General features: G+C 42.7%; 107 protein-coding genes, 1 pseudogene and 1 riboswitch. Of the genes and pseudogenes, 72 read left to right on the forward strand and 36 right to left on the reverse strand.

The features are described 5' to 3' along the window. The first annotated feature begins 245 nt into the window (after positions 1-245). From Q4592_RS10170 to Q4592_RS10190, 5 genes and pseudogenes are all read left to right on the forward strand, one after another. A pseudogene (locus Q4592_RS10170) lies at positions 246-1181 on the forward strand (IS5 family transposase). A gap of 222 nt (positions 1182-1403) precedes the next feature. Then, complete coding sequence (locus Q4592_RS10175; protein ID WP_303512498.1) at positions 1404-4601, forward strand: hypothetical protein; 3198 nt, start codon at positions 1404-1406, stop codon at positions 4599-4601. A 9-nt stretch (positions 4602-4610) separates the two neighbouring features. Further along, entirely contained in the window at positions 4611-5066 is a 456-nt protein-coding gene (locus tag Q4592_RS10180) for a hypothetical protein (protein ID WP_303512500.1), read from the forward strand. Continuing rightward, on the forward strand, positions 5059-6252 hold the full coding sequence (locus Q4592_RS10185) for a hypothetical protein (protein WP_303512503.1): 1194 nt from the start codon (positions 5059-5061) through the stop codon (positions 6250-6252). Before Q4592_RS10180 ends, Q4592_RS10185 begins: the two co-directional genes overlap by 8 nt. 289 nt (positions 6253-6541) lie before the next feature. Continuing rightward, positions 6542-7636, forward strand: coding sequence for a cell division protein FtsZ (locus Q4592_RS10190; protein ID WP_303512505.1), 1095 nt, complete (start codon positions 6542-6544; stop codon positions 7634-7636). Between the two features lie 330 nt (positions 7637-7966). On the opposite strand, the gene Q4592_RS10195 is transcribed toward Q4592_RS10190, so the two are convergent. Both Q4592_RS10195 and Q4592_RS10200 read right to left on the reverse strand, forming a co-directional pair. Next, positions 7967-9679 carry a tyrosine-type recombinase/integrase gene (locus tag Q4592_RS10195; protein ID WP_303512508.1) on the reverse strand — a complete coding sequence of 571 codons (1713 nt, stop codon included), beginning with the start codon at positions 9677-9679 and terminating at the stop codon, positions 7967-7969. Between the two features lie 333 nt (positions 9680-10012). Beyond that, positions 10013-11155: a flagellar assembly protein T N-terminal domain-containing protein gene (locus tag Q4592_RS10200; protein WP_137675079.1), complete on the reverse strand. Its 1143-nt coding sequence runs from the start codon at positions 11153-11155 to the stop codon at positions 10013-10015. 107 nt (positions 11156-11262) lie between these two features. Here Q4592_RS10200 and Q4592_RS10205 point away from each other — a divergent pair, with 107 nt between their 5' ends. From Q4592_RS10205 to Q4592_RS10215, 3 genes are read left to right on the forward strand one after another with little or no spacing between them, the layout of a single operon-like run. Continuing rightward, positions 11263-11847, forward strand: a complete 585-nt coding sequence (locus Q4592_RS10205) for a FlgO family outer membrane protein (protein WP_303512513.1) — start codon at positions 11263-11265, stop codon at positions 11845-11847. Continuing rightward, on the forward strand, positions 11828-12304 hold the full coding sequence (locus tag Q4592_RS10210) for an LPP20 family lipoprotein (RefSeq protein WP_303512515.1): 477 nt from the start codon (positions 11828-11830) through the stop codon (positions 12302-12304). The genes Q4592_RS10205 and Q4592_RS10210 overlap by 20 nt, the downstream gene beginning before the upstream one ends. 58 nt (positions 12305-12362) lie before the next feature. Then, complete coding sequence (locus tag Q4592_RS10215; RefSeq protein ID WP_303512517.1) at positions 12363-13109, forward strand: FlgO family outer membrane protein; 747 nt, start codon at positions 12363-12365, stop codon at positions 13107-13109. Between the two features lie 174 nt (positions 13110-13283). Here the strand turns inward: Q4592_RS10215 and flgN are convergent, their stop codons facing one another. The 3 genes from flgN to flgA all read right to left on the reverse strand — a co-directional run bounded on the left by flgN (position 13284) and on the right by flgA (position 14792). Continuing rightward, positions 13284-13703 (reverse strand): flagellar export chaperone FlgN, encoded by a 420-nt coding sequence (gene flgN, locus Q4592_RS10220; RefSeq protein WP_137675075.1) that lies wholly within the window; start codon positions 13701-13703, stop codon positions 13284-13286. A gap of 7 nt (positions 13704-13710) precedes the next feature. Further along, the gene (gene flgM, locus Q4592_RS10225) at positions 13711-14034 is read right to left on the reverse strand and encodes a flagellar biosynthesis anti-sigma factor FlgM (RefSeq protein WP_303512520.1); all 324 of its coding nucleotides are present in this window, start codon (positions 14032-14034) and stop codon (positions 13711-13713) included. A gap of 77 nt (positions 14035-14111) precedes the next feature. Continuing rightward, positions 14112-14792, reverse strand: a complete 681-nt coding sequence (gene flgA, locus Q4592_RS10230) for a flagellar basal body P-ring formation chaperone FlgA (protein WP_303512522.1) — start codon at positions 14790-14792, stop codon at positions 14112-14114. Positions 14793-14960: 168 nt separating this feature from the next. Between flgA and Q4592_RS10235 the strand changes: the two genes are divergently transcribed. The 20 genes from Q4592_RS10235 (at position 14961) to Q4592_RS10330 (ending at position 35555) form a co-directional block, all read left to right on the forward strand. Further along, on the forward strand, positions 14961-15872 hold the full coding sequence (locus tag Q4592_RS10235) for a chemotaxis protein CheV (protein WP_137675072.1): 912 nt from the start codon (positions 14961-14963) through the stop codon (positions 15870-15872). A gap of 17 nt (positions 15873-15889) precedes the next feature. Next, entirely contained in the window at positions 15890-16714 is an 825-nt protein-coding gene (locus Q4592_RS10240) for a protein-glutamate O-methyltransferase CheR (protein WP_137675071.1), read from the forward strand. Positions 16715-16895: 181 nt separating this feature from the next. Beyond that, on the forward strand, positions 16896-17294 hold the full coding sequence (gene flgB, locus Q4592_RS10245) for a flagellar basal body rod protein FlgB (RefSeq protein ID WP_137675070.1): 399 nt from the start codon (positions 16896-16898) through the stop codon (positions 17292-17294). After that, complete coding sequence (gene flgC, locus Q4592_RS10250; RefSeq protein WP_137675069.1) at positions 17294-17713, forward strand: flagellar basal body rod protein FlgC; 420 nt, start codon at positions 17294-17296, stop codon at positions 17711-17713. Before flgB ends, flgC begins: the two co-directional genes overlap by 1 nt. Positions 17714-17723: 10 nt before the next feature. After that, positions 17724-18395: a flagellar hook assembly protein FlgD gene (locus tag Q4592_RS10255; RefSeq protein WP_137675068.1), complete on the forward strand. Its 672-nt coding sequence runs from the start codon at positions 17724-17726 to the stop codon at positions 18393-18395. Positions 18396-18427: 32 nt separating this feature from the next. Further along, positions 18428-19765 carry a flagellar hook protein FlgE gene (gene flgE / locus Q4592_RS10260; RefSeq protein WP_303512531.1) on the forward strand — a complete coding sequence of 446 codons (1338 nt, stop codon included), beginning with the start codon at positions 18428-18430 and terminating at the stop codon, positions 19763-19765. Between the two features lie 156 nt (positions 19766-19921). Continuing rightward, positions 19922-20668, forward strand: a complete 747-nt coding sequence (locus Q4592_RS10265; RefSeq protein ID WP_137675066.1) for a flagellar basal body rod protein FlgF — start codon at positions 19922-19924, stop codon at positions 20666-20668. A 16-nt stretch (positions 20669-20684) separates the two neighbouring features. Next, positions 20685-21473, forward strand: a complete 789-nt coding sequence (flgG, locus tag Q4592_RS10270) for a flagellar basal-body rod protein FlgG (protein ID WP_137675065.1) — start codon at positions 20685-20687, stop codon at positions 21471-21473. 26 nt (positions 21474-21499) lie between these two features. Further along, the gene (gene flgH, locus Q4592_RS10275) at positions 21500-22174 is read left to right on the forward strand and encodes a flagellar basal body L-ring protein FlgH (protein WP_303512534.1); all 675 of its coding nucleotides are present in this window, start codon (positions 21500-21502) and stop codon (positions 22172-22174) included. Between the two features lie 24 nt (positions 22175-22198). Continuing rightward, positions 22199-23299 (forward strand): flagellar basal body P-ring protein FlgI, encoded by a 1101-nt coding sequence (locus tag Q4592_RS10280; RefSeq protein ID WP_303512536.1) that lies wholly within the window; start codon positions 22199-22201, stop codon positions 23297-23299. A gap of 8 nt (positions 23300-23307) precedes the next feature. Further along, the gene (gene flgJ / locus Q4592_RS10285) at positions 23308-24312 is read left to right on the forward strand and encodes a flagellar assembly peptidoglycan hydrolase FlgJ (protein ID WP_303512537.1); all 1005 of its coding nucleotides are present in this window, start codon (positions 23308-23310) and stop codon (positions 24310-24312) included. 7 nt (positions 24313-24319) lie between these two features. Beyond that, positions 24320-26293 (forward strand): flagellar hook-associated protein FlgK, encoded by a 1974-nt coding sequence (flgK, locus tag Q4592_RS10290; RefSeq protein ID WP_303512539.1) that lies wholly within the window; start codon positions 24320-24322, stop codon positions 26291-26293. Positions 26294-26300: 7 nt separating this feature from the next. Beyond that, the gene (gene flgL, locus Q4592_RS10295; RefSeq protein ID WP_303512541.1) at positions 26301-27515 is read left to right on the forward strand and encodes a flagellar hook-associated protein FlgL; all 1215 of its coding nucleotides are present in this window, start codon (positions 26301-26303) and stop codon (positions 27513-27515) included. A 209-nt stretch (positions 27516-27724) separates the two neighbouring features. After that, a complete protein-coding gene (locus tag Q4592_RS10300) occupies positions 27725-28543 on the forward strand; it encodes a flagellin (RefSeq protein ID WP_303512543.1) in 819 nt (272 codons plus the stop codon). Between the two features lie 555 nt (positions 28544-29098). After that, positions 29099-29914, forward strand: a complete 816-nt coding sequence (locus Q4592_RS10305) for a flagellin (protein ID WP_303512545.1) — start codon at positions 29099-29101, stop codon at positions 29912-29914. 79 nt (positions 29915-29993) lie between these two features. Further along, positions 29994-30416, forward strand: a complete 423-nt coding sequence (locus Q4592_RS10310) for a flagellar protein FlaG (protein ID WP_303512547.1) — start codon at positions 29994-29996, stop codon at positions 30414-30416. A 21-nt stretch (positions 30417-30437) separates the two neighbouring features. Next, complete coding sequence (gene fliD, locus Q4592_RS10315; RefSeq protein ID WP_303512549.1) at positions 30438-31850, forward strand: flagellar filament capping protein FliD; 1413 nt, start codon at positions 30438-30440, stop codon at positions 31848-31850. A gap of 12 nt (positions 31851-31862) precedes the next feature. Next, on the forward strand, positions 31863-32270 hold the full coding sequence (fliS, locus tag Q4592_RS10320; protein WP_303512552.1) for a flagellar export chaperone FliS: 408 nt from the start codon (positions 31863-31865) through the stop codon (positions 32268-32270). A 1-nt stretch (position 32271) separates the two neighbouring features. Beyond that, positions 32272-32601, forward strand: a complete 330-nt coding sequence (locus tag Q4592_RS10325) for a hypothetical protein (RefSeq protein ID WP_303512553.1) — start codon at positions 32272-32274, stop codon at positions 32599-32601. Positions 32602-32621: 20 nt separating this feature from the next. Further along, entirely contained in the window at positions 32622-35555 is a 2934-nt protein-coding gene (locus tag Q4592_RS10330; RefSeq protein ID WP_303512555.1) for a 6-hydroxymethylpterin diphosphokinase MptE-like protein, read from the forward strand. 37 nt (positions 35556-35592) lie between these two features. Here Q4592_RS10330 and Q4592_RS10335 read toward each other — a convergent pair whose 3' ends face one another. The 6 genes from Q4592_RS10335 to pseB form a co-directional block, all read right to left on the reverse strand. After that, positions 35593-35979: a hypothetical protein gene (locus Q4592_RS10335; RefSeq protein WP_303512557.1), complete on the reverse strand. Its 387-nt coding sequence runs from the start codon at positions 35977-35979 to the stop codon at positions 35593-35595. A gap of 72 nt (positions 35980-36051) precedes the next feature. After that, entirely contained in the window at positions 36052-37113 is a 1062-nt protein-coding gene (gene pseI / locus Q4592_RS10340; protein ID WP_303512560.1) for a pseudaminic acid synthase, read from the reverse strand. Beyond that, on the reverse strand, positions 37110-38651 hold the full coding sequence (gene pseG / locus Q4592_RS10345) for a UDP-2,4-diacetamido-2,4,6-trideoxy-beta-L-altropyranose hydrolase (RefSeq protein WP_303512563.1): 1542 nt from the start codon (positions 38649-38651) through the stop codon (positions 37110-37112). The genes pseI and pseG overlap by 4 nt, the downstream gene beginning before the upstream one ends. Next, positions 38648-39340 carry a pseudaminic acid cytidylyltransferase gene (pseF, locus tag Q4592_RS10350; RefSeq protein WP_303512566.1) on the reverse strand — a complete coding sequence of 231 codons (693 nt, stop codon included), beginning with the start codon at positions 39338-39340 and terminating at the stop codon, positions 38648-38650. Before pseF ends, pseG begins: the two co-directional genes overlap by 4 nt. Beyond that, positions 39337-40485, reverse strand: a complete 1149-nt coding sequence (gene pseC / locus Q4592_RS10355) for a UDP-4-amino-4,6-dideoxy-N-acetyl-beta-L-altrosamine transaminase (protein ID WP_303512569.1) — start codon at positions 40483-40485, stop codon at positions 39337-39339. The genes pseF and pseC overlap by 4 nt, the downstream gene beginning before the upstream one ends. Further along, a complete protein-coding gene (gene pseB / locus Q4592_RS10360) occupies positions 40482-41483 on the reverse strand; it encodes a UDP-N-acetylglucosamine 4,6-dehydratase (inverting) (RefSeq protein WP_303512571.1) in 1002 nt (333 codons plus the stop codon). The genes pseC and pseB overlap by 4 nt, the downstream gene beginning before the upstream one ends. A gap of 364 nt (positions 41484-41847) precedes the next feature. Here pseB and Q4592_RS10365 point away from each other — a divergent pair, with 364 nt between their 5' ends. The 16 genes from Q4592_RS10365 (at position 41848) to pyrF (ending at position 58139) form a co-directional block, all read left to right on the forward strand. Next, a complete protein-coding gene (locus tag Q4592_RS10365) occupies positions 41848-43527 on the forward strand; it encodes a hypothetical protein (protein ID WP_303512572.1) in 1680 nt (559 codons plus the stop codon). Between the two features lie 34 nt (positions 43528-43561). Then, the gene (locus tag Q4592_RS10370; protein WP_303512574.1) at positions 43562-44704 is read left to right on the forward strand and encodes a DegT/DnrJ/EryC1/StrS aminotransferase family protein; all 1143 of its coding nucleotides are present in this window, start codon (positions 43562-43564) and stop codon (positions 44702-44704) included. Further along, positions 44705-45409, forward strand: a complete 705-nt coding sequence (locus tag Q4592_RS10375) for a WbqC family protein (protein ID WP_303512576.1) — start codon at positions 44705-44707, stop codon at positions 45407-45409. 27 nt (positions 45410-45436) lie between these two features. Continuing rightward, on the forward strand, positions 45437-46384 hold the full coding sequence (locus tag Q4592_RS10380) for a hypothetical protein (protein WP_303512577.1): 948 nt from the start codon (positions 45437-45439) through the stop codon (positions 46382-46384). A 41-nt stretch (positions 46385-46425) separates the two neighbouring features. Continuing rightward, positions 46426-47364 (forward strand): hypothetical protein, encoded by a 939-nt coding sequence (locus Q4592_RS10385; protein WP_303512579.1) that lies wholly within the window; start codon positions 46426-46428, stop codon positions 47362-47364. 140 nt (positions 47365-47504) lie between these two features. Next, on the forward strand, positions 47505-47810 hold the full coding sequence (locus tag Q4592_RS10390; protein WP_368509299.1) for a GNAT family N-acetyltransferase: 306 nt from the start codon (positions 47505-47507) through the stop codon (positions 47808-47810). Then, the gene (locus Q4592_RS10395; protein ID WP_303512581.1) at positions 47807-48553 is read left to right on the forward strand and encodes a class I SAM-dependent methyltransferase; all 747 of its coding nucleotides are present in this window, start codon (positions 47807-47809) and stop codon (positions 48551-48553) included. The genes Q4592_RS10390 and Q4592_RS10395 overlap by 4 nt, the downstream gene beginning before the upstream one ends. 282 nt (positions 48554-48835) lie before the next feature. After that, a complete protein-coding gene (locus Q4592_RS10400) occupies positions 48836-50314 on the forward strand; it encodes a sigma-54 dependent transcriptional regulator (RefSeq protein WP_303512584.1) in 1479 nt (492 codons plus the stop codon). Between the two features lie 114 nt (positions 50315-50428). After that, positions 50429-51472: a PAS domain-containing sensor histidine kinase gene (locus Q4592_RS10405; RefSeq protein ID WP_303512587.1), complete on the forward strand. Its 1044-nt coding sequence runs from the start codon at positions 50429-50431 to the stop codon at positions 51470-51472. A 1-nt stretch (position 51473) separates the two neighbouring features. After that, positions 51474-52808, forward strand: a complete 1335-nt coding sequence (locus Q4592_RS10410) for a sigma-54 dependent transcriptional regulator (RefSeq protein ID WP_303512590.1) — start codon at positions 51474-51476, stop codon at positions 52806-52808. A 218-nt stretch (positions 52809-53026) separates the two neighbouring features. Continuing rightward, complete coding sequence (gene cmk / locus Q4592_RS10415; RefSeq protein ID WP_303512592.1) at positions 53027-53707, forward strand: (d)CMP kinase; 681 nt, start codon at positions 53027-53029, stop codon at positions 53705-53707. A 105-nt stretch (positions 53708-53812) separates the two neighbouring features. Then, positions 53813-55486, forward strand: a complete 1674-nt coding sequence (rpsA, locus tag Q4592_RS10420) for a 30S ribosomal protein S1 (protein WP_137675042.1) — start codon at positions 53813-53815, stop codon at positions 55484-55486. 112 nt (positions 55487-55598) lie between these two features. Next, positions 55599-55883, forward strand: coding sequence for an integration host factor subunit beta (locus Q4592_RS10425; RefSeq protein ID WP_137675041.1), 285 nt, complete (start codon positions 55599-55601; stop codon positions 55881-55883). 93 nt (positions 55884-55976) lie between these two features. Beyond that, positions 55977-56267 carry a LapA family protein gene (locus tag Q4592_RS10430; RefSeq protein ID WP_303512600.1) on the forward strand — a complete coding sequence of 97 codons (291 nt, stop codon included), beginning with the start codon at positions 55977-55979 and terminating at the stop codon, positions 56265-56267. Continuing rightward, positions 56267-57436 carry a lipopolysaccharide assembly protein LapB gene (lapB, locus tag Q4592_RS10435; protein WP_303512603.1) on the forward strand — a complete coding sequence of 390 codons (1170 nt, stop codon included), beginning with the start codon at positions 56267-56269 and terminating at the stop codon, positions 57434-57436. Before Q4592_RS10430 ends, lapB begins: the two co-directional genes overlap by 1 nt. Before the next feature lie 4 nt (positions 57437-57440). Next, on the forward strand, positions 57441-58139 hold the full coding sequence (pyrF, locus tag Q4592_RS10440) for an orotidine-5'-phosphate decarboxylase (RefSeq protein WP_303512604.1): 699 nt from the start codon (positions 57441-57443) through the stop codon (positions 58137-58139). Here pyrF and rrtA read toward each other — a convergent pair. Then, entirely contained in the window at positions 58128-58706 is a 579-nt protein-coding gene (rrtA, locus tag Q4592_RS10445) for a rhombosortase (RefSeq protein ID WP_303512607.1), read from the reverse strand. The genes pyrF and rrtA overlap by 12 nt on opposite strands. 1 nt (position 58707) lies before the next feature. Beyond that, complete coding sequence (queC, locus tag Q4592_RS10450; protein ID WP_303512608.1) at positions 58708-59364, reverse strand: 7-cyano-7-deazaguanine synthase QueC; 657 nt, start codon at positions 59362-59364, stop codon at positions 58708-58710. Between the two features lie 66 nt (positions 59365-59430). Between queC and queE the strand changes: the two genes are divergently transcribed. Together queE and galE are read left to right on the forward strand one after the other, a co-directional pair. Beyond that, positions 59431-60105 (forward strand): 7-carboxy-7-deazaguanine synthase QueE, encoded by a 675-nt coding sequence (gene queE / locus Q4592_RS10455; RefSeq protein ID WP_303512613.1) that lies wholly within the window; start codon positions 59431-59433, stop codon positions 60103-60105. A 50-nt stretch (positions 60106-60155) separates the two neighbouring features. Continuing rightward, positions 60156-61169 carry a UDP-glucose 4-epimerase GalE gene (galE, locus tag Q4592_RS10460; protein WP_303512616.1) on the forward strand — a complete coding sequence of 338 codons (1014 nt, stop codon included), beginning with the start codon at positions 60156-60158 and terminating at the stop codon, positions 61167-61169. Between the two features lie 58 nt (positions 61170-61227). On the opposite strand, the gene Q4592_RS10465 is transcribed toward galE, so the two are convergent. Next, positions 61228-61635, reverse strand: a complete 408-nt coding sequence (locus Q4592_RS10465) for an H-NS family nucleoid-associated regulatory protein (RefSeq protein WP_303512618.1) — start codon at positions 61633-61635, stop codon at positions 61228-61230. A gap of 180 nt (positions 61636-61815) precedes the next feature. After that, positions 61816-61987, forward strand: a riboswitch (Lysine riboswitch). Between the two features lie 60 nt (positions 61988-62047). Here Q4592_RS10465 and Q4592_RS10470 point away from each other — a divergent pair. Further along, positions 62048-63622: a Na+/H+ antiporter NhaC family protein gene (locus Q4592_RS10470; protein WP_303512619.1), complete on the forward strand. Its 1575-nt coding sequence runs from the start codon at positions 62048-62050 to the stop codon at positions 63620-63622. A 22-nt stretch (positions 63623-63644) separates the two neighbouring features. Then, on the forward strand, positions 63645-64229 hold the full coding sequence (locus Q4592_RS10475; RefSeq protein WP_303512620.1) for a thymidine kinase: 585 nt from the start codon (positions 63645-63647) through the stop codon (positions 64227-64229). Here the strand turns inward: Q4592_RS10475 and Q4592_RS10480 are convergent. The 4 genes from Q4592_RS10480 to Q4592_RS10495 all read right to left on the reverse strand — a co-directional run bounded on the left by Q4592_RS10480 (position 64226) and on the right by Q4592_RS10495 (position 67542). Further along, positions 64226-64621 (reverse strand): MerR family DNA-binding transcriptional regulator, encoded by a 396-nt coding sequence (locus Q4592_RS10480; protein WP_303512622.1) that lies wholly within the window; start codon positions 64619-64621, stop codon positions 64226-64228. The genes Q4592_RS10475 and Q4592_RS10480 overlap by 4 nt on opposite strands. Positions 64622-64724: 103 nt before the next feature. Next, positions 64725-65978 carry an outer membrane protein transport protein gene (locus Q4592_RS10485; protein ID WP_303512623.1) on the reverse strand — a complete coding sequence of 418 codons (1254 nt, stop codon included), beginning with the start codon at positions 65976-65978 and terminating at the stop codon, positions 64725-64727. A 282-nt stretch (positions 65979-66260) separates the two neighbouring features. Next, complete coding sequence (locus Q4592_RS10490) at positions 66261-67007, reverse strand: DUF3379 family protein (RefSeq protein ID WP_137675028.1); 747 nt, start codon at positions 67005-67007, stop codon at positions 66261-66263. Next, entirely contained in the window at positions 66976-67542 is a 567-nt protein-coding gene (locus tag Q4592_RS10495) for a sigma-70 family RNA polymerase sigma factor (protein ID WP_137675027.1), read from the reverse strand. Before Q4592_RS10495 ends, Q4592_RS10490 begins: the two co-directional genes overlap by 32 nt. A gap of 153 nt (positions 67543-67695) precedes the next feature. On the opposite strand from Q4592_RS10495, the gene Q4592_RS10500 reads away from it, so the two are divergent. Then, the gene (locus tag Q4592_RS10500; protein ID WP_303512627.1) at positions 67696-67980 is read left to right on the forward strand and encodes a DUF406 family protein; all 285 of its coding nucleotides are present in this window, start codon (positions 67696-67698) and stop codon (positions 67978-67980) included. Between the two features lie 2 nt (positions 67981-67982). On the opposite strand, the gene Q4592_RS10505 is transcribed toward Q4592_RS10500, so the two are convergent. Genes Q4592_RS10505 through Q4592_RS10530 form a run of 6 tightly spaced genes read right to left on the reverse strand, consistent with a single transcriptional unit; the run spans position 67983 to position 74690 of the window. Beyond that, complete coding sequence (locus tag Q4592_RS10505; protein ID WP_303512629.1) at positions 67983-69572, reverse strand: BatD family protein; 1590 nt, start codon at positions 69570-69572, stop codon at positions 67983-67985. Next, positions 69573-71300 carry a VWA domain-containing protein gene (locus Q4592_RS10510; protein ID WP_303512633.1) on the reverse strand — a complete coding sequence of 576 codons (1728 nt, stop codon included), beginning with the start codon at positions 71298-71300 and terminating at the stop codon, positions 69573-69575. After that, complete coding sequence (locus tag Q4592_RS10515) at positions 71300-72307, reverse strand: VWA domain-containing protein (RefSeq protein ID WP_303512636.1); 1008 nt, start codon at positions 72305-72307, stop codon at positions 71300-71302. The genes Q4592_RS10510 and Q4592_RS10515 overlap by 1 nt, the downstream gene beginning before the upstream one ends. Further along, positions 72300-72827 (reverse strand): DUF4381 domain-containing protein, encoded by a 528-nt coding sequence (locus Q4592_RS10520; RefSeq protein WP_303512639.1) that lies wholly within the window; start codon positions 72825-72827, stop codon positions 72300-72302. The genes Q4592_RS10515 and Q4592_RS10520 overlap by 8 nt, the downstream gene beginning before the upstream one ends. Then, complete coding sequence (locus Q4592_RS10525; protein ID WP_303512641.1) at positions 72820-73734, reverse strand: DUF58 domain-containing protein; 915 nt, start codon at positions 73732-73734, stop codon at positions 72820-72822. The genes Q4592_RS10520 and Q4592_RS10525 overlap by 8 nt, the downstream gene beginning before the upstream one ends. Continuing rightward, a complete protein-coding gene (locus Q4592_RS10530) occupies positions 73734-74690 on the reverse strand; it encodes a MoxR family ATPase (protein WP_137675020.1) in 957 nt (318 codons plus the stop codon). The genes Q4592_RS10525 and Q4592_RS10530 overlap by 1 nt, the downstream gene beginning before the upstream one ends. A 179-nt stretch (positions 74691-74869) precedes the next feature. Between Q4592_RS10530 and fadI the strand changes: the two genes are divergently transcribed. Together fadI and fadJ are read left to right on the forward strand one after the other, a co-directional pair. Beyond that, entirely contained in the window at positions 74870-76180 is a 1311-nt protein-coding gene (gene fadI, locus Q4592_RS10535; RefSeq protein WP_137675019.1) for an acetyl-CoA C-acyltransferase FadI, read from the forward strand. Next, positions 76180-78303, forward strand: coding sequence for a fatty acid oxidation complex subunit alpha FadJ (fadJ, locus tag Q4592_RS10540; protein WP_303512649.1), 2124 nt, complete (start codon positions 76180-76182; stop codon positions 78301-78303). The genes fadI and fadJ overlap by 1 nt, the downstream gene beginning before the upstream one ends. Positions 78304-78607: 304 nt before the next feature. Here the strand turns inward: fadJ and Q4592_RS10545 are convergent, their stop codons facing one another. After that, on the reverse strand, positions 78608-81397 hold the full coding sequence (locus Q4592_RS10545) for an insulinase family protein (RefSeq protein ID WP_303512651.1): 2790 nt from the start codon (positions 81395-81397) through the stop codon (positions 78608-78610). Positions 81398-81554: 157 nt separating this feature from the next. Between Q4592_RS10545 and sixA the strand changes: the two genes are divergently transcribed. Together sixA and Q4592_RS10555 are read left to right on the forward strand one after the other, a co-directional pair. Further along, positions 81555-82022, forward strand: coding sequence for a phosphohistidine phosphatase SixA (gene sixA, locus Q4592_RS10550; RefSeq protein ID WP_303512654.1), 468 nt, complete (start codon positions 81555-81557; stop codon positions 82020-82022). A gap of 181 nt (positions 82023-82203) precedes the next feature. Then, the gene (locus tag Q4592_RS10555; RefSeq protein ID WP_137675015.1) at positions 82204-82413 is read left to right on the forward strand and encodes a DUF1107 domain-containing protein; all 210 of its coding nucleotides are present in this window, start codon (positions 82204-82206) and stop codon (positions 82411-82413) included. A gap of 46 nt (positions 82414-82459) precedes the next feature. Here the strand turns inward: Q4592_RS10555 and smrB are convergent, their stop codons facing one another. Next, positions 82460-82984: an endonuclease SmrB gene (gene smrB / locus Q4592_RS10560; protein ID WP_303512659.1), complete on the reverse strand. Its 525-nt coding sequence runs from the start codon at positions 82982-82984 to the stop codon at positions 82460-82462. A 62-nt stretch (positions 82985-83046) separates the two neighbouring features. Here smrB and prmB point away from each other — a divergent pair, with 62 nt between their 5' ends. The 5 genes from prmB to Q4592_RS10585 all read left to right on the forward strand — a co-directional run bounded on the left by prmB (position 83047) and on the right by Q4592_RS10585 (position 87078). Continuing rightward, on the forward strand, positions 83047-83970 hold the full coding sequence (gene prmB, locus Q4592_RS10565; protein ID WP_137675013.1) for a 50S ribosomal protein L3 N(5)-glutamine methyltransferase: 924 nt from the start codon (positions 83047-83049) through the stop codon (positions 83968-83970). A gap of 11 nt (positions 83971-83981) precedes the next feature. After that, entirely contained in the window at positions 83982-85070 is a 1089-nt protein-coding gene (aroC, locus tag Q4592_RS10570) for a chorismate synthase (protein WP_303512664.1), read from the forward strand. A gap of 79 nt (positions 85071-85149) precedes the next feature. Continuing rightward, positions 85150-85662, forward strand: a complete 513-nt coding sequence (locus Q4592_RS10575; RefSeq protein ID WP_303512666.1) for an elongation factor P hydroxylase — start codon at positions 85150-85152, stop codon at positions 85660-85662. Next, positions 85659-86834: an ATP-NAD kinase family protein gene (locus tag Q4592_RS10580; protein WP_303512667.1), complete on the forward strand. Its 1176-nt coding sequence runs from the start codon at positions 85659-85661 to the stop codon at positions 86832-86834. Before Q4592_RS10575 ends, Q4592_RS10580 begins: the two co-directional genes overlap by 4 nt. 22 nt (positions 86835-86856) lie before the next feature. Beyond that, a complete protein-coding gene (locus Q4592_RS10585; protein WP_137675009.1) occupies positions 86857-87078 on the forward strand; it encodes a hypothetical protein in 222 nt (73 codons plus the stop codon). A 61-nt stretch (positions 87079-87139) separates the two neighbouring features. On the opposite strand, the gene Q4592_RS10590 is transcribed toward Q4592_RS10585, so the two are convergent. Beyond that, positions 87140-88108 (reverse strand): GGDEF domain-containing protein, encoded by a 969-nt coding sequence (locus tag Q4592_RS10590; RefSeq protein WP_303512669.1) that lies wholly within the window; start codon positions 88106-88108, stop codon positions 87140-87142. Continuing rightward, positions 88089-89150, reverse strand: coding sequence for a response regulator (locus Q4592_RS10595; protein ID WP_137675189.1), 1062 nt, complete (start codon positions 89148-89150; stop codon positions 88089-88091). The genes Q4592_RS10590 and Q4592_RS10595 overlap by 20 nt, the downstream gene beginning before the upstream one ends. A gap of 288 nt (positions 89151-89438) precedes the next feature. On the opposite strand from Q4592_RS10595, the gene Q4592_RS10600 reads away from it, so the two are divergent. Continuing rightward, on the forward strand, positions 89439-90011 hold the full coding sequence (locus tag Q4592_RS10600) for a DUF922 domain-containing protein (protein ID WP_137675190.1): 573 nt from the start codon (positions 89439-89441) through the stop codon (positions 90009-90011). On the opposite strand, the gene mnmC is transcribed toward Q4592_RS10600, so the two are convergent. After that, positions 89997-92024 carry a bifunctional tRNA (5-methylaminomethyl-2-thiouridine)(34)-methyltransferase MnmD/FAD-dependent 5-carboxymethylaminomethyl-2-thiouridine(34) oxidoreductase MnmC gene (mnmC, locus tag Q4592_RS10605; RefSeq protein WP_303512671.1) on the reverse strand — a complete coding sequence of 676 codons (2028 nt, stop codon included), beginning with the start codon at positions 92022-92024 and terminating at the stop codon, positions 89997-89999. The genes Q4592_RS10600 and mnmC overlap by 15 nt on opposite strands. A gap of 114 nt (positions 92025-92138) precedes the next feature. Here mnmC and fabB point away from each other — a divergent pair, with 114 nt between their 5' ends. The 10 genes from fabB (at position 92139) to purF (ending at position 104045) form a co-directional block, all read left to right on the forward strand. Further along, on the forward strand, positions 92139-93356 hold the full coding sequence (fabB, locus tag Q4592_RS10610; protein WP_303512674.1) for a beta-ketoacyl-ACP synthase I: 1218 nt from the start codon (positions 92139-92141) through the stop codon (positions 93354-93356). Positions 93357-93468: 112 nt separating this feature from the next. Further along, complete coding sequence (locus tag Q4592_RS10615) at positions 93469-94581, forward strand: 4-phosphoerythronate dehydrogenase (protein WP_303512676.1); 1113 nt, start codon at positions 93469-93471, stop codon at positions 94579-94581. 11 nt (positions 94582-94592) lie between these two features. Further along, positions 94593-95621 carry an Asd/ArgC dimerization domain-containing protein gene (locus Q4592_RS10620; protein ID WP_303512677.1) on the forward strand — a complete coding sequence of 343 codons (1029 nt, stop codon included), beginning with the start codon at positions 94593-94595 and terminating at the stop codon, positions 95619-95621. A 186-nt stretch (positions 95622-95807) separates the two neighbouring features. After that, positions 95808-98117, forward strand: a complete 2310-nt coding sequence (locus tag Q4592_RS10625) for a FimV/HubP family polar landmark protein (RefSeq protein ID WP_303512680.1) — start codon at positions 95808-95810, stop codon at positions 98115-98117. Between the two features lie 151 nt (positions 98118-98268). Continuing rightward, positions 98269-99057, forward strand: coding sequence for a tRNA pseudouridine(38-40) synthase TruA (gene truA, locus Q4592_RS10630; RefSeq protein ID WP_303512683.1), 789 nt, complete (start codon positions 98269-98271; stop codon positions 99055-99057). Between the two features lie 134 nt (positions 99058-99191). Beyond that, complete coding sequence (gene accD, locus Q4592_RS10635; RefSeq protein WP_303512685.1) at positions 99192-100124, forward strand: acetyl-CoA carboxylase, carboxyltransferase subunit beta; 933 nt, start codon at positions 99192-99194, stop codon at positions 100122-100124. A 1-nt stretch (position 100125) separates the two neighbouring features. Continuing rightward, entirely contained in the window at positions 100126-101388 is a 1263-nt protein-coding gene (folC, locus tag Q4592_RS10640) for a bifunctional tetrahydrofolate synthase/dihydrofolate synthase (protein WP_303512688.1), read from the forward strand. 13 nt (positions 101389-101401) lie between these two features. Beyond that, entirely contained in the window at positions 101402-101938 is a 537-nt protein-coding gene (locus Q4592_RS10645; protein WP_303512691.1) for an SPOR domain-containing protein, read from the forward strand. Between the two features lie 77 nt (positions 101939-102015). Then, on the forward strand, positions 102016-102507 hold the full coding sequence (locus Q4592_RS10650; RefSeq protein WP_137675200.1) for a CvpA family protein: 492 nt from the start codon (positions 102016-102018) through the stop codon (positions 102505-102507). A gap of 14 nt (positions 102508-102521) precedes the next feature. After that, positions 102522-104045: an amidophosphoribosyltransferase gene (gene purF, locus Q4592_RS10655; RefSeq protein ID WP_137675201.1), complete on the forward strand. Its 1524-nt coding sequence runs from the start codon at positions 102522-102524 to the stop codon at positions 104043-104045. Between the two features lie 75 nt (positions 104046-104120). Here purF and Q4592_RS10660 read toward each other — a convergent pair whose 3' ends face one another. The 5 genes from Q4592_RS10660 to Q4592_RS10680 all read right to left on the reverse strand — a co-directional run bounded on the left by Q4592_RS10660 (position 104121) and on the right by Q4592_RS10680 (position 109210). Continuing rightward, on the reverse strand, positions 104121-105077 hold the full coding sequence (locus Q4592_RS10660) for an alpha-L-glutamate ligase-like protein (RefSeq protein ID WP_303512693.1): 957 nt from the start codon (positions 105075-105077) through the stop codon (positions 104121-104123). Then, complete coding sequence (locus Q4592_RS10665) at positions 105077-106540, reverse strand: inactive transglutaminase family protein (RefSeq protein WP_137675203.1); 1464 nt, start codon at positions 106538-106540, stop codon at positions 105077-105079. Before Q4592_RS10665 ends, Q4592_RS10660 begins: the two co-directional genes overlap by 1 nt. Positions 106541-106605: 65 nt before the next feature. After that, complete coding sequence (locus tag Q4592_RS10670; RefSeq protein WP_303512695.1) at positions 106606-107319, reverse strand: ATP-dependent zinc protease; 714 nt, start codon at positions 107317-107319, stop codon at positions 106606-106608. Positions 107320-107391: 72 nt separating this feature from the next. Beyond that, the gene (cmoB, locus tag Q4592_RS10675; RefSeq protein WP_303512697.1) at positions 107392-108366 is read right to left on the reverse strand and encodes a tRNA 5-methoxyuridine(34)/uridine 5-oxyacetic acid(34) synthase CmoB; all 975 of its coding nucleotides are present in this window, start codon (positions 108364-108366) and stop codon (positions 107392-107394) included. A gap of 121 nt (positions 108367-108487) precedes the next feature. Further along, positions 108488-109210 carry a hypothetical protein gene (locus tag Q4592_RS10680; protein ID WP_303512699.1) on the reverse strand — a complete coding sequence of 241 codons (723 nt, stop codon included), beginning with the start codon at positions 109208-109210 and terminating at the stop codon, positions 108488-108490. A 117-nt stretch (positions 109211-109327) separates the two neighbouring features. On the opposite strand from Q4592_RS10680, the gene Q4592_RS10685 reads away from it, so the two are divergent. After that, on the forward strand, positions 109328-111184 hold the full coding sequence (locus Q4592_RS10685) for a methyl-accepting chemotaxis protein (RefSeq protein WP_303512701.1): 1857 nt from the start codon (positions 109328-109330) through the stop codon (positions 111182-111184). Between the two features lie 47 nt (positions 111185-111231). On the opposite strand, the gene chrA is transcribed toward Q4592_RS10685, so the two are convergent. Further along, entirely contained in the window at positions 111232-112401 is a 1170-nt protein-coding gene (chrA, locus tag Q4592_RS10690; RefSeq protein WP_303512702.1) for a chromate efflux transporter, read from the reverse strand. A 121-nt stretch (positions 112402-112522) separates the two neighbouring features. Between chrA and Q4592_RS10695 the strand changes: the two genes are divergently transcribed. Then, complete coding sequence (locus Q4592_RS10695; protein ID WP_303512704.1) at positions 112523-113989, forward strand: hypothetical protein; 1467 nt, start codon at positions 112523-112525, stop codon at positions 113987-113989. A 52-nt stretch (positions 113990-114041) separates the two neighbouring features. After that, positions 114042-114461, forward strand: a complete 420-nt coding sequence (locus Q4592_RS10700) for an HIT family protein (RefSeq protein WP_303512706.1) — start codon at positions 114042-114044, stop codon at positions 114459-114461. A 67-nt stretch (positions 114462-114528) separates the two neighbouring features. Here Q4592_RS10700 and cmoA read toward each other — a convergent pair whose 3' ends face one another. Further along, entirely contained in the window at positions 114529-115257 is a 729-nt protein-coding gene (gene cmoA, locus Q4592_RS10705; RefSeq protein ID WP_303512707.1) for a carboxy-S-adenosyl-L-methionine synthase CmoA, read from the reverse strand. Between the last annotated feature and the right edge of the window lie 86 nt (positions 115258-115343).

Consider the following 115343-nt stretch of genomic DNA (forward strand, 5'->3'; position numbering starts at 1 on the left):
GTTCTCTGACTGCTATGAGGTGCTAGCAGTTTCAGATCCCACAGTTCTCTGACTGCTATGAGGTGCTAGCAGTTTCAAATCCCACAGTTCTCTGACTGCTATGAGGTGCTAGTAGTATCAAATCCCACAGTTCTCTGACTGCTATGAGGTGCTAGCAGTTTCAAATCCCACAGTTCTCTGACTGGGCGTTGTTTCCTAAATCAGATTGAACTAACTCAGCAGTTGCGGATCTGATCAGTATTGATATCTGTCGGGTCAACAAACATGGGCAAAGCGAAAGGCAAATCACCAACTGGCGTGAATACAACAACGCACTGAAGCAGCGTGGCTCATTAACCTTCTGGATGGATGAACAAGCCATAGAGCAGTGGAATAACACTGAGCGCAGTGGCCGTCGAGGGCGCAGCCAAACTTACAGTGACACCGCTATCTCTACTGCGCTAATGATTAAGGGCGTGTTCAAACTGCCTCTTCGTGCTCTCGAAGGCTTTATAAATTCGCTGTTTCGTCTGCTCAAGGTGGACTTAAAATCACCCGACTACAGCTGTATCAGCAAACGAGCGAAGACAGTTGAAGTCGACTATCGCCTACCTAGCCAAGGCCAAGCGGCTCACCTTGTTATTGATTCCACTGGCCTAAAAGTGTTTGGCGAAGGTGAATGGAAGGTGCGTAAACACGGTGCAGAGAAACGTCGAGTGTGGCGCAAATTGCATATGGCAGTTGATGCTGCGACTCACCAGATAGTCAGCGCAGAAGTTTCCATGGACTGGGTGCACGATAGTGAAGTGTTGCCCACTCTATTACGACCGCTACGACGTAAGGTGAAAGCGGTAAGTGCAGATGGTGCCTATGACACCCGCAAGAGCTATAAAGAAGTCCTGCGTAAGCAGGCTATAGCACTAATTCCACCGCGTAAGAATGCAGGAATGTGGGAGCCGGGGCACCCTCGAAATATAGTTGTGAAGGCCTTAAAGCAAGGTGAGTTGTAGAACTGGAAGCGCGACAATGCTTACCATCTTCGTTCGTTATCAGAGACAGCAATGTATCGCTTCAAACAGCTGCTTAATGACAAGTTGAGTCTACGTTGTTACAACGCCCAAGTTGGCGAAATAATGGCCGGAGTATGTGCGTTGAACAAAATGAGCAGGCTAGGTATGCCTGCTCGTCAGTTGGCTGGGTAATCTGGTGGAAGCCTTGGGATTACTGCCTTCGTCGCTCTTTCAATTGATCAACAAGGCCAGCCACCAGCTTAAAAGTTAGATATAGAAAGGGCTCGATTGAATTGAGCCTTTCTTTATTGATAAATCTATCTATAACTCTAAGTGCTAGATCATCAACGCATTGATTTCATTGATAATGGGTTGCTGATAAACTCATGTTATACGGAATTAAAATGAGAGATTATGATGGGAAGAAGAAGTGATAATGGCCAGATTTATACAGGCATCAAGAGAATAAAAACTATCGGTCGTATCAGTGACTTTCCTAAAGCAATAAGCACTATTAATTCGAAGTTAGGTGGTTTTTTTCATTATGTACCAAATAGATTAATAGATGTAGATAATGTGGTTCTTATATCTAGAGATAATTTGTTTAAAGAACTTGTATGGCAATGTAACGTAATTGAAAGTAAAAAGGACATTATACATAAATATATTTACTTAAAGTCTTTATATTCAAATGCATTGTTGAAAGGAGATTTTTATCGAGCCTTAGATATTCTAAATGAAGTTGAAACTAAATGTGGTTGGTCAGTCTGGCTAATTGAAGCAAAGTTTTTTTGCTTACAGCAGGTAGATGGACTCGAAGGAAACAAAAAGTTTTTAGAAAAAATATATTTAGATAGAAATGTTTCAGATGAATTCGACCTTATTTATTACTTGTCATTTCTCATAAGTGAGAGGAATGAGGATGGATGCCATGTTGGCGAGTTCCACTACAGGGTAAGTAAGGTTCTTGAAAGCGTTGAAGATGATAAGTTTTCAAATTATTTAAATTCCATTGTTGGATATTTTGTTTTTAACAATATCAATAAAGATATCTCATCTAACGATTTTATATTAAACGTTGGAACCCTCCCTTCAATTGATGTATATGAATCGATATTAAGGCTATTGATTGAATTTCAAGGTGATTTAGATGAGAGTCAAACTAGATTACCAATTAGAATTCTATTAAACATAAATGACAAAAGAATAAAACGAATAGCAAAATTATATGGGATGTTAGATGATGACTTTTGGGATGAAGTAGAAAGTTTCAATAATAACAACCTTATGCTACCACAAGTTTATAACCAACTAATAATGCTTGGTTATGATGTCGAAGTGCAAGGTAAGTATATTTCTAGATACCATCAAGCCGTAAGGAATATTGTAGAGCAAAATGATGGATTTAATGATTCAGAAAATTTTCTATCTCAGTTTTCTTTCAATTTCAAACATATTGATGAGATCTATTCATTATTGTGTATGATAAGAGTTTTTCTCAATGTTAGCGAAGTCAATATCGTTAAAAATCTTGCTGGTATATATGGTAGATTAATGTCGAATGAGTCTATTTATACTCACATGCTAACATTTATAAAAGATGATTTTCTGGCAGATAAAATAGAAAAAATTTCTTATCTTGAGAAAACTCAGAATCAGATTGATCTTAACCTACCAATAGAAAATATAGACGTTATAGACCTTTCTAACTATACATTAAGTCACTCACTGGTAATAAATTTCCATGCTCTAATGGGTAAAGGAAATACTTCTGAAGCGTTCAGGTTGTTTGTTGATTCCTATATGTTAAATGAAAATGTTAGTAGGATATTTAAGTTAAATAACTTCATTAAAGATAAAAAATGGACTTTTTATAAAGATCTTGACTCGTATGTTGATGCGGCAATTGTCCTAGAAGCGTATGGTGATTTTATTCATGATGAAAAACAGTTATTTAATTTGAAAGCATGTTGGCGATCATTTATGAATGAGGTGAATGTCGTTTATCCGTCAGAACTAACTCCTGAGCACTTTAACGGAAATGTAAATAAATATATATTTTTTTTAGACAAGATATGTGTACCTGAGATCATAAGTAGTGCTGCAAATATTTATAATAGTGAAAGAGAAATAAAACTCGAGCGTATAGCTATATGTAATAAGCTTCTAGACCACAAACTAGATATAGAAGTAATCGAAGAAAGAGATAGTCTTGAACGAAGTATAGCCATTTTAGATGGACTAAATGAAGTAGAGATTGCAGGTTTAACTGTAGATCAAGAAAGGTTTAAAATTGTTGCGAAAAACAAGCATCGCAATGATTTTAATAGATATAAATCTTTTGTTGAGCTTATGTTGAACAGAAAGCTGAATAGGGGTTTAGAGGAAGAAAAAGGTTCTTCTGAGCACGCACTAATTACTAAGCCGATGGATGAAGGCGACATTATTTTAATAAAACTGATCCATGACTTAGGTGATATGTTTCTAAAAAATCAGGAGTTTGGGTTAGACTATTACTTGAGTATGCGGATAAGGCATGGCCGATTGATCGGTGTGTCTCGAGGAGCGTTAGAAAGGCGAAAACTTGTAACAAAATACTCAGAACAGCAAGGTAAATACTTAGATAATGAGTATTGGCATGATAAATATAAAGACCTGTTTGATTTTGAATCACTGAAGGAACTTAATAATCTATTGTCCGAATTTTCTGGTAAATTTGATAACCTAATCAAGGATTTTAAGGATAACCAGATTCAGGTAAGGTCAGATGATAAGCCTCATGGTATTTTTTCAATACAAATAACACAAGGTGGACTAGATATCCTGAAGGGAACAATAAAGCCAGATACAACCATGGATGACTTTTTAAGGAATATTGTTGAATATTTCTTAATACTAGTTGAGCATTCTTCTAAAGAAGTTAAAACATATATAGAATCATTTTTGAAGAATAAGATTAATTATGAGATATTTAACTTACAGTCTTCGGTTGATGCACTTATTAAAAGAAATAATTGTTATGTAAACCCAATGAGCTCCGAAATAGCTAGTGCAAGGACTGAATTGAATAAGACGCTGGATGACATATCTGGTTGGTTTGATATGTCAAGTGAAGATCAAACATCAATCAGAATGTACACGATGGAAGATGTTGTTGAGATCTCCTTAGCTAGAACGAAAAGAATATATCAAGAGTTTATTCCCAATATAGATAGTGAAATAAGAGTTACGGGATTGAAGTTTCATAGCAGCGCATTGGCTTTATTAGTTGATGCGTTTATTATAGTTTTTTCTAATATATTTGTCCATGGTAGAGAGTGTGAGCCAACTATAAAAATATTGTTTAATAGACCATGCCGTATTAATTCAAAAGCAATAAAAATAAATGTGGTTGTAAAAAATGAGATTGATGAGAAGTTTGTTGATTATGAAAAGTTGAATAAAATCAAAGGTGAAATAGCTTCTAATCAACTGAAGTCTAGACAAGAGGGAGGGTCAGGATTTCACAAGTTAGCAGCTATGCCTATTATATCTGAAGCTAATGATATGGATTTTGGATATGTCGATGGTGAGTTTTATGTGGATTTAACTTTAAGTTTGGAAATTATTTAAGGAACTATAATGAACTTTCTAATTGTCGAAGATGACGAGTATAAGAAAAATAAAATTGTAGATTGTGTCACTGAGGCTTTCGATAAAACAGAGTTTAAACATGCTAAGTCTGTTAATTCAGCTGTCGTGTTTTTAGAAGATCTTGAACCTAATTTTATTGTATTACTTGATATGTCCCTTCCTACATATGATTTGGATGCATCTTCCGGAGGTCGTCCACAAGGCTTTGGTGGCATTGAAATATTGAGGAATATGGAGTTTTTTGATTTATCCAACAAAGTTATAGTAATCACTCAGTATGAAAGTATTCCCATTGGCAATAAAGAAGTAGATTTAGAACAAATTAGAGATGACTTGAAGACCGAATTTGAAGGGTTATTTCATGAGCTGATTCATTTTAATGTAGTATCAGACGCATGGAAAAAAAGTTTAATAGATTCAATTACAGAGCTAAGTGATGATTAATATAATAATAGTAGATGACAGTGATGATAAAATAGAAGCCATATTATCTGGTTTACCTGAATCTATTAGGGATAGTGTTGATATTGCAAAGTCAAAATCTTCAGCGCAAAAAGCCTTTGCTAAAAAAACGTATGATGTGGCTTTTGTAGATCTAGCGCTTCCAAGGTACGACGATGGAGAACCATTGCCAAACGAAGGAGCTAATTTGGTTCAGGAAATCAATGAATTTGATTGGTTTAAGTCACCAAAAAAAATCTTGGCAATAACCCAACACTCTGAGCTGGAGAGCGAGTATTCAGAGCTATTGAAGAAATTTGGCGTCACATTGCATCATCATGACGGAACAGGAAATATTGCTGATATAGTAAAATATCAGTACGAAACTATAGCAAAGGTAAATCAACAGTTAGATTATAATTATGACGTTTTGATTGTCGTTGCACTTGATGAAGAAGCAAAGCCTATACTTAGTGATGAGCGTTTTAACTGGTCTAGACAAAATATTTTAGGCTTGGAAGATGTTAACATTAGGTTAAGTTATTTGCCTGTAAATAAGGACAAGAAAAAAGTTGCTCTAGTCATTTTGCCTAGAATGGGCTTGGTTAGTAGCGCTATTACTACGTCTAGAGTAGTTAATGAAATTAGACCTCGTTATGTACTTATGCCTGGAATCTGTGCTGGCGTTGAGGGTGAAGTAAAATTAGGGGATATAATTGTAGCTAATCCATCGTGGGAATGGCAGACAGGTAAATTGAAAGGGGATAGTTTTGCTATCGAACCTTATCAGATAGCTGTTAATCAGGCTATGGTTGGACGATTTGAAGAAATGTTAGATACTTCAATTTTGGATGAACTATGGAAAAACACTGACAATAACAGACCTGAGTGCAAGCCAACCTGTCATTTCGGTCCAATGGTTTCAGGCTCTTCTGTGATTGCAAATACTGAAAAAATATCAGAACTAAAGGAGCAACATAGAAAACTCATTGGGATTGAAATGGAAATTTTTGGGGTTTACGCCGCATGTACACAATCAAACGTAAATCCCGATTTTATTGGCTTTAAATCTGTATGTGACTATGGGAATGAACAGAAAGCTGACAACTACCATAGCTATTGTTCAGAGATCAGCGGAAAGTTATGTGCAAACTTTGTAGAGTTTGTTTTGGAAGCTGACAGTGAATGAAAGGAATCAATGGGATCAGATGTGCTAGCCAAAATTTTGTTTAGTTGAGATGAACTGCTTGCCATCAGAAGAGCAAATTACTGAAATGTTTTTCCGGAGGCTTGCTGCTAGTACGGTCACTCACCAGTGCTCCGTAACGAGTAGCAACCTCGTATTACGTTAACGAAAGTAAGCCGACTTTTCCCTAAAATAGTTAGTAAAACTCCAAAGTGGAGGCCAAATTAAATGCTCCACTTAAATTGTAGCCTTCAGCATACTGGTCCCGTTAATAGCAGAATCGGGATAACGGATGTTCGAGATAATGGGTCAAGAAGGCAACACCCCCACAGTAAGTGTTATCGGTGTTGGAGGTTGTGGTTGTAATGCTTTGGCGTTACTGGAACCTGGCCAGAATGCGACTATTCAACTTTATAACGTCAATACAGACGCAGCAGCCTTAGCGCACTGTAATCAAGGTGAATCGGTGCTAATTGGCAAAGAGCTTACCAATGGCTACGGGGCCGGTGCAGATCCTGATGTGGGTAAACAAGCCGCTGAAGAAAGCAAATCGACCCTGAGAGCAATAATAGAATCAGCAGATGTTGTGCTACTCACCACTGGTCTAGGGGGAGGCACTGGCACGGGAAGTACCCCTGTGTTGGCCAAGCTAGCAGATGAGTTGGGTAAGCCTTGTATCGTCGTTGCTACGTTACCCTTTGCATCAGAAGGCCAGATGCGCACTAACTACGCGCAACAAGGAATCGAAAGGATGTATGAAACTGAGTGCTCTTTGGTGACTTTTCCAAATGACAATTTGATTCAAGCATTAGGCGCAACGGTTGGTATCTTTGATGCGTTTACCCACAGCAACGATATGCTAAAGCGCATCATCACTTCTTTAGTCCAAATGTTGACTGATATAGGCTACCTGAATATCGACCTCAATGACTTCAGCAAAGTGATGCGGTCCCCTGGTGAGGCTGTATTGGGCATAGGTCACTGTGAAGAGGAAGAGCACATAGATACAGCCTTAGAGCAGGCATTGTTTAACCCTCTCGTGAATAACGTTGATCTGAACACCGCTACGGGGGTGATTATCCAAGTGAACTGTAGAGAACAGATAACGTTGGGTAACTGGGAGAGGCTGACAGGAAACATTCGAGATAAAGTGAGTCCGCTTGCCATCATAGTATGTGGTATTGCTTCTGTGCCAGATCAGCAGTATGGGGTTGAGATACTGGTCATGGCAACAGGGGCACAGAGGTCACATAAGCACGAGTCAAGGGCGAACACAGCTCCTGCAACTCAATCCGAAGTAGAACATGTAGAATCGCAGGAATTGTCTTCGGACAACATCTTAGACATCCCAACGTTTTTATGTGAGCAAAGCGGTAAAGCAGATTAGATATGACTATTCTGAACTAGTCAGCTAGTACAACTCAAGAATCGGACTCAAGTCGCTCTGAAGCTGCTTTTGGCAAAGACGAGTTGGCTTCTATTTGATTTTTTGAAGTTTGGTAAGGTAAAGCCTTCACTTCACCTTACCAGTTGGCCCTGCTCCGCAGGGAAAGGGCCAGTCTATTCTTCGTTGTCATCGAGTGAGTCAAAGAACTCGTCGCCATCTATTAAATCCTCGTCGTCAATATCTTCAAAACGAGACTTAACAAACTCGAGCTTTTCTTCTTCTGTCATATCAAATCCAATGCAGCCCGCATGGGCAGCTGTTTGGTCACAACTACTGCATCATTAACCAGTCTTCGACTTCTTCGCCTAAAGCTGAACGTTCATGTTTTTTAGCTACAAATCCGACGAAATGCTGCCACTGGGATGTATAAAGTTGACCGGGGGCAGGGAGTTTTTTGCCGTTCTTAAACATGTTAAACAGTTTTAAAACTGGCTTCGGCATGAATTCCTCATTTGCTTCTACTACATCTACACTTACTGCTGTTTGGATGGTAGTTACTTCTACTTTTCTATCAATAGATTTTAAAGATCGATCTTGCTGAACGGCTTCCATCGCAGCAAATCTCTCTTCATCATTGTTCTTCACATAGTGGTTATGTGCAGTTTCTATACTGTCTCCCAGAATCTCAGCAGCTTTAGAAATGCCAAATTTGCGTTCAACACGGCGAGCGAATGTATGTCGAACGTCATAGAGTCGACCTCTTTGATTTAGTATTGGCTGCAATGATTGCCAAACTGGCCTATATATAGCTTCAGTTGAATGATTGTTTCGCTTGAGGCTTGGGAACATATGTCCGAACTGATTCTTGAAATGATAAAGGTTTAGATAGATTTTGAGATACTTCCAGTACGTGTCGTTATCGATTTTTAGCTTGCGCTCTCCATCATTTTTGCTGATGTGCGCAGGTATGAATAAAGTTCTAGCTTTTACGTCGAAGTTTTCAGTGTAATTTCTATACACCTCTGAATTTCTAGCCCCACACAGGATCATTGTGGCAATTACTATTTTTCCTGCCAATGAGCCCTTAATGTCTTCGCGTTGAAAAATATGATCAATAACTTCTTCAAAGACATAATCGTAATCAACATCAGATCTGAACTTTGAGCGTGGGAAACGGCCAATTTCTCCATCAATTGGATTCTTAGCGATATAGCCGCGATTAGCACACATATTGAACATCGCATTGAAGATGGTGTACTTCTTACGTCTTGTTTCACTGTTGTTAGTGGATTTTGGTTTCTGGGTTTCGGGATCAATCACAGGATTTTTAGTTTCAGGATCGATAACAATCAAAGAGTCCCAATAGTCGACAAATTCCTGAACCCACTCTTTTTTTACATCTTTGATTTTGCGGTCAACCCAAAGCGGAAAGCCCTGAATGATTTGCTTTATAGCACCTTTTTGTAGTTTTTTCCGTTTGCCACTCTTTAAGTTGTAGTTCTCTCGATCTTTTGCATACAGTGTGGTGACGTAATCGCGAATCGTCATGTCTCCGACTTCGCGAGCTTCTGCTGTTTGAACTGACAGCTCGTCATACAGCTTGTTGAATTCTTTCCTTGCATCAACAGTTGTCAGATAACCTGCTGGTGGTCTGCTTCCTTTGCCGCCTCGCTCTCTGGGTTGCCAGACGGCAATCTTTCTACATGCGCCAGGAGTATCTTTCGTTCTTCTGGTTTTTATGTAGAAGGCTTTCTCTTTATGTGTGATGCGTAAAAGCAAATACGCATTAGCTGCGCTGCATTCATCGTCAATTAGTTCAACAAAAATTTGAGTGTTTTTAGGTGGCTCTGTAAGCAGTGGTATTTTTGCTATGAGCTTGTCAGAAAAGGCCACGCGCTTTACCTTTTTCTGCTTAGTCAAATCCACTGGATTGCAAGCGAGTGGATTACCAAGCAAAACTGGAAGGTTAAACTCATCTTTATCAACAAACTCAACGAGTGCTTTAGAGTTAAAATCGGGTATGAATTTTGAGCGTTTTACCACTTTGCCGAAAACCTCTTTGTAGACCAATTTAGTACATCTCATAGTACCATAGTACGTGTAATAGTACTTTTTTAAAGGTTGGGTTTTATTTTTTATTACTAATATATGGTCAGGCAATAATCAGAAGGTTTCTTTAGTTTCTGATAAATAAAGAAATAATTAGCTAGTGCTAATTAATAGTATTAGCAAATATTTATAACTTTTTAGAATATGTCGCCCTTAGGAGGTCCTTGTTCTATCCAGCTGAACTAAGGGGACGTAACAATCCTTGCTGCTAATCTAGTAGCAAGGTTTGTTATTATACTCAGCTTTAACTTGATGAAAAGCAAAGCTTTACTGTTTGCTCACTAAGTCACCAAGCTGAATGTTAGCTACCATTGTTGGGTCTAGCGCCACCACAATGGCACTGTCCTGATATACCTGCTCAATTTGTACCATGCTGTCGGCCACAATTTGCTCTTGTCGCGGGATATCCCAATTGCCCCAGTGGTAATTTTGATGAATTAAATTAAGCAGCATACCCTTATTTAGCTGATTGGCTTTGCCTAAGTTAATTTGCCAACGATCTGGGCCTAATACTTTCACTACGCTACCTTGCAAGGGTTGACAAGCGAGTAGGGCGTCTACTTCAGAAATAGCTTGCTGCAAAGTGCTGTTTAAGGTTTGCCCGTAAGCTGATAACCAAAATTCGGCGGAGTAGGGAGAAATCACTTCTCTGGCATCAAACTCCCAAGGGGCATTTACTGAGAATCGTTTGTTATAAATCTCTTCTAAGTCGATGGCGTTATACACTCGCACATTCATTACAAAGTAACGTTGCGGGTAAGATAAATTAATAAACTTGGGCTTATGTTCTTGGTCTAAAGATATGTTTTCAATTTCTAAACCGAGTAAGTATTGAGCGCCATAGCGATCAGCCACGTCTTTAATGCCTTTAAAATTGTGCTCGCCAGGTTTGTAATAGTTAAGGGGCAGTTTAGGCGGATGTTTTACGTTGAACTGAGTACCCACTTCGCGTGCTATATCGTAAGCGCGCTGTTCAACTGCGGGTGAGATTTCGTGTAATTGTCCCACTCTTACTTGGTGTTGTTGCTTTAGGAAAGGGGGTAATAGCAACATGTTTTTACTGTAGCCACTGGCTTTGCACTGACTAGCCGCTGGAAATACATCGGCTTGCAAAATGACATAGTACTGCTGGCCGTGGTTGCCTTCTTCTAATACTTTTAAGTTATGTAACGAGCCTTTAGACACTACTTCAATTTGATCGAGAGTTAAGCGACCACCATTTACTTGGCTTACGCTTGTTACCGATGCGCCTGAGTACAATAGCAATTGCTTCACTGCGTCTTGTGTAGCCACGCTTTTAGCTTGTTCCATGTCGTTGTTCACGATGGTTGCTTGGCCTTTGGCCTCGTACCATACCGCGTGAGTTGACAGGCTAATTAGCATGCCAATATAAAAAATGAACTGTTTCATAAGGCCCTCCTGCTCACTAACTAGCAATAACTATACCTAAAGATAAACGTTATTTTTTTGACTGGAATGGTTATTGCTTGGTAAGGCGTAAGTCGGAGGAGATTGATATGCGTTTTACGACATTAATTATTTTGCTAGTTACGCTTCAAGGATGCAATACCAGCTTACATCATGTTTCAAATTATCCTTATGTTGAGCCTAGAGAGCAACAGGATGCTGCTTTATATGTACATGTAGATAACCTTTCTCGGCAACTAACCGACAATTTAGATCTTACCGAAAGCGATTCAGTGGCCGTTAGCACGGTAGTTGATTTAGATGACTTACAGTCCAGTGATAGTTTTGGGCGGCAAGTGGCCGAGGCAATGTTTGCCGCTTTGTCTAGAGAAGGGGTGAATATGGTAGAGCCACGTTTAACTGGCCGTCTACAAATGGACCCTGGTTATGGCGAGTTTTCCTTGTCGCGTGACGCTGAATTACTGCGCAAAGAAATGGAAATTACTTACGTAGTGGTGGGGAGTTTCCAGCGCACTACATCAGGCCGGCACGTTAATATGCGTTTAGTCGAACTCTCTAGCCAAGAGGTGGTATCGGCGGCCTATCAATTTGTACCAAACATAGCGGGGGCAACCTCGCCTCGAGTGACTAGCGTTAATGGGAGCTTGGAGCGTCATGAACAATCTGTACTTTAGATCTTGGTTTTTAAGTTTATCCGTTTTACTGCTTTTAGCATGTACTCCAACCACTCAAGTGAAAAAAGTTGAGTGGACGTACGAGCCACCAGGCGACTTCACTGTGGTGAACGCAGTAGGCTACGCGCCCATCAGCCAACAGCGAGGAGCCGATTTGTCTTCTAAGCAGTTGCGGGCAATGAAAGCCTCTAAGTTGGATGCTTATCGTGAGCTGTCTGAACAAGTATATGGACAGCACATTGATAGCACGGCGACGGTAAGCGATATGGTGTTAGGGAACGAGCGTTTAGCCGCTTCGGTAGCGGGCGTTATTCGCGGCGCTAAAGTGATGAGTGCTTATGCTGTAGATGATGTGTATGTTACTGAATTGCAATTAGATTTTAGAGAGGTATATCGAGTGACCATGTCTATGTCGCCAACGCGTCACTTAGAGAGTCAAAAAACCGTTCAATTTTAGTAAAGATTTTACCTTTTAGGCCGATACTTTAAGCGTAATAGACGATTAAGGAAGCGACATGAAAGGTATTAGCTTGGTAGCGTTAGCTACTTCGATGTTGATGGGGTGCTCAAGCTCCCCGTCGATGCAAAAAGTGGTGGTGTACGATGGTTCTAAACATCACGCCCCACATACTCATAACTCCCATTATCAAGAGGGAGTGATTGATGAAAATGGCCAGCTGTTTTTAAGTGGTAGCCAAAGCCGCTCATTAACACCGCCCGCGCCAGAAATGCACGATCCAAATGTACAGCGCTCACTTACTGACTATGTAAACCTAATGTCACAGCGCTTGGTATCTAGCTCACACTTTGTTAATGCTGAAACGCCGATTGGCGTAGCGTCGTTTGTTCCTTTAGATAATCTTAAAACCACAGATCTTTTTGGTATGCAGCTAGCCGAAAGCTTTGTTTATGAAATGCAGCAAAGTGGCTTTTCAGTGATTGATTATAAAACTACCGGTTTTATTCGCATCACACCAGAAGGTGATTTTGTGTATAGCCGCAACGTTAAAGAGCTATCTAAGCGTTTACCTATAGAATATTTGCTAGTGGGTACCTTTAGTAAATCTAATGAAGGTATTTTAGTTAATGCTCGAATTGTTGGTGCGCAATCAAAAGTAGTGGTTGCTTCAGCGCAAGAGTTAATTCCTAACGAAGTTTACCAAAGTAAGGTTCCCGTTCCGGTTAAACGTGACGGAGTGATGATTATAGAGTCTCGCACTCAAGCGAATAAAACTAAAATGCCAATGGGGGAGAGAGGCTAAGTTTACCCTACGTCTATTACACTACTTAAAACCTCAAACATGTTTGGGGTTTTATTGTATTTAGCCATCGATAATACTAAACATTTTACTATTCAGCTTAAGGCTGTAAATTCAGAAAGTGGTGAGGGGAGTCTCATTGGGTAGAGCGGAAGATCAATCAAAAGGCTTAAGTCGTTAAGCTTTAAAACCTTTACCCATGCGTTGTGAGCTATGTTTTTTGCCTAGCTTATCGTAGGTAGATGCATTTTGATTTTGGAGTTGACCAATTACTGCGCTGAGTTGGCGTACTTTTTCGTTACTGGCTTGAATAATCTCACCATTTAGCGCGTTTTGTTGCTGGCATTGCTGCAGCAATAGTTTAACTGTATCCACTTGCTTACTTAAAGTTAAGTCAGTTTTAAGTTGAGATTTTTCAGCTGACGCTTCAAGTTCTGCATCTGCTTTAGATATCTCTGCTAGGGCCTGCTCTTTTTGTTCTGCAACGGCAAAAAGAGCAATAGTATCGTCTTGTTCAAGCGCGACCTTTTCTTGCTCTAAAAGAGAAAGCAGCAAGGTAAGTTGCTGCTCTTGAGTATTCAGTAGGGCTGTAATCATTGCCTAATTACCCAAGTGTTTTGTTAAACTCGCTTTCGAAATCACCCATTTTTTGAGCAACTTTATTAGCATCAACTTGGTAAGTACCGTCGGCTACAGCTTGCTTAATAGATTCCAGCTTTGAGCTTCTGCTGTCTGAATCGTTGAGCAAATTCTGCTGAATACGGTTTAGTTGTTGTGCTTCGTTAGTAAGCATAACTGAATCCTGGGCTGCAGCAGAACCAGCGGGTGAACGTTGTTCAGCGCTTTCTTTAGTGCCTTTATCAGCGACTCTATTTGAGTCTACTTGACTAGGACGGTTTCCACCTAAGTTGTTAATGTTTAAAGCCATAATGGCGCCCCACAGTTAATCAATTTTTCGTATTCAATAAAGCTATCGGCTTACCTTTGTAGAACTTTAGAAAAAAATTAAAGTTTTACGTCAACAATTCCTAATGCTTTTACTCGGCCGGTGACAAGTCGCTGAGATTGGTTATTTCTAACCTTAATGGTATCACCGATACTACCACTAGATAAAGCCGTGCCCTGAGTTGTAACATTCAGTCCACCAGCATTGGCAGAAATGGTTACTGCTTCACCTTTACATACTATGCAAATATCGCGCCCAGTTATAATTTGGTCTTTTCTTAATGCTCGCCTTAGTTTAGCACCTAGTAAGGGCTCTAGGTCGGTAAAGTAACTGCCGCGTAAACGGTTCTCCGGTAAAAAGTCTAAGCTCACTTGGGAATGGTTTAGCGCTGCGCCTTCTTGTATTGGTGTTGCAGCAACGACCACCGCCAGCAGAACTTGTTTTCTAACGGGAATGTATAAACGCCAGTTAGCATGTTCTTCGCAACTGACCAAAACACTGGTGTTTCTGCGGACTTCACCATTGGCAAGGCTGTACTCATAACCTTTAGTGCATTCAGGAATAGCAACCCGTTCATCAAGTTGATTGGCACTAAGCTCAATTTTTTGACTATGGTCATGATTGATTTGTGAACGAACGAATTCTACTGCCTCTGTTTCGAGCTGCGAATGCAGTTCGCTTGTGTGAGCAGTAAGACTAAAACAAAATAATAACAGTGGAGCAGCAATTTTTATCAACATTTCCTATATGATACCGATAAAGCAAAGTAACAATTGGCTTTTTTGTCTATGCTTAACAAGTTGATGCTAAGTCATTGGGCGTCAAAATTACGACAAACAAGCTAGATTGAGCGATAGTATACAGGGGTTAAGCAAAGTTGATGCCCCTTTCTAAGGAGTGATAAGTATATGGCGGGTATTTTAGATTCGGTAAACCAGCGTACGCAGTTAGTAGGGCAGAATCGCCTCGAATTGTTGTTATTTAGGTTAAATGGGTCTCAGCGCTATGGTATTAACGTTTTTAAAGTAAAAGAAGTATTGCAGTGTCCGCCTCTAACCGCGCTACCTAAACTAAATCCAGTTATTCGTGGTGTCGCGCACATTCGCGGTAAAACTATTTCAGTTATTGACCTTAGCTCTGCAACTGGTGGCCGACCTATTGAAGATGTAAGCAAGTGCTTCATTATTATTTCAGAGTATAACCGTTCAGTTCAGGGCTTCTTAGTAGGCTCGGTTGAACGTATTGTTAACATGAACTGGGAAGATATTTTACCCCCACCAAAAGGTGCTGGTAAATTTAACTATCTAACAGCGGTGACTGAGGTAGAAAAAGAGTTAGTCTCTATTCTTGATGTAGAGAAAATTCTTGATGAAATCTCGCCCGTTGATACTACGGTGAGTAAAGAAATTGTTGAAGAAGCCGCAGCCAACGTTCGAATAGATAAAAAAGTACTGGTGGTTGACGATTCGTCAGTGGCCCGTAACCAGGTAAAACGTGCGGTAACATCTTTAGGTGTTGAAGCATTGTTATGTCAAGATGGGCGAGAAGCCTTAGAGTTGCTAGCAACAATGGCTAAAGACGGGCCTATTACCGATCAAATCGCTTTGGTGATTTCTGATATTGAAATGCCTGAAATGGACGGATACACCTTAACCGCTGAAGTGCGTTCTCATCCAGATCTGAAAGATTTACATATTATTTTGCATACGTCTTTAAGTGGCGTATTTAACCAAGCAATGGTAAATAAAGTTGGGGCCAATGCTTTTATTGCTAAATTTAACCCCGATGAGTTAGCAGCTGCTGTTCGTCAATCTTTATAGAGAGTGTGGATGCATTTGTGAGAACTATAACAGATGATGTATACAAGCAATTTTGTGGCTTTTTAGAAAAGCAGTGCGGAATTGTACTAGGTGACAATAAACAGTATTTAGTGAAAAGTCGTTTGTCACCGCTAATGTCTCAGTATTCGGCAGAAAGTCTTACCGAATTGGTTCAAAAGGCCATGAGTTTACGTGAACGTGATTTACGTGCTGCTGTCGTAGATGCAATGACGACAAACGAAACCTTATGGTTTCGCGATACCTATCCGTTCCAGCTTTTATCCGATAGATTGTTACCTGAGTTTCAAAAACAAACTCGTCCGGTAAAAATTTGGTCAGCAGCCAGCTCATCAGGTCAAGAACCTTATTCGATAATGATGACGTCACTTGAGTACCAAGCAAAACGTCCAGGTGCTTTGCCTATGGGAATTCAAGTGGTGGGTACTGATATCTCACCTTCTATGCTTGAACACTGTAAACGCGGAGAATACGATTCATTAGCCCTCGCTCGTGGTTTATCCCCAGAACGAAAACGCCAATTTTTTGAAGCGACTACCGATGGTAGTTTTCGGGTGAATGACAAAGTACGTAAAAATGTTAGCTTTAGACCCTTAAACCTGCTTGATAGTTATGCGCTAATGGGGAAATTTGACATTATTTTCTGCCGTAATGTACTTATTTACTTTAACGCAGATGTGAAGTCGAAAATTCTTAATCAGTTTGCTCAGGCGTTAAATCCAAATGGTTATTTGATGCTTGGCGCTTCTGAATCAATCACGGGCTTAACCGACCGATTTAATATGTTACGTTGCAACCCAGGCATCGTTTACCAATTAAAGTAAAAAATAGATAGCGGCAGTAAAGGGCAATAGTTGCCGCTTTACTTGCCGTCAAACAATCAGCACTCCTTACCTTTCGCTGGTTGAAGTAACTAAGTCCTTTAGTTAACTGAATTAAAAGTGTCAAAAAAACTCTGGCATAGCTTTTGCAAAATAATTTTTGTGAAAGTGTTTAGAGGTGTATATGGCAATTACTTTTGATAAAGCATTAGGTGTTCATCAGCATACCGTGGGAGTGAGAGCTCGCCGTTCTGAAGTGATCGCAAGTAATATTGCTAACGCAGATACACCTAACTATAAAGCACGAGACTTAGATTTTAATAAAGCATTCGCTGCCGCTAAAAGTAAGCAAAGTGGCGGAATGCAGTTAACCAACGAACGCCATATTGGTGGCGGAAATAGCCAGTTCTCTGAATTGGGTTTCCAAATTCCGGACCAGCCTGATACGGGCGATGGCAATACTGTTGATGTACAAAAAGAAAAAGCAGCTTTTATGCAGAATGGCTTGGAATACCAAGCGGGCATTGGCTTTCTATCTAGCAAGTTTAGTGGTTTACGTAATGCAATTAAGGGAGGTCAATAATGAGCTTTTTTAATGTTTTTGATGTTACTGCTTCGGCAATGAAAGCGCAGTCGGTACGTTTAAATACCACAGCCAGCAACTTAGCCAATGCCGACAGTATCAGTTCAAGCATCGATCAAACTTATCGAGCGAGAAAACCTGTATTTGCGGCTGAGTTTACTAAAGCCACTCAATTTCAAGGTGACTCTGCTCAGGTTAAGGTGGCTGGAATTGTTGAATCCGATGCGCCTTTGCGCAAGGAATACTATCCAGAGCACCCAATGGCGAACGAAGAAGGTTATATTTTTAAACCTAACGTTAATGTGATTGAAGAAATGGCCGATATGATGAGCGCTTCACGCTCCTATCAAGCAAATGTTCAAGTTACTGAAGCAGCCAAACAAATGCTAAATAGCACACTTAATCTGGGTAAAAGTTAAGGAGTAGCACGTGTCTACTATTGATCCACTACAGAGTAATTATTGGCAGCCGGAATCAGTGGTTCCTGAAAGCAACAATAATCAGTCCTTAGGGCAAGAAGATTTCTTCTCGCTATTAACGACCCAGTTGCAATATCAGGACCCAAGTAAGCCGGTCGACAATGCCGAAATGATTGCCCAAATGGCATCTTTTCAAACCTCAGAAGGTATTGCCGAACTGGGCACCAAGTTCGACACAATGAATTCAATCATGAATTCATCTGCTGCACTTCAAGCATCCACCTTAGTGGGGCAGAAAGTGTTGGTACCTTTAGATTATGGCCATAACGGTGGTAATGGATTTGAAGGTGTAGCCGTTACTGGTGCAGCGACCACTAATGTAAAAGTTTCTGTCGAGAACGCAGCCGGTGAAGTGGTGAAAGTTATCGATTTAGGAGAGGGAAGCGGCAACATGCCATTCTCTTGGGATGGCACCGATTCTAATGGGAATGCGATGCCTGAAGGTAAGTACAACATTAAGGTTAATGGTGTTCAAGGCGGTCAAGAGATCAGTTTACCCACTGCAACCTATGCAAGCGTTGGTAGCGTGAGCTTAGCAGGTGGTACATCTGGCGTAATCGTCAATTTAGAAGGCTTGGGTGGTATCGCGATGAGCGATGTACTTGAAGTTGCCAAAGCCTAACAAAGAATAGTAAAACGATAGGAGATTGAGAGATGTCATTTAATATCGCTCTGAGCGGCATCAATGCCTCGCAAAAGGATCTTGACGTAACAGCGAACAACATTGCTAACGTCAACACCATTGGTTTTAAAGAGTCTCGTGCAGAATTTGCCGATGTGTATGCAACATCGATTTTTGCTAACGCTCGAACTGCAGTTGGTAATGGTGTAAAAACCGTGGATGTTGCGCAGCAATTCCACCAAGGTAGTCTTAACTTTACCCAAAACGCCTTAGATTTGGCGATTAGTGGTGAAGGCTTCTTTGTTACGGCTTCAGATTTAACCACCCAAACTCGTGAGTTCACCCGGGCAGGTGCATTTAAGCTTAATGCAGATAACTTTATTGTTAACTCGCAAGGCCAATACTTACAAGGCTACACGGTTAACAACAGTGGTACGCCTTCAGCAGTGAGTATGGCAGCAACCAAAGCCATTCAAATTAGTGCTGAAGTCGGTAACCCTACGATGACCAGCCAAGTGGATATGAGCTTTAACTTGCCATCTAGTGGTACCACTCATGATGTTGGTGACTTTGACCCATCAGACAGTAATACCTATACCTCGGCAACGTCGGTAACGGTATATGACTCTCAAGGTGGTTCACACGTCGCCGAAACCTTCTTTATTAAAGATGCAACCACGGCAAATACTTGGCACAAGTTAATCTATATTGATGGTCAGCCGACTGACGTTGATGGCGGTACTGCTAATACGCCAAATGCCGGTAACGCTAACCCAACCATTCCAGCCTCTGCGACCTTAACTTTTGATAATACTGGTGCGTTAGCCTCTACTACGCCCGCAATTATTCAAACAGTTGCTCTGGGCACGGCTCCACCAAGTGGTCCTGGTGGTGTATGGGATCCAGTGACTGGTTCAGTTGACCCAACTCAAGTGATTAACTTCAACTTAAATGGTCCAACTCAATACAACTCTGCTTTTGAAGTATCAGCCCTGTCTCAAGATGGTTCTACTGTTGGTAAATTGACAGGTATTGATATCGGCCCTGATGGCTTAGTTGTAGCGTCTTATAGTAATGGTGAAACAACCAATATCTCTAAAGTATCGGTGGCGAACTTTGCTAACAACCAAGGTTTAGCACAAATTGGTGATACTGCTTGGCAGCAAACCCAGTTAAGTGGCGAGGCCATTGCGGGTGAAGGTAATACTGGTACTTTTGGTAAAATTAACTCCGCTTCTTTAGAGCAAGCGAACGTTAACCTTACTGAACAACTGGTTAACTTAATTAGTGCGCAACGTAACTTCCAAGCTAACTCTCGAGCCTTAGAAGTTAACTCAACACTGCAGCAAACCATTATCCAAATTCGTTAATCAATGAAATGGGTAATGACAAAAAGGCAGCATCAGCTGCCTTTTTAATTGCTTGATTTATATAACCTTTCCTCACTAATGCTTACCTGCGTTTTTCTTTGGCATCATATTTGCTGTTATTTCCTTTGAGTCAGCTAATTGACGAAGGAAATAGAAATGGACCAATTACTCTACATATCGATGACCGGTGCAAAACAAAATATGCATTCGATCGCGGTACGCGGAAACAACCTAGCAAATGCTAACACTACAGGCTTTAAAGCTGATCTAGAGAATGCTCGCTCAATGCAAGCCTTTGGACCAGGCATGCCGTCTCGTGTATTTGCCATGACCGAACGTCCCACCCAAAACTTTACCGATGGATTACTAAAAACCACCGGCAGAGATTTAGATGTGGCGATTAAAGGCGAAGGTTGGATTTCGGTTCAAGATAAAGATGGTACAGAAGCGTTATCGCGTAACGGTAATTTCACAGTGTCTGCTGCGGGTGTATTACAAACCATGCAAGGGCAAGCTGTGTTAGGCAACCAAGATGCGCCCATCATTATTCCTTTACCTGTTGAGAAGCTAGAGATTAATGAAGATGGCACTATCCAAATTCGCCCAGAAGGCGCACCAGCTGATGCCTTAGAAGAAATTAATAGAATTAAACTAAGTAAGCCGTTCGCCGGTGATTTAACCAAAGGTGATGACGGACTATTTAGATCAACCATTGGTCAAGCATTTCAACCCGATGCAACGGTTGAGCTCACCAAGGGCGCATTGGAGGGTAGTAATGTGAACCCAGTGCAAGAAATGACACATATGATCAGCATGCAACGTCAATTTGAAATGCAAATTAAAATGATGAAAACCGCTGAAGAAAACGAAAAAGCAACCAACAGCTTGTTGCGATTAAGCTAGGAATAAGGAGCGTACTATGCATCCCGCATTATGGATAAGTAAAACTGGCTTAGATGCCCAACAAACAAACGTTTCGGTTATCTCTAATAACCTCGCTAACGCCAGCACTATTGGTTACAAAAAAAGCCGCGCGGTATTTGAAGATTTGTTGTATCAAACCATTAATCAGCCGGGTGGTCGTTCATCTCAAAACACCAATATGCCTTCTGGTTTAATGATTGGAGCCGGTGCCAAAGTTATTGCCACCCAAAAGAACCACGATCAAGGTAACGTGCAAACCACTGATAATGCCTTTGATTTAATGGTAGATGGTCGCGGCTTTTTTGAAATTTTAATGCCAGACGGTACCACTGCATATACGCGTAACGGCCAATTTGGTCTTAACGACGAAGGGACCATTGTAACCCCCGGTGCGGGCTACCCATTACAGCCAGAAATTCAAGTTCCTGAAGATGCCCAAAGCTTTACCGTAGGTGAAGACGGCGAGGTGAGTGTTCGCTTACCAGGGCAAACCGACAACCAAGTTATTGGTCAAATTACGATTACCGACTTTGTTAACCCATCGGGCTTAGAGCCGCGTGGTCAAAACTTATATCTTGAAACTGGCGCGAGTGGAGCACCACAAAATGGTATCGCATCAGAGAACGGCTTAGGCGCAATTCGCCAAGGCTCGTTAGAAACCTCAAACGTTAACGTAACCGAAGAATTAGTTAATTTGATTGAAGCTCAACGTGTTTATGAGATGAACTCTAAAGTTATCTCAACCGTAGACCAAATGTTGACCTTCGCTACACAACAACTGTAGATAAAGTTTAGAGAGAGGGATTGCTCATGAATAAACTAATGGTAGTAGCAACCTGTATGACAATGGCCGGGTGTGCCAGCGTGAATACTGCAGTGGTACCCGACGACCCAGAGTTTGCACCTGTTTACCCAGAAGATGTAGCAGTAGAAGCACGTATTACTGGCTCGCTGTTTACAGAAGATCGTGCTAACAACTTGTACTCAGATAAAAAAGCCCACCGAGTGGGCGATATTATAGTGGTAACACTTGCAGAGAGTACTCAAGCCAGCAAATCTGCCAGTAATGAGTTAGCCAAAGATAAAACTCTTAACTTAAACCAAATTACAGTGCCGGGTGGCGTTGCCACCATAAAAGGCAATCCAATTGAACTTGGTTTAAGTCAAAACAGTGACTTTAGCGGTGAGGCCGACGCGGCTCAAAGTAATAGCTTGAACGGCAACATCTCAGTAAATGTGGTGCAAGTTTTGGCAAATGGTAACTTAATTATTAGCGGCGAGAAGTGGCTAATGTTAAACAATGGCAATGAGTATATTCGCTTAACAGGCATTATTCGCCCTGAAGATGTAGCGCCCGATAACTCGATTACATCACTGCGTATTGCCAATGCAAGAATTCAATATGGTGGCACTGGCGATTTTGCTAATACCACTGACCAGGGTTGGTTATCTAAGTTCTTTAATGGTCCTGTTTGGCCATTCTAAGCCCTGATTTCTAGGAGTAGTATCATGTTAAAACGTAGCATTGTGTTAATCAGTATCGGCATGTGTTTGTTAGCAAATACCGCTAATGCTGCGCGAGTAAAAGACGTAGCAAACGTTGCCGGAGTGCGATCTAACCAATTAACGGGTTACGGTTTAGTGGTGGGTTTACCGGGCACCGGTGAGAAAAATAGTGATTTTGCCAAGCAGTCTTTTGCCACCATGTTACGTAACTTTGGTATTACTGTGCCGCCAGGCACTAACTTAAAAATTAAAAACGTTGCGCCAGTAGCAGTACATGCAGAGTTACCTGCTTTTATTAAACCAGGTCAAACTATCGACATTACAATATCAGCCATTGGTGAAGCTAAAAGCTTACGCGGTGGCAGTTTAGTACAAACCTTTTTGAAAGGTGCTGATGGCGAAGTATATGCACTAGCGCAAGGTAGTTTAATTGTTGGTGGCTTTGGTGCCGAAGGTGCTGATGGCTCTAAAGTTATTTCAAACACACCTACGGTTGGTCGTATTCCAAATGGAGCCATTGTAGAGCGCTCGGTACCATCACCATTTATGAATGGCGATACCATTACCTTTAACTTGAAGCGTTCAGATTTCACTACGGCGAAACGTTTAGCCGATACCATTAATAGTTTAGTGGGACCAAATACAGCAACGCCGATGGATGCTGCGTCAGTACAAGTATTCGCGCCGCGAGATCCAGGCCAGCGAGTCGCCTATCTTTCTACTCTAGAGAACCTAACCTTTGAACCAGCTTCAGAATCCGCCAAAATTATAATTAATTCGCGAACCGGAACCATTGTTATTGGCAAAGATGTTCGTTTGTTACCCGCAGCAATTACCCATGGCGGATTAACAGTGAAAATTTCTGAAACACCTTTGATTTCTCAGCCAAATCCATTCTCTGATGGAGAAACAGTTGAAACAACGGTGAGCACCATTGAGGCAACCGAAGAAGACTCAAGAATGTTTAACTTCGACCCCGGCGCTTCTTTGGATGATTTAGTGCGTGCTGTTAACCGTGTTGGAGTAGCACCAGGTGATTTGGTTTCAATTTTAGAAGCCTTAAAACAAGCTGGTGCTATTCAAGGCGAGCTGTTGGTGATCTAAGTATGACTATGGACGCGGTAAAACAATCAGCAAACTACCACGACTTAGCCAGTTTAGACGAGCTAAGGAGTGCTGCGCAAAAAGATCCGGATAAAGCGCTGAAGCAAGTTGCTAGTCAGTTCGAATCGCTGTTTATGCAGATGTTAATGAAACAGATGCGTAAAAGTAACGAATTGTTTGAAAGTGATACCCCGTTAAATAACCGTCATACCCAAACTTATCGAGATATGCACGACAATCAAATGGCTTTGGAGCTGTCGTCTTCAGGTGCTTTAGGTTTAGCCGACTTAATTGTAGCCCAATTAGATCCTGCTGCTGCCAACGTAACGCCCGCATCGGTATTACGAGGTGGGCAAAACATTGATTTACAACAGCGTTCTTTAAATGCACAGGTAACAGATGGCAAGAATATTGCTATATCGACTAGTGTAACGGCCGCAATAAGCAAACCTTTAGTAAAAGATAGCGTTAGCGAGCCAATTAAGGACGAAGTAGCAAAGCCGGCTGCAATAAAACGGCAAGGTTTTTCCTCTCCTAGTGAATTTATTGAAGCCATTTTGCCAGTTGCAAAAAAATGGGCTGCAGATAAAGGCATTGAACCAATGGCTATTGTGGCGCAAGCGGCATTGGAATCAGGCTGGGGTAAAAAAGTGATTGCAAACGGAGACGGCTCTAGTAGCCATAACTTGTTTGGGATTAAAGCGGATAGTCGTTGGCAAGGAGATAAGGCAGTAGTGAACACTTTAGAGTACAGAAACGGACAAGCGCAGCAAGAACGTGCCGCATTCCGCTCGTATGATTCTTTTGAAGAAAGTGTAAAAGACTACTTGTCGTTTGTAGAAGGGCCGCGCTATCAAGAGGCTTTAGCAAAAGGGATGGATGCTAAGCAATATGCCAAAGAGCTACAGGCGGCGGGTTATGCCACCGATCCTCAGTACGCAAAAAAAATTGGCCAAATTTTAGATAGCCGTCACTTTTCAGAGTTTCGTGATACACAAGTTGTAGGGGAGTAATTAGTTTATGGCTATGAATGATCTACTAACCATTGGTTCATCAGGGGTCGCAGCACACCAGCGCCTATTGATGACCACCGGTAATAACATTGCCAATGTAAATACTCCGGGCTACAGCTTACAACGTACGTTTTATACTGCAGATACTTTGGGTGGTGTTCGAGAAGGCTATACTGAGCGTGTGTTAAACGGTTTTGCTCAAGCACAAATGTTTCGCGATACTTCTACATTAGCTAACCGTGATGCTTATTTAGAATCGGTGAGTAATATTGACGCGATTCTAAGTGATGATTCCTTATCTTTAAGCAGTAAGTTTGACGATACCTTCACCCAGCTTCACGCAACAACCGACAATCCTACTGCATTATCTACTCGTGAATTATCCTTGTCACAGTTCAATGCGTTAACTGACCGTTATCGAACTCTGAATGAGCAGTACAGCGTACAAGAAAAAAACCTTAGCCAAGATATTGTAGAAAAAGCGGATGAAGCCAATGCCTTAATTCGCAATATTGCGGAAATCAATAAAGAGATTGTGGCTGCTGGCGGTAGCCCTTTAGATGGTAATACCGCGATACTTGGTGACAAACGTGACCAAGCGATTAAAGAACTAGCTGAACTGATAGATATTAATACCATCGTTCAAGATGACGGCTCAACCCTCGTGTTTATGCGCTCGGGTCAAGCTTTAGTGTTGCAAGATGACCATACTAAGTTGGCCATTGTAGATGGCGACCCTGATAGTACTCAAAAAGAAATGACGCTTTCGTTAGCTGGTTCTACCCGTATCATTGGCCGCGATGATATTGGTGCGACTATCGGTGGATTGATGGAATACCGTAAAACCACATTGGATACTAGCCGCAACCAGCTAGGTCAGCTGTCAATTGCAATGACCGATGCTTTTAATACTCAAAACCGTTTAGGCATGGATTTAAATGGCGATATTGGCGGAGATATATTTACCCTACCTACGTTTAACGGCAAAGAATTTTCGACCAATACTACAGCAGGCACGATTAGCGGCAGCTTTATTGCCGGTAGCGGCAGTGAAGTAACACCTTACGATTATCGAGTCACCTTTACTTCGCCAACCACTTTTGAAATGCAGCGTTTTGACGGTGATACTCCAATAGAAACCGCTATATCTGGGACAATACCTCCCACCAATTTCCAACTCGATGGTATTGATTGGGATTTCTCATCAGGCCCTTTTGCGGCGGGTGACAAACATCTTATTCAACCAGTAAGAGATGCCGCAGCTCAAATGACGGTGAGCATGAGCCAGCCAGAGAAACTTGCGCTAGCCTCGCCAATTCGCGTAGAGCGGGAACTTAATAACCGCGGTAATGCGACGGTGTCTATCGATTCCATTTACGATACCGATCCAGCTACGTCAAACTTCACCGCACCTGGTGGGTATGATCCTAACGGCCCGCATGAGGTACGTATTAATAACGCTGGTGATTATGAAATTTACAATGGTGTAGGGGCCTTAATGGCAACCGCGCCAGCCGCTAGTGCTGGCCAACAATTGTTTGCTAACGCAGTACCTGCTTTAACACCGGGTTATGAGATAAATATTGACGGCGATGTGCAAGAAGGTGATGTATTCACCATGGATTACAATACCGACGGTTTTAATGACAACTACAATGCTCTGCGCTTGGTAGATTTGCAGCAAAAAGATCTTGTGCGAAAAAGTCTTGCAACTGGCGGTGACAATAAAATGACCATGAACGATGCTTACGCTAGTGTAGTGAGTTTTGTGGGCGGTAAAACCAGTGAAGCGAGGGTGGCCGTATCTGCGGCGTCGTCTTTACTTGAACAAAGTACCCAGCGGCACAATTCAATTTCGGGTGTTAACCTTGATGAAGAAGCGTCAAACCTTATTCGTTTCCAGCAAGCTTATGCTGCATCAGCACAAGTTATTAGTGCCGCCCAGGAAACCTTTCAAACATTATTAAGTTCAGTGAGGTAATCAAATTATGCGCGTATCTAGTATTAATTTGTATCAAAGCTCATTGAATGGTGTGCTTAACTCTCAACAGCAAGTTGAGAAAATGAACCAACATTTGATTACCAATAAGAAATTGCTTACCGCAGCTGATGGTCCGTCTGATATGAGTAAAACCATGTTTTTGACGACCGAGATCACCTTAACGGAGCAGCACCTTAAGAACGGTACTTTGCTCGAGAACGCGCTTAATTTCGAAGAGTCCACTCTAGATGGGATGATCAACGCAATGCAGCGGGCGAGGGTGCTAGGTGTTCAATCTGGCGATGGCTTAAATGGCGAAGCTGAACGTAAATCACTAGCTCAGGAGTTAAGGCAAATTCAAGCGCAAATGGTTGATTTTATGAATAGCCAGAACGCGGATGGTAGTTATGTATTCTCTGGGTTTCAAACCCAAAAACAGCCATATGTATTCGACGGCACTGATTATAATTACCAAGGTGATGCTGGAGTTAACGAATTAAAGGTATCATCGTCGGTGTATATTCAAAGTAATGATACTGGCCAAGAAGTATTTGATAACGTATTTAAACGATTTGTGACTAATGACTTATCGGGAAATATTAATACAACTATTACCGATCAAAGAGCTTATGATAGTTTTCACAAATTAAATTATGATCCGATTACCCCCGCTAATAATACTTACCAAGTTCAAACAACAGCAGGTGCACCAGATACCTATGAAATACTTGATAGTGGTGGAGCATCTTTAGTACCCCCAGAAACGGGGGATTATGTGCCAGGGCAATCTATTAACTTTAATGGTGTTGATATTAATATATCTACTCCTGCAGGTAGTGCCAATGAGTCATTTGAATTAGCGCCACCTGATAAAGATAATGTACTGAATATGTTGTCTGAATATATAGTTGCATTAGAAGACCCTTCCTTGGTGGGGGACGCCTATGTAGAGAAACAATCAGACTTTTTGGTAGGTTTAGATAATTCATTAGAAAGTGTAAACTTAACCTTAGGGTCTATTGGCGCAAGAGGTAACTCCTTGGAAGCAGTGCGTTCTGCCGCGTCTTCGATGGACCTCATTAATCAAAAATCTCGCGCTTCCTTGAGCGAGGTCGACTTCGCAGAAGCTGTGAGCAATCTGCAGAAGGCGGAGCTTGCACTTAATACTTCTTATTCATCTTATAGTCGCATAAGCCAGTTATCGCTATTTAATTATCTATAACGCTAAAGTTTATTCTTAGCCTGCCGTTATAAAGGTTGCTTCAATAATGAAGCAACCTTTTTTGTTTTAAGATTTGTTCTGGAAATAAAATTAAAATAATTGCTAAAGAATATTGAAGCGCCGCCGTTATATAGGGTAAGTCAGAAGAAAATAATAACTGACAACTAATAAAACCTATAAATGGTTAATATATAGATAGGAGAAATATCATGGCTTTATACGTAAATACAAATGTGTCATCGCTAAATGCCCAACGTCAGTTAACTCAATCTGGCTGGTCTTTAGATACATCATTCCAACGCTTGTCATCGGGTTTGCGTATTAATAGTGCAAAGGACGATGCCGCTGGTCTTCAAATTTCAAACCGTATGACTTCGCAGATTCAAGGTCTAGACCGCGCAGTAATGAATGCTCAAGATGGCATCTCGTTAGCCCAAACCGCTGAAGGCGCGATGGACGAAGTAACAAATATGCTTCAACGTATGCGCACTTTAGCCATCCAATCTCAAGACGGTATCAATAACACCGATGACCGTATAGCACTACAAGCTGAGGTTTCACAGCTTAAAGCAGAGATCAGTCGTGTAGGCACAACCACCAAGTTTGGTAATATCACACTACTGGATGGTCAATATAATGAGAACTTCTTAGTAGGTGCAAACGCTGGAGAAAACATTGCTGTTACCATTGGTACAACTGTTAGCCAAGCTGGTTTGGGTATTACTACCTTGTCTGTATCAAGCCCTGCTTTAGCAAGCGCTGCGATGGCTGCCATAGACTCAGCGGTTAAAACTATTGATGCTGAGCGCGCACAATTAGGTGCAGTTCAAAATCGATTCCAATCTACCATTCGTAACTTGTCTAACATTTCTGAAAATGTAACGGCTGCTCGTTCACGTATTAAAGATACTGATTTTGCAAAAGAAACAGCAGAGTTGACGCGTAACCAAATTATTCAGCAGACTTCTACGACTATTTTGGCTCAAGCGAACCAACGTCCACAGGCTGCATTATCTCTACTAGGTTAATAAAAAAAGAAAAGGACGGTGGGGGTTCAATCCACCGTCCTCATACTGTAATCGCGCAATTAGTACTCCTAGGAGGCTCAATTCCATACTAATAATAAGTTGCGCTTTAGTTTCGCTCTCAATCTCCTATCGTTTCGAGCGATACGGCCAAGTGATGTATACTCACTTGGCCTTTTTTCGCAGCGGTTCAGACTGCACCTGTAATAAAGCAATGCTTGTGCCAAGTTTTAGTGACAGATTATTGGCATCAAAAAATAAATTTTTTAGCTAAAAGCTCTATCTTTAGTCCGGTTTATTCAAGATTACTTTCTGCTACGAAGCCTTTGATAGCAAGGCTTGCCGCAAAAGCGGCAAGTTTTTTCCGTTTTTTCCTTTTTTTCTCTAAAGCTTTTCCTAGGCTTGCCGCTAACTAATATGAAGTTATTAAAACTTTGGTCCATTTTTAAGTTGTCTTGGTTTTCGGTTCATAGACCAGGGGTTCAACAACTAACAGATGGTTTTGATCGTCCTGACACAGTTCAATCAGGATGAGCGATTTCTTAGGAGGCTCAAATTATGGCATTAGTTGTCAACACCAATGTGTCGTCATTGAACGCACAGCGTCAGTTATATAATTCTGGCAATACACTTGATACTGCTTATCAACGTTTAAGTTCTGGTTTTAGAATTAACAGCGCAAAAGACGATGCTGCAGGTCTACAAATCTCTAACCGTATGACATCACAAATACAAGGTTTAGATCGCGCGGTGATGAATGCTCAAGATGGGATTTCGGTAGCGCAAACAGCTGAAGGTGCGATGGATGAAGTGACTAATATGCTTCAACGTATGCGTACTTTAGCCGTACAATCTCAAGATGGTATTAATAACAGCGACGACCGTACAGCTCTACAAGCAGAAGTTAGTCAACTGAAAGCTGAGATTAGCCGAGTAGGTACTACAACTAAGTTTGGTGGTACGGCGCTATTAGATGGCTCTTACAGCTCAAACTTCTTAGTAGGTGCTAACGCAGGCGAAAATATTTTGGTATCAATTGGCCAAACTATTTCGCAAGCTGGTCTAGGTATCACCGGTACGAGTGTAAGTACTGCTGCTGCGGCTAGTGCAGCAATGGCTGCTATTGACTCAGCAATTAAAGCTGTTGATTCTGAGCGTGCTGGTTTAGGTGCGGTTCAAAACCGCTTCCAATCTACTATTCGTAACTTGTCTAACATTTCAGAGAATATCTCTGGTGCTCGTTCTCGAATTAAAGATACTGACTTTGCAAAAGAAACTGCTGACTTAACTAAAGCTCAGATTCTACAACAAACTAGTACTTCGATTCTTGCTCAAGCAAACCAACGCCCACAAGCTGCGTTAGCTCTAGTTTAATCGTTAATAATAGTGTAGAAAGACGCAGCCACACTTATACTATGTAAGTGTGGCTTGCTTTGTTTAAGGAGTCTGGAATATGGATAACAGTGTAAGTTCAATATCCACTACGACAGTTACACCTGGCCAATCTGCAAATCGGGAGCCTAACTTAAGTGCTGCTGACAAGATGGAGGTGGCACAAATATCGCTTCAGAAAGAGCAGCAACAGGCAAAAGCGCAACAAGAGGCTGAGCAAGAGAAACGTCAAGATGAGGATAAGACTCAAATAGATGACGTAGTTGCTTCTCTAAACCAGTTACTTGAAGTTCAAGATAGGGATGTTAAGTTTGTTGTAGATGAACGAGATGGCCAGTTCTTCACTTCGGTGCTAAACAGAAGTACCGACGAGCTCATTCGTGAAATCCCTACTGAAGAGTATCGTCAATTGGAAGAGCGGTTAAAGAAGTTTCAAGACGCCATTGGTCAAACAACTGGGTTGTTTGTCGATCAATTGGTTTAAACTAAATGCGAGTAACAAGTTATGACTGGAATTACAGCTGCAGGTATTGGTAGTGGTTTAGACTTAGAAGCCCTTATTGAAGTATCCATTAATGCAGAACGTGCAGGCAAAGATGCGCGTTTGGAGAAAACCAAAGCAACTTTAGACGTTACTTTGTCTGCTGTTGGTTCTGTTAAATCTGCCTTAAGCTCCTTTCTTAGCATTCTTGAGAAAGCTAAAGAACAATCTACCTTTATTCCCCGTGTCGCAACGACTGGAGAGTCTGAAGGCAATGAATCATTTGTTATCGATTTAGCTGAAAGTGCGACAAATGGAAACTATTCAGTTGAAGTTCAGCAGCTTGCTAAGGGGTCATCTCTTACGTCAATTGACTCAACTACCAATGGTGGAACCCCACTGTATACCAGCGAAGATGATGTAGTGTCTTCTACTGCGGGTCAAATGACTTTTTCAACGGCTAACGGTGAAAGTTTTGTCTTAGATGTCGAAGCCGGGACAACCCTTAAGCAGTTAAGAGAAAAAATAAATGACGCCGAAGATAACTTTGGAGTAAGCGCTAACCTGATTGATACCGGCTCAGAGATTCGCTTGGCAATCTCTTCTGAAGAAACTGGTGACGGTAATACCTTAACCGTAACGAATACAGGTTCTAACCCTGAACTTGATAATTTTACTAATGCTGGTGGGAAAATGAGTGTCGTTGATGCATCTTCCGCCAAAATTACCATTGACGGAATTGAAGCAACCAGCAGCACTAACAACTTTAAAAATGTAGTATCTGGTGTAAGTATCGATGTCAAAAAAGTGACGGGTTCTGCTGTCTCTGTCGATATTGCGCCGAGTGAAGAAAAGGCAATTGAGAATATGAAAGCCTTTGTTGACGCTTACAACAAGGTTATTTCAGAAATTGATAAATATTCTAAACCTGAGACAGTGATTGAAGGAGAGGATGGAGCTTCGTCACGTAAAGAATTAAGCGGCGATGCTATGTTTCGATCATTGCGGTATTCACTAGGCCGAATTGCCAGTAATGGCTATGATGACGCGCCTCCAGGCATGAAAACACTGTATGGTATAGGTGTAGAAATGGACAATGATGGCATGCTTAAGTTGGACGAAACTAAGTTTAAAGAAAACCTAGCTAACAATATGGACGGAGTTGGCGAGGTTTTTGCTATGTCTGGTGGTATCTCGGAGTCTTTTTCTGCAATAGTTGCAAGCTATGAAAAATCTGATGGCGTTCTCGCTTCTCGAGAAGAATCAGTAAAAAGTCAGATAAGAGATTACGAACATCAAAAATTAGATTTTGAGGAGCGTATGGCCTCTTACGAAAAAACATTGCGAGCCAAATATACTGCTTTTGATGTTGCCATGGGTGACCTAAATAGCCAGATGTCCTACATAACCGGACAATTAGCGCAGCTGAATAAATAATGGAAGTGACGTATGTATCAAAAAGGTATTAATCAGTACCGTCAAGTAGGCGTAAAAGACCAAATAGCAACTGCTGATCCTCATGGCGTTACTCAAATCTTAATGCAAACGGCTCTACAAAACTTAGCTGTTGCTAAAGGATGTTTAGAGCGCAATGATTTAGCAAATAAAGGTAAGCCAATTGGTAAAGCTACCTCTATTATCACTTCGCTTCGAGACACTTTAGATCATGAGCGTGGTGGGGATATTGCTGGCAACTTAAATGATTTGTATACTTATATGTTAGAGCTCTTATCAGAAGCGTCTGTTTCTAATAAGGCAGAATTAGTTGCTGAAGTGATTGACATTTTCCTTCCTATTAAGTCTGCTTGGGACCAAATACCAGAGTCAGCAAAGCAAGAAGCCTACCAACAGAAGTAAGATGAGTACGCCTAACTCTCACCTCAATAAGCAGCTAGCTAAAGCTAGTTTATCTTTACTTGCGCTTCGCGAAGCTTTAGATGAAGATTCGGTCGATCTTAAGCAAGTAGAGAGCAGCCTTGCAGAACATCAGACTATTGTTAAAGATATATTTGAAGGCTCTGACTCTAGGTTTTTTTCAGCAGATGATCTGGTTCTTCTCAATGAATACTCCGAGAAAGTTCAAGCGATCTACAGTTACTTTAAAGAACAACGCTTAGACATAATAACTACGCTTGGCTCTTTAAAGCGTGGTCAGAAAGTAGTGGGCGCCTATTTTAAAAATACTTAGGCGATAACTTAGGAATCGTAATGCTAAAGAATATTGATTTTCAGACATCCTCAGATGAACCTACTCAACAACTACATGAAGCTCAATTAGCCCCTTTGATACAGAGGCGCTTTGCGCGTAACTTAGAGGCGTTTGCTAGTTTTGATCTTGGCTTAGCAAAAACACTCTCGGAACATCACTCTGTTAAATATTCCCCTTTTGTTACAACTTCTCGTCGTTTAAATGTAATGAGCATTGCAAAAGGGAGAGCACTTTATAACCTCATTCCTGAAAGACAAGTCTCTCAGCAAGTTTCACACTTTAGCCAACAGGCACTGGTTTACGATAGCTCTGTAGATACCCCTTTGTTGAATGTTATTCAACAGCAAGGCGCTACATTAAACTCTCTGTTGCCACAAGGTAATATTGCTTACCAAGCAATAGATGAAAACAGTGAAAATCTTGTTATTTTGGGTTGTGGCCTAGGTTTACATTTAAAGCAGTTAGCCAGCTTAGCTCCGTGGAAGAGAATACTTTTAATTGAACCTGAGGTAGATTTATTACATGTTTCTTTGCTTAGTGCTGAGTGGCGAGAAATGTTGGGGCATGTTTCTGCTAATGATATTAAATTAAATATTGTGTCGGGGGTAAAAGGTGCAGACGCTATACAAGCGATAAGTGACTGGAAAAAAGAACATGGGCTAACGAAATTCCATATTTATCGGCATTATGATTATGCTGTTTTTAATTGTTTTGAATATCATTTAGCTTTAGGATTAGATGCTTTTTCTCACGAACTGATAGAGCAAAGTGCTAACCTGGAAGAAGAAAGTAGTTTTGAATTTAGCCATTCTTTGAGCTTTTACTATTTAGAAAGCTCTCAGGTGGCGACTCATATAGAAGAAAAAAATAGTAAACTTTTAGAGAACCATTTTTCAAACAATTTAGAGGCGTTTCGTAAGTATTTTCCTGACATATACGCTTTTGCCGTTGATTATAAAAGTGTAAGGTGGCAGTTAGTTAGTACAGGAGATGGGCAGTTTAACCTGTTTGATTTAGAACAAGGAATAATGTCTAGTAGTGAGGAACTACGAGATTCAAGCCTTAAGTATTTCGGACATTATTCAGCCAACCCTAGAATTGACCCTCTCGACGCTAGGCAAACATTTCATAAGCCAAGTCCATTTATTCATTATGATAAATCAGCTCAACTTAAAAATTTGGTTCAATCAATTCCTGAGTCAAAACACAGTAAATTGCCGCATAAATTACCGTCGTTTATCATGTATGGTTGCTCTTTGGGTTATCAAGTAGAGAAGTTACTAAACTCCCATATTGTAGATAACTTTATACTTTATGAGCCGAATATAGATTTTTTCTATGCATCATTATCCACGATAGACTGGAGTAAAATCCTACGGGCTTCCGATGAGCAAGGCACTAAACTTTATCTCAATATTGGCGACGATGGCACGCATATGTTTGATGATATTCATATGCGCTTGCAGAGCTACGGTATTCATATTCTCTCGTATACGTTCTTTTATGTAAGCTATTTTCAGCATGCAATGGATAAAAATATTCGTTTAACACGAGATCAGTTCAAGGTCCTATTAAACATTAGTGAGTTCTTCGATCACGCTTTCTATAACTTAAATCATACTCGTGACTCCTTATTGCGGAACAGTCGCTATATGTTAAAAAGTAAACCGCAAATGCTGCGTGACGAATTAGCCAACACCCCTGTATTTATTATCGGAAATGGACCCTCTTTAGATAGCTGTGCAGATGTGATTCGCCAGCACCAAGATAAGGCGATTATTATTTCAGTTGGTACGAGTTTAAAAGCACTTTATCAGCTGGGTATTAAGCCAGATTTTCATGCAGAAGTTGAACAAACTAGAGCTACTCTTCATTGGGTATGCCAAGTTCCGGATCCTGATTGGCTTAAACAAATAGATATGATTACTGTAAACGGCCTACACCCAGAAGTATCAGACATGTTTGGTGAAACGCTATATTGTTTGAAAACGGGAGAAGCTGGGTCACTGAGTTTTCTTGAAATTGCTGAAGAAGTGCAAGAATTCGATAGTATCCTTTACTCTTACCCTACAGTATCAAATTGTGCATTGTCTTATGCTCTGCGCCTTGGGTTTAGACAAATATATCTATTTGGTGTGGATCTTGGTTTTGTAGACCCCAATCGCCACCATAGTCAGCACTCTGCATACTATAACGCTAAAGAAGATGGCAAAGAGCTTTATGATTATAGTGCACATGGTACGGGTTTAAGAGTGCCTGGTAATTTTGAAGATTATGTATTTACTAAGCATGAATTTAAGTACTCTGCAGAAATATTAGGTAAATCCATAGCTGAATATGATGATGCCGAAGTTTATAACACCTCGAATGGGGCGCTAATTGAGGGAGCCGCTCCACTTGCTCTCGAGCAGGTGCTTCTAACAGGTGATGAAATTGATAAACCCGCGTTAAAACAGCGTATAAAGTTAGGCGCTTATAGAGAAGACACATCTCAGTTAGTTGATGTATTCGACAACACCTACTCAGATAAACATATTGAAGAGCACTGTAACCAGCTGCTTGATATAGTGCGTGATGATGCTGATAGCTGGGAAGCTGTACTTGATATATTAGATCGTCAAGTTAAATTAGTTAAAGGTTCTGCGGCAGACCCTAAATCTCTATTCTTTTACTTAATGCGGGGGAGTGCTTCTTTTTGTTTAACCTATTTAACCCGCTTAGCTTATTCGGCTGATGATGAAGAGTTATGTATGCAGCGCTTCAATGAAGGTAAAGCAATATGGATAGAATATATAACAGAAATGCGGGATAAAGTGCTCAGCGACTTTGGTGAGTTCGACCAAACGCCTCGGCCTGTGCCAGATAATGATTTTGATTCAATGCCTGCACTTGATATTCTTAAAAAAAGAAAAGAAGCAGCAAAAACGGGTTAAATAATTGGGGTTAAACGGTGATGTTTAACCCCAATTTTTAAGATTCTAGTAATTGTTCTATGTACTCTGAGATCGTTTCTTCTTGACCAAAAAGTGCGTGGTAGATTTTCCCCGGGAAGGCTATTGAACGCTCTTCATTCTTAAAGAATGTTTGAGGAGGTTCTTCTTCGGTTTCTTCGATAAATAGCCATTCACCACCAGCTTCTTTTTTATACACCTCTCCAACATAAGCGCCTAACATATATGAATAGGTAAACATCTCTTTTTCATCTAAATGTTGCTCGCTGAGTGTTTTGATTAGCTGATCTACTTGGGTGAGGCTACCTAATGAATAGTCTGGACGAGGGCTACCAGTGCTTTCGATAAAGCTAATGGCATCTTCGGCTGTGTCGGCCATAAGTTTCGAGAACTCTTCGTTATTCATTATTTCTGTCCTTTCAAAAATTATAATCTTAATACTAAAAGCTTTATTTATTTTAACAAGTATATACGCCAGCTAAGTGCTAGTTTTGCTTATTAACTCCCAAGATAATGGCGTTGCAAAGTCTATATCGGTTTTGGCCTTGCTACCTAATACCTCGTCTAGACATTTGGGTGCTAAGCCATATCCTGGTCTTACACTTCCAATGTTATTGGTAGATAAAACATCACCTTTTTTTATGGATTTAGTTGCGTATAGGGAGCGCCTAAACTGTATGTTTTGTTGCTCACTTGACGCTTGAGAGTATGATACCTGACCCATTGCAGACCATGCTGTACCTGCTGACTGACATAGCTGAGATAATTCCTTAGGCTCTATAGAGAAGCTATCGTCGGGGCCGCCGCCAAGCCGATCTAATGTTACGTGTTTTTCTACGATAGCTGCCCCTAATGCGACAGCGGTGATGGCGGTAGTGTTGTCTATAGTGTGGTCAGACAATCCAGTCACTAAGCCAAACCGACTCTGCATATCAGTTAACGTATGCAAATTATAATCTGACGCCGGGGCCGGGTAACCGCTAACGCAATGCAAAATTGCTAATTGCTTACAGCCAGCAGACTTAGCCGCTTCTATGGCTTCGCTAATCTCTTGCTCATTTGCCATGCCTGTTGAAATAATCATCGGCTTGCCGGTTGATGCTACATACTTTATTAATGGGAGATCTATCGCTTCAAATGATGCTATTTTGTACGCTGGGGCATTTAGCTCTTCGAGTAAGTCTACAGCACTATTATCAAACGGCGAGCTAAAGAGAGTTATGCCTTGTTTCTTTGCATAATCAAATAGCTCTTTATGCCACTCCCATGGGGTGTATGCAGATTCGTATAGCTGGTAGAGGGTGTTACCGTCCCAAAGCCCACCAGATATTTTGAACTCAGGTTTATCACTTTTTAGGGTGATAGTATCGGCGCGATACGTTTGGATTTTTACCGCATCAGCCCCTGCCTGTTTGGCGGCATTTATCAGTGCAAGAGCGTTATTAATGTTACCGTTATGATTTGCTGAAATCTCAGCAATAATATAGGGCGGTTGGTCTACGCCAATTCGTCTATTGTCGATACAAATATTGTTGTTCATGTATAGCTTCCATTGGCTGTTTGAAGGAAGACGTTATTGCCAATCGCCTTATAATCCTGTTGCTTAAACAAATATAGAGAAGCTTTGTTTTTTGGCAATATAGTTGCGTAAAAATCGGAATTCGGCAGCAGAGACCTAGCAAGTTTTAAAGCAGCGCTTGCTACTCCTAGTCGTTTACTGTTACTTGCTGTAAGAATAGATATCTCGTAACCATCGCTCTCTGTTAGCCTATCAAGCCGCAGCATACCTTGGGGCTGTTCTCCATTGGTGACGATGTAAAGATGATAAGCGGTATTGCTTAGTTGCTGGGAAAACCATGCCTTGTGTTCTCGCTCGGTAGGAGTCGCGGGGTTTATTGCGTACTCTCGTGTGCCTGGTTCGTGCTGCCATTGAAAGAGTTGTACACAGTCTTCCTTGGTGACAAGGTTTAGGTGAACTAGCTGCCCATTAGTTAACGATGTTTGCATGATACTTGCCGCTGTTCTGCGCGCACCTTGCGCATCAACTAAGGCTGTCGCTTTATTCGCCATACTTTGGTAATTGTATTGAATGTGCTGTATCGCTTGAGTTAGTGTGTGTTCGTTGATTTGCTGTGGCGAACCTAAAGAAATAGCCGCTCCTTCTTCAGCGAGTATTCGACATATTTCTTTCTGATTATCAGCCAACTCAATATTAATGCTTGGCAAACCTAAAGCGCAGCGTTCCCAAGCACTAGCCCCACTGGCACCAATGGCAAGGTCGGCTTTGGTCATTATTTCTGCCATATTGGATATTGAGCGCAGAACCTGGCAATGTTTGAATCGTGAGCGCTGACTAGTTTCTAGCAGCGATTGATAATTGGGATTATTAGGGCCCGCAATTACAATTAGCTTGGTACAGCTATCAATCGGACTACTTTGTAATAATTCTATCAATCGCTTAGTTACGTTATTGCGGTCTGTGCCACCCAAACTTAACAATATTGAGTTAATTGACTGTTTTTTATCGCGCCTAGTTTGAACGGTGGTTTGGGCAGCTAAAAACTCATCTCTCAGCAATGCGTAATGTGTACCCAGTAATAGGGAAGCAGAAGATGGCACCAATGACCGGTAATCAGAGTTAGTTCTGCCATAGGTCTGATCTAGCAGAATGTCACATTGGTGGGCGCGATTAGCGAGATCATCAATTACTACCATTTGCTTTACATGGGATTGTAAAAGCAGTTCCCAGCGTTTGTCTATGCCATAGTGATCTACGATCAAGAAATCTACTGGGCCTATGTCACTTATTTTATCTAGAGTATTCTTGGCGTCTTGAGTATAAAGTCGACCTAACCAAGTAGAGGGGTCCTTTGGGTCAAGGTGTTCTGTTGGAGGTGCTAGCAATAACAGTTTGAAACCAGACTCAGTGATAACAGAATTAATGTTGCCGAGGTGTTCTGCGGTGGCAAAACTTATAGTGTGTCCATTTTTTCTTAACTGGTGGGCCAGCGACAAACAGCGGTAAACATGGCCGCTGCCAATGATTATTGACGAGTCTACTCTAAAGACAATATTCATTGTTGTTGTCGGTAATTGTATAGAAACTCAGCTAAGGCCCAGTCTTGCATGTCATCAATGTCTACACAGCTATTTTTGGGAACCACTAAACCCAGGGACTTTTCACTGTAAATTGGAGTATTACTTAAATAGGCCGAGGCTTTTCCCCAGTAGTATTGACCGGTATCGTAAAACCCTTCATTTAAATCTTGGCTACGACTATTCAAATGTTCTAGTTCCATCATTGAAACAAAGCCGTTTGTATCTAGACGCAAAGCACGTTGTATAGGTGCAGGGTAGGCTGCAACCGGGAATAAGTAGTCTGCATCCTTTTGTTTTAATACCTGTTTACCTGCTAACAATTGAGAGGGTGTCACAAAAGGCGCTGTCGCGTAGATACAACAAACTTCAGTAATGTCTGAATCGATAACTACTAAAGTAGAAATAGCATGATGAATAACCTCAAGCGTAGTTGCGTAGTCATTTGCAATGTGCGCTGGTCTAACAAAAGGCACTTCAGCGCCGAATTGTTTAGCAATATCGGCTATCTCAGAATCATCAGTGGATACAATAACACGATCAAAACACTGGCTTTGTAATGCGCTTTCTATACTGTAAGCGATAATGGGTCTACCATTAAAAAGCTTAATATTTTTCCTCGGAATACGTTTACTTCCGCCGCGTGCTGGAATTATTGCTACAGCGCTCATTGCAAAGCCTCTGCCAGTGTACTAACCACAAATTTCTGTTCTTCATCGGTTAAGGCAGGGAATAGCGGCAGACTCAAAGCTGCTTGATAATAATGCTCGGCGTTAGGGTAGTCACCCAACTTGTGTCCTAAAGCTTGGTAATGAGGTTGAGTATGCACGGGTATGTAATGAACATTCACACCAATGTCAGCCGCCTGCATTTTGTTGAATACGGTGAGTCGTTTTTCTGGCTGGCTGAGTTGAATGACGTATAAATGCCTAGCAGATATTCCATTAGTATGCTGTTTTGGTGAAATAACCGGAAGAGGGGTTAATAGCTCATCGTAACGGTTGGCCAATTCTGCCCGCTTGGCTACCCACTGGTCCACTCGCTTAAGTTGCGACAAACCTAATGCGCCTTGTAACTCAGTAATACGATAGTTAAAGCCTAAATCGAGTTGCTGATAGAACCAAGGACCATCTGGTTCTTTTGTCATAAGCGCTGGGTCTCTAGTGACACCATGACTTCTTAGTAAGGCCATCTTTGTAGATAATTCTAGTGAGTTGGTGAGCGCTGCGCCGCCTTCTCCTGTAGTGATGATTTTTACTGGATGAAAGCTGAAAACAGTAATGTCACTAAAACGGCAGTTGCCAATGGGGTGTTCTAAATAGGTACCACCAATGGCATGAGATGCATCTTCAATAATACGAAAGCCGTATTGCTTACTTAAGGCATATATGGCTTGCATGTCACAGGGTTGCCCACACATATGAATAACAATTACCACTTTAGGAAGTGAGTTAGTGGTAGTTGATTTTTCTAATTTGGTTTTTAAAGCCTGTGGGCATAAGTTGTAACTGCTAGAGTCTATGTCTACAAAATCAACTTCTGCTCCACAGTAGAGCGCACAATTGGCCGATGCCACAAAAGTGATAGGACTGGTCCAAACGATATCACCAGCACTAACATCGAGTGCTCGGCAAGCGAGGTGAAGGGCGCTGGTAGCCGAATTAGTGGCTAAGGTATATTTAGCTCCAGTATAGGTGCATAGAGCCTGTTCGAATTCAGGCACTTTGGGGCCTTGAGTAAGGTAGTCAGAACCCAATACTTCTACAACAGTGTCAATGTCCTGTTGAGATATTTGCTGTCTACCGTAAGGGATCATAATTCAGCCATTTCGTCAAAAGCTAAAATCTGCTCAGAATCCAAAAAGTCAGGGTTAGTTTCAGAGTGGTACTCAAAACCTTGTTTAACAAGTTGACCTACCTCGTCTATCAGATTCCGAGAGTAGTTGTGTTCATCATTATAAAACTTGATGCTTGGGCAGATAACAAAATGGTCGTCAAACTCCAATGTGAGATGGGAATCATCACCTGGACACATTATTTCGTGAAGCTTTTCGCCTGGACGAATGCCAATGATTTTAATAGGGAGATCGGGCGCATAGGTTTTTGCTAAGTCGACAATTCTCACTGACGGTATTTTAGGAATGAAAATTTCGCCGCCGTACATACGGCTGAAGTTTTTCAAAACAAAGTCGACACCTTGTTGCAAAGTAATCCAAAAACGAGTCATTTCTTCATGAGTAATCGGTAAGTGGTCATTACCATTAGCGATTAATTGCTTAAAGAACGGCACTACCGACCCCCGAGATCCCACAACATTGCCATATCGAACGACTGCAAAACGAGTTTGGCCTTGGCCAACCATATTATTTGCCGCCACGAAAAGCTTATCTGAGGCTAGTTTTGTCGCACCATATAAGTTGATGGGGGCTGCAGCTTTATCTGTAGATAATGCAATAACTTTAGATACGTTGTTTTCTATGGCTGCTTTGATCACATTTTCAGCGCCATGAATATTCGTTTTTATACACTCCATAGGATTGTATTCAGCGGCGGGAACTTGCTTTAGAGCCGCTGCATGAATGACATAATCTACGCCGTTCATGGCCTGAATAAGGCGTTCTCTATCACGAACATCGCCAATGAAGTAACGCATGCAAGGGTCATTGAATTGCTGTTGCATTTCATATTGCTTTAATTCATCACGAGAATAGATGATTAGGCGTTTAGGCTTATATCGTTCTAAGATAGTTTTTGTATACTTTTTACCGAAAGAACCTGTTCCACCAGTAATCAAGATAGATTTGTTGTCAAACATAAGCACCCTTAATTCTTGCTATATGATTAGCCTAAAGCATAAATTGAGCCAAAAGAAAATTATGAACCTTTTACTGAGCGGTTGACGAACTTCCGTTACATATCATTGTGCTTAACGTTATAAAAAGAGCTTTTAAAGCCTATCCGCTGCTCACTACCAACGATGCAATACAATTTCTATTATGCCTAGCGTCAAAATAATGGCAATCGGTTCTATGTGACTAAGGCTTATATATTGAAAATAGTGATTTATTTGTTAACTTGGTCCAAATTTTAGGGGAATTACAGGGTTGCTAAGTGTCGTGGTGGCACTAAATTTGCTTTTGTCCGCTATGGTTAGTAATTGAAACTCCTTATTGGAATGGATGATGATAGATCAAGTTGACTGGAATGGAAGCGAAGTCTTAGAAGAGGTTTTTGCGCATTGCGTAAAGCCCTTAAGTAAAGCTGATGCAAGTAAAACGTTAACAGCGTTTCTTCAGCAGCTTGACGAAAATAGTAATACTGAAGAGGGCAGTGAAACCAGTAATAGAGTGTTTCATATGTTACTTAATGAATTTGAAGGGCTCGCTAAAAACGATATAGATTGGCTAGTGTGTTTGTTTTCTACACACCTTAAATATGGAGATAGGGAAGCAGCAGTAGCTAAGTTAATCGAGTTGGTCTGTAATTCTTCTTTAAGTTTTGAAGCTAAGTGGTTTGTATACTGGCAACTGCAGAGTCATTTTTTTACCTTAAGGCATTTATACTCTGCAGAATATCGTTTTAAGTTATTGTCAAAAGCTTATAAGTCACTGTTTAATGATTTCTATCTTGGCCTAATTGATGACTTGAAAAAGTTAAAAGGCATTAATGCCACTTTTTTTGACTTTCCTAAAAGAGATTTAGCTACATCATTAAAAAACAAAGTTGTGATTATCTCAAACCAAATTCTATCTGCTCAGCACGCTCCAACGAGATTATGTATGGATATGGCGAAAACCTATATTGATATGGGTTTTGCAGTTAGTGTATTAAACTTAGCAAGTCTTCCTTCAAGAGTTAATACTCTTTTTATTGGATGTAAAAGTTATAACAATATCGGTCAGTTCGCTCTCCCTAAACAAAAAATTCTTTTAGATAGAGAAAATGTATCGTTGTCAGGAGCTAGCAATGATGCTTCATGTATTCATTATCTAGATACGGATATACCGTTTTTTCAACTCGAAAACTTCGACCAGCTAGCATATGTTTTGTTGGGTTTGGAGCAACAGAAACCAGCTTTGGTTATTTCGATATCTGATAATAACTTAATGGCAGACGCTATTGGTAAAAGCCATCAAGGGGATTACCCAGTGGTTACATTCCCAACTGTAGCTGAGCTGCCTATTCAGGTTGCTACAACACCAGTGCTCAGGCGGAAACCAAGTGATGAACTTAAGGCTTTAGCTGGGTTTAAAAACTACTTATTATCTCAAGATCATTACCCTCATAAACATGAGAGCTCTGGTATTAATAGAACTGAATTAGGACTTCCAGAAAATAAGTTCTTAATTTCTGTAGTTGGAAGCCGATTAAGTATAGAGGTTAATGATGCTTTGTTAGGTTGCTTGAGTTCTCTATTGAGTTCCTCAACGCATATTTCTGCTGTGTTTATTGGGAGTGCGGACCTAATAGGTAAAATTGTGTTGCCTGAATTCAGTGATAGAATCTATGTTTTGGGACATCAAGAAGATTTGTTCTCGACTATAGCAGCTACTGATTTGTTTTTGAACCCAGATCGAGTTGGCGGTGGCACTGGTGGTGTAATGGCATTGGGGGCTGGTTTACCAGTTGCAACGTTATCTAATAATTATAGCGATGTTGCGTGGAGTGTAGGACATGAGTTTTCATTTAGTAGTTATGAAGACATTAGTGAGTTTGTATTACGCTGTGCAGAGGAACCCGAATTCTATGAAGAGCAACAACAAACAGCCTTAAATAAATACGAAATGAAACTGGATGCTAGGTCTGTATACCAAAAACTATTGGATGACTGCGGTGTAGAAAAACCTTTCGATAAATAGTTCTATGTTGAGTTTAAAAAAGAGGGAGTAAGCTATGTATTTACTCGAAAATAACGTTGACCAGAGTAAGGTGTTGCGCACAACAACTCCTAATGAGAGCGTGCTCAATGTTACTAAGAGCTATTTACCTAACAAGAAAAAATATCAAGCATATATTGATAGAATTTTCGACTCTCACTCATTGACTAATCGAGGTCCGCTAAGTCAAGAATTAGAGCTGCGCTTAGCCGAATACCTTGGAGTGAAGCACCTTCTATTGGTGTCAAATGGTACAATGGCGCTCCATGTTGCTTACCGTTTACTAGGGCTAAGAGGAGAGGTCATCACTTCACCATTTTCATTTGCTGCCACAAGTTCTTCGCTAGTGTGGGAGAAGTTAAAGCCAATTTATACTGACATATGCAGTAAATCCTTTAATTTAAATCCAAGAAACATTGTGTCATCAATAACTGAGCGCACCTCAGCTATCGTTCCTGTACATGTTTTTGGAAATGCCTGTGCAGTTGACGATATATCTCAGATTGCGAAGGAGCATGGGCTCAAAGTAATCTATGATGCAGCTCACGCTTTTAATGTAAGAGGTACTTCTAAAAGCTTGTTTGAGTATGGTGACATCAGTACATTAAGCTTACATGCGACTAAAATGTTCCATACAGTTGAAGGTGGAGCATTAGTGTTCAATGATGCCGATTTATACGAGCAGGCGAAAGCTCTGATCAATTTTGGCATTGACAGTACTGGAACGATTGCGCCTTTAGGGATTAACGCAAAAATGAGTGAGTTTCATGCGGCAATGGGGCTTTGTGTTCTTGATGATATAGACATAATAACAGAACAGAGAAAAAAACTTGTCACGCAATATAGGATCAATTTTGGGGGCCGTTTACAGTTACAACTTAGAAATTCAGATTTCACAGATAACTATGCCTATCTGCCTGTAGTGTTTCCAAATGTTGTTATTCGCCAAGCGGTGGAGTCAGCTCTGGGGGCGGAGAGTATCAATCCACGACGTTATTTCTCTCCCTCGTTAAATGAAGTTTATGCGCCGTATCAAAGCATGCCAAATTCACAGTCACTCAGTGAGAGAGTTTTGTGTTTACCTCTTTATCCCGGTTTGTCAAAAATAGATGTACTAAGAGTCACTAATATAATTCATCGAACATTGGATCGTTTTTGAATGAAATTGGCAATCATGCAGCCTTATTTTTTGCCATATCTAGGCTATTTCCAATTGATCAATGCTGTAGATGAATTTGTTATTTATGATGATATCGAATACACCAAAAAAGGTTGGATTAACCGAAATCGTCTGCTTAGTTGCCAAGGTGAAATGTTAGTGACCCTTCCTTTAAGGAAAGGTTCTGATTATCTAAAGGTAAATCAACGTTACTTAGCTGATAGCTGGGTTAAAGATAGGGTTAAGTTGAATAACCGCATTAGAAATTGGTATATCAAAGCCCCATATTTTGAATCTATAGAGCCGATTATTAATCAAATACTTTTTGCTCCTTGTGTTAACTTATTTGACTTCATCTACAATTCATTAATCCATTTATTGCGCTATTTACAGATCCAGACGCCGTTAATTAGGAGCTCAACTTTAGACTTTGATTCTAGCCTGAAAGGGGAAGGTAAGGTTTTGGCTATTTGTGAACTGCAATCAGCTTCAGAATACTTGAACCCTCAGGGAGGTGTTGAGCTATATGATAAGGCTTCGTTCACGCGGTGTGGTGTGGATTTACAGTTTTTAAACTGCTTGCCTTACGAATATGAACAATTTTCGCCCCCATTTACTCCGTTCCTTTCTATTGTTGATGTACTTATGTTTAATGACTTAGCAACGGTAAAATTAATGCTTAACGAACAATACTCAATAAAATAGGCCACACCAATGTTTCGATGGAAAAAAATGGGTAAGATTTTTGATCCCTCTTTAGTAAAGGGCCGAGACTGGTTACATGAGTTTGCTCAAGGCCCTTCAGTCTTAGTAAATAAAGACTTCATCAGGGTGTACTTTTCTTGTCGTCCTCATCCTGATAGCTCTGGTCAATATACGAGCTTTTCGGCTTTTGTGGATCTTAGTCGAACACCACCATTTAAAGTCCTCAGAGTGAGCGAAAGCCCTATTTTGAAGTTAGGAAACTTAGGAGAGTTTGATGAGTTCGGTACTTACCCCACATCTGTTCTTGAGTACAAAGGAATAGTTTGGGCCTATTACGCTGGTTGGACGCGTTGTGATAGTGTTCCATTTAACACGGCCATAGGATTAGCGTTTAGTTATGATGGAGGAATACGTTTTGAGAAATCAGGGACAGGACCAATATTGCCTTATTCTCCTGATGAACCATTTGTATTGAGCGGTCCCAAAATACGACGTTTTAATCAACGTTGGTATCTTTTTTATATAGCTGGAAGCAGGTGGGTGCTTAATGATGCAGGAAGTCCTGAACCTGTGTATAAAATTAGAATGGCAGTTTCAGATGATGGCTTTCATTGGCATAAAATGAATAGAAACCTTATTAGCAATGTACTCGAGGAGGATGAGGCACAGGCTAGTCCTGATGTGTTTTATGCTAATGGTCGTTACCATATGTTTTTTTCTTACCGATATAGCCTTGACTTTAGAGGTAAAGAAAAAGGATATCGTATAGGTTATGCCAGCTCACTAGACCTTTTAAGCTGGGTTCGCGATGACTCAAAAGCTGGAATAGATGTATCTCCAGATGGTTGGGACTCCGAGATGGTTAGTTATCCTCATGTTTTCGAAGTGGATGGTAAAACGTATATGTTCTATCTGGGCAATCATGTGGGGAGGTTTGGCTTTGGAGCCGCTGAGCTGGTTGGTGAAATGAATTGATGAATAGCATGCAATGGCCTCTGAAATGGGAAAAGCGAGGGATGATTTTTGATCCTCGAGAACACAAACTTATTGATGGCTGTAACGAGTTCGCACAATCTCCTCAAGCAATTGTTTTTGAAGGCTTTGTCCGGATTTACTTCTCAACTAGAAAGTTAGAACCGATGTCAAAGATGTACAGCAGTCATGTGTGCTATGTTGATTTCGACAAAAGACTCAAAGATATTCTGGCAATAGCTGATGAGACAGTAATTCCTCTCGGCGAGTTGGGTTGTTTTGATGAGCATGGAATATTTCCTTTGAGCCCTCTTCGTCACGGTAATCGAATTTGGGCTTACACTTGTGGATGGAGCCGACGAAAATCTGTTTCAGTAGAAACGGCAATCGGATTTGCAGAGAGTGTTGATGGTGGTCGAACTTTCCGTAAGTTGGGAAATGGACCAATTATGTCTGCATCTCATCAGGAGTCCTGTTTAGTTGGGGATGCTTTCGTAAAGCACTATGAAGGCCAATTTCATATGTGGTATATGTTTGGGACTGGGTGGAAGAGGTTTGATGATAATTCACCCCCTGATCGTGTATACAAAATAGGACACGCGACATCTCTTGATGGAATCAATTGGAGCAGAAAACATGGCCACCAAGTCATTAGTGATAGCCTCCATGGTGATGAGAGCATGGCTTTACCCACCGTTTTTCATCACAACGATATGTATCACATGATTTTTTGTTTTAGGGAGTCTTTTGATTTTAGAGAAAACTCTTCTCGCTCCTATAAATTGGGATACGCGTATTCAAATGATTTAATTACTTGGGAACGAAATGATTCTCTGCTTGGCCTGTCTTGTTCAGATGAAGGATGGGATTCGGAAATGCTCTGTTACCCTCACGTTTTTAATGTGGGTAAAAAAATATACTTGTTGTACAACGGTAACAAATTTGGCAAGCATGGGTTTGGATTAGCGGTGTTGAAAAGTTGAAAAGTATTCGTGTCTCTACTGATTTGTCCTCGCGAAGAGAAGTGTTACAGCACTTAAAAGCGAGTGATCATCAACATTACCCAATGTTGAGTTCTAGAGTGAATTTAGAGTCTTATGCAAAAAAACTTTGTGAATACTCCATGCGATTTGAAGCTTGGGAAAATAAAACGCTTGTTGGGCTCGTAGCTGTTTATTTCAACGATGGAAGTATTGGGTTTGTTAGCAATGTTAGTGTGTTATCAGATTACTCGAACCGAGGTATCGCGAAGAGTTTACTCGAACAGTGTTTGCAAAAAGCTCGGGATTTGAGGGTTTCGAGAATTGAGTTGGAAGTTCAGACTGATAATGCTCTCGCTAAGTCCCTTTATTTAACTTTAGGTTTTACAGAATTCCAACAGAATAGTACTCAACAATTAATGCGATTAAACTTGAAGGGGAGTCAATGAGTCAATCTCGTGATTATAATCAAGAAATTAAAGATACAGACGACCATAAATATGCATATAGCTTTGATTTTGATGTTATGCACCCATTTATGCTGAGAGCTTTTACTCCTTTTTTTGTGTCCGGAAACTTATTAGAGTTAGGCTGTTTTAAAGGTGATTTTACCCAACGACTTATGGGAGAGTTTGAAGAGATAACTTGTGTTGAAGCTTCACTGGAAGCTGTGAATATCGCAAAGAGTCGTCTTGGGGGGGCTCCTGAAATTATTCATTCTAGATTTGAGGATGCTACGTTATCTAAGAAATACGACAACATTGTGATGACACATGTTTTAGAGCATTTAGATGACCCAGTTAAGACCTTAAAAAGAGTGAATGACGAGTGGCTCAGCAATAACGGACGTTTTCTTCTCGCATGCCCAAATGCTAATGCACCGTCGCGACAAATAGCTGTTAAAATGGGGTTGATTACTCATAACTCGGCTGTAACTTCAGCAGAAAAGGAACATGGACACCTTTGTACCTATTCTCTTGATACGCTTGAACGAGATGCAAAAGAAGCCGGTCTCAAAGTTGTTCACCGCTCAGGTGTTTTCTTCAAGGCGTTAGCAAACTTCCAATGGGATCAACTGCTTAATACCGATATTGTTTCAGATGATTACCTCGATGGCTGTTACCAGCTCGGTCAGATATATCCTGATTTATGTTCAAGTATATTTTTAGTGTGTGAGAAGGGAGAACAGTAGTATTACCATTAAAGTTACGCTTTGAATTGTCAAGTTTTACTGATTGAAACTTGCCTGCTCGAAGCTTACTAATTGTATAAATCACCAGCAACTTATTGTTGTGGCTAATCGTTTGCGGTTCTGCTGCTCCTATCGACCACTTTAAAACTGCATTGCGCGTCATATTTTTGTCGGTTTTAAAGTGAATACCTTGCGATTTTTTGACGCCCGTTTACAATCAATTTTATAGGGTAACTAACTATAAGTATGTCGCAAGGTAGCTTATTTTTGCAGGGGATAGGGATGCAAGCATCCAAAAGTGTTTTAGTTTTTGAGAACGACGCAGAGAGAGCTAAGCAACTTGAAACGGTACTGGGGTTTATTGGCCAACAGTTCAGCGTTTGTGATAACGAAAATTTTGCTACTGAAGTATCAAATACTAGCCGCGTAGTACTCATTAGTAAGCAAATTGCCGATGTTGGTAGTTTGATTGCTAAGTATCCGCTTTGTCCTTTTTTAAGTGTAGGAGAAGGGCATACCGTGGAGCCTTTACCTAATCTTATTGGCCACTTAGATTTACCGTTTAGTTATGAGCAGCTAACTCAGTTATTACACCACTGCGATGCCTACCTTACTCATCTTCCTGGCAAGATTGCTCCAGCAAAGAGTGAACGTTTAAGACAAAACTTGATAGGCAAGGGCATTGCTATTCAAGAGGTTCGTCATTTAATTGAGCAAGTAGCTGTTAAAGAAGCCAATGTACTCATTTTGGGGGAGTCAGGCACAGGTAAAGAGGTTGTTGCTAAAGCTATTCATGACCACTCCACAAGAAACGGCGGGCCTTTTGTTCCGATTAACTGTGGCGCTATTCCTCCTGACTTACTTGAAAGCGAATTGTTTGGCCATGAAAAGGGCGCTTTTACCGGCGCGTTTGCTATGCGTAAAGGGCGTTTTGAGTTAGCTGAAGGCGGCACGTTGTTCTTAGATGAAATTGGCGATATGCCAATGCCGATGCAAGTTAAGTTGCTTCGAGTATTGCAAGAGCGCCAATTTGAGCGTGTAGGGGGGAGCAAAGCAATTAACGCCAATGTGCGTGTTGTGGCAGCTACTCACCGACAGCTAGAGAGAATGATAGAGCAGGAGAAGTTTCGTGAAGATTTATACTATCGACTAAATGTATTCCCTATTGAAATGCCATCGTTGCGAGAGCGCCAAGATGACATTCCTTTATTGCTGCAAGAGTTAGTTAATCGCCATGAGGAAGAGCATTCGGCCGTGGTTCGCTTTACCCAGCGCGCTGTTGAATCACTAATGCAGCACCAATGGCCGGGCAATGTTCGCGAGCTATCTAACCTAGTAGAACGCTTACTTATCTTGCATCCCGACCAAATTGTTGATGTACATGATTTACCGCCTAAATATAGGCACATAGATGCAGAAGCATTTGAACCGAACTACAGTCCAGAATTAGCGGAACGTGATGCTTTACTGGCGATTTTTAATGATGAAGATGCGTCAGTATTTTCAGATCCAAGCCCAGAAGCCCTATTCCCAGAGGGTGAACCAGAAGAATCACTTGATGATGGTTGGGCTGGTGCTCAGCAACTTCCCGACGAAGGGGTTAACTTAAAAGAGCTACTGGCCGAGCTAGAAGTTGATTTGATTCGTCAAGCACTTGAACAACAAGATGGTGTTGTAGCTAGAGCTGCTGAGCAACTGGGTATGCGCAGAACGACGCTAGTAGAAAAAATGCGCAAGTATGGGTTGAACAAAGAGAGCTGAATCTAGAATCTCGAACTTAGTTTGTTTAAGGCCATGAAATACATGGCCTTTTTTATGGCATGAAAATTGATTGAGTAAGCACTGTTAACGGTTTTATGACGCGGAGCTTTATTCATGCCTTCAGTGCTTTTACAACAACAGCCTACCAGCTTATCGGAGCATAATCTTGCTCAGATATTTGATGTTATGCCTTCAGGTTTAGTACTACTCGACAATAAAGGTTATGTCGCGCGCGCCAACCCTATTGCTAAAAACTTACTGGGTAAGGATATTGAGCAGCAACGTTGGTTAGACGCAGTGCCTCGTTTATTCTCCCCTAAAGCTGATGATGGCCATGAACTTTCGTTAGTTGATGGTAGACGAGTAAAATTAAGTTTGTCGCCTTTACAAGATACCCAAGGCCAGCTGATTGTTCTTACCGACATGACGCATACTCGTCAACTGCAAGCAAATGTTGCCAAACTACAGCGTATGTCTGCGCTAGGAAACATGGTGGCGTCGTTGGCGCATCAAATTAGAACCCCTTTGTCTGCAGCGATGTTGTACGGCTCTAACCTGTCGAATAAAACTTTGTCAGAGAATGCTCGAGACAGTTTTCAAACCAAGATGATGGCAAGGCTTGAAGATTTAGAAACTCAAGTAAACGATATGTTGTTGTTCGCCAAAAGTGGCGAACAAATGGTGGTTAACTATGTGCCGGTTGGTCAACTGATTGAGCAACTTAAAGCCGCAACAGATGCTTGTGTTCGTCAACATAATGTAGAGCTGCGTTTGTCGGTTGTAAATCCAAATACCGAGCTGTTGGTAAATGCTAACGCTTTAGTATCAGCGCTGTCGAACTTAGTTGAAAATGCTGCTCAACTAAGTGGTAGTGATCAACTTATATCCGTTTCAGTCACTAGCTCTGAGAGCGAAGTTGTTATTGAGGTTGAAGATCAAGCTGGCGGAATAGACAAAGCGCAACAACATAAAGTATTCGAACCTTTTTATACCACTAAGCAGAATGGAACAGGTTTAGGGCTAGCGGTGGTCAAATCAGTGGTGAGTGCTCACCAAGGTTCCATCGAACTCACTGGCACTGAAATTGGTAGCCGCTTTGTCGTGACATTACCGTTGCCGGAAGTGCAGCACCAAGACCTTGCTGTAGGAGGGCATTAAGATGAGCCAATCAACGATTTTAATTGTAGAAGACGATGCAGGATTGAGAGAGGCTTTAGTCGACACCTTGTCTTTAGCTGGTTACTTATGCGAACAAGCTGATAGTGCTGAAGCAGCGTTATTAAGCCTTAATGATCTGCAAGTAGATTTAGTGGTTAGCGATGTGCAAATGAGCGGAATGGATGGCTTAAGTTTGCTTAAAAATATTAAGCAAAAATGGCCCCAAACCCCCGTATTGTTAATGACTGCCTACGCAAAAATAGACGATGCAGTGTCTGCGATGCGAGATGGTGCAATTGATTATCTGTCTAAACCATTTTCTCCTGAAGTTCTGCTCAATCAAGTAGGGCGCTATGCACCTTCGATCAAAGTAGAAAAGCGAGAGCCCATATATGGAGACCCTTCTACGGAGGCGCTGCTAAAACTGAGCCAAAAAGTTGCAGCTTCAGAAGCTTCCGTTCTAATAAGTGGGCCTAGTGGTGCCGGCAAAGAAGTATTATCTCGCTATATCCATGATTGCTCCCCGCGAAGCGAGCAAGCATTCATTGCGATTAACTGTGCGGCAATACCCGAGAACATGCTTGAGGCAACGTTATTTGGTTACGAAAAAGGTGCCTTTACCGGGGCTATTAAGGCGTGTCCAGGGAAGTTTGAACAAGCGCAGGGCGGTACCATATTACTTGATGAAATTAGTGAAATGGATTTAGGTTTACAGGCTAAACTTTTGCGAGTGCTACAAGAGAAAGAAGTAGAGCGCTTGGGTAGCCGGAAAATGATTCAATTGGATGTTCGAGTTATTGCAACTAGTAACCGAGACATGCGTGAAATTGTTCGCCAAGGCTTATTTAGAGAAGATCTGTATTATCGCTTAAACGTTTTTCCTTTAGCGTGGCAACCGCTCAATCAACGTAAGGGCGATATCCTTCCATTAGCTAATCACTTACTTAACCGCCACAGCCCCAAAACTCACGAACTTAGTTTAAGTGCACAGCATAAGTTGATGAACCATACGTGGCCGGGTAATGTGCGTGAATTAGATAATGTGATGCAACGAGCGCTAATTTTAGCGAATGCGTCTACAATCGATAGCGACTGTTTAGTGATAGAAAATCAATTAGAGCCGCTAAGTGTTGCTCCTATTTTGGAAGAGCAAAGTTTAACTCCCGAACCTCTTGGCAATGAACTTCGCCAACAAGAGCAGCAAATCATTTTAGATACACTCAAAGCTTGTCACGGAAAACGTAAAGATGTTGCCGAAAAACTGGGGATAAGTCCACGCACTTTGCGTTACAAATTAGCGCGTATAAAAGACTCCGGAGTGCAGCTTCCAGCTTGATACTTAGCAGCAGACAAGGGTGATATAAAGCAGTATGTCAGTACGATATACTGCTTTTTTGTTCAAAAATGCGATAAGCGTTCGCTGTATTTTGTTTTTTATTAATAATTTAATGAGGCGAAACGCTGCCTATTCACGTATAATGCGGCCGAATTTTTAGTTCTCATTTATGGCTAGATGAGAACTTGCATTATGCTTTTGGACATTATGGAGGACTCATGACTCAACACGTTCCAGTGGTAACCATCGACGGGCCAAGTGGCGCAGGTAAAGGTACGTTGTGCCAAAAACTTGCCCAGCATTACAATTGGCAACTTCTCGATAGTGGGGCGATCTATAGAGTCTTAGCCTTAGCAGCAATTCACCATGAAGTCGCACTAGACAATGAAGATGCGTTAAGCCTACTAGCTGCTCATTTAGATGTGCGCTTTGAAGCGCGAGATGGCAATACCGTTGTTATTTTAGAAGGCGAGGACGTATCGCTTGAGATACGCCAAGAAACAGCCGGTAACGCAGCGTCTAAAGTCGCCGCTTTTCCTCGTGTAAGGGAAGCATTGCTTCGTCGCCAGCGTGGATTTAGAGCTGAGCCAGGGTTAATTGCCGATGGCAGAGACATGGGAACGGTTGTTTTTGTTGACGCCCCAGCCAAGATTTTTTTGGATGCGAGTGCGGCGGAACGCGCCCAACGGCGCTATAATCAGTTGCAAGATAAAGGCTTTGATGTTAGTTTTGACCACCTTTTGAGCGAAATTGAAGAACGAGACCAACGAGATAGAAACCGTTCGGTTGCTCCTTTAGTTCCCGCTCAAGATGCGTTAGTAATTGATTCAACTTCTCTTTCTATTGATGAAGTAGTATCAATGTCGATAGCGTTTATCGACGAAAAATTAACCCAGTAATCACTGGGAATTAGCTCACCTATAACATGGATGAAATAGGTGTTTTTTATTAACCCCATTTAGCCGGATTGCTGAGTGGACGTTTCTATATGTGTAAATTAAAAAATGACTGAATCTTTTGCTCAACTCTTTGAAGAGTCTCTACAGAATTTGGAATTCCGTTCTGGTTCTATTGTTAAAGGTACTGTAGTAGGTATCGAAAACGGTATGGTACTAGTAGACGCTGGCCTTAAGTCAGAATCTGCAATCCCTGCCGAGCAGTTTAAAAATGCTGCTGGTGAATTAGAAATTGAAGTAGGCGCTGAAGTAGACGTAGCCCTTGACGCTGTTGAAGATGGTTTCGGTGAAACTGTTCTTTCTCGCGAGAAAGCTAAACGTCACGAAGCGTGGATCCAACTTGAGAGTGCTTACGAAGAGCAAGCAACGGTTGTTGGTATCATCAATGGTAAAGTTAAAGGTGGCTTTACGGTTGAAGTTAACACCATCCGTGCATTCTTGCCTGGTTCACTAGTTGACGTTCGCCCTGTTCGCGATACTGCTCACCTAGAAGGCAAAGAGCTTGAATTTAAAGTTATCAAGCTTGACCAGAAACGTAACAACGTAGTGGTATCTCGTCGTGCTGTTATCGAAACTGAAAACAGTGTTGAACGTGATCAACTTCTTGAGAACCTTCAAGAAGGTCAAGAAGTTAAAGGTATCGTTAAGAACCTTACTGACTACGGTGCATTCGTTGATCTTGGCGGTGTTGACGGTCTACTACACATCACTGACATGGCTTGGAAGCGCGTTAAGCACCCAAGCGAAATTGTTAATGTTGGCGATGAAATCAACGTTAAAGTACTTAAGTTTGACCGTGAGCGCACTCGTGTATCTCTAGGTCTTAAGCAACTGGGTGAAGATCCATGGGTAGCAATTGCTAACCGTTACCCAGAAGGTGCTCGTCTAGAAGGTCGCGTAACTAACCTTACTGACTACGGTTGTTTCGTTGAGATCGAAGACGGTGTTGAAGGTCTAGTTCACGTTTCTGAAATGGATTGGACTAACAAAAACATCCACCCATCTAAAGTGGTTAACGTGGGTGATCTTGTTGAAGTTATGGTATTGGATATTGACGAAGAACGTCGTCGTATCTCGCTTGGTTTGAAACAGTGTAAAGTTAATCCATGGGAGCTATTCGCTAGCACTCACGATAAGAACGACAAAGTTTCTGGTAAGATCAAGTCTATCACTGACTTCGGTATCTTCATCGGCCTTGACGGCGGTATTGACGGTCTTGTTCACTTATCTGACATCTCTTGGGATGCTCAAGGTGAAGAAGCGGTTCGCGACTTTAAGAAAGGCGACGAAATCGAAGCTGTTGTACTACAAGTTGACGCAGAACGTGAGCGTATTAGCCTAGGTGTTAAACAGCTTGCTGAAGACCCGTTCAACAACTACCTTGCTGACCTTAAGAAAGGTGCCTTAGTTAACGGTACTGTTTCTGAAGTTGATGCTAAAGGCGCAACAATTGAATTAGCAAATGGCGTTGAAGGTTACTTACGTGCTGGCGATGTTAGCCGTGACCGTGTTGAAGACGCTTCACTTGTTCTTTCTGTTGGCGATAAACTTGAAGCTAAGTTTGTTGGTGTTGACCGCAAGAACCGTGTAATCAGCCTTTCTATCCGTGCTAAAGACGAAGCGGACGAGAAAGAAGCAATGGCTACTCTGAACAAGAAAGAAGATGCTCAGATTGGTAACGCTATGGCAGATGCATTCAAATCAGCCCTTAAAGGCGAATAATCTCTAAATCTTTTTTTAGATTTATGTGATTGAATATTGGGGGGGACTTGTCCCCCCCAAGTTCTTTATCTACACTGGTATTAGTTCCCTTTATCAATGGCTTGGAGAATCCATGACTAAATCTGATTTGATTGAAATACTCGCTAGTAAACATATTCAATTTACCAGTAAAGAAATTGAGTCGGCAATTAAAGAAATTCTTGAGCAAATGACTGGTTCTTTACAGGAAGGCGACAGAATTGAAATTCGCGGTTTTGGTAGTTTTTCCTTACATTTTAGAGCGCCGCGTGTAGGCCGCAATCCCAAAACTGGCGAGAAGGTTGAGTTGTCTGGGAAGTACGTTCCCCACTTCAAACCTGGTAAAGAATTAAGAGAACGCGTGAATTCTGGCCTATAGTATTGTTTCTTTTACAATTAGGTGTTCTTGGCTGGTTTAATTAACGTGATTGCTGCATAATTTCCCTAGCTTTTGTTTGGCTTCGGAGGTTATGTGAAAGCAATATTTTCTACATTAATTTTGATCGTACTGTTTGTAACAGCGCTAGCGATAGGGGCTCAAAACGATGAAATCGTTGGAGTAAACTATCTTATTGCTGAATCAGACATGCGTTTATCTTGGTTAATGGCTGGCCTGTTCATTGCCGGCTTCATATCCTGTTTACTGTTTTTATTGGCTTTTTATACTCGCATTAGACTCGAAAGTGCCAGTTTAAAAAGACGTTTAGCTAAACAACAAAAACAACTTAATAAATTGCAAGATGAGATGGTCAAGGATAGTTAATGCTGGGCTTGTTGTTCTTGTTATTGCCTGTTGCCGCCGCTTACGGTTGGTATATGGGGCAGCGCAGTGTTAGACAAAATCAACAGCAGCAAGCTAACCATGTTTCAAAGCAATATGTTGAAGGTTTAAATCTTCTCCTTTCAAATCAATCTGACAAAGCTGTCGATCTATTTGTAGAACTGTTACAAGTAGATTCTGAAACCATCGATACTCACTTAGCCTTGGGCAACTTGTTTCGCCAACGTGGTGAAGTGGATCGCGCCATTCGTATTCATCAAAACCTTATTGCCCGCGAAGGCATCGATATCGACCAGCGTAATCTAGCCTTGCAACAACTGGCCAAAGATTACTTGGCTGCCGGTTTATTTGATAGAGCTGAAGCTTTACTGATAGAACTACAAGATGAGCCTGAGTATCGCCAATTAGCTCTAAAACAATTATTAAGTATTTACCAACAAACTCGAGAATGGCCGCAAGCGATTACTGTGGCGAAGAAAATCGACCCAAAAGAACTCACCGATGTCGCAACCCAAATTGCCCATTTTTATTGTGAACAAGCGCAAGAGTTAGAAACAGCAGGTAAGCTAAGTAAAAGTATTGGTTTGCTTAAAAAAGCACTAACTGTAGACAAGAACTGTGTGCGAGCTAGCCTTCACCTAGCGCAATTACAAAGCGCAGAAGGTGATTTTAAGGCGGCTCTTAAGAATCTTAACCGGATCCCAGAGCAAGATATCGATTTTGCTTCTGATGCGTTAACGCTCTACAAGTTATGCGCCGAAGGATTAGGTAAGCCTGAGTATTATCAACAGTTTCTCGAATACTGTTTATCGTTAAAAAGCATTGCTAGTGTGCTAGTAGAGCTCTCGGCTATTTATCGCGAGGCGCATGGCGCAGAGCAAGCTCAGGATTTATTGGTGGATGAACTCAAACGTAACCCCACCATGAAAGGATTTCATCACTTAATGGGCCTTCATTTAGAATCAGCTGAAGAAGGTCGAGCTAAGCAAAGTCTTCAAGTATTACGAGGACTGGTTACCCAACAATTAAAAATAAAACCCCATTATCAATGTCGTCGATGCGGATTTTCATCGCATTCTATTTACTGGCACTGCCCATCTTGTAAAAGCTGGGGAACAGTAAAACCGATAGTGGGGCTCGACGGAGAATAGAGAGATGCAAGACCCTAAGGTATTAGTCGCCCTTGATTATGCAGATTTAGATCAATGTATGGCGTTTGTAGAGCAATTAGAACCAGGCTCTTGTCGCCTTAAAGTAGGCAAAGAAATGTTTACCTTGTTTGGTCCTCATCTAGTGGAAAGCTTGCATAAGCGTGGGTTTGAGGTTTTTCTAGACCTAAAGTTTCATGATATTCCTAACACGGTTGCCAAAGCTGTGGCAGCTGCAGCAGAGTTGGGCGTGTGGATGGTGAACGTGCATGCCAGCGGTGGTCGACGAATGATGGAAGCAGCTAAGGCCGCTTTAGCGCCCTATGGTGATAAACGCCCTAAATTGATTGCTGTGACTGTGCTAACCAGTATGGATGAGTCTGATTTGTTAGATTTAGGCATTGAGTTAAGCCCTCAGCAGCAGGTAGAGCGTTTAGCGAGTTTAACTAAACAATGTGGTTTAGATGGAGTGGTGTGTTCTGCTCACGAAGCAAGGCCTTTAAAATCTTTGTTAGGCGAAGAGTTTGCCTTAATCACTCCTGGTATTCGCCCAACTGGAAGCGCTCAAGGTGACCAGCGACGAGTTATGACACCGGTTGAAGCGATTGCTGCAGGTTCCGATTATTTAGTGATTGGCCGGCCAATTACTCAAGCGGTTTCTCCAGCCACAGTATTAACCCAAATTAACCAAGAGTTAACTGCTTAACGGCTGGCGATTCCATAAAGGACACCATACTGCTAAGGCAATAGTTAACCCTAGTAAAGTGAAGATTAGGTGGGCATCGGTTGCCACATCGATGCCTATCATTTCGCTTACCCAAGGATCTCCGCCGGATATCTGCTCCATCACAAGTTTAATACCCAAACCAGTGAGAACAATTAAACCTAGTTTGATTTTGCCTTTCATTAGATCAATAAGTGCAGCATAAGCCAGTAAACCATGAATGATGCCCGACAAGCCTACATACTCATCATACTTAGCCAATAAAAGCGCAAGCCCGCCCACTAAGCCAAGCAAGATACTCAAGGCTAAAAAGTGCCGATTAGATAGTCGGTCATCATAAACAAAATAGATCAGGGTTAAGGTGGCGATGTTCATTAGCCAATGAATCAGATTATTGTGGCAAAAGTTGCCACTTAATACTCGCCAGTACTCTCCCTCGATGATTAGATGTTTGTTCCAACTGGCTAGCTCAGCATGGGCCAGTAATACCCAGCTTAGCGCCAGCATTAACCATATAAACCAAAATTGCTTGAGAAAATAACTAACCATGCTATTCGTAACTAAGAGGGTCTTTAACAGCATTAAGCTTGAAAGCCTCTAAGCGTTCTTGGCAAGCACCACATTTTCCACAGGCTAAGTCACGACCGTTATAGCAAGTCCAAGTTTTAGCGTAATCTAAGTTCATGGCTAAACCATCACTTAAAATATCTATTTTAGATTGCTCTAGGTAAGGGCTAATGACTTCAACGGCCTCGTAATTGGCAATAAGGCTAACCTCGTTCATCTTTCTTACAAACTCTGGTCGGCAGTCAGGGTAAATCGCGTGGTCTCCAGAATGCGCGCCATAGAATACTTTTTTTGCGCCTATCGATACTGCGTAACCAATAGCTAAAGATAACAAAATCATATTGCGGTTAGGTACCACGGTCGATTTCATAGATTCTTCTTGGTAATCGCCTTCTGGAATATCAATGTCAGACGTTAAAGACGAGCCCTCGAGCAGCTGATTGATACTACTAATATCTACAATTTTGTGTTCAACAGACTGTTCATCGCATACGTTTTTAGCATATTCGAGTTCTTTGATGTGACGTTGACCATAATTAAAGCTTAGAGCAAAGGGTTGCAGCCCAAGTTGCAGTGTTTTATGTAATACGGTGTAAGAATCCATACCACCAGAATATATAACTACGGCCTTTTCTTTCATTTTTTGCTCTTTAAAATATGTTTTAATACTGCTGTCGATTTTCGCTTATTATGATTTAGGATACAAATGCCACAGCCCACTTTACCGATTAATGAAATTTTTGAAACGATACAAGGTGAAGGTTTTCACACTGGGGTGCCTGCTGTATTTATTCGTTTGCAAGGCTGCGATGTTGGTTGTTCTTGGTGCGATACTAAACATACTTGGGAAGTGTTGGCTGCGGATAAAGTTCAGGTAGAGAAAATTATCGGGGTGAGTGGCGATACTGCGCGTTGGGCTAGCTATAGCGTGGAGCAGCTACTGGAAGCATTAACTCAGTACAGTGCTACACATATCGTTATCACCGGCGGTGAACCGTGCATTTATGATTTAGAGCCGCTTACTAGCGCATTAATTAGTCACGGGAAATCGGTACAAATTGAAACCAGTGGTACTTATTCCGTTAAAGCGAATGAGAAAACGTGGGTGACCGTTTCACCTAAAGTGGCAATGAAAGGCGAAAAAGAAATTTTGATTGAAGCTCTACAAAGAGCGAACGAAATAAAGCATCCTGTTGCTCGTGAACGCGATCTAGAGAATTTAAACGAGCTATTGGCTCGTTTGCCAGAAGGGCATCACGCATTAGTCTGTTTACAGCCTATTAGCCAACAACCTCGGGCCACAGAGTTGTGTATTGAAGTTTGTATTAAAAATAACTGGCGTTTGTCTTTGCAAACCCACAAATATATCGGAATAGAATAAAACTCCCGCTACTGAGTGGTGATGTTTATTTTACTTAATTAAGGATTGTTATGGCGATTTTGGTCACAGGTGGAGCCGGGTATATTGGTAGCCACACTGTTGTAGAATTATTAGCGCAAGGCGAAGATGTTGTTATTGTCGATAATCTTTGTAATTCACACCCTGTTTCTATTGATAGAGTTGAACAAATTTGTCAGAAAAGGCCGGCTTTTTATCAAGCAGATATTCGCGATAAAAACGCTTTGGATGAAGTGTTTTCAAAGCATAGTTTCACGTCGGTTATTCACTTTGCAGGTTTAAAAGCGGTGGGTGAATCTACGACTATCCCTTTACACTATTATCAGAATAACGTGGCGGGTACCTTAGTGCTTTGTGAAGTAATGGCTGAGCATGGTGTAAAGAATTTAGTGTTTAGTTCTTCGGCAACGGTATACGGCGACCCTCATACTGTACCGATTGTAGAAAGCTTTCCAACTGGTGCGACCAACCCTTATGGTCGTTCAAAACTTATTGTTGAAGAAATGCTCGGCGATTTATATAAGTCAGATAACGAATGGAATATCGCTCTGCTGCGTTATTTTAATCCGGTAGGGGCGCATAAATCAGGTTTAATTGGCGAAGATCCAAATGGTATTCCAAATAACTTGATACCTTATATTACTCAAGTTGCAGTAGGGCGTTTGGCTCAACTTAGCGTGTTCGGCGATGATTACAATACTGTTGATGGCACTGGTGTACGTGATTATATCCACGTTGTTGATTTAGCCAAAGGTCACTTAAAAGCCTTAGCTAAATTGGATGCAAAAGCGGGGCTAGTAACCTATAACCTAGGCACTGGCCAAGGTTACAGTGTGCTAGAAATGCTTAAAGCGTTTGAAAAGGTGTCTGGGAAAACGATTGCTTATCAAATATCTCCTCGTAGGCCGGGTGACATTGCCGCTTGTTATTCTGACCCAAGTTTGGCTAAACAAGAACTAAACTGGCAAGCTGAATTAAATTTAGATGATATGGCTGAAGATTCTTGGCGATGGCAACAAGGCAATCCCAATGGATTTGCATCTTAATAATACATAATGATAAAAAAAGGAGCCGTTAGGCTCCTTTTTTTATGCGCAATGCTAATTAAATAAGGAAGTCTTCTTTAGATTTTCCTTCATTTTTTATGGCACGCTGAATTGGCGAAGGTGTTCTTCCTTGACCTGTCCAGGTTTTATCTTCGCCATTTTCATCAACAAACTTGTATTTAGCTGGAAGAGGCTCACGTTTTTTACGCTCTTTAACAGGAGCATCTTCAATAATTGATAATAGTTCGCTTGGATCGATTCCATCTTGCTCAAGCAAAGCTTTATATTTTTCTAATTTTTCGCGTTTTTCTTGCTGTAGTTTATCTTCTTCAGCTTTTAGAGTGTAACGCTCATCTAGAATGACTTTTAATTTATTAAAGCTTTCTTCTAGCTGTTCTATCGATAATTCTTTTGTAGCGGCTTTAAGACTTCTTGCGTTTAGAAATACCTTGATGAAATCGCTCATGTTAATCCTGTTATATTTTATTAAGTTTTAATCAATCAACGTTTAAATTCTAATTACTTATTAAGCCTTGTCAATTAACTCACAGTAAATAACTGAATTGATATTTAATTTTCGACTAATACGAAATCAACTCAATGGGTTGAAAGCTCTGCTTTTGTGGGTATAATCCAGCTACTAACGCTAGATTGTAGAGGAGCGCTGGTCAAAAGTAGTGCAGAATGGGGTGATGCCAATGATTCTGTATGAAAGGGGCCCGCGCCGAAGTAACAAGTACCATCTAAACTTGTTACTGGTGCAGTGTTTAATAAATGCTGCATTGTCATAGTACACACTATGGAGAGCTACAGGGTGCATACGTTCAAAGTATGGCTATCACTCAGTTTGCTCTCTAAACAACAATAACAGAGAAAACATGCAAACTATTTCATATACAGATTCCATATTGTCTATCTTACCCCCAGTTATAGCCCTTTTAGTGGCACTAGCTACTCGCCGGGTGGTTGTGGCGTTAAGCTGCGGTATTTTAGCCGGTGCATTGTTGTTAAGTAATTTTTCCTTTGGGGCTAGCGCGGTTTATCTTACCGAATTGGCTAGCGGCTTGGTGTGGGACGACGGGCTAAACCTATGGAATCTTCAAATCATTCTTTTCTTACTGCTATTAGGCGGTATGACAAGTTTAATGACAGCAACCGGAGCAACATCTGCTTTTGCTCATTGGGCGCAAAAGCGCATTCAAACTAAGCGCCATGCAACCGTTACTACGGCACTGTTAAGCTTTGTGGTGTTTGTAGATGATTATTTCCATAGTCTTGCTGTGGGCAGCGTAGCGCGCCCTCTGACAGATCAAGCTGGCGTGTCTCGCGCAAAACTAGCTTACCTGCTCGATTCAACCGCCGCACCCATGTGTGTACTTATGCCTTTATCTAGCTGGGGCGCTTATATTATTGCCTTAATAGGCGGTATTTTGGTGACACACGGAATAACCGACATCAGCCCATTAGCAGCCTTCGCCGCGATGATTCCGCTTAACTTCTACGCCATTTTTGCTTTGTTAATGGCACTAACGGTCGCTTATTTTAATCTAAACATTGGCCCAATGACGCAACACGAAAAAGCAGCGTCAGATGGCGAATTGTTTGATAAAACCAAGGGTATTCCAGCGGGCAGTGTTAATCATGACTTTCAGGCGGAAAATGGCTCACCTTTAGGTTTGGTACTGCCAATTGTGCTACTCACTGTGGTTACTTTCGCAAGCTTTGTTGTTACTGGTGCGAATGCTATTGAAGATGGCCAAGCTTTTGGTTTGTTGGCAGCATTGGAAAATACCGATGTCACCTTGTCTTTGGTAACGGGTGGCATAGTAGGTTTGTTGGTTACTATTGGTTTCGCATTAAAGCAACAACTTAGCCTTACACAGTTATCAAATGCTATTTGGTTAGGCTTAAAAGCAATGAGCCCGGCAATTATTATTCTGCTATTTGCTTGGTCTATTAGTGGTGTTATTGGTGATATGGAAACGGGTAAATACTTGGCCGCTAAATTAGACGGTGCAATTAACCCAGCAATGTTACCGGTGCTTATTTTTGTATTAGCTGGCGTAATGGCCTTTGCCACAGGTACCAGTTGGGGCACGTTTGGTATCATGCTACCTATTGCAGCAGATATGGCAGTAGCCAGCGAAGTGAGCCTAATTTTACCTATGTTGTCGGCAGTGTTAGCGGGAGCGGTATTTGGTGACCATTGTTCGCCTATTTCCGACACGACTATTTTGTCTTCTACTGGTGCGGCTTGTCATCACATTGATCACGTAGCCACTCAGCTACCTTATGCCTTATTGGTAGCCTTTATTAGCATCGCTAGTTATTTGGTGATGGGGATGAGTGGAAGTGTGATCGCAGCGTTAGCTATTGGCTTACTATTATTTGCGATTATTAGCGCAGCTTTGTACCATCGCCAACAAACATCTGTAATCGCTGTAAATAGCTAACAAGTCGGGACAATCGCAGTAAATGGCTTCATTACACTTTAAATATGCCGCTATGAATTCGGGTAAATCTACCCAACTGATTCAAGCTCACTTTAATTACCAAGAGCGCGGCATGAACCCTTTAGCGCTTATACCTGCTATGGATACTCGTGACGGAATAGGAACTATAAAAGCGCGGGTAGGGTTATCGCTAGAAGCTGAAACCTTTTGTAAACAGCAAAACTTGTTTGAGCTATTGCAGCAAAAGCAGCAACAGACTAAACAAGACGTAGTGATCGTAGATGAAGGTCAGTTTTTAAGCCGCGAGCAAGTGTATCAATTGGCAAAAATTGTTGATGAGTTAAATATTCCAGTGATGGTTTATGGCCTTAAAACTGATTTTATGGGCGAGTTGTTTGAAGGTGCTTATCACTTACTGTGTTTAGCTGACAAGCTAGAAGAGCTTAAAACTATTTGCTGGTGTGGCAATAAAGGGCACTTTAATGCGCGTATTGATCAACACGGAAAAGTGGTTAGCGAAGGGCAACAAATTGAAATAGGTGGCAATGACCGTTACGTTTCGTTGTGCCGTAAACACTTTATTCAAGGCAATGCTGGCGAAGCTTAGTGTTTGTTTGATAGATCATTAAGAGCGTCGTTACAGCGGCGCTCTGCCGATTTTAGTTCCATTAATACCACTTGAATATCTTCTAACTGCTGCAACAAACTCTGTTTTTTTAATTTTATATTATCGATTAAGCCAAAAACCTCATCTGTGTTAGTGAGTTTGGCGTCGTACAAATCAAATAACTCTTTTATTTCGGTTAAGGAAAAACCTAAACGTTTGCCACGCAAGGTGAGCTTAAGGCGCAATTTGTCGTGTTTGCTGTAAAGGCGTTTAGTTCCCACCCTTAATGGTTGAATCAAACCTTGGTCTTCATAAAAGCGAATGCTGCGGGTACTGATGGAAAATTCTTTAGCTAAGTCGCTAATCGTAAATGGTGTTTTGGTATTAGCCATGGCGTCCCTCAGTAAAATGCTTGCTCACTGAAGAGTGGGTGATAGTGTCGGCTTGGTCAAGTTAGAGAAATAGCAACCGGCGCTAGGCCGGTTGCTATCATCATTAAAAGCTATGGTTATATTGAATTGCAGCGATGTAGGCATCGCCTTTCGATACAAACTCAACGCCTTCTTCGTTAAAGCCGCCTTCTTTACCTTGAATGTAAGTAAAGCCGGTATCAATACTGCCTTTATCGCTTAGGTGATAAGTAAAGCCAACGCCGTAGTTGTAACGGTCGTTATCTGGAATACTAATGGTTTTGTGGGTGCGCGATGGGCTTTGGTCAAAGGCCATACCAGCACGTAGTTCCCAAGCTTGATTTAGATACCAAGTCCCACCAAAGGATACACGGTAAGAATCACTAAACTGCTCTTGTTTATTTAAGACACTGCCAATGCCTTCAGAGGTAGCGTCAATCTCTTGGAAGGTGCTCCAACCAGTCCATACATAGCTATAATGAACCGCGACTGAATCGTTTAGACGGTTGTAGCCAGAGACTTCAAAAATATCAGGTAAATTTAGGGTTAACTCACCTGGAATAGTGTCACCACTAGTACCGTATGGGTTATCACTTAATCCAGAAGGAATGTCTGAGTGGTAGTCGCCTTTAAATTTCAAATCAACTTTAGAGCGATAACTCATGCCAAAGCGGTGATCTTCATTTACTTCCCACATACCGCCGATGTTCCAACCAAAGCCCCAACCATCGCCTTCTAGCGACGCAGCTGTACCGTCTGCTGGAAATGGGCCTCCAGTGCCAAAGTTACGGACTAATTTGGCTGTTCCGTAAACAGCATTTACGCCAGCACCAACACTAAATTGCTGATTGATTCGATATGAAACATTCGGGTTTAGATTTAGCGTAATAAGCTCAGTCTGACCGGCTAAAGCGCCTGCTGCGTAATCCGCAGGGTAATCTGTAGACAAACCAAAGTTTGTAAACATGCCTACACCCCAAGCCCACTTGTCACTTAGTGGTTGAATAAAATAACCCGCTGGCACAGCTGCACCAGGAACTACATCATCGTTGGTTAGGGCTTTATCTATTTCGTCTACGCCTGTATTACCTTTTACGTAAACGTCAGGAGAAATATAGGTTAATGCGCCTGACACCGCGATGGTATCAAACATAGACATGGCGGCAGGGTTACGTGCCATCACCGAAGCATTGTCAGCAATAGCGGCTTCACCAGCAAATGAACGGCCAAGTCCCGTAGCAGAGTGTTCTACCAATTGAAAACCTGCAGCGTTTACATGGCCGCCAGTGAGTGTAGCTGACGCGGCAAGTAGCGCGAGTGGCAATTTCCTTATTTTCATCGTTCCCTCTCTAATACGGGTGGAGTTTATTATCATTCGAAGTCTTGATTAGACCTCTGACCAGATTAAAAGCAAATCACTCAAATGTTAAGGTGCTGTTAATGGTTTATTTCAAAAGTTGGAGCTGCTGCACAAAAGTTAAACAAGTGTTTAATCTTTAGTCGTAGAGCAATATAAGGGAGGATAGAGATTAATCAAGTAATGAATTGAAAGACTTAGCTGTTCGCTGTAAAAATAATCAACGCCACCTGAGGGCTCAGGTGGCGTTGTAGATGTTAACACTTAAATTGCTTGGTTGAGATCTGCGGTTAAAAACGCCAAGGTTTTCTCAATCGGTTCATTACGCTCACCCACCACAACTAAACTGGCATGAGATAAGCTGCCAACCATGCCGTGCATTTTCTTGTCGGCAAAGCTTTGTACTGCTTGTAGTTCAGTGGTTTTAGGCACTACAAATACGTTAACATTTGAACCCATTTTACCTTTCATAATCATATGAAACGCTGGGCTGCCAGCGTAGGCACAATGATTTACATACACCACATCACCTGGCAACTCATCAAAACTTGCCCCGTAACGCGCCAACTTGGCGTTAATGGTTTGTAAGCTTGGTTGCTCATCAACACCGCTGGTATAAGGCATTTCATGGTAAACATGCTGCAAAGCAACTTGCCCCATATCATCATAGCCAGCAGGCACTTGCCAATTTACCAAGCTAAAACTTAGTCCGATAACAAAAGCGATTGAGGCGGCCATAGCAATATGCACGCGTGTTTTACGACGGTATTGCACTTGCGAATCATCAAAGCTTTGGCTCAATATTAAACGCTCGGCTAGGGCATCAGGCACCTCAACATTTAGCGCTTGTTCTAATTTACACTCAAACTGTTGCATGTCGTCGAACAGTTTTTTGTTTTTCGGCGTCCTAGTTGCTTCCTCTATGAGCGCATCACTACGCTCACGAGGATTGGTATACAACTGGCGGCGAAACTCTAGCTCATCCATTACTTTGTCCTCGATTCTGGTCATCTTCTAGGGCTTCTTTTAGCTGGTTACGTGCTCTAAATAGCCGAGTCATCACTGTATTTTTATTAAGTTCTAACATGTCGGCTATTTCGTCCCCACTAAATCCACCAATTACTTGTAGGAGCAAAGGTTCTTTGTACTCAGGAGCGAGCTTATCTATTTGGCGGCGCAACCATTCATTCTCGATTTGCTGCTCGGTTGATGTGGCATTCACATCAGCAACAGAATGGTCTTCAATATCTACCAAGTTAAACTGCTTACGCTCGAAGCGGCGTGCATTCTCGCGCCTTAGAATGGTTATTAACCATGCTTTAGCGGCCTTTTCATCTTTAAGGCTGTCGAGTGAACGCCAAGCTCTAAGGAACGTCTCCTGAACTATGTCTTCGGCAATATGTTTATCCTTTACTAGCCAATAGGCGTAACGATAAACATCCCGGTTGTAAGCCTGAACTAAGGCTTCGTAACGTTTTTGTTTTGCTTCCATATCCGACATGACCGAGTCGGTTTGGTTTTTCTTTCGAAAAAAATCAACAACCATGTAAATTCCTAGATAAAAGGCATTAGGCTAATCTGTTATGATACGCATCAAAGAGACCTGCTTTGGTCTATGTTACACACTATACACCTGATTTCGCCTTGGTTTAGATTGAAGAGTTATAACTAAGGCCTGTTGTAAATTAAAGGAAAATAGATGAAAACCAAGTTAGAAGAATCTGAAACTTGTTGTTGTGTTGATGTTGGCGCTGTGATCGATGGCGAAGAACTTACCGCAGTAGTCGAAGAGTTATTTACCGAGCAACAGCATGCTGAAACGCGCCTAAGCAATTTAGTTGAGAAAGCCCGCAAAGCTGAATCTGATCCTTGTGAGATTAGCAGTGAGATTAGTGCTGTTGAAGGCGGCTTTAAGCTGGCCGCTTCTTTCACTTTTGCTTGCCAAGCAGAAAGCCTAATCTTTCAACTAGGCTTAAACCGTTAAGCTTATGGATTGAGCGAGGATAGCGCTGGTTGTTCTTGCTCTTTTATTTTTGCCAACGTGCTTTTTAGTGCAGCGCAACGCTGATAAAAATCTACTAAATTAAGCCTCTGCTCTTGTTCTCCACCCCAATTAGACTTACTAAGAATCCGTAGTAGTGCAGCAAACTCTTTTGAAGGAGCTTGTTGAGCTAACCATTTTTGCAGCGCTTGTTCAGCTTGTTGGCTTTGTTGCTGTTTACAGGCATCAGCAAATTGTTGCCAGTTATCATCAACCACGGGGGGAAAATCAGTGTTTACCGGTGAATCAACAGCAGTTTTTTGCTTTTGCATACGGGTGAAAATAAAGATTAATAGCGCAAGAGTGATTAACCACGCTATTGCAAAAAACCATGTCCATAGGGAAGTCGCAGGCTCTGTTACGGTAATGGCTTGCGCAGCTAGGTTTGTTTGAATCGGCGCTAATTGTTGGTTAACAGGCGCAGGCACTACAGTGATAGTGCGCTCTGCAACTTTCGCTAAAGCTTGTTCATCTTTGCCTAAATCCCACCATGCCAATGACCAGCCGGGTAGGGTGATTTCACCAGGGTTTACCGGAATAAGCGCTACATTCAAGCTGCGTTGAGCGAAAACAATACCGTCTTTTACAATGGTACGGTCTTGATAGGCTTCAGGGTAAACGCGAAAGTCATCACCGTAGTCGAGTGTGATGTCGGGCAATTGGTCTTCGGTAATGCCTGCCACAGTTAAGTTGATAATACGGGTAAAGGCTTGGCCTTGTTCGTAGTCACTTTGCAGGGGTTGTACTTCTTCGTATAGCAGCAAATCAGTAGAGGGTAGCCAAGTGCCTGGGAAATCTGCTGGTGGGGCTTTTACTTCTAATGACAAAGTTTGCGCGGCAATGTCTACCGGGCGGGCTCGGCGATTAATGTCGTTAGCCAGTCCACTCAAACGTGGGCCTCTTACTTCAAACTGACCGGCTTTTTCTGGCGTAATCAACCATTGTCGAATTAGCGTGCGATAGCGTTTACCGTCTATTACCTCTAAATCTTGTTTATCGTCACCCAGCTTTTCTATTTTTGCACCTAACATGCTTGGCGCAATAATGTTGGCTTGATCGAGGCTATTAGCGACCCAAATTTTGGCGGTAAAGCGCACTGGCTGACCAATGTAAACTTCAGCGTTGTCTAAGCTTACTTCCATTCGAACCTGATCTTTACTCGGTTCAATGGCTTCTATTACTTTGGCTTGAAGCTGAATAGGAATAGTTTGCTGGCCACCAATGTTAAAGGAAGGGATAAGATAGGTCCCTTCGTCTCTCACCAATAAGGTGGTTGTCCAACGAGTTTGAGTAGACGATACGCCGTTAATGCTGGAGTGCTGGCGACTAGTTGATGTACCGCCCACTACAAATTTTTGTCTTAACAGCACCGAGGAATCAAATTCGCTGGCTGGCAAGGTATCGTTAGCCACAATTTCCAAGGTAAAGGCTTGGTTAACCGCGACTGGATTTTGGCTTACCGTAGCGGTAACTTCGGTGGTGGCGTAGCTATTTAGGCTAAGTAAAAGAATAAACAATAGGCTGAGCGCTTTCACTTACCAATTCTCCTGATTGCTGGCTTGACGGCGACGTTTTTGATACTCGAGATACATTTTATTTCGCAACAGTAAGCTCGGGTCGTTGGGCAAGTTTTCTAGCCACTGCTGTAATTCGTCTTGATTGAGATCTTCTGGCGATCCTGCTTGAGCCGCTTGTTGCTGTTCGGCATCTTCTTGGGACTCACTAGGTTCTTCGGCTTGAGCTTGCTGTTGTTCATCTTCGCCTGCTTGCTGCTCCGACTCTTGCTCACTCGCCTGTTGTTCTTCTGACTCTGGCGGAGATTGCTCACCTTCACCTTGCTCGGATTGCTGTTCCTGCTGGTCGTTAGATTCTTGTTGCTCAGAATCATCTGATGATTGTTGAGATTGTTGCTGCTGGTTTTGCTGTTGCTCCAACAGTTGTTCTATTACTGATTTATTGTGCGCTGCAGCTTCTAGCTCGGGGTTACGTTGTAGAGCTTGCTCGTAGGCAGAAATAGCTTCGTGGTACTTTTCTAACTGGCTTAAGGCATTTCCTTGATTGTACCAACCTTCAGCACTGTCATCTTGGGCAAAAAGTTGCTGAGCCTGTTGGTATTCGCCAGCTTTATAGTGTGCCGATGCTTGCCAGTTGGGATCGGTAAATAATTCAGCGGCGTCTTTAAATTGTTCTTGTTCAAAAGCCTGTTGAGCCTGCTGTGCTTGGTTTTTCCAAATGTCAGCGGCACTCGCGGGCTTTATAGAAATGAAGCTGGTTACCGTTAAGCAAACAATCAATAAATCGGCACGGCGAACGCTGTTTAGCAAAAGCAATAATATGAGGGGTAGTAAGAAGTAACCGACGTCTTTGCGTATTTGCCCTTGTTGGGCACTTGTTTGCTCATTATCCGCTTTACGGCTGCGTAAAGAGGCCAGTTTTTCAATGTCGCTGTTATCGGCTGAAATGAGCTGACAAATACCGCCAGTTGATTGGCAGAGCGGCAAAAAGAACTCGGCTTGTAGCTTTGGAATAACTATGCTGCCGTACTGATCTTTAAGCATACTGCCGTCTTCAAGCGGAATTGGCGCGCCTTCTTCGGTGCCAAGGGCTAGCATCGAAAACCGTAAATTATTGTCTTGCAAGCTGGCGAGGCTTAAGTCCATTTGTTGTTGGTTGATGCCATCACCGATAACTATTACATCGCCTTTGGCATAACCCGCTTGTTTAATTAGCTGAGCGGCTTGTTCTATGGCTAGATTAAGCGCCGATCCATGAGCTGGCATTAACTCTGGTTTTAAATGCGGTACTAAGTTAGCCAGTGTATTGGTATCACTGCTTAAGGGGCTGAGTACAAATGCATCTCCGGCAAAGGCAATTAATGCTGTTTCACCATCGCGCCATTGTTTAAGTAAATCCAGCGCCTTGTATTTAGCCAGCTCTACGCGGTCGGGTTTTACATCGCGAGCACGCATAGAGTAAGACATGTCCATGATTAAAACGCGGGCGCTTCCTTCGCGGTACAGGGGCACATTATCACTGACAATGCTGGGCCCACTTAAAGCCAATAGAATTAATGCAAACAAGGCTGCAAGCGGCCATTGTGAGTGCTTGTGTTGTTTGGGCGTACTCACTAAATACTTGGCAATGTTCGGGCTGAGCAATTGGCTCCAAGCAGATTGTTCTCGGCGATGCTTTTTAAACAATAGCAGCAGTAATAGCGGGCTCAGCAATAACCACTCGGGACGCAATAAACTGATATCTTGCACTATTGAACCTCCTTTGTAGCGCTGAATCGCTGGCTAATGAGCGGAGCTGCCAGGCTAATTAACAACACTAAAGCCGCTAGAGCCAGTGGCCAATAATACAGTTCATATTGCGGGCGATAGTATTGCTCTGCTTCAGAGATAGGGTTGAGTGCGTTAATTTCTTCATAAATCTGGGCTAGCTCATCGGTGCTGCGCGCCCGATAATACTGGCCGCCAGTCATATCCGCGATTTTTTGCAGCGACTCCTCGTCTAAATCATGTGAAGGATTGACTTTGCGAGTACCAAACAAAGTTTGTTGCAACAGCTCATCAGCGCCAACCCCAATGGTGTAAATCACGACTTGGTTTTTTGCTGCCATCTCGGCCGCTTGCATTGGGTCTACTGTGCCAGAGGTGTTTTGCCCGTCGGTAAGCAAAATGAGTATGCGCTGCTCGGCAGGGTGGTTCATTAATTGTTTGATGCCAAGGCCAATGCCTTCGCCAATCGCTGTTCTGTCACCCACCAAACCATGCACTAATTCATCCACCTGAATTAACAAGGAGTCCATGTCAAAACTTAAAGGTGAAGAGAGGTAGGCGTGGTCGGCAAACAATATCATGCCTACGCGATCACCTCGGCGTTGCTCAATAAACCCTTTGAGTAATACTTTTAAGGCGGTTAAACGATCTACGGCTTCGTCATTAAGTTGCATGTCTTTAATTTGCATACTGCCCGACATATCAACGGATAACAGTAAGTCACGCCCTTGCTCGTTAATGCCTTGCACTTGGTCGTCGAGCCAAACAGGGCGAGCAAACGCCACTAAACAAAGTAGCCAAACTAGCCATTTCAAGCCTTGTTTTAAGGGGCTGTTGGTTTTTTCCAAAACGGCTTGTTGTTGGGTAAAGGGTAAGCTGGTATTAAGCAGTTGCTCGCTTTGTTGTTCTTGCTGGGATCCACTAAAACGCTCTACTAACCAAAGCAGCGGCAGGGCAACAAATACATAAGGCCAAATAAACTCAAACATGCCGGCCTCCTGTTTTTGATGTTGTTGAGTTTGGAGTGTGAAGGCCAAATAGTGAAGCCGCGGTGAGTGGTGGGCGTAACTGTTTGATCCACTTTTTGCACAGTTTGGCTATATCTTCATCTAATGCGGGCGCATCGGCGGCATAGAGTTGTTGCTGCCATTGGCTTTGTAATTCAACGAACGCATTTTGTTTCCCGCTGTAAGTGCTGTCTAAAAAGCTGAGCCAAGCCTTGCCACTCAAAGAGGCGACTTGTTGGCGCGGGTAATAACTTAAGGCTAAGCGCTTCATTAGCTGATTGGTGTCGGCTAAGTTCATTGGCTGTTGTTTTAGTGCTTTTAGGGCTTCTTGGCGCGGCTTACACAGCTGTTGGTAACGCCAAGCAGCAAATAGGCTTAGTGCTAGTAACAATACTAATGCTACCGCGAGCACCCACCAACCTACAGCGGGTAAGGCTGTTTCAAAGTTACTGGGTAAAATAATGTCTTTTAACTGGGCTAAGGGGTTTGATTGCTCAGGCATAGTCCTGCCACTCGAAAGCTGTGGAAAAATGTTGATGAGGAATGCGAGCTTGTTGGAGCATGACATCTATGGATTGCTGACGCTGTTTCGCTAAGCGCATAAATTGCTGGCGAAACGTTTTGTTGTCGGGTTGCAAATAGCCTTCTTGCTTGCCATTACTTACTTGCAGCTGCTGAGCACTAGAGGCGCGAGGTAGCTGTTGCTCTAAGGGGTCGCTTATTTGCCAAGCAAATACTTGATTGTGGCTAGATAAGCGCTGTAAGTGCAATGCAGAGGCTTTATCAAAATGATAGAAATCACTGATTAAATGTACCTGATAACCGGTTTTTACTAGTTGGCACAAGGTTTCTAAGCTAGCGTTTGGCGAGCTTTGAATGATTTGGCTACTGTTTAAAGCTGAAAACTGTTGGTTATGTTGCTCAACAATGGTTTGTAACTGGGCTAACCAATGGGTTCTGCTCGCTGCTGGTTTTTCGTTATGGCTATGCTCACCTAGATGAAGCATTAACGCGACCCGTTCGCCAAGCTGCTGGGCATTCCAACCTAAACAAGCGGCCAGCTCACTGGCAAACACCGATTTTAGCTTCTCGCCACTGCCAAAATACATGGAGTGAGATAAGTCGAGAAAGATAAATACCGGGTGCTCTCGGTCTTCTCTAAACAGCTTGGTATGAGTTTTACCTGTGCGCGCAGTGACTCGCCAATCAATACAGCGAATGTCGTCACCGGGTTGGTAATGGCGCACTTCATCAAACTCCATGCCGCGACCACGTACTTTACTTAAACGATTGCCATGGCGACTGCTAGATACATTGCGCCAAGGCGGCATTTGCAAATGAATGGCGCGCGCTTCAATAAGCTGCTCTATATCTACACTAACTGGCGACTGCCGCGTAATGGTATCCATTAGGCAAATGCAACCAACTCAATTAAGCGCTGAATAACCGCGTCGGCTTGAATACCTTTTGCTTGGGCTTGGTAGCTAAGTAGCAAGCGGTGGCGCAATACCGGGTAGGCGAGTTGCTGAATATCTTCTGGGCTAACAAAGTCTCTGCCTTCTAACCAAGCTTTTGCGCGAGCGGCACGGGCCAAAGAAATACTGGCTCGTGGGCTGGCACCAAACTCTAACCATTGGCTAAACTCATCGGTATAGCGCTCAGGCTCACGAGTGGCAACGACTAGATCAACAATGTATTGATTAAGCTGCGGCGCAATATGTACTTCCATAATGGCGCGGCGCAAGGCAAATAATTTTTGTTGGGTGAGCGGCTCTGGCTGGCGTAAGTGCACTTGCTTGGCTTCACGCTCAGTGAGTTCTAAAATCTTTAATTCATTTTCGGCATCAGGGTAGTTCAAACACAGTTTAAACATGAAACGGTCAAGCTGGGCTTCAGGTAAAGGGTAAGTCCCTTCTTGTTCAATCGGGTTTTGGGTTGCCATTACCATGAACAGCTTAGGCAGTGCATAACTGCTGCTACCCACGGTGATTTGCTGCTCAGCCATGGCTTCTAACAAGGCCGATTGAACCTTAGCGGGGGCTCGGTTAATTTCATCAGCCAATACCAAGTTATGAAAGATAGGCCCTTTTTGGAAACTGAAACTGGCCGTTTCTGGGTGGAATACATCGGTACCGGTTAAATCTGCTGGCAGTAAGTCGGGCGTAAACTGGACTCGATGAAAGTCACCTTCTATACATTCTGATAGCGCTTTAACTGCGCGGGTTTTTGCTAAACCTGGAGGGCCTTCTACAAGTATGTGCCCATCAGCTAACAAAGCGATAAGTAATTGATCAATAAATTCTGTTTGGCCAACAATGCTTTGATTAAGATAGTCTTTAATGGCCGATAAAGTGTTATTGCTCATTTTTTCCCTTGAATTGTTCATCGCTGGGGGATGATAAAACACTCTGGCGAATGGCTCAAAATTTTCCTTTAAATTTGACGGCTTAATTGCAGTTTTAATCACTTGTTTGAATTTTGTGAAGAAATGGTTAATATATAAAACATGAGGTCAGACCTCTTAACTGGTTAAGGATAATTTGAATGCACCACCAACAACAATCTTTACAAACCGCCAATGGCTCACGAATAGCAGTGGTAGCTGGCCTGCGTACTCCATTTGCTCGACAGTCTACCGCCTACCAAGATGTGCCTGCTGTAGATTTAGGCAAAATGGTAGTGAATGAGTTGATTAAGCGTGTCGACTTAGACGTTAAAGAGATTCAACAGTTAGTGTTTGGCCAAGTGGTGCAAATGCCAGCCGCGCCAAATATTGCCCGTGAAATTGTATTGGGCACGCCTATGGATCCATCAACCGACGCTTACAGTGTGTCTCGCGCCTGTGCAACGAGCTTTCAAGCTGCTGTAAACGTGGCCGAGTCTATTATGGCGGGAACCATTGATTGTGGTATTGCTGGTGGTGCAGATTCTTCCTCGGTACTGCCTATTGGGGTAAGCAAAAAGCTTGCTCGCAGCCTACTTGAGTTATCAAAAGCACGCACAGCAGGGCAGCGTTGGAATGTGATAAAGAAACTGCGGATTAAAGATTTGGCCCCAGTACCGCCAGCGGTCGCCGAGTATTCTACTGGCATCTCTATGGGCCAAACCGCCGAGCAAATGGCGAAAACCCATGGTATTAAACGTGCTGACCAAGATAAATTAGCCGCCCGTTCTCACCGCTTGGCTCATCAGGCATGGGAAGAAGGCAAGTTAGATGATGAAGTAATGACCGCTTACCCAGAACCTTATAAAGCATCTATTAGCCGCGATAACAATGTGCGTGGTGATTCAAGCGAAGAGAAATTAGCCAAGTTAAGACCGGTGTTTGATCGTAAACATGGCTCGGTAACCGCGGCAAATGCCACCCCACTTACTGACGGCGCCGCAGCGGTATTACTGATGCGCGAAGACAAAGCCAAAGAACAAGGCTTACCTATTTTAGGCTACATAAAAAGCTATGCCTTTGCGGGAATCGATGTATGGGAAGACATGTTAATGGGCCCTTCTCACGCCACGCCAATTGCGCTAGACCGAGCGGGCATCACCCTACAAGACTTAGACCTCATTGAAATGCATGAAGCCTTTGCTGCGCAAACTTTAGCTAATGTGAAAATGTTTGCCAGTGACGAGTTTGCTAAATCAATCGGTCGTGATAAAGCTTTGGGCGAGATTGATATGGAAAAATTTAACGTAATGGGCAGCTCTATTGCCTACGGCCACCCCTTTGCCGCAACCGGAGCACGAATGATTACACAAATGCTAAATGAATTACGCCGTCGTGGTGGTGGACTAGGTTTAACCACTGCCTGCGCGGCTGGTGGGTTAGGTGCGGCAATGGTTTTGGAGGTTGAATAATGGAACAGCAAACTTTTACCTTAACCACTGAAGATAATATTGCCCTGCTAAAAATTGATGTGCATGGCGAAACCATGAACACCTTAAAAGCTGAGTTTGGCCCAGAGCTCGACACTATTTTGGCGGACTTGGAGCAACAAACCCAACTTAGCGGTTTAGTGGTTTATAGCGGCAAAGCTGATTCATTTATCGCTGGTGCCGATATAGGTATGTTAGACAGCTGTGAAACAGCCGCCGATGCACAAAAACTGTCGCAAGATGGTCACAAAGTGTTTGCTCGCTTAAGTAAACTGCCTTTTCCGGTGATTGCCGCTATTCATGGTCCCTGTTTAGGTGGTGGGCTAGAAGTGGCGCTAGCCTGTGATTATCGCGTATGTAGTATTGATGATAAAACCAGCCTAGGTTTACCAGAGGTGCAACTAGGTTTGTTACCTGGTGGTGGCGGTACGCAGCGTTTACCTAAACTGGTTGGTGTGCAAAAAGCCTTAGAAATGATGCTCACTGGCAAGCAGCTTCGCCCTAAACAAGCGCTTAAAAGCGGCTTAGTTGATGAAATGGTGCCAAGCAGTGTGCTATTAGACGTCGCTAAAAAATATGCGGGCAAAGCCAAACGTAAACCAAAACCGACTTTAAACATTGTTTCTAAATTACTTGAGGGAAACCCTGTTGGCAGAAATGTGCTGTTTTCGCAGGTGACCAAACAAACCTTGGGCAAAACGCGTGGTAACTATCCTGCGCCCATAGAAATTATTGCGTGTGTTAAAGCGGGTATTGAGAAGAGCTCGGCAGCAGCTTATGAAGAGGAAGCCAAGCGCTTTGCTGGCTTAGTTAAAAGCTCAGAGTCAGCAGCCTTACGCGGTTTGTTTTTTGCTTCAAATGAGCTTAAAAAAGAAAGCTTGTTTGAAGGCGTTAAGCCACAAAAAATTAGCCAGGTTGCAGTATTAGGTGGTGGCTTGATGGGGGCGGGCATAGCCTTTGTATCTGCCACTAAAGCCAAAGCGCAAGTGCGTATTAAAGACATTAGCGAAAAGGGTGTGCTAGGTGGGCTTAATTATGCTTATAAGTTGTTAGATAAAAAGCGTAAGCGCCGTTTTATTACCAACGCTCAACTGCAACAGCAAATTAACAATATTACTGGTGGTACCGATTTTGTGGGTATGCAGAATACTCAAATTGCTATAGAAGCGGTGTTTGAAGATCTATCGCTGAAGCAGCAAATGGTTTCTGATATTGAAAGCAATTGTAATCCGCAGACTATTTTTGCTAGTAATACTTCCTCGTTACCTATTGCCCAAATTGCTGCGAAGGCAGAGCGCCCTGAGCAGGTGATTGGTTTACATTACTTTAGTCCGGTAGAAAAAATGCCTTTGGCTGAGATTATTCCGCACGCTGGCACTAATGAACAAACCATTGCTGATACTGTGCAGTTTGCCCGCAAACAGGGTAAAACGGCGATTGTGGTTAAAGACGGGGCGGGTTTTTATGTGAACCGTATTTTGGCGCCATACATGAATGAAGCAGCTATGTTGTTGTTAGAAGGGCAGAGCATAGAACACTTGGATAAAACCTTACTTGATTATGGCTTCCCAGTTGGGCCAATGACCTTGCTTGATGAAGTGGGGATTGATGTTGGGTCTAAAATTGCGCCTATTTTGGAAGCTGAACTAGGTGAGCGTTTTAAAGCACCGGAAGCCTTTGACAAGTTAATTGCCGATAAACGTTTAGGCAAGAAAAATGGTCGCGGCTTTTACCTCTACGGTAAAGGTAAAAAAGCCAAAGCCAAGCAAGTGGATGAGAAAGTCTACGCAGTACTCGGTATTAAGCCAAAGAGCGCTATTGATGGCGCTAAAATTTCAAAACGCTGTGTGTATATGATGCTTAATGAAGCTGCTCGATGCTTGGATGAGGGCGTTATTCGTAGTGCCCGTGACGGCGATTTAGGCGCTATTTTTGGTATCGGTTTTCCGCCATTCTTAGGTGGGCCATTCCGTGCAATGGACAGTATTGGGATTGCCAACTTAGTGAAAGAGTTGCAAGCCTTAGAAAGTAGCCATGGAGAGCGTTTTAAACCTTGTGAAGCTTTAGTGGCAATGGCGGATACAGGTGAAAGCTACTACAGCTAATTTGTAAATCTTCGATGACAAACCCAAGACAATTTTGTTTGTCTTGGGTTAAGATTCTTTGACAGTGTTCTGCTAAAATCACCAGCCATTTCTGTTGTAGAGCGAGTTGTATGTTTTTCGTTTTATTATTGTCGGTTTGTTTTGGCTTGTTCTTCTATATCGAAGCCATTAAATTCTCGTTACCACGATGGCGCTGGACTATCGCTGGCTTTTTGTTTGGCCCGCTGTGTATGCCACTTCTTTGGACTCACCAAAAACTTAACGTAAAGCGAAGCCAAGGTTTCAATGAGTCACGCTTGAAGGCTTAGTTGTAACTGTATAACTTTGATTGTTGCTGAAACTCTGCTCTGCTTGTTACATTGCGACCCGTTTCCAAATGATGGGTATTCAGCGGCGCTTGGTCTAAGTCTTCATCACCATGGTTATACACCACTACACGGTCTCGCTGCTTACTCTTCAAACTCATCATAAATCGCACTAAGTCATGACGCTCTAGTTTATCTATGCACGCGGCAGCGCGTTGGCGTTGATTAAAGTCTGCATCTTTATTGCCAATACTTACCCAAAAGCGTTGAGCTCGGGTGCGCATATTACTCTCGCGTTCTAGTATTTGGGCAATTAAACCTTGTTTGCTCTGTTGCCACTGCGCATCACTTAGCTCAAACATCAGTACTGGGAACTCATTCAAAAAGTCGTTAATAGCATCCAATAGGGTTTGCGGTTGCCCGTGAGGCGACTGCACATAAAAAATAATCCCAGGATGGCGATTCAAGGGTAAGTTACCGGTGCCCACAATGTAGCCCAGCTGTTGCTTGGTACGTAACTCATTGAAAAAATTCGAGGTCATAATGTGATTAGTAAGCGTAAACAAAGCAATGCTCTCGGGGCTTAAATCTCTGCTTTGATAATAAATCATTAACGCTGAGTCACTTTGCTGGCATTCCACTTCATAGAGCAGAGTGCCTTGTTCTCGAATACTAATAAGCTTGCGTGGGGTTTCTTTAGACGGACTGGTATTAGGCGATATTTCTTGTTGAATAAACTCGCCTAATTCTACTATTTTTTGTTCAGGCCAGTTGCCATAGGCCAGCATCTCAACATGGATGTTCTGATAAAGCTTACTCACAAAGTCGGGCAGATCTTCCAGTTGCACATCGTCTAAAGCGGCTAACAACTCTGATGGTGGAGGATTATTAGGTTGCAGCAAAGACGTTAACTCGCTGAACAGTTGTGAAATAGGTTTAACCTGCATCTGGTTTTGCCAATGTTTAGCTAGTTGCTGCTTGATGATGCCAAAGCGTTTCCGCTCAAAATGGCCAAACAAGCGGTTATTCATGATCATTTTGAGCAGCAAAATTTGTTTATCACTAAAGCCCGATAAATGCAGGGTGTAGCCGCCTTGGTGAGCGTAAAGTTGATAAGACATTCCAGCAATTTCTGCTTGGTAAGTCATCTCACTTAAATGGTCTAACATCAGCTCTACCATTAGGCGAGTGCAGACAATATTACGCACCGAGGCAACCGCATAGGCGGAATCAACCGATACATATAAATGGCCTTTTGGCACTTTAAACTCGGGCTCGTTGGTAAACCATAAACGAAAGCCGGGCTTATCAAACAACATTTTAGGCACCACTTCTTGGTCAACTGTATCTACCAAAGGAGAAGCATTAAACGATAAAAAGGGGTTGCTAGCAGGCAGGTGTAGGCTTTCTATTTCTGCTGGTTGTTGCCAACGGGCTAGGCGCTCTGCTTCGATGGCTTTGACCGAGTATGGGGTGTGATACCACTTCGCAATTTTGTCACCTTTTACCTGCGGGGAGACTAAATTAATCCGCATTTTTTCAGGTAAAAGCTGCTTTAAACACTGGGCGATAAGTACTTGATCATATTGCTCCATGGCGTAATCGCCATAGATAACATCTTCTGCAGGATAGTGCTGTAGGTTTATGGCTAAGTGCGAGACTAGGTCAATGGCACGTGACTTTTCTTGGTATAAAAAAGCCCGCTCAAATACTTGCTGTTTCTCACTGTAGCGCCAAGCTTGTAGCCCTTGTTCGCGGATTAGCTTTATATAGCTAAAAGTGGCATCAATTATCGGATCTATACAGTGTAAACCTTCATCGGTTAATGAATAGCTGATGCAAAAATCTTTAAAGTTACTGCCGTTTACCCCACCGCCAGCAGCCATTGAATTAACCAAGCCCGCATGCCGTAATAAAGCCACTAAACTACCGGGACCTTCATAGCCAAGAATGTGGGCGATATAAGTTAAGGGCTTTTGTTTATACAGAGAATCCATGTCACCAAAGCCGAAAGATAAGGTGAGTTTTTTGAGTTCTTTAACCGGTTGGATATGGGTTTCTATGGCTAAATGTTCTGGCAAATATAAAGGTGCTAATTGGGGGCGAGACACTGTCACTTTGGGTACCGCTTTAAACAGCGCAATAACATGGCTCTCTATGTCATCTAGCGATTGTGGGCTTAATACGGCTAGCGTCATTAAATCAGCAGAATAGTGCTGTTGGTAAAAGGCAATTAAATCGTCACGAATGGTTTGGTCTTTGTTGTCACTTAGCGTATCTAAACTACCCACGGAAAACTGGCTGAAAGGGTGGGCAGAGTTAACGGTTTCTTTATGTACCTGATAAATTCGACGCACGTCGTCTTTAAGTTTTAGCTTATATTCGGAATCAACCGCTTGGCGTTCTCTTTCTACTAGCTCGGGGTTAAAGCAAGGGCAGATAAAAAACTGACTAAAGCGATCTAGGGCTTCATCAAACCAATCGTTTTCGATATCAAAATAGTAATTAGTATGTTCAGTACCTGTCCACGCGTTATTGCTGCCGCCATGACGCGTAATAAAACTTTGGTATTCGCCGGCAGAAGGGTAAGAATCAGTACCTAAAAACAACATGTGCTCTAAAAAGTGAGCCAGCCCTTCACGGCCTTCTGGGTCATGAAAATGTCCAATATTTACCGCCAACGATGCCGCTGACTTTTGTGCGGTTTCATCTTGGACTAACAATACTTTGAGACCATTGTCTAATGTAATGTTTCGGTAATGTTTTGGATCATTGGGGCTGGTATGCAAGGCAAATATCCTTGATTAGGGCGATACTATGATTATCAGTCGCTTGCGATGGTCTTGCAAACTCTGATGGATGTTTTGTGGCATATCAATTAAATTAGCTGCCAAAATTAGTAAGCTTAAGTGCTTTGTACACCTTAATTATTAAAAGAGCCCCCTTATGCAAGTATTTATCATGCGCCATGGTGAAGCCGAAATGTTTGCCGCCAGCGATAGTGAGCGAGCATTAAATCAGTCTGGCTTAAACGAAGTAGGCAAAATGGGCGGATACTTAGCCAGCAAACTAAAGCAATTGGATTATGTACTGGTGAGCCCTTACTTACGTGCTCAGCAAACCTGGCACCGGTTAGCGAAAAGCTTGCCCGAAGCCGCACAAGTCATCGAGTTGAAAGAGCTCACTCCTTCCGGTGATGAAATGGCGGTTGTGGCTCTAATTAATGAGCTCGCGCTTGAGTCTCCCAACGGGAGCTTGCTGGTGGTCTCTCATTTACCCTTGGTCGGGTTTATTGTTGAAGGTTTAGTTGCTGACGCAGGTGCTCCGCTCTTTAGCACCGCAGCAGTGGCCGAAGTAAATGTGGCCGAAGAAAACAGTTTTATCTCTTTGCAACATCCAGTAACCTTAGCCTAAATTGGTGGGTTATACTAAGTATCTACTAGAAGCTGGTGTATTACGCTTTGTTGCATAGGTTCCCAGTTTTTTGTTCTTTTGAGATCTCCTTCGCGGTTCCATTAATTTACGCCGATTTTCTTAGAAATGGCGCAACTGTCCTTGTAGTATCGCTGTGTCATTACTGTAGTGGACACATCGAATGAAAATATTTTCGCGCTATTCTCCGGTAAAAATTGCTCGTTACGTTAAGGCGTTCTTTAAAGGACGTTTGTACATTGAAGGACGTGGAGCATACGAATTCAAAAATGGTAAACTCGAAACCCTACCAAAATACAAGACCACTAAACACCGGCAAACAGTGGCTGAAGTGAATCAACAAATTGATCAGTTCAAGAATAAAGCAGCGTAGCTAAAACGGCTTTTAAGCAATAAAAACCACTCTCAGGAGTGGTTTTTTAGTTTGGAGAGTTTATTAAAACCAGCAAGGCACTTGAGCCCCCATGCCCTTTGGGAGCTTGGTGAAAAGCAAGAACCTGAGGATGCTGAGCTAACCATTGTGGCACTTTGGTTTTTAGTATTTGTTGGCCATGACCGTGCATAATAGACGCAACATGATAGTGCTGTTGTTTACACTCTATAATTAAAGCTGCTATTTCTTGCTTAGCTTGTTTTTGAGTGAGTCCATGCAAATCGAGTAAAATCTCTGGGTCGTAATCACCGCGGCGAAGCTTTTTTAGCTCGTAGGGATCGCAGCTATCACTTTGCCAACGCATTGGCCCTTCGCTGGGCAATAAGGGGTGATACTCATCTGAAAAGAAGAATTGACTATTATTTAGCGCCGCTTGTTGTTGTTTTTCCCTTTGTTGGCTTTTTTGCTTGATTCGAGGGGGCTCAAGACTTATTTTATCTTGTTTTATCTGGCGAACGCCTTTGAGTGCTTCTTTGAAAGCAGCGAAATCTTCGTCAGTTGGTTTTTTCATCTTTATTATCAGTTGTGCCTGAAGCCATTTATTGGGTGATTGTACTTAATCTGGAGGCCAAATTGGAAAAGATATTTATCGAAGAAGCAATCGATGAGTTACATACGATACAAGATATGATCCGCTGGGCGGTGAGTCGATTTAATGCTTCAGGCGTTTTCTATGGTCATGGAACAGACAATGCGTGGGATGAGGCTGTACAGCTTGTTTTACCCAGCTTACATTTGCCCTTAGATGTTGATCCAGAAGTTAGGCATGCACGTTTAACTCGTCAAGAACGTAGTTTGTTGGTGGAGCTGGTGGTTAAACGCGTGCAAGAACGTTTACCGGTTGCCTATTTAACCAATAAAGCATGGTTTGCTGGCTTAGAGTTTTATGTAGACGAGCGCGTGTTAGTGCCGCGTTCTCCTTTTGCCGAGCTTATCGAAACGCAGTTTTCACCGTGGTTAACTCAAGAACCTACGCGAATCTTGGATTTATGCACTGGCAGTGGCTGTATAGCTATTGGTTGTGCTTATGCCTTCCCAGATGCAGAAGTTGACGCGGTTGATATTTCTGAAGATGCACTAGCCGTTGCCGAAATTAACATTCAAGGGCACGGTTTAGAGCAGCAGGTTACACCTATATTGTCTGATGGTTTAACAGCACTTAAAGGCCAAACTTATGATTTAATTGTAAGTAATCCGCCCTATGTTGATGCCGAAGATATGGGCAATTTACCCGATGAGTTTATGCACGAACCCGAGTTAGGTTTGGCCTCAGGCTCTGACGGTTTAGAGTTAACTAAAAAGATTTTGGCTGATGCAGCCGAGCACTTAAATCCGCAAGGCTTATTAATAGTAGAAATTGGTAATAGCCAAGTGCATATGCAACAGCAGTTCCCTGATGTGCCATTTACATGGATAGAGTTTACTAACGGTGGACATGGGGTATTTATTATTAGCCGTGAGCAGTTATTAGCTTGTGGCTCGCTATTTAAACAGTAAGGATAGAGTTGATGGCAGGAAACAGCATAGGCCAACTTTTTCGAGTGACCACCTTTGGTGAAAGCCATGGTGTGGCACTGGGTTGTATCATTGATGGTTGTCCTCCGGGATTAGAAATCACCGAAGAGATGATTCAAAAAGATTTGGATCGTCGTAGACCGGGCACCTCGCGTTATACCACTCAGCGTCGTGAACCAGACCAAGTGAAAATTTTAGCGGGTGTATTCGAGGGTAAAACTACCGGTACGTCAATTGGTTTAATGATTGAGAATACCGACCAGCGCTCTAAAGATTACTCTAACATTAAAGACATGTTCCGCCCTGGTCATGCTGACTATACCTATCATCAAAAGTACGGTACGCGTGATTATCGTGGCGGCGGCCGTTCTTCGGCGCGTGAAACCGCCATGCGGGTGGCGGCTGGTGTCATTGCTAAAGAGTACTTAAAGCAGCATCACGGTGTCGAGATCCACGGATACCTTAGTGAATTAGGTCCGGTTAAAGCTGAAACTGTCGATTTTGACCAGATAGAGCAAAATCCTTTCTTTTTCCCTGATGCAGGTAAGTTAGAAGAGCTTGATGAGTTTATGCGAGCGCTTAAGAAAGAAGGTGATTCAATTGGTGCGCGTTTAAGCATTGTGGCTAAGCAAGTACCTGTGGGTTTAGGTGAACCGGTATTTGACCGTTTAGACGCCGATATCGCCCATGCTTTAATGGGCATTAATGCGGTGAAAGCGGTTGAGATTGGTGATGGTTTTGCGGTGGTTAATCAACGTGGCAGTGAGCACCGAGATGAAATGACACCTGAAGGCTTTAGCTCCAATCACGCCGGCGGCGTACTTGGTGGTATTTCTTCTGGTCAAGATGTGGTTGCCCACATTGCATTAAAGCCAACGTCAAGTATTACAGTGCCAGGACAAACCATTGATAAATATGGAAAACCTGTTGAAGTGGTGACCAAAGGGCGTCACGATCCTTGTGTTGGAATTCGTGCAGTGCCTATCGCAGAAGCAATGTTAGCGATAGTGTTGATGGACCATTGCTTGCGTCAGCGCGGTCAAAATGGCGCAGTTAGCACTGAAACGCCCGTTCTACGTTAAAACACCATGCTAGATTAAAGCCCTTAAATGTTTGTGTTTAGGGGCTTTTTTTTAGCTTTTTTAATGGAATATACTGTTTATGTTTGATGATGTAGAGCAACTAATACTCTTGTTTAATCGCACTTTCACTGATTTTAATACGGTGTTAGTAGCAGGTGAGGACGAGCCTATTTATTTGCCTGCAAGCCAACATTTAGCGCAGCACCAAGTAATATTTGCCCATGGCTTTTTCGCTAGTGCATTACACGAAATTGCTCATTGGTGTATCGCTGGTGAAGGTCGTAGACAGCTTGAAGATTATGGTTATTGGTATAATGGTGATGGGAGAGACCAGAGCCAGCAATCAGAATTTGAGAAAGTTGAAGTTAAACCACAGGCTATTGAGTATGCTTTTGCGCTGGCAGCAAACAGGCCATTTCAAGTGAGTGTGGATAATTTGTCAGGCTTTCAAAGTGACAGGCATAGCTTTGCCCAAGCCGTTGAGTTGCAATATCAGCACTATCTTAAAATAGGTTTCCCTCCTAGAGCTGAGCAATTCATTGCCGCTTTAAGTCAACATACCTTGGTTCATGATTATGAGGAAGTGCTGTGATTAAGCTTGGTTTAATTATAAATCCGATTGCTGGGGTAGGCGGCAGTGTTGCTTTAAAAGGCTCAGATGGTGTGGTTGAGCAAGCCCTCGCGAGAGGGGCTGAGAGAAAAGCAAATCTTCGTGCAGAGCAAGCATTACAACAACTTACTCGTTTAACTGAACCTTTTGAAGTGTATACCGCTTCGGGAGAAATGGGCCAGCATCTCTGTGAGCAGCTGGGTTTAGCTTATCAAGTGGTTTATAGCGCGCCAGAGCCTACCAGCGCCGCAGATACCCAGCAAGCGGCTAAGGCTATTGCCAAGCTACAGGTTGATTTGTTGGTGTTTGCTGGTGGCGATGGTACGGCACGAGACGTATTGTTGGCGGTAGGTGAGCAAGTAAACTGTTTAGGCATTCCTGCGGGCTGTAAGATTCATTCCGGTGTGTATGGCGTTACACCTAAAGCTAGTGGCCTAGTCATTGAAAAACTGATTAAAGGTGAGATGCTCAGTTTAAAAAATGCTGATGTGATGGATATTGATGAGCAAGCATTTCGCCAGGGGCGGGTGCGTGCGAAGTGTTTTGGCGAAATGATGGTGCCCGATGAGCTGAGGTATGTACAAGCGGTTAAACAAGGCGGAATTGAATCAGAAGACTTGGTATTGCAAGACATTGCCGCTGAAGTGATTGAAATGTTGGCCGATGAGCAATTTATAGCCGGTTCTGGCTCCACTGTTGCAGCTATTATGCAGGAGTTATCACTGCCTAATACTCTTCTAGGAGTAGATTTGGTTAAAGATCACCAAATCGTCCAAGAGGATTTGACCGCAGCTGAGCTGATAAATAGAATAAGCCACGTAAAAACAAAGCTATTGATTACACCAATTGGTGGCCAAGGTCATTTATTTGGTCGAGGTAATCAGCAACTTAGCCCTGCGCTTATTCGCAAACTAGGTCGTGATAACATCGTAGTCGTAGCGACTAAAACTAAACTTAAATCTTTGCATGGACGCCCGTTGATAGTTGATACTGGCGATACAGAACTGGATAAAATTTTATCTGGAAGCATCAAGGTAATTACTGGTTACCGCGATTATATTATGTATCGAGTATCGAACCCTGAAAATGAGGTTACCGATGCTCAAAAATTATGTCACTCTGCTGCAGACTTATCTGAACAGTCACGACACTAATCTAAATGCTCCACCGAAAAACGTGGTTCAATACTTAAATGATCATTTAGGTGTTGTTGCAACTCAAACTGAGTTAAGCCATCGTCCAATGGTGCACTGCTTAAAATCTCAAATGCACATTGCTTTATTAGATGCGCATTTCGACGGTGAAACCGACGATACAATGCAGTCTCAAGTTGAAGCGTTATGGCGCAATGCAATTGCTTTTGCAGATAGCCAACGCCAAATTGCTGCTGTAGCGTAAGTTGCCATAGCGAAAAAAAGCAAAGCTTAAGCTTTGCTTTTTTTATGCCTGAGATTTGATTTTAATCTGCTTTATGTTGAAACAAGCTAGTTTGGTTACGCCCGTTGTGCTTGCTTTGATACAAGGCTTGGTCGGTATTTGCTAACCAATCTTTAGCACTGGCAGTTTGGTCGTCAAGTTCTGCGATACCAAGGCTAACGGTAAAGGGGATCTCAGTGCCACCAACAACCGGTTTTAGCTCCTCAATTGCGGAACGTATTCGCTCGCAAAATATCTTGGCGTGTTCAGCGTCGGTGTCAGTTAATATTACCCCAAATTCCTCTCCGCCGTAGCGGCCGGCTATATCGGTTTTGCGCATCACTTTTCGTAAGGTATCACCCACTAAGGTAATAATTTTGTCGCCAGCAGGGTGGCCATAGGTATCGTTAACCTTTTTAAAGTGGTCGATATCAAACATGACTAACGAACTTGGCGCTGTGCTGCGAACAAAGCGATTAAACTCTTGGTCCAACCTGTCTTGCCAATAGCCTCTATTATATAGCTGTGTGAGTTTGTCGGTGCGACTGAGTACTTTCAGCTCTTCGTTTACTTTATGTGCCTCAAGTTTGTTCACCGCGTTATCGGTCACATCGTAAATAATCAGACTAATGTGAGTCACAATGCCGGTTAACGAGGTTAGCGGAATAATGGTGATGTTCTGGTACATGAAATCAACAGTACCAGTGATTGGCCGATAGTTTTTAAATGGAAATACGTGGGGGCGTTGCTCCCAAGTGGTAAAGGCTCTGTTTTTTAGAAAAAACACCGAGTCCATTTTATGGCGTAACCAATCTTCAGGCAGGTTGGGGAATAGGGTAAACAACTCTTTCCCCTGAGCTTGGTCGGGGCGCAAACCACTATGGGTTTCCATAAAGTTGTTCCAAACCTGCACATTGTAATCTTTATCAAGCACCACCAAGCCGACATCGATAGTTTGTATCATGTCGAGCATCCAGTGGAACTCGTTCATCTCATTTTGGTGTTGGCTCATGATGCTCAAATAAATATGAAATTTTGTTATTAAGGGTTGGCAACGAATCTTCGGTAATCAGTAATAGCAGATCACATTGAATGTTATGCTTTTCAATAGTGTAGTTGATTTCTATTGCTAAGGTTTTTTGCCAACGATGGGTATTGTTACTAATTAAATCGCCAATATTACAGTGCTGACCTAACACTACTGGATGGCCTTGAGAAAAGCCTACATCTAGCTGATCAGATACGCCTTTTAGGCATGCGCCGATTAAGATATTGGCAATGTCCATTAATACTTCTAACTGGCCGTTGTCATCCATCTCACCTTTGTATTTCATCAACTTAGACATATCGGCAAAGCTGGAATCGTGAAATAACAATAGCGCTTCGCCGGCAATGCCTGAGCCTATAAAACCTTGGCAGACGGCAGACATTTCCTCGTTCTCTTCTACTGAGCTTAAGGCCATATGCAATTCACTGGTTTCCAGAATATTAACATTGGGGATCGGGAGTACGATGAAGGTATCAAGTAAGCGTGCCAGTAAATCTGCCGCACGACCCATTGCCACATTGGCAATCTCTTGATAGTGGTCGCGAAAATCGACAATTTTAGGCGATAAAGTATCGTTAGCGGGCGCTGGCATTTTATCTAGCGCGGCTAAATCATTTTCTAATTCGAGCAGTTGTTGAGACTCAACAATGCCATAGGCCACTAATATCTCGCCAATTTTGGCTTTGTTGGTGGGTTTTTTAATGAAATCTAGAGCGCCAAGTTGTTTTACACGGTTGTAAGCTTCGGGCTGAACGTCTCCAGATACAACTATGATTAACGCGGGTAGGTCATTCTTCTGAACTTCTTCCAGTACTTCATAACCATCCATCACTGGCATATTGAGATCGAGAAATACTACATCTCCTTTGCCTGCGCGGATTAAGTCCACGCCCTCTTGGCCATTTTTAGCAAAGCTGATTTCTACGTCCCATCCGGGAGGGAGGCTGCGAGCCATTTGTTTTCTTGCGAGGTTAGAGTCATCGCAAATAAGAATTGGTAACGACATAATTTACTATTAACTCTCCTTGTTCGCTGACAGTATGAAGCCAAATGGCTGGCTTGCTAAGCAGGAAATGATAAAAATTACAATTAAGCTTGCGGCACTTTGAGGTGTTTCACAAAAACCACTTCGCTATCAGCTGTAAAGATAAGTTTAGTCGAGAAGTAATTGATTATTCGTTAAAGTTTCAAAATAGTACGCGTAGTCTGATAAGCTGTAATGTCAAACTAGAAAGCGAATAAAAATTTGCTTAGTTGCTAAAAAAACGGAAATGGACGATTTAGAGGATCTAAAGTGGAACTAGCTAGATGGATCAGGCAAGGAGTAGTGGCTGCCTGCGTACTGTTTTCGGTATGCGCTCAGTCTGCCTCGGTGCAGAGTAGAATAGAATATTATGATGTTAGCGCTCACGACTTAAATCAGCTGCGTAGTCAAATACAAGCACAAGGCCCTAAAAAACGGGGGAACCGATACAGCATTGCTGCGGAATATCACCTTAGTTGGACGCCAAAAGTACAAATTCGTAATGATCGCTGTGAAGCGTTGCAGCCAGATTTACAGTTGAGTGCCGATTTAGTGATGCCTCGTTGGATTAGTCAAAGTAAAGCTGACTTTGCTGTACAGCAATCTTGGATCAGCTATATTGCTGCTGCTCAGCAATACCATCAAAAAATCACCTTATTAATTGAGCAAAGCGTTGATCGCTTTGTACAACAGACACGAGGTTTAAACGCGGCCGAGTGCGATAAGCTAGAAGCGCTAATTAATGCCAAGGGCAGGGCGGCGCTGGCGAGTGCTCAGCAAAAAGTGCGAACCTACCAGCGCCAAACTCGTTATGGTGAATCTTTAGGGCTAACGATACCTTAACTCTAATGGGCGCTTTTTGACTAAGCGCCTATTCCAAAAGCGATGTGGATGTAAACTACTTAAAGTGGATTGCTTAAGTGGTAGAGGTTCACCGCAAAGCTGAGCTGCCAATATTTCGCTGGCAAAAGGTGCGCTGGTTATCCCTCTTGAGCCGAAACCCACCGCCATAAAACAACGTTGATAATAAGGTGGCGTTTGCTGCCGCCAGTTTTGTTGATAACCCTCACTGTATATTTCCTCTATTTTAGGCACTTGTCCTAGAATTGGAAAGTGATCTCTAACGGCACAGCGAGTCGCGGCTCGACCTGGCAACTCTGCCAGTTGCATCTCGTTATTCCAAGCCTGAGGCTGACATTTACGCAGCGCGGCTAAGTTGTCTTCGGCTTCTTTCGCATCCATTTCAACATTTAGATTGTTACGCACGTAACTCGCTCCAATACAGTGTTGATGGTTGCTGGCCGGGGTGAGATAACCTTCATAGCACAATACGGTAGCGAGTTTACTCAATTGCGAATTGGTGTTGATATGGCTTACTTGGCCACGCACTGGCGTTAGTGGAAGTTGCTCGGTTTGCGGCAAATTAAGTAGGCGGTGAGAGTGGCAAAAAGCGATGTTGTCGTGAACTTTATCTAGTTCGCCAAAACTTAATACACAGCATTTATCATCTTGCTTAAATGCAGTTAGTTCATGGTCATAATGAATAGTTAATAAACCCGACTGCTCGGCAGACTCTAGCAAGGTTTGCACACACTGCTTGGCATTTATCCAGCCCGCTAAAGGGTAATACAAGGCTTCGCTCTCGAGGTTTACCCCTGCTATGGTTGAGGCTTGCTCAGCTGACACCGGGTAAACCAGCTCTTTAGGATAATTTGCTTGGATAATATTGTGGTTTTTCTTCAGTGATTTTTCATCGTAGCCCAGTTGAATTAACCCACAGTATTCATGCTCTACGGTTAAACCTTGCTGGTCTAATTGCCCCATTATCTGACTATGGTAGTTAAAAGCATGCTGAAAAAAGTCACTCACGTTTGGCTGGTTTGGGCTTAATAAGGGATACACCGCACCTTGTCGGTTACCTGACGCCTCTAATGCAGCTGCTCCATTTTTTTCGTAGAGGCTGACTTTTACACCACGCTTAACCAAGGCATAAGCTAGACTTGCGCCGGCAATACCCGCGCCGATAATGGCCACATCTTCGCCACGACTGATACTTTGTCGTGAATATAAATGACTTAGCTGCTCATACTCCGGGGCAGTAGCTTGATAGTTCCCCACTAACATATCGCGCTTTCGGCCGAAGCCTTTGGCTTTTACGGTGTGAAAACCGGCGTCAATTAAGCCCCTGCGAACAAAGCCTGCCGCGGTAAAAGTAGCCAAGCTGGCATTGTCGGCCGAAATTCTGGCCATGCCATTAAACAACTGCTGAGACCACATATCGGGATTTTTACTTGGTGCGAAGCCATCTAAAAACCAGCTATGTACTAAACCACCTTTTACGTTCGGGACTTCTGGCAAGTTAGCGTGTACATCACCAATCCAAATATCTAAGGTGATGGGCACTGGAGTGCTAAACTCAATACGATGACATCCTGGCGTCATAATCTTTGGATAGCGTAACAGCAGTTGCTGGCTAAAAGGCATAAGCTCAGTCCACTGGGAGAGGGCTTGGCTTAGATCCTTTAGTGCTAACGGGTGCTTTTCAAAGCTAATAAAATGCAGTCGTTTTAGTTCGGTATCAGCGTGTTCGATTAAAAATTGTTGGTAGTGTTGCCAAGTAGCTAAAAAGTTTAAGCCAGTACCAAAGCCCGTTTCGGCAATAACGTAGCTTGCTTGACTATGGTTTTTCCAGCGCTCAGAGAGTTGATTTTGTTCAATAAATACATAACGTGTTTCAGCTAAACCGTTATCTACGGAGAAATAAACGTCATCATAATTGGTCGCTACGGGCGTACCTTCGGGATTCCAATGAACGGTGGCGGTTGTGGTGTTATTCACATTATCCGATGAAGACAAAATTTAACCTCGAGTTTTACTAGAAAATTTAAGCGTACACGTGTACTCTCATCCGACCAGATTAGGCTGCAAAATCGGTAACATAGCAGCAAATACAACCCGTGAGACCATCTGATGAAAAGAGCAGTTATCACCGGGCTAGGCATTATATCTAGTATCGGTAACAATAAAGAAGAAGTATTAGCATCCTTACAAGCAGGTAAATCGGGAATTACCCATTCACCTGAATTTGCCGAGCTAAATCTACGCAGCCAAGTATGGGGTGATTTAAAAATGACCCCTGCTGAACATGTTGATCGCAAAACAATGCGCTTCATGGGCGATGCTGCGGCATTTTCTTACCTTTCGATGCAACAAGCTATTGAAGATGCAAAACTTGCAGAAGAGCTAGTATCAAACGAACGTACCGGTTTGGTGGTAGGTTCAGGTGGTGCTTCTTCAAAGAACCAAGTTGAAGCCGCAGATATTTTACGCGCTAAAGGCGTTCGTCGTGTGGGACCGTATATGGTGCCAAGAACAATGTCGAGCACTACCTCAGCATGTTTAGCCACACCGTTTAAAATTAAGGGTGTTAACTATTCTATTAGCAGTGCTTGTGCAACCAGTGCTCATTGTATTGGTCATGCTCTAGAGCTAATCCAACTAGGCAAGCAAGATGTAGTATTTGCTGGTGGCGGTGAAGAGCTTCACTGGACATTGGCAATGGAATTTGACGCTATGGGTGCTTTGTCGACTAAATACAACGACAACCCTGAACTCGCTTCGCGTACCTACGATGCAGACCGAGATGGTTTTGTTATTTCAGGCGGCGGCGGCATGGTAGTGGTTGAAGAACTCGAACACGCTTTAGCTCGCGGTGCAAAAATCTACGGTGAAATCGTAGGTTATGGCGCGACGTCTGATGGCTACGATATGGTGGCTCCGTCAGGCGAGGGCGCTGTGCGTTGCATGCGCCAAGCTATGCAAGGCCTTAACGGTGACATTGATTACGTGAATACTCACGGTACTTCTACGCCAGTAGGCGACGTAAAAGAGCTAGGCGCTATTCAAGAAGTATTTGGTGGCAACAGCCCGCTAATTAGTGCGACCAAGGCGATGACTGGCCATGCACTAGGCGCAGCGGGTGTACATGAGGCGATCTACTCATTATTAATGATGGAAAACGACTTTGTAGCCCCAAGCATTAACATCAATAACTTAGATGAAAAAGCAGAAGGCTTGAACATTGTTGCCAATGAAGCGAAAAGCGCTAAGTTGAACCGTGTAATGTCTAATAGCTTTGGTTTTGGTGGCACAAATGCCACGCTTGTAATCGAGCGTTTCCAAGACTAAGTCAATTTTGTTTGAAAAAAGCTGCCTTTGGGCAGCTTTTTTTTTATGGAATTTATTACGCGTGTTAAGATTGCCGACCTTAAAAGTCAGCAGATTACCAATAGCGCAATCAATGAAAATAGTGGTAGACGAAAATATTCCCTTTGCTCAAGAGATCTTAAGCCAGCATGGGGATGTGATAGCGGTAGATGGCCGGACCATGCAAGCTGAGCAACTGATTAACGTAGATGCCCTGTTAGTGCGCTCTGTCACCAAGATAAGCCCTCAATTATTAGCAAAAGCAAATCAGCTCAAATTTGTGGGTACTGCTACTATCGGCACCGAACATATCGACCAAGATTATTTGCGCCAGCAGAAGATTGCCTTTGCTAGTGCGCCGGGCTGCAATGCTATTGCGGTAGGCGAATACGTGGTTACTGCTCTGTTAGCCGCTGCTGAACATCAGCAGCAACAGCTCGCAGGTAAAACTATTGCCATTGTTGGTGCGGGAAACACCGGTAGCCAAGTAGCAAAGCGAGCGACAGCTATAGGCATGCAGGTAATGCTTTATGATCCGCCGTTAGCCGAGCAGGGTTTATGTGAGGAATCGGTAAGCTTTGAGCAAGTACTGCAAGCCGATGTGATTAGCTTACATGTGCCTTCGACTAAAATCGGTAAACACCCTAGTTATCATATGTTCAATTCATCGGTATTAGCGAAGCTAAAGCCAGAGCAAGTATTACTCAATGCCTGCCGTGGTGAGGTAATAGATAACCAAGCATTACTAAAGCAAGCAGAGCAGGGCAAAGCCCCACTGCTGATTTTAGATGTATGGGAAGGTGAGCCCACTATTTTAAGGCCTTTGGTAAAATATGCTTTTATCGCCACCCCGCATATTGCAGGTTATAGCCTAGAAGGGAAAATGCGTGGTACCAGCATGGTTTATCATGCAATGTGCCAAGCCTTAGGGCTAAAAGAAAATGATTTAAGCGAGCACTTACTACCCGAGGCTGAGTTTTCACAAATCAGCTTTAATGGAGAAGTAAGTCAACCTCAGCTCACCAAGCTTACTCAGGTGGTTTACGATATTTTTGCTGATGACCGCCGATTTCGATTACATGGTTCAACCCCACAGGGCTTTGACCAACTTAGAAAATTTTACCCGCAACGCCGTGAATTCAAGGTATTGCAAGTACTCAATCAACATAATCAAGCAGTGCTTAGCCAGCTTGGTTTTAACCTTTAAGAGAATACACAATGCAACAGTTTCATAATGTGGCAATCATTGGCGCAGAGAGCGAGCAAAGCCAACAATTGTTAACCTTGCTTGAGCAGCGCGAGTTTCCTGCCGCACAAATATTCCCAGTGAATATTAACGCCCAAGCTGATGAGGATAGCGAAGAAGAGCAAGAGGGAAGCTTAAAGTGGCAGGGCGAAACCCTTGATGCTGCGGAAGTAGACATGCTCAACTGGTCTGAGATTAGTGTCGCTTGGTTACTGTCTACTGATGAAAGTGCATTAGACATCGCAGAGCAGGCTCGCCAGTTAGGTTGTGTGATTATTGACATGGTAAACGCGAATGTTGATGCCTTAAGCTGGGTACACGCTGCCATCAACCCAGAGCAAATTGCCGAAGGTTTAACTGAACGTTGGCTAAATTGTCCAATCAGCTTGGCAGGTCAGTTATCTTTATTACTGCATATTATTCAACAAGATGTAGAATTAGAGCGGGTCGAAGTTACCGCCATGCTTAGTGCAGCCAATAAAGGCAAACCAGGTGTGGATGAACTGGCAGGTCAAACGGCACGTTTGCTAAATGGTTTGCCGGTAGAGCCAAAGCTATTTAGTCAGCAACTGGCCTTTAATGTATTGCCAGAAGAAGCAGGCGAAGGGCTAAATGGTGTCAGTAAGTTTGAAGCTGATTTAAACGAGCAATGCAAAGCGTTGTTACAAACGCCAGAACTTAACTTAAATGTGAGTGCTCAGCATGTGCCCGTTTTTTATGGCGACAGCTTAGCGCTGCATCTTTATGGAACTTACTCATTAGATCTACTGAGTATAAAAGAATGGTTGGGTCAGCATGACGCCTTCGAGCTCGTTGAAGACGAAGTCGTGACACCCGTGAGCAATATCGCCAATAACGATACTGTTGTATTGAGCCGTTTACGCCAAAACCCAAATACGGAAAGCGGTGTAAACCTAAGCTTAATGGCTAACAATCCTCTATCTGGAGTGGTAGCAAACGCGGCTCAAATCGCAGAAACGTTAATAAAACAATACATTTAAGCCAATTAGCAGTTTAGATTATTACCTAAGCGCCGATAACTCTAGTTGAGGAAAAGCGCAGTAAAATGCGATCTATGTGTAAACTGTTGCCTGTTTAGCTAGATCGCTGATTGTTAGCTGGTTATATTAAAACAATAACAATGGATTGAAGCTATTCAGTCTAAAGGAAGAACACAAGGAAAAACTATGGGGCGGAAGATTTCCCTCGTTGCATTGTCGGCTGTTTTATCGTTCACAACTTTCAATCCGGCCGTAGCTCAAGACAGCGGAACATTTTATGTTGAGCTAGTAGGGCCAGATGAAGTAGTTGGTGAACCAGAGCAACAAGTTTATGGGCCCGTTCGCAGTAACGATACGCTGTGGGCCATTGCTAGTTTAAATCGACCATCCCGCTCTATTAGCGTCTATCAAATGATGTTCGCTATCTTAGAGAAGAATCCTCAAGCTTTTAATAACGGGAATATCAACTCGATTATTAATGGCAGTTTCTTGACCTTACCTACCACTCAAGAAGCTCAAGCCATAAATCACCAAACAGCGGTTAGAGCCTTAGCGCCGAAGAAAAAAGTTACCGCGACGGTTGCGCAGCCTGTTGCTACTGCAACCACAACAACTACCACCACAAAGGTTCTTACGCCAAAGCCAGCTACGCCAGCACGAGCCGCTATAAATTCAGAAGCTTTAGAGAAAACTCAGCAAGATCTAGACTCTCTACGCGATCGTTTAGAAACGCGGATTGACGAACTTGAGCAGCTTAAGCGCCAAGAGTTTGATGTTCTAAAAGAGCAAATGGATGAATCTAGCCAGCAAATGGTTGGCTTGGCTGAAGTTAATCACCGCATGAAAATGCGTATTCAAGAACTCAGTGATGAACTCGCCAGTATTCGCGAAGAACTAAATGAAAACCGCCGTAACCAAACTCAGATTTTGCAACTACTTGAGAAACCTAAAGTAGAAGCTAGTGAGATGGAAAAAGACGGAGCGTCAGACTTTTTCTCTTCACCGCTTAACATTGGCTTAGCGATTTTCATTCCTATTTTGTTAATTGCTTTAGTGATTACCTTGTTATTCAGACGCAAAGCTAAACGTGAGCTGGAAGAACAAGATAAGGAAATGGCTGAATCAACCGTCAGCTTGATGGATGATGAAAACGATGAGTTTTCGCAGCTCTTTAGTGACAATTTAGATCCAGAAGATGAGCAAGCGCCAGACTTAAACAGCGACTTTGAAGACGAACCTGATTTAAGTGTTGATGACATTGCTGCTGAGCCTGAAGTATTTGAAGATGATATTGATGACTTAGAGCCAGAGATTGAAGAAGCTAGCTTCGAAGACTTTGCTGCAGCCCAAGAAGAACAAGCAAGTGAAATCTCGCTAGATGATAGTGAAATGGCGGCCTTAGACGCTTTTGAATCTGATGATTTAGTGCCTTCTATTGAAGAAGACGAGCCTGCTCAAGAAGATCCTGACGCCATCATTAGTGCAGACGATTTAGCTGCTGCGCTTAGTATGGAAGATGATCAAGATTTGTTTGACGTTAACGACGCCGAGCAGCTTGACGAGGCCGCTGAGTTATCTTTTGAAGATGCATTAAAACAACAGCAAGAAATGGAAGCTGAGCTTTCTGAAGTTAGCGAGAAGGAAAAACTAGATTTAGACAATATTGATTTGTCGGGCGATTTAGATGAAGACCCAATTGCCGATTTAAGCGAAGAACCCGATGTTGTGGTTGAAGAGGAGCTTACTGCTTTAGATGAAGGTGTCGCGGATATAGATGAAGCGACCGCAGAACTAGAAGCGTTAAGTGAGTTAGAAGAGCCTGAATTAGCCGCTGAAGAGCCTGAAACGGACTCTGAGTTAGATGGTTTTAATCTCGATGATGACTTAGTTGACCTAGGCGATTTAGATCTCGAAGACCCCACTTTAGTTGATGATGCAGAACCAGAAATAGACGAGCTTGCTGCGTTAAGTGCCGAAGCTGATAAGCTTGATGCTGAGCTGCCTGAACTTGAATTGGAACCGATTGCTGAAGTTAATGAACCCGCAGAAAGTACTGATTCAGATGAGCAGGAAGATGAAGTCTCAGATGATGACATCGATAATATGTTTGCAAGCTTTGGTTCTGAAGCGTTTAACGAAAATGCAGAACCAAGTGATGCTGAAGATTTACCTTCGCGCAGCGATATTGAAGAACGTGAGTTTGTTGACATTGATATGCTACTCAACGATGCCGATGAAGATGCTAACGATGAAGCTGATCCTTATGACAGCCCAAGCTTAGATGTAGAGTTGGATTCGTTCCCTGATGTATTGCCGCAAGATAAGCCGGTAGATGTAGACATTAACGCTGAACTTGCATCAAAACTTGATTTAGCCCGTGCTTACTTGGAGATAGACGACCAAGACGGCGCTAAAAAAATTCTCCAAGAAGTGATGGTGAGTGATGACCAAAGCTTGAAACAAGAGGCTGAGGAGTTGTTAGCGCGTTTTAGCTAACCCACGCAGTGTATTTAAGCTTAAAAGGCAGTGACGAGAGTCACTGCCTTTTTGTTTGCTTGAATAAAATGAGACTGGCTTTGATTAGGCGGTGACAAGCAGGTCAGCTTTTTTTATTATACGCCGTTATTATAATTATCTATGGTAGTTTATGCGCATCGCCTTAGGCATCGAATATGATGGTGCCGGTTATTTTGGTTGGCAACGTCAACGAGAAGTTCAGTCTATTCAACAAGAGCTAGAAGCTAGCTTGTCTATTGTGGCAAATAGCCCTATTCAAGTGCAATGCGCTGGCAGAACCGATGCCGGTGTTCATGCTACGGGGCAAGTGGTGCACTTTGATACGCCGGTTGAGCGTAAAATGGCCGCTTGGACACTGGGCGTAAATGCCAATATGCCTAATAACATTGCAGTTCGTTGGGCCAAACCAGTGAGTGATGAGTTTCACGCTAGGTTTAGCGCTACTGCCCGTCGTTATCGTTACATTATTTATAATGGCGGATTTAGGCCGGCTATTCTGGCGCAAGGCTTAAGTTTTTATCATCAAGAATTAGATATATCGTTGATGGAGCAAGCAGGGCAATCGTTCGTTGGCGAGCAGGACTTTACTTCTTTTCGCGCGCTACATTGCCAAAGTAAAAGCCCGGTACGCAAAATCGAGCACTTAACCGTGACTCGATATAATGACTATGTTGTGGTTGACGTAAAGGCTAATGCTTTTCTTCACCATATGGTACGTAATATTGTGGGCAGTTTGCTTAAAGTTGGACAAAAAGAGCGTCCAGTTGAATGGATTGCCGAATTATTGGCGGTAAAAGATCGCGCGAAAGCGGCAGCAACGGCGAAAGCGGGTGGTTTGTATATGGTGCAAGTAGACTACCCTAGTGAATTTGAAATACCGCAGTCGCCAATTGGCCCTTTATTTTTGCCGGCAAGTTAAAAAAAACTGTACGATAATGAAGGGTTAGACCAGTTTTATCTAAAACATTGAGGCTAATTGTGGTTTAATTGCGGCCATTCAATGCATTCTGTTATCAAGGCGGATTTACCGCCTATTGAGAAGTAAGGTTCCCGATGAGTTGGTTAGAGAAAATTCTTCCGAAAAGTAAAAGTGCTTCTGGTAAGCGACGTAATATTCCAGAAGGTGTGTGGACTAAGTGTGCTTCATGTGAGCAAACCCTGTACCGCGCAGAGGTAGAACGTAACCATAATGTTTGCCCTAAGTGTGATCATCACATGCGTATTGCCGCTCGTGACCGCTTAGAAGCCTTCTTAGACCAAGATGGTCGCGAAGAGCTAGCGGCAGATTTAGAACCGCGCGACAAACTCAAATTTAGAGACAGCAAAAAATATAAAGACCGCATTGCTAGTGCGCAGCGTAACACCGGTGAAAAAGATGCGTTAATCGTAATGAAAGGCGAGCTAAAGGGTTTACCTGTGGTAGCTTGTGCCTTTGAATTTGCTTTTATGGGCGGTTCTATGGGCTCGGTTGTTGGAGCTCGTTTTGTTGCTGCCGTTGAAAAATGTTTAGCGGAAAAGCGTGCCTTGATTTGTTTCTCTGCCAGTGGCGGTGCGCGTATGCAAGAAGCCTTATTCTCGCTAATGCAAATGGCTAAGACTTCTGCAGCACTTGCTAAAATGCGTGAGCAAGGCTTGCCTTATTTTTCTGTATTAACTGACCCTACCATGGGCGGTGTATCGGCCAGTTTCGCTATGCTTGGTGATGTGAACATTGCTGAGCCTAAAGCCTTGATTGGTTTTGCTGGTCCGCGCGTTATTGAGCAAACGGTACGTGAAAAGTTGCCTGAAGGTTTCCAACGTAGCGAATTCCTGCTCGATAAAGGTGCTATCGACATTATTATTGACCGCCGCAACATGCGTGACCGTATTGCTGGCATGGCGTCTAAGATGATGGGCATTGTTACAACGGAAGTAGAAGTTGTGGTTGAACCTGTGGATTCGGATGAAGACTTAGGGGCTGCCATTTCGGCTAACGACAAAGACTAGCATGGCAACTGTCAAACCTTCTCAAAGCCGGTCTCTTGCAGACTGGCTTTGTTATTTAGAAAACCAGCACCATAGCGCGATAGACCTAGGACTAGAGCGAGTCGCTAAAGTGGCGCAAACCGGTCAGCTTACCCAGCTAAATGCGAACGTTATTACCGTGGCCGGTACGAATGGCAAAGGCTCTACTTGTGCCTTGCTTGAGCAAATTTTGTTAGCACTGGGCTATAAGGTGGGCGTGTATAGTTCACCACATATTCTAGATTATCGCGAACGTGTAAGAATTAATGGCGAACTCCCCCCAGCTAGTGATTTTTGTGATTCTTTTGCAGCTATCGAAGAACTGCGTGCTGAAACCAGTTTAAGTTATTTTGAATTTGGCACTTTAGCAGCCATTTGGTTGTTTGCTCAACGCTCTTTAGATTATGTCATTCTAGAAGTGGGCTTGGGAGGAAGGTTAGACGCCACCAATATCGTAGAGCCTGATGTTAGCGTTGTTACAACCGTTGCTGTTGATCATGTTGATTGGTTAGGCAGTGATATTCAGCAAATAGGCCGTGAAAAAGCGGGCATTTTTCGCAACAATGGTAAAGCAGTCATTGGGGACCCCGCTATCGTAAGTAGCGTGTTGGAATGCTCTAAGCAGCTTAATTGCCAACAACTTGCCGCGGGGCATGAATACTCTATATTACGTTCACAAAACACCTGGAGCTTTGAAGGTCAACGTTTGGTGTATTCCGCACTGCCATATCCCCGTTTACCTTTATCGAATGCCGCAACTGTAATTGCAGTGCTAGAGCAGCTTGAGCTTAGCCCTCAGCCTAGCTTATTGGCCGATGCTATTAGCAACTGGCAGCTGGCTGGGCGTTTGCAAACACTGTCGCAGCAACCGCTAGTCATTGCCGATGTTGCCCACAATCCACAATCTGCTGAATATTTAGCATCGCAGCTTCCCGAGTTAGCTCAAGGACGAAAAGTTGTCGCTCTGTGTGCCATGTTAGGGGATAAAGATATGGCATCAACGGTACAACCTCTTTTAGCCTTGGTGGATACTTGGCATATTAGTGGTTTGAGCGGTCCTCGAGGCAATGATGGCAGCGCCCTGGCTCAGAGCCTATCAGTTGCAAAGAGGGTTTATAAGTACCCAACGCTAGCAGAGGCATATACACGCGCACATAACAGTTTAGACGATGACTCGATGTTAATTGTCTTTGGTTCTTTTTTTACAGTTGCAGAGACATTAGAATTGTCAGCATCTCATCAGTAGCAGAGACTCAACATTGACTGCACAGTTTAAAAACCGCCTAGTGGGCACCATTATTTTGGTCGCCTTAGGTGTGATTATCATTCCCGACATTCTCGATGGTAAAAAAACGCGAGTAGAAGAAGAGTTCAACTCTATTCCGTTTGCGCCTAAAGTTGATTCTTTGCCTCCCTTACTTCTTGAGCTGCCTACTGATCAAGAAGCTGTAGATGTAGCTGACCTTGATGCTGGTGATGATGTGATTCCCAAAGAAGTTACTACTCCTTCTGAGCCGGCACCAGTGAAGCAAGCTGTGGAATTTAATAAACCCGCTTATGTAGTGCAGTTAGGCACTTTTAAAAACGCCAACAATGTTACCCGCCTTGTAGCCAAACTGCGAGATGCAGGTTTTCAAGCCCACTCTTTCCCAGAGCCAGCGGTAGAAGGAGAGTTAAATAGGGTGTTTGTGGGGCCTAATGTGTCTAAAAAAACGCTAGAGCAGCAGCAAGAAAAACTCAAAGAGTTAACCGGTTTGAGTGGCGCGATTCGCCAGTTCGACCCTTTATTTAAGTAGTATGAAAAAATACATAGACGCAATTTATATTTGTTTCTGGTAGAATTCGCAGCGTTTTTCAACAAGTAGAAAAATTTATGGCTTGGGTAGACTACGTCATTATTGGCGTAATAGTATTGTCGGCATTAATTAGCTTGGTTCGCGGCTTCGTTAAAGAGGCCCTGTCGCTGGTCTCTTGGGTAGCGGCTTTTTTCATCGCCAGTCAGTTTTATCACGACCTATCTAGTTATTTTACTCTTATCGAAAACCCCTATTATCGCAGTGGCGTAGCCATTGTTCTGCTGTTTGTCGCCACCTTAGTCCTCGGCGCTTTAGTCAACTATTTGTTTAGTCACCTGGTTAATTCCACCGGCCTTACTGGTACCGATAGGGTACTGGGTATTTGCTTTGGTGCAATTCGAGGGGCTTTAGTGGTAAGCGCTATGCTATTTGTATTGTCGTTTACTGGATTTCCGGAATCTTCGTGGTGGAAGGGCTCATTATTGATCCCCGAGTTCACCGTGATTGTTCAGTGGTTTTTTGAGTTTTTAAAAGATTCTTCTAGTTTTTTAGATAACTACCAATCTTAATAAGGAAAAGCTTCATGTGTGGTATTGTCGGCATTGTCGGTGCTAGTCCCGTTAACCAGGCGATTTATGATGCGCTAACTGTTATACAGCATCGTGGTCAAGACGCCGCGGGTATCGTTACTATTACCGAAGGCATGTTTAAACAACGCAAAGCCAACGGATTGGTAAGAGATGTGTTTGAAGTAAAACACATGCAGCGTTTACGTGGCAACTTAGGTATTGGCCATGTGCGTTATCCAACGGCGGGTAGCTCTAGCGCTGCCGAGGCACAACCTTTCTACGTAAACTCTCCATTTGGTTTAGCACTTGCGCATAATGGTAACTTAACCAATGCAAAAGAGTTGCGTGAGCAAATGGCTAAACGCGCTCGGCGTCACATTAATACCACTTCGGATTCTGAAGTGTTGCTTAATGTATTAGCGCACGAGCTAGACCTTATCGTACAAGATGAGCTTTGCGAGAAACAAGTATTCACTGCTATCTCAGAGGTGCACAAGAAAGTTCGCGGTGCTTATGCTGTGGCAGCCTTGATCATTGGCCAAGGTTTAGTGGCATTTCGTGACCCTAACGGTATTCGTCCGTTAGTATTAGGCAAGAAAGTGAGCGACGACGATGCCTCTAAAATGGAGTACATGGTTGCTTCTGAGAGTGTTGCTTTAGATGCAGTTGGTTTTGAGTTTGTACGCAGCGTTGCGCCAGGTGAAGCTGTTTACATTACTGAAGATGGCCAACTGTTCACTCAGCAATGTGCTGAAAACCCTGCTCATAACCCATGTATTTTTGAATATGTGTATTTTGCTCGTCCAGATTCTATTATCGATAAAATCTCGGTATATGGTGCGCGAGTTAATATGGGTACCAAGCTTGGTGAGAAAATTTCGCGCGAATGGGACGATCTAGATATCGATGTAGTGATTCCAATTCCAGAAACTTCATGTGACACAGCGTTGCAAATTGCTATGCACTTAGATTTACCCTATCGCCAAGGTTTTGTAAAAAACCGTTATATTGGCCGTACGTTCATTATGCCAGGGCAGACCCAGCGCCGTAAGTCAGTGCGCCGCAAGCTTAATGCTATTGACGTAGAGTTCAGAGGCAAAAATGTATTGCTGGTTGATGACTCCATCGTACGTGGTACTACTTCTGAGCAGATTATTGAAATGGCCCGTGATTCTGGCGCAAACAAAGTCTATTTTGCTTCTGCTTCACCAGAGATTCGTTTCCCTAATGTTTATGGTATTGATATGCCATCAGCAAACGAGTTAGTGGCTCATGGTCGTGAAGTAGATGAGATTTGTCAGCTCATTGGCGCTGATGGTTTGATCTTCCAAGATTTGGATGATTTGATTGAAGCTTGCCGTCAAAGTAACCCTGAAATCCAAACCTTCGAAACCTCGGTATTCAATGGCAAATACGTAACAAACGACATTGACCAAGATTACTTGGATTACTTGGACCAGCTGCGCAACAATGATGCGCAAGCGATACAGGCTCAAGAAGAAGTGGCGAGTTTAGAGTTGCATAACGAAGACAGTTAACTCGATCCAGTTGCTGTTTGGATGATAAAAAGCACCCCTTGGGGTGCTTTTTTGATAATTAGAATCTACTGACGTTTAGCGAGAAAATTCTTTCTTACTAAATTCAACTCGCTCGTCTGCGGTGCGGTTTATACCTTCGCTGATTTGCTGTTCTACCAACTTCAGGCGTGGCAATATACCTTCACCATTAGCAATTTGAATGGCTAATCCCGGTCGAGCATTTAGCTCTAGCAGCATAGGGCCGTTAGATTTATCTAACACCATGTCTGTGCCCAAGTAGCCCATTCCAGACATCTCATAGCAACTCGACGCCAACTCTAACAAACGCTGCCAATGAGGCACAACTAACTCTTTAAGGGGGCGATCTGTATCAGGGTGTTTTTCTATCGGTCGGTCAAATTGTACAGCGTGTAAAGCTTGCCCGGTTCCAATGTCTATACCAACTCCCACAGCGCCTTGGTGGAGATTAGCTTTACCGTCTGAAGCGGCAGTAGACAGGCGCATCATCGCCATTACTGGATAGCCTTGGAATACGATTACTCGTACATCAGGTACGCCTTCAAAACTAAAACCTTCAAAGCAGGCATCAAATTCTATTAAGGCTTCAATAACCGCTACATCAGGGCTACCACCTAAAGAAAACAAACCCGCCAATATATTAGAGCAATGGCGTTTTACGTCTTCTTCATGAGTAGGGGCGCCGCTAGGTTTAAAAAACACCCCAGACTCTTGTTTAGTAATAACTAAAATGCCTTTACCACCAGAGCCTTTAGCCGGTTTGATAACAAAACCGGAGTGCTTTTGTAGCAACGGAATAATAGATTGAATATCGTGCTGAGTGCGCACCACACCAATTAAGGCTGGAATGGTGACATTATCGCGCTGGGCAATAATCTTGGTTTTAAGTTTGTTATCAACCAAAGGGTAGAGCTTACGCGGGTTGTACCGGCTAATGTAGCCGGTATTGCGCTGGTTCATCCCCATGATGCCCTTGCGGGCCAGCTTAAAAGGACTGGTGAATTGATTAAACATCAGTCCTCCTTATTCGCTAATGGTTGAAAGCGACGAAGTTCTAGTAAGCGGTAACCCGTGTAGTTACCCAATATTAAAATGATGCCCAACACAATGAATTGAACGCCCATAAAGTTGAAAGTTAAGTGACGAACGTATTCGTTGTTCATCGCTAAGAAGGCCAATACAGCAACCAGTAAGCTACCGCCACCTTGTAGTACCACTTCTTTAGGGCCTTCTTCTTCCCATAACACTGACATACGTTCAATGGTCCAAGAAAGAATAATCATCGGGAAGAAGGTGATTTTTAGACCTTCGGTGAGTCCCACTTTAAAGCTCATGACACTAAAGATTGAGATGATGCCAATCACGGTGATAATTACCGCCGATATTCGCGAGACCAGCAGCAAATTGAGGTGGGATAGATAGCCTCGAATCACTAAACCAGTGCCCACTACAATAATGAAACCAATTAAGCCCGTCATTAATGAGGTTTGCATAAACGCCATAGCAATAAGCACTGGCATAAAGGTACCAGAGGTTTTTAATCCCACCAATACGCGAAGCAACACCACAATCAGCACCCCGATAGGGATCAGTAAAATGCCTTTAAACAAGGCTTGCTCTTCAAGGGGCAGGCTATCAATGGAAAAATTCAGAAAGTCAGCTTCGCTAATTTTGGGGGCGACTGCCGATTGGGCACTCTGCTCAACCAGTAGCATAGAGAAGCTCACTTTAGAGTCTTTACCACCAACAACTTCCAACATGCTGTTGCCATTGTATTCCCAAAGAAGCGTATTCTCAGGTCGGCCTTGGATACCCGTTTTCAAGTCGAAAATTTGCCAATCGTTCTCGTCTTTAAATACTTGAATATATTCAGTAATGTTTTGGCGACGTCGACCATCTTCTAGCTGCAAACCTTTAACAATTCGAGCCGGTACATCTGCGTTGTTGAGTAGATCTACCACCAATCGGTTTTTAGGTTTGTAATCTAAAATCAACCCGGTGTTTTGGTTGGTTGTTGCAGTATCACCCGTTAAGGCTTTAATTAGTTCACGAGTGAAGCTATATGCATCGGCAGACAAGCCTTCGGCTTGTTTTGCTAAGTGATTTGCTGCAGTGAAATAAGGTTCTGGGTATTCAACAAACGGTGTGTCAGGCATTTGAGGCTGATAAATATCAGCTGCTTTGGGATCTACCAGAAAATCTACTTTATAGTACATTTCTTGGTGGCCTTCGGCTTCTCGCTTGGTCCATATTGCACGTGGGTTATCTTGATCGTTAACGAAAGATAAGCCATAGGCTAGCGAGGCGGTCGACTCATGAATACGGGTGTAACCCTGCTGAGTCATTGGCAAAGCAAGTACGGTTTCTACACTTTCGCCGTTAGCATCAAATTCAACTTTGGCTTCAATGGACCATATCTGGCGCTTTTCGCCAGGGAACCAAGGCACCTCAAATTGAACGTGGCGATACATTGTCATGCTTATTCCTATCAGCATGCAAAGTGTTACGATGAAATAAAATATACTGCGAGAACTCATGGGCATTAATCCTTAAATGTCGGCTTCGCTTGTGTGAACTTTTGGCTTATATCAACCACGCTAATGTCTTTCAGGAAGCTACGTCCTAGTAACACCGGATAGCTGAGGTGGTTGCGGTCGGTAAGGGTAAATTGGGCTTTTTCTGAAATAGGCCCAAGTTTAACTAACATAGATACCACAGGGCGTTTATCTACAGTGTTGGTAGAGGCTTGAGTTACTTCAGCGGTTCTAATCACTGGGCGCTCTACAATAATGTCGGTATCAATGGTTTTGTGGCGTAAATTAAAGCGTACCCAGTTTTTACCGTCACGCTCAAATTTCACTATGTCTGTGGCATTTAATGATGAGGTTGCTGCACCAGTATCTATACGAGCTTGAAAAGCGTGTTTTTGACCTTGCAGGCTTACCCATTCAGATTCACCAAGTACAGTTTTATTGCCTAACTTGTATGATGCCTGCTTGCTACAACTAGGCGCGGTAGCTTTATTCGAAGAAACCGGGGCTGGTACAATGGCCACTACTTTTTCTTCTAATTGGTCAAAGCGTTGTTGTTGAGCCGCTAATTGTTCTGAGATTGACTCACATTGGCTAAATACAGATGTTTGCTGAGCAGAGAGTGCAGACAGCTGTTCTAAGGTTTCGGTGTTGGGTTGAGAGGCTTGTTGGCTTGCACAAGCACTTAGTGCTAGAGACAATGAAATTATTGAAAGCTTTTTCATAGTTCAAATCCATTAGGCAAAAGTAATAACTGCGGTTTTAGTAATTGTTTTAGCATAGCGTATGAAAACTGTTTAGTCTGGATTAATTGCAATTAAAACAGCACGTTTGGGAGCAGGTAGACCTTCTACAGTTTGGCTTTTGTCGTTTGGGTCTAAGTAGTCGTTTAAGGACTCATGGGTCATCCACGAAGTACTGCGTTGCTCTTCGGTAGAGGTTAAATCAACGTCGACAACGCGTACGTCGATAAAGCCTACTTTTTCGAGCCAAAGTTTTAAGGCTGCAGTGCTAGGCAAAAACCAAACGTTTGGCATTTTTCCATAGCGCCCAGCTGGAACCAGTACTTGGTTTTCGTCGCCATCTACCACCAGTGTTTCTAGTACCAGTTCACCGCCTTTATGCAGTTGCTCTTTTAGTTGAATGAGGTGATCCATAGGTGAGCGGCGATGATAAAGCACTCCCATAGAAAACACCGTATCAAAGGCGCGCAATTTAGGTAGTTCTTGAATACCTAAGGGCAATAAGTGCACGCGTTGATCGTTATTGGCAAAGTTACGAATGGCTTCAAATTGCATTAAGAACAAGGTTGATGGATCGATACCGACAACAAACTCTGCATCATCACCTAGCATGCGCCACATGTGGTAACCGCTGCCGCAGCCCACATCTAATACATAGCGGTGTTTTAAAGGAGATATGTGTTTACGCAAACGTTCCCATTTCCAATCCGAACGCCATTCAGTATCTATCTGAATACCGTAAATGTCGAAAGGGCCTTTGCGCCAAGGATGAAGATGACGTAGCAAACTTTCTACTTTTTTACGTTCACCTTCGGGCATGTCTTCAGCTTTACCAATGCTCACGTTATCTTTGAGCTCGATATGTTTAGTGGTTTGCTGAGGGAGTTTATTGAGCACTCGCTGCCAGCGAGGAAAGTCGCCATGCGCATGCTCTTTTTGCCAATCGCCAAGCTGAGCGGGGAGTGTATAGAGCCAGTGTTTTAAGCGGTTTTTGGCAATTAATTGGTAAAAATCAGAGAAATCTATCATTGGTTACAAGAGCTTGATATTGCTTGAGTATATATAATCTTGATTGTAGCAAGTTTTAGCTGGTTCTGGCGAGTAAGCGCTAAACAGAATCGCTATCTCAGTTGTTTGTTATTTTTCTGGCTCACTGGTTAAGGTCAACTTTCAACCAAGCAAGCTGATGCTGACCATTTTCATTGAGAAAGCCGCTATCACAGACATTAAGATCTTTGCTCGCAATTAATAGTGTTTGTTGTTGATGCAGGCGAAAACCCATGTTGTTTAGTTGCGAAATATGCTGATTGTTGACAGGTTTATTGCTATTCAAAAACAACAGTAAAGGGCTGCGGTTAACCACAAAATCATCGTTTAAGACCTTAAGTAAATCTTGTGGTTCATTTACGCTAACGCTCGCTATAGCAAAGGTTTGTTGTTGGTAACGTGCTAAAGCAAAAAACGGTGGCGGTTCTAGCTCATTCTGGTTTGAACTGTAAGCACTAAGCCATTCAAAACTTTTCTCATGCCAAGCGTAGCTATAACGCTTTGTCTTAGACCTGCTTGAGCTAAACGTAATGCTTTTGTTGGGAAACGCAGAATGGCTATAGTTTTGCTTTGAAGCGTCGATAACTAAAGAGGGAAGGTTAGCCACTAAAATACTGTCTTGGACTATTTGCGAAAATTCAGCGCTCCAGCCACCTTGCTGAGCAATGCTGGCTGAGTTACTAACGCTGATAGTGGCCACAGATTGCGGGCAATCGTTGAGTAACAGTGAGTTAAAATCTAATTGTTCTACCTGAACCGCGGCTTTTACGGCAAAGCTTAAGCTCAAATAAACCAAAAATGTGCTGATAATTTTTAGATAAATCATAATTAGTAACATAGGGTTAGTAGATACAAACAAGATGCTAGCACATATTTAAACTAACAATCTTCAATGGCAAGTAATTAAAAGCGGGAAGCTAAAAGAGGGATTTTTATGGGAAACATGTCGATTAAACAGCGTTTAATCTTAACTATTTTGATTTTACTTGCAGTATTGAGTGGCGTACAGGCTTGGTTTCAAGCTCGCACTTTGTCTCAAGAAACCCGCGTTGATATTGCTGGGGATGCCAAGCAACTCGCACAAGCGGCAACTGACCAAGTAAGTTTGTGGTTTGATTCAAAGTTGGCGATTGCCAAAGGCATGACGTCAGATCCCAAAGCTGCAGGGTTTGTGGCTGATTTAGTACAAGCTAAGCAAAGTGGGGATTTCATCTATTTTTACTTCGGTAGTAGCGAAGGAAAAATGACCATGCATGATCCTAATGAAACGCTGCCCGATGGTTACGACCCACGCACTCGCCCATGGTATAAAGGCGCGCAAACTAATGGTTCATTTGTGTCCGACCCATACGTAGACGCTACTTCTGGCCAAATGGTTATTTCGGTAGCGCAAAGGGTGAGTGGCGGAGTTTACGCAGGAGATTTAGGCCTCGATGTAGTGACCGAGCGGGTACTTAACCTTGCCAGCGAGCAGGTATACCCGGTTATCGTTGATAAAGAGGGCTTAGTGGTTATCCACAGTGATAAAGATTTGGTGTTGAAAAAAGCCAGTGAACTGTCGGAACAATTTACAGCGAGTTTCTTTTCCGCTCAAGCAAGCTCATCGAAAATGAGTGATTTGGTGGTTAGCGGTAAAGAAAGCTTTGTAAACGTTACTCCGATTGAAGGTACCGACTGGTATTTGTTGTTTGTCTATGACAAACAAATCGCGATGGCTCCGGTAAGCGCCATGATGAAAAGCTCTATGATTTTTGCGGTGGTGTTATTTGTTATTATTGCGGTGGTGATGCTCAAAGTGATCAGTGCAATGCTAAAACCGATTGAGATTTTAGGTGGGGCGATTGACAAACTGTCATCGGGAGATGGAGATTTAACCAAGCGAATCAATTTAGAACGTAATGATGAAATAGGCTCTCTCGCCGCGGGTATCGACAAGTTTATCGATCAGCTACATGAGTTGATGAAAGAGATCGCTGAAGATGCCGACAGCTTGCAGCGTGCGGCTGCTTTAACCAATAGCTCTACCTCCGCTTCGAATGTTCAAATTGAACGTCAGCAGGGCGAAGTTACTCAGGTAGCGACCGCAGTGAATGAAATGGCTGCAACTGCAAATGAAGTGGCTAATAACGCCGAGCAAACCGCTGAGGCTGCGCGTGAATCAGCTGATTCCTGTGAGCAAGGTAAGGTGCTAATAGGTCGCAACCAACAACAGGTAAATAGCTTGGCTGGGCAATTAGATGGCGCCGCTGAAACGGTACAAGAGCTTGAGCGTAATACCCAAGAAATTAGCGACATTCTTTCAACCATTCAAGGCATTGCTGAGCAAACAAACCTATTGGCATTGAATGCAGCCATTGAAGCAGCTCGCGCTGGTGAACAAGGCCGAGGTTTTGCGGTGGTTGCTGATGAAGTACGTAACTTGTCGCAACGCACCCAAAGCTCAACCGAAGAAATTAAAGCGATGTTAGAACGGCTGCAGGGGAATACCCAAAGTACCGTTAAAACCATGGATGAAAGCCAACAGTTAGTGCAAATTAGTGTTGAAGAAGCCACGAAAGCGGCTGAGATGTTAGAGAATATCACTAACTCGATTACTCATATCAGTGATATGGCGACGCAAATTTCTAGCGCAGCTGAAGAACAACGTGCGGTAACTGAAGAGGTGGGGAGGAATACTCAAGGTATTCAGGATGCCTCGTTAGAGCTGGCGGAGCAGGCTGCTGGGAGTTCGCAGCGAGCCACTGAGCTAGATGCTATTGCCGACAAACTGCATAAAGAGGTTGGCGCATTTAAGTTGTAATGGAATAACGTTTAATTAAAGAGTCTGCTTAATGCAGGCTTTTTTATTTATGCCAGTAACAGTATTCCTGCTCCCCCCAAGCTTAGTAACATGATGTAAAGAGGTAACTTTACGACTCGCAGTAAAAAGAACCCTAATAACGCTAATACAAACTCTAGGTTCGAATGAATCGCGCTAGTGAATATTGGGTTGTAAAGCGCAGCTATCAGTAAACCAACCACCGCTGCGTTAACCATTTGCATTGCTGCAGAAAACTTCGCTTTTTGAGCCAGCGCTTGCCAAGCATCAACAAAAGCCAGTACCAGTAAAAAACCTGGTAGGAAAATGGCAATGGTTGCTAAGCTGGCGTAAACAAGAGGATTTTGTTGGCCGACCACTGCGCCTAAATAACTAGCAATAGTAAACATTGGGCCAGGTACTGCTTGTGCAGCAGCATAGGCGGTTAAAAACTGTTCTTGGTTTACATCCCCAGAAAGTGTTTGTTGCAACAAAGGCAGCACGACATGACCACCACCAAATACCCAGCTACCCGCTTGATAAAACTGACTAAAACTGTGAATGAGAGGATTTAAGTTTAGAAAAGGCAAAAACAGTAGTGCAATAAATACAGCTAAATATCCAAACTTAATGCTACCGGTTTTGTTTGTGATGGTATTGGTATTTGTTGGGGGCTTCGGTATCAATAGCTTTTCATTAAGTGCTAAACCTATCAGTGCGGCAAGAGCCAAACAAACCAGTTGGGTACTAAGTTGTGGGAACAGTAGCAAGCTGGCAGCGGTAACAAAACATGCTCCGCTTAAATACTGATTACTGCAAAACTGCCCATACATTTGTCTTACAGCATCAACCACTACTACCAATGCAGCAATTTTAAGGCCCGCGATTAATCCCATAACAATGGGATTGTTGTTACTGAAGTTGGCGGCCAACGCTAGTACCAGCATCAAGGCTGCCGAGGGCAAGGTAAAGCCAATAAATGCGGCAATTGCACCTAGCTTTCCTGCCCGGTGCAATCCAATAGCAAAACCCACTTGAGAAGAGCCTGGGCCCGGCAAAAATTGGCTAAGCGCGACTAAATTTGCATATTCTTGCTGGGATAACCATTGCTTGTTATCAACAAACTCTTGTTTAAAAAAACCTATATGGGCGGCTGGGCCACCAAAGCTCACTAATCCTAGGCGGAAAAAGGCGCTGAATACTTCAAATATTGCTGTCATAGTCTTGTGTAGGTAAAAGCAAAAGGGCATTTTATGACGGTTTTGTTACAGTTGTATTGCGAACCAATTCCATGTTTTTCGGTATACAATAATGACGATGAATTGAACCCAGGGAGGGATAATGCCTAAACGGTATAAAGTTAATTGCCTAGTGGCTAACTTAAGCGCGTTGTTAACAGCCATGGTTTTGCAAGCATGCAGCATTTCACCTCAAAAGGTCGAGCCCTCCTGTGAGGTTATTTTAAGCAGTGTAGACACGCTGCTGCATGAGCATGTTGGAAGCTTAAAAGGGGAGAGGGTGCATAACCAAGCTTCTTTACGACATAATCGCTTCATACATTTTTTTATCGGCAATCAAGATCTTGCTGAGCCATCAGCGCCTACTCAATCTCAGCTGATTGATTATATGAGCGAACTAGCGGAGCAAGGTCTAAAAGCTGAATGGAAAACGCTTGATGTAGACATAGCCAATGAATGGAAAGCGGAATATCAAATAACTAACCCAGAACAGACAATCGAACAGTGCATAAATGAATTGAATCAGCAGTTAAAAGGTCATTCACGACAAACCGCTGAGTTGCTAGCCACTATTCCTATGGATAATGACTACTCTGCCACTGCTAAGGTGTTTGGCTTATATCCACTAAGTTCGAAGGTATTTGCGAGCGCCATTGAGAAAGAACAACAACATTTAGCTGAGGATTGGTTAGCTGCTAGTCGCTCATCGTTATCTGGATTTACTGCTAAACAAGCGGCCTTATATCTACCGGAGCCAGCGTTAGCTAAAGTGAATGCCACAGATTTACAGCTTGATGCTTTTGGGCAACTCGCCAGTAAACAGCAACAAGCAACCTTATTTAAATGGTATGCACCGCAGTGGTTGATCGAGAACAACACTGCAGACAATGTACCTGGCGTGCCGGTTTGGCAAAAGCAACAATTGGCTTTTGAACACAGTAAACCACTTAGTTTTTCGCATATTACTTACGCTAGGCATAACAACCAAACTACTATCCAGCTCAACTACATTTTATGGTTTAAGCAACGCCCAAAACTTAGCTCAGTAGATTGGGTAGCAGGAGAGCATGATGCTCTCATTTTTCGAATTCACCTGACTAATAAGCTAGAAGTCATTGCCTACGACAGCATCCACCTATGTGGGTGTTGGTATACCTTGATGTTGCCACAGCGGCGTAGCTATCACGCTATTCAAGACAATAAAATAGAAAGTGTACTGATGCATCGCGTTAATGCTGCGGATAAAGTGCGAATAAGTATTAGTGCCGATACCCACCAAATAATTGATTTGCAGCCCACTGGCGACATTGCTGAAGTGGTGGCAAAAACCACCTATACCTTACAACCTTGGCAGTCGCTACTTACCTTAGAAAAAGGCCAAGGATATAAATCAATCTACGACTCTAATGGTTATGTGTGGGGCTCTGAACGTTTTGAACGCTGGTTCTTTTGGCCTATGGGGGTGAAACAGCCAGGAAGCTTGCGTCGTTTTGGTGACCATGCGATTAGTTTTGTTGGCGAGCGATATTTCGATCAAGTCCATTTGTTAGAAGATCTGGGTGTGCAATAATGTTGTTATCTTTAGTTACGTACCGACATTAAACCTATTGGGAATCAATGCAATGAGTTACGACAACAACAATATTTTTGCTAAAATTATCCGTGGCGAAATGGGCTGCCTGAAAGTGTATGAAGACGACCATACCTTAGCCTTTATGGATATAATGCCACAGGCCGATGGCCACACTTTAGTATTACCAAAAGAGTCTGCAGAAACGCTGTTTGAATTGTCGGAAGAAGGCGCAGCAGCTGTTATTAAAACCGTTAAAAAAGTTGCGGCGGCGGTGAAACAGGCGATGAACGCTGAAGGGATTAGCCTAGTGCAATTTAATGGCGCTGCAGCAGGTCAAACGGTGCCTCATTTACACTTTCATATTATTCCTGGCTCTTTAGCCGAAGCGCGCAGCCACGCTCGCGATATGGTTGATAGTGAAACTCTACAACCTTTTGCAGACAAAATTGCAGCGTTGTTAGCTAAGTAGGTATTGTTTCGTAAAAAAGGCGAGCACTATATAGCGCTCGCCTTTTATGATTCTGTGTATCTAGTGACTACTTTATAGCAACCAATGAGCCGAAGTTAAAACACTGAAACCACAGTTCGCTAGCGCTAAAGCCGGCTTCTTTAAATCGTTGCTTGTGTTGCTCAATAGTATCGGGCACAAGTACGTTATCTAAAGAGCTCCGCTTTTGGCTAATTTCCAACTCGCTGTATCCGTTAGCGCGTTTAAAATCTAAGTGTAATTCGCTAATTAGACTCTGAGTAGTTGGTTCAGCGAAATGAAATTTTTCACTCACTATCAATAAACCGCCTTTAACCATTCCGTTGTAGATCTTTTTTATCAAGGCTAAACGCTGTTCTTGCGCAATAAACTGCAGGGTGAAATTGAGCACGACCACAGAAGCATTGCTGATATCTACGTCGCAAATATCATCACAAATAAGCGTTACTGGCACTGAGCCACGAAAAGCATCCAGATGTTTTTGACAACGTTCTAACATGGCGGGGGAGTTATCTACTGCAACAATTTCCACATTGTTGTGTTTAACTCCACGGCGCATGGCTAAAGTCGCTGCGCCCAAAGAGCAACCTAAGTCGTATAACTTAGTGTCGGCTTGATGAAATTGCTCAGTTAAGTGGCCAATGGTGGAAACAATGTTGCTGTAACCTGGCACTGAGCGTTGAATCATATCGGGAAAAACTTCGGCCACTTGGTCATCGAAGCGAAACTCACCCAGTTGGGTAATAGGTTGGGAAAATAGTTTATCTTTGCCTTGCATGGCTAGTTCTCGTGCGGAAAATTCTATGATAATGAGCCAGTAATAGCTCAGTGGGTTATTGTAACCAGCTAAAGCGAGCTTGTCTT

The organism is Agarivorans sp. 1_MG-2023 (assembly GCF_030548385.1).
Classification (GTDB): Bacteria; Pseudomonadota; Gammaproteobacteria; order Enterobacterales; family Celerinatantimonadaceae; genus Agarivorans.

Excerpts from the sequence above, each read along its gene's own strand:
- Q4592_RS10175 (WP_303512498.1), top strand. The coding sequence starts at position 1,404 with ATGATGGGAAGAAGAAGTGATAATGGCCAGATTTATACAGGCATCAAG.
- Q4592_RS10180 (WP_303512500.1), top strand. The coding sequence starts at position 4,611 with ATGAACTTTCTAATTGTCGAAGATGACGAGTATAAGAAAAATAAAATT.
- Q4592_RS10185 (WP_303512503.1), top strand. The coding sequence starts at position 5,059 with ATGATTAATATAATAATAGTAGATGACAGTGATGATAAAATAGAAGCC.
- Q4592_RS10190 (WP_303512505.1), top strand. The coding sequence starts at position 6,542 with ATGTTCGAGATAATGGGTCAAGAAGGCAACACCCCCACAGTAAGTGTT.
- Q4592_RS10200 (WP_137675079.1), bottom strand. The coding sequence starts at position 11,155 with ATGAAACAGTTCATTTTTTATATTGGCATGCTAATTAGCCTGTCAACT.
- Q4592_RS10205 (WP_303512513.1), top strand. The coding sequence starts at position 11,263 with ATGCGTTTTACGACATTAATTATTTTGCTAGTTACGCTTCAAGGATGC.
- Q4592_RS10210 (WP_303512515.1), top strand. The coding sequence starts at position 11,828 with ATGAACAATCTGTACTTTAGATCTTGGTTTTTAAGTTTATCCGTTTTA.
- Q4592_RS10215 (WP_303512517.1), top strand. The coding sequence starts at position 12,363 with ATGAAAGGTATTAGCTTGGTAGCGTTAGCTACTTCGATGTTGATGGGG.
- flgN (WP_137675075.1), bottom strand. The coding sequence starts at position 13,703 with ATGATTACAGCCCTACTGAATACTCAAGAGCAGCAACTTACCTTGCTG.
- flgM (WP_303512520.1), bottom strand. The coding sequence starts at position 14,034 with ATGGCTTTAAACATTAACAACTTAGGTGGAAACCGTCCTAGTCAAGTA.
- flgA (WP_303512522.1), bottom strand. The coding sequence starts at position 14,792 with ATGTTGATAAAAATTGCTGCTCCACTGTTATTATTTTGTTTTAGTCTT.
- Q4592_RS10235 (WP_137675072.1), top strand. The coding sequence starts at position 14,961 with ATGGCGGGTATTTTAGATTCGGTAAACCAGCGTACGCAGTTAGTAGGG.
- flgB (WP_137675070.1), top strand. The coding sequence starts at position 16,896 with ATGGCAATTACTTTTGATAAAGCATTAGGTGTTCATCAGCATACCGTG.
- flgC (WP_137675069.1), top strand. The coding sequence starts at position 17,294 with ATGAGCTTTTTTAATGTTTTTGATGTTACTGCTTCGGCAATGAAAGCG.
- flgE (WP_303512531.1), top strand. The coding sequence starts at position 18,428 with ATGTCATTTAATATCGCTCTGAGCGGCATCAATGCCTCGCAAAAGGAT.
- Q4592_RS10265 (WP_137675066.1), top strand. The coding sequence starts at position 19,922 with ATGGACCAATTACTCTACATATCGATGACCGGTGCAAAACAAAATATG.
- flgG (WP_137675065.1), top strand. The coding sequence starts at position 20,685 with ATGCATCCCGCATTATGGATAAGTAAAACTGGCTTAGATGCCCAACAA.
- flgH (WP_303512534.1), top strand. The coding sequence starts at position 21,500 with ATGAATAAACTAATGGTAGTAGCAACCTGTATGACAATGGCCGGGTGT.
- Q4592_RS10280 (WP_303512536.1), top strand. The coding sequence starts at position 22,199 with ATGTTAAAACGTAGCATTGTGTTAATCAGTATCGGCATGTGTTTGTTA.
- flgJ (WP_303512537.1), top strand. The coding sequence starts at position 23,308 with ATGGACGCGGTAAAACAATCAGCAAACTACCACGACTTAGCCAGTTTA.
- flgK (WP_303512539.1), top strand. The coding sequence starts at position 24,320 with ATGGCTATGAATGATCTACTAACCATTGGTTCATCAGGGGTCGCAGCA.
- flgL (WP_303512541.1), top strand. The coding sequence starts at position 26,301 with ATGCGCGTATCTAGTATTAATTTGTATCAAAGCTCATTGAATGGTGTG.
- Q4592_RS10300 (WP_303512543.1), top strand. The coding sequence starts at position 27,725 with ATGGCTTTATACGTAAATACAAATGTGTCATCGCTAAATGCCCAACGT.
- Q4592_RS10305 (WP_303512545.1), top strand. The coding sequence starts at position 29,099 with ATGGCATTAGTTGTCAACACCAATGTGTCGTCATTGAACGCACAGCGT.
- Q4592_RS10310 (WP_303512547.1), top strand. The coding sequence starts at position 29,994 with ATGGATAACAGTGTAAGTTCAATATCCACTACGACAGTTACACCTGGC.
- fliD (WP_303512549.1), top strand. The coding sequence starts at position 30,438 with ATGACTGGAATTACAGCTGCAGGTATTGGTAGTGGTTTAGACTTAGAA.
- fliS (WP_303512552.1), top strand. The coding sequence starts at position 31,863 with ATGTATCAAAAAGGTATTAATCAGTACCGTCAAGTAGGCGTAAAAGAC.
- Q4592_RS10325 (WP_303512553.1), top strand. The coding sequence starts at position 32,272 with ATGAGTACGCCTAACTCTCACCTCAATAAGCAGCTAGCTAAAGCTAGT.
- Q4592_RS10330 (WP_303512555.1), top strand. The coding sequence starts at position 32,622 with ATGCTAAAGAATATTGATTTTCAGACATCCTCAGATGAACCTACTCAA.
- Q4592_RS10335 (WP_303512557.1), bottom strand. The coding sequence starts at position 35,979 with ATGAATAACGAAGAGTTCTCGAAACTTATGGCCGACACAGCCGAAGAT.
- pseI (WP_303512560.1), bottom strand. The coding sequence starts at position 37,113 with ATGAACAACAATATTTGTATCGACAATAGACGAATTGGCGTAGACCAA.
- pseG (WP_303512563.1), bottom strand. The coding sequence starts at position 38,651 with ATGAATATTGTCTTTAGAGTAGACTCGTCAATAATCATTGGCAGCGGC.
- pseF (WP_303512566.1), bottom strand. The coding sequence starts at position 39,340 with ATGAGCGCTGTAGCAATAATTCCAGCACGCGGCGGAAGTAAACGTATT.
- pseC (WP_303512569.1), bottom strand. The coding sequence starts at position 40,485 with ATGATCCCTTACGGTAGACAGCAAATATCTCAACAGGACATTGACACT.
- pseB (WP_303512571.1), bottom strand. The coding sequence starts at position 41,483 with ATGTTTGACAACAAATCTATCTTGATTACTGGTGGAACAGGTTCTTTC.
- Q4592_RS10365 (WP_303512572.1), top strand. The coding sequence starts at position 41,848 with ATGATGATAGATCAAGTTGACTGGAATGGAAGCGAAGTCTTAGAAGAG.
- Q4592_RS10370 (WP_303512574.1), top strand. The coding sequence starts at position 43,562 with ATGTATTTACTCGAAAATAACGTTGACCAGAGTAAGGTGTTGCGCACA.
- Q4592_RS10375 (WP_303512576.1), top strand. The coding sequence starts at position 44,705 with ATGAAATTGGCAATCATGCAGCCTTATTTTTTGCCATATCTAGGCTAT.
- Q4592_RS10380 (WP_303512577.1), top strand. The coding sequence starts at position 45,437 with ATGGGTAAGATTTTTGATCCCTCTTTAGTAAAGGGCCGAGACTGGTTA.
- Q4592_RS10385 (WP_303512579.1), top strand. The coding sequence starts at position 46,426 with ATGATTTTTGATCCTCGAGAACACAAACTTATTGATGGCTGTAACGAG.
- Q4592_RS10390 (WP_368509299.1), top strand. The coding sequence starts at position 47,505 with ATGCGATTTGAAGCTTGGGAAAATAAAACGCTTGTTGGGCTCGTAGCT.
- Q4592_RS10395 (WP_303512581.1), top strand. The coding sequence starts at position 47,807 with ATGAGTCAATCTCGTGATTATAATCAAGAAATTAAAGATACAGACGAC.
- Q4592_RS10400 (WP_303512584.1), top strand. The coding sequence starts at position 48,836 with ATGCAAGCATCCAAAAGTGTTTTAGTTTTTGAGAACGACGCAGAGAGA.
- Q4592_RS10405 (WP_303512587.1), top strand. The coding sequence starts at position 50,429 with ATGCCTTCAGTGCTTTTACAACAACAGCCTACCAGCTTATCGGAGCAT.
- Q4592_RS10410 (WP_303512590.1), top strand. The coding sequence starts at position 51,474 with ATGAGCCAATCAACGATTTTAATTGTAGAAGACGATGCAGGATTGAGA.
- cmk (WP_303512592.1), top strand. The coding sequence starts at position 53,027 with ATGACTCAACACGTTCCAGTGGTAACCATCGACGGGCCAAGTGGCGCA.
- rpsA (WP_137675042.1), top strand. The coding sequence starts at position 53,813 with ATGACTGAATCTTTTGCTCAACTCTTTGAAGAGTCTCTACAGAATTTG.
- Q4592_RS10425 (WP_137675041.1), top strand. The coding sequence starts at position 55,599 with ATGACTAAATCTGATTTGATTGAAATACTCGCTAGTAAACATATTCAA.
- lapB (WP_303512603.1), top strand. The coding sequence starts at position 56,267 with ATGCTGGGCTTGTTGTTCTTGTTATTGCCTGTTGCCGCCGCTTACGGT.
- pyrF (WP_303512604.1), top strand. The coding sequence starts at position 57,441 with ATGCAAGACCCTAAGGTATTAGTCGCCCTTGATTATGCAGATTTAGAT.
- rrtA (WP_303512607.1), bottom strand. The coding sequence starts at position 58,706 with ATGGTTAGTTATTTTCTCAAGCAATTTTGGTTTATATGGTTAATGCTG.
- queC (WP_303512608.1), bottom strand. The coding sequence starts at position 59,364 with ATGAAAGAAAAGGCCGTAGTTATATATTCTGGTGGTATGGATTCTTAC.
- queE (WP_303512613.1), top strand. The coding sequence starts at position 59,431 with ATGCCACAGCCCACTTTACCGATTAATGAAATTTTTGAAACGATACAA.
- galE (WP_303512616.1), top strand. The coding sequence starts at position 60,156 with ATGGCGATTTTGGTCACAGGTGGAGCCGGGTATATTGGTAGCCACACT.
- Q4592_RS10465 (WP_303512618.1), bottom strand. The coding sequence starts at position 61,635 with ATGAGCGATTTCATCAAGGTATTTCTAAACGCAAGAAGTCTTAAAGCC.
- Q4592_RS10470 (WP_303512619.1), top strand. The coding sequence starts at position 62,048 with ATGCAAACTATTTCATATACAGATTCCATATTGTCTATCTTACCCCCA.
- Q4592_RS10475 (WP_303512620.1), top strand. The coding sequence starts at position 63,645 with ATGGCTTCATTACACTTTAAATATGCCGCTATGAATTCGGGTAAATCT.
- Q4592_RS10480 (WP_303512622.1), bottom strand. The coding sequence starts at position 64,621 with ATGGCTAATACCAAAACACCATTTACGATTAGCGACTTAGCTAAAGAA.
- Q4592_RS10485 (WP_303512623.1), bottom strand. The coding sequence starts at position 65,978 with ATGAAAATAAGGAAATTGCCACTCGCGCTACTTGCCGCGTCAGCTACA.
- Q4592_RS10490 (WP_137675028.1), bottom strand. The coding sequence starts at position 67,007 with ATGACCAGAATCGAGGACAAAGTAATGGATGAGCTAGAGTTTCGCCGC.
- Q4592_RS10495 (WP_137675027.1), bottom strand. The coding sequence starts at position 67,542 with ATGGTTGTTGATTTTTTTCGAAAGAAAAACCAAACCGACTCGGTCATG.
- Q4592_RS10500 (WP_303512627.1), top strand. The coding sequence starts at position 67,696 with ATGAAAACCAAGTTAGAAGAATCTGAAACTTGTTGTTGTGTTGATGTT.
- Q4592_RS10515 (WP_303512636.1), bottom strand. The coding sequence starts at position 72,307 with ATGTTTGAGTTTATTTGGCCTTATGTATTTGTTGCCCTGCCGCTGCTT.
- Q4592_RS10520 (WP_303512639.1), bottom strand. The coding sequence starts at position 72,827 with ATGCCTGAGCAATCAAACCCCTTAGCCCAGTTAAAAGACATTATTTTA.
- Q4592_RS10525 (WP_303512641.1), bottom strand. The coding sequence starts at position 73,734 with ATGGATACCATTACGCGGCAGTCGCCAGTTAGTGTAGATATAGAGCAG.
- Q4592_RS10530 (WP_137675020.1), bottom strand. The coding sequence starts at position 74,690 with ATGAGCAATAACACTTTATCGGCCATTAAAGACTATCTTAATCAAAGC.
- fadI (WP_137675019.1), top strand. The coding sequence starts at position 74,870 with ATGCACCACCAACAACAATCTTTACAAACCGCCAATGGCTCACGAATA.
- fadJ (WP_303512649.1), top strand. The coding sequence starts at position 76,180 with ATGGAACAGCAAACTTTTACCTTAACCACTGAAGATAATATTGCCCTG.
- sixA (WP_303512654.1), top strand. The coding sequence starts at position 81,555 with ATGCAAGTATTTATCATGCGCCATGGTGAAGCCGAAATGTTTGCCGCC.
- Q4592_RS10555 (WP_137675015.1), top strand. The coding sequence starts at position 82,204 with ATGAAAATATTTTCGCGCTATTCTCCGGTAAAAATTGCTCGTTACGTT.
- smrB (WP_303512659.1), bottom strand. The coding sequence starts at position 82,984 with ATGAAAAAACCAACTGACGAAGATTTCGCTGCTTTCAAAGAAGCACTC.
- aroC (WP_303512664.1), top strand. The coding sequence starts at position 83,982 with ATGGCAGGAAACAGCATAGGCCAACTTTTTCGAGTGACCACCTTTGGT.
- Q4592_RS10575 (WP_303512666.1), top strand. The coding sequence starts at position 85,150 with ATGTTTGATGATGTAGAGCAACTAATACTCTTGTTTAATCGCACTTTC.
- Q4592_RS10590 (WP_303512669.1), bottom strand. The coding sequence starts at position 88,108 with ATGAGCCAACACCAAAATGAGATGAACGAGTTCCACTGGATGCTCGAC.
- Q4592_RS10595 (WP_137675189.1), bottom strand. The coding sequence starts at position 89,150 with ATGTCGTTACCAATTCTTATTTGCGATGACTCTAACCTCGCAAGAAAA.
- fabB (WP_303512674.1), top strand. The coding sequence starts at position 92,139 with ATGAAAAGAGCAGTTATCACCGGGCTAGGCATTATATCTAGTATCGGT.
- Q4592_RS10615 (WP_303512676.1), top strand. The coding sequence starts at position 93,469 with ATGAAAATAGTGGTAGACGAAAATATTCCCTTTGCTCAAGAGATCTTA.
- Q4592_RS10620 (WP_303512677.1), top strand. The coding sequence starts at position 94,593 with ATGCAACAGTTTCATAATGTGGCAATCATTGGCGCAGAGAGCGAGCAA.
- Q4592_RS10625 (WP_303512680.1), top strand. The coding sequence starts at position 95,808 with ATGGGGCGGAAGATTTCCCTCGTTGCATTGTCGGCTGTTTTATCGTTC.
- truA (WP_303512683.1), top strand. The coding sequence starts at position 98,269 with ATGCGCATCGCCTTAGGCATCGAATATGATGGTGCCGGTTATTTTGGT.
- accD (WP_303512685.1), top strand. The coding sequence starts at position 99,192 with ATGAGTTGGTTAGAGAAAATTCTTCCGAAAAGTAAAAGTGCTTCTGGT.
- folC (WP_303512688.1), top strand. The coding sequence starts at position 100,126 with ATGGCAACTGTCAAACCTTCTCAAAGCCGGTCTCTTGCAGACTGGCTT.
- Q4592_RS10650 (WP_137675200.1), top strand. The coding sequence starts at position 102,016 with ATGGCTTGGGTAGACTACGTCATTATTGGCGTAATAGTATTGTCGGCA.
- purF (WP_137675201.1), top strand. The coding sequence starts at position 102,522 with ATGTGTGGTATTGTCGGCATTGTCGGTGCTAGTCCCGTTAACCAGGCG.
- Q4592_RS10660 (WP_303512693.1), bottom strand. The coding sequence starts at position 105,077 with ATGTTTAATCAATTCACCAGTCCTTTTAAGCTGGCCCGCAAGGGCATC.
- Q4592_RS10665 (WP_137675203.1), bottom strand. The coding sequence starts at position 106,540 with ATGACAATGTATCGCCACGTTCAATTTGAGGTGCCTTGGTTCCCTGGC.
- Q4592_RS10670 (WP_303512695.1), bottom strand. The coding sequence starts at position 107,319 with ATGAAAAAGCTTTCAATAATTTCATTGTCTCTAGCACTAAGTGCTTGT.
- cmoB (WP_303512697.1), bottom strand. The coding sequence starts at position 108,366 with ATGATAGATTTCTCTGATTTTTACCAATTAATTGCCAAAAACCGCTTA.
- Q4592_RS10680 (WP_303512699.1), bottom strand. The coding sequence starts at position 109,210 with ATGATTTATCTAAAAATTATCAGCACATTTTTGGTTTATTTGAGCTTA.
- Q4592_RS10685 (WP_303512701.1), top strand. The coding sequence starts at position 109,328 with ATGTCGATTAAACAGCGTTTAATCTTAACTATTTTGATTTTACTTGCA.
- chrA (WP_303512702.1), bottom strand. The coding sequence starts at position 112,401 with ATGACAGCAATATTTGAAGTATTCAGCGCCTTTTTCCGCCTAGGATTA.
- Q4592_RS10695 (WP_303512704.1), top strand. The coding sequence starts at position 112,523 with ATGCCTAAACGGTATAAAGTTAATTGCCTAGTGGCTAACTTAAGCGCG.
- Q4592_RS10700 (WP_303512706.1), top strand. The coding sequence starts at position 114,042 with ATGAGTTACGACAACAACAATATTTTTGCTAAAATTATCCGTGGCGAA.
- cmoA (WP_303512707.1), bottom strand. The coding sequence starts at position 115,257 with ATGCAAGGCAAAGATAAACTATTTTCCCAACCTATTACCCAACTGGGT.